A 114,340-nucleotide genomic window follows, 5' to 3' on the forward strand; every position below is an offset into this window, starting at 1 on the left:
TCCTGACCAATGGCGACCTGGAGAAGATCCGCTCCATCGGCCATACGGAAGACCTGTTCGACACCAAGACGCTCGACTTCACCTATGAGGTCTCGCTGGGTGCCGAAGGCCTGAAGGACACGTTGGACCGCCTGTGCGAGCGGGCGGAAGCCGCGGTCAAGGGCGGCTACAACATCATCGTGCTCTCCGACCGGCAGATCGGCCCGGATCGCGTGGCGATTCCGGCGCTCCTGGCGACCGCCGCCGTGCATCATCACCTGATCCGCAAGGGCCTGCGCACCTCTGTGGGCCTCGTGGTGGAATCCGGTGAGCCGCGCGAGATCCATCATTTCTGTCTGCTGGCCGGCTATGGCGCCGAGGCGATCAACCCCTATCTCGCCTTTGACACGCTGATCGAAATGCACAAGCGCGGCGAATTCCCCAAGGAAGTCGACGAGAGCGAAGTGGTCTACCGCTACATCAAGGCGGTCGGGAAGGGCATTCTCAAGGTCATGTCCAAGATGGGCATCTCGACCTACCAGTCCTATTGCGGCGGCCAGATCTTCGACGCCGTCGGCCTGTCGAGCGAATTCGTCGACCGCTATTTCTTCGGCACGGCGACGCAGATCGAAGGCATCGGCCTGGACGAGATCGCCAAGGAGACCTTCGCCCGCCACCAGACCGCCTTCGGGCCGGATCCGGTGCTGACCAACACGCTCGACATCGGTGGCGAATATGCCTTCCGCATGCGCGGCGAATCCCATGCCTGGACGCCGGATGCCGTTGCCTCGCTGCAGCACGCCGTGCGCGGCAACAGCCAGGACCGCTACCGCGAATTCGCCAAGATGGTGAACGACACGGCGTTGCGGATGAACACCATCCGCGGCCTGTTCAAGATCCGTTCGGCGGAAGAGATCGGCCGCACACCGGTCGCCGTCGATGCGGTCGAGCCGGCGGTCGAGATCGTCAAGCGCTTCTCCACCGGCGCCATGTCCTTCGGCTCGATCAGCCGCGAGGCGCATACGACGCTGGCGATTGCGATGAACAAGATCGGCGGCAAGTCGAACACGGGCGAGGGCGGCGAGGAGAGCGACCGCTACATGCCGCTGCCGGACGGGTCGATGAACCCCGAACGCTCGGCCATCAAGCAGATCGCATCCGGCCGCTTCGGCGTGACGACGGAATATCTCGTCAATGCCGACATGCTGCAGATCAAGGTGGCGCAGGGTGCCAAGCCCGGCGAGGGCGGGCAGCTGCCCGGCCACAAGGTCGATGCGACCGTGGCCAAGACCCGCCACTCCACCCCCGGCGTCGGCCTGATCTCGCCGCCGCCGCACCACGACATCTATTCGATCGAGGATCTGGCGCAGCTGATCTACGATCTGAAGAACGTCAATCCCGAGGCTGACGTGTCGGTCAAGCTCGTCTCGGAAGTCGGCGTCGGCACGGTTGCCGCCGGCGTCGCCAAGGCGCGCGCCGATCATATCACCGTCTCCGGCTTCGATGGCGGCACGGGCGCTTCGCCGCTCACCTCGCTGAAGCACGCCGGCAGCCCCTGGGAAATCGGCCTGGCCGAGACCCAGCAGACGCTGGTGCTGAACGGCCTGCGCTCGCGCGTGGCGCTGCAGGTGGATGGCGGCCTGAAGACCGGGCGCGACGTCATCATCGGCGCGCTGCTGGGTGCGGACGAGTTCGGCTTCGCCACGGCGCCGCTGATCGCCGCCGGCTGCATCATGATGCGCAAGTGCCATCTGAACACCTGCCCGGTCGGCGTGGCCACCCAGGATCCGGTGCTGCGCAAGCGCTTCAAGGGCACGCCGGAGCATGTGATCAACTACTTCTTCTTCGTTGCCGAAGAGGTGCGCGAAATCCTGGCCTCGCTCGGCTTCACCAAGCTGGACGAGATCATCGGCGCTACAGACCTCTTGCAGAAGGACGAGCTGATCGCGCACTGGAAGTCCCGTGGTCTCGACTTCTCGAAGATCTTCCACAAGGTGGAGGCACCGAAGGAAGCGACCTACTGGACCGAGCGCCAGAGCCATCCGATCGTCGACATTCTCGATCGCACCCTGATCGAGAAGGCCAAGCCGGCGCTGGAAAGCAAGACGAAGGTCGCCTTCGAGGTGCCGATCAAGAACGTCGACCGCTCGGCCGGTGCGATGCTTTCGGGCGCGCTCGCCAAGCGCTGGGGCGCCAAGGGCCTGAAGGACAACACGATCGACGTGACGCTGACGGGCACGGCCGGCCAGTCCTTCGGCGCCTTCCTGGCGCGCGGCATCACCTTCCGCCTGATCGGCGACGGCAACGACTATGTCGGCAAGGGGCTCTCCGGCGGCCGAATCATCGTGCGCCCGTCCGAGGCAGCGGTCATCGTGCCGGAGGAGTCGATCATCGTCGGCAACACCGTGCTCTATGGCGCGACCTCGGGTGAATGCTACTTCAACGGCGTGGCCGGCGAGCGTTTCGCCGTGCGCAACTCCGGCGCCATCGCGGTAGTCGAGGGCGTGGGCGACCATGGCTGCGAATATATGACCGGCGGCGTCGTGGTGGTTCTCGGCCAGACGGGCCGCAACTTCGCGGCCGGCATGTCCGGCGGCGTCGCCTATGTTCTGGACGAGGCCGGCGACTTCGCCCGCCGCTGCAACATGGCCATGGTCGAGCTGCAGCCGGTGCCGGAAGAAGACGACATGCTGGAGAAGCTGCATCACCACGGCGGCGACCTCATGCACAAGGGCATGGTGGACGTGACCGGCGACATGACGCGTCACGACGAGGAGCGCCTGTATCAGCTGATCACCAACCATCAGCACCATACCGGCTCGCCGCGCGCCAAGCACATTCTGGAACATTGGGCGGAATACCGTCCGAAGTTCCGCAAGGTGATGCCGGTCGAGTATCGCCGTGCGCTCGAGGATATGGAGCGTATGAAGATGGCCGAAGCCGCGGAATAAGCCCCGCGCCTTCATCCTCCCGAGGGGCTATCCCGGGCGAACATCTCCGGACGGGGCGGTTTCGGGCGCAAAAGCAGCGTCTGCCGAAGCCGCCCCTTACTCCGGCCTTCAAGTTATGGTAGCGGGCTGCCCGTGCGCGCCTCCGCATGTCGTCTTTAGACGGCGTGACGCGGGGCGGGCCATGACCGTCAACGGCAGCTAGGTGTGATTTGTCGAAGGAACTGAAAGAACGCGTCGCCTCCGAAGGGGCCATCCCGCTCTCCTGGGTCACGACAGGGCGCGGCGATGACTACCTCAATCTCGGCGATGCCCTCTCTCCTGTCATCGTGGCGATGATGTCCGGCCTGCCGGTTACGCATACGGCTGCCAAATCGGGCCAGACGAGGCTGGCCGCCGTCGGCACCATCGGCCACATGTTCGCCGGCGGGGATGTCTCCTTCTGGGGAACCGGCACGTCGCCGCACCTCAACCCCAACCAGTCGACCGAAGCCAAGGTGCTCTATTCGCGCCCGGCCAACACGCGCTTCACCACCTATGCAACGCGCGGCCCCTTCAGCCGCCGCGTGCTGGATGCCGACGCGCCGGGGCCGGCCATCTATGGGGACCCGCTCTGGTTGCTGCCGCGCTTCCATGATGCGCCCGTCGAAAAGACCTGCGAGCTCGGCGTGATCCTGCATCTGTCGGAACTGGCCGACCGTGCCCACGACGCGCATCCCAAGCCGGATTCCGCCCGCCATATCATCGCGCCAGCGGACGCGGCAGCGGTGAAGCTGATCAATACGGTCACGCCGGTCAGCATTGACGGGCTGCGCCACCGGCTGGATGAGATCCTGTCCTGCAAGCGTATCGTTTCCACGAGCCTTCATGGCATGGTCTTTGCCGAATCCTACGGCATTCCCTGTCTCTATTTCTCGCCCCGTGCCCGCCAGGCGGGTCTCGGCCGGATCGATCTGATGGCCGAAGAGGGGCTCGACCTGCGTTTCGTCGATCTCTATCGCGGCCTGGGGCATGACCATCTCGATGTCTGGTATCAGCCGCGCCATCAGGAAACCGACTGGGCGGCGCTGATCGAGACGATCGACCGCGTCTGGAGCCAGAAGGTGCTCGACGAGGATGCGCTGATTTCCTCCTTCCCCCTGCCGCTGAACATGCTGGGCAAAGGGACGGGCGGCAGTGCCTTCGATCATCCGCTGGTGCGTGGCCTGCCGACGCAGCGCGACCATGTTGTGGTGCAGACGGTCAAGGAGGCCAAACGCACCTTGCTGTCCCGCCTTCTCGGGCGCGGCTGAAGGGGCTAGCGGATCATGGTCATCGAAGCGGCACGACAGTTTCTGGGGCTCAAGACCGAGCCGGCTCATGGCGTTCTGGTGCAGGCTGAGCGCCGGGCGGCCAAGCGCATCCGGCTGTCCTGGGTCTGGACCACCGACAAGCATCCCGACGCCAATCTGGGCGATGCGCTGAGCGCCGTCATCGTCTCTGTGATCTCCGGTCGCGGCGTCGAGCGGGCTGCCTTCAACAACACGTCCGAGCGGCTGGCCGCCATCGGCACGATCGGCCATGCCCAGCAGGGCGCCTGCGTCCATCTCTGGGGCACGGGCTTCGACCTCGGCCGTCATGTCGACGGGACGCCCGGCGATTATGCTCTTCCCGAGAATACGGAACTGGTGGTGCATGCTGTGCGCGGGCGGCGAACGGCCGAAGGCTTGCGCGCGCGTGGCATCCAGGTGCCGGATATCTTCGGCGACCCAGCCTGGTTCCTGCCGCGGATCTTCCCCTTTGCCGGTCTGGAAAAGACCCATGATCTCGGCGTGATCGTGCATATTTCCGAGCTGGAGGAGGCGCGCGCTGGCGCGCTGGTGCGCGCCACCATCGAGCGCTACAAGCTGCCGCCCGAGATGGCGGAGCGGATCCGCATCATCAACACCTATTGCGGGGCCGATATGGCCGGCATGGAAGACAAGCTGCGCGAGATGGTGTCCTGCCGCCGCATCCTGTCGACCAGCCTGCACGGCCTTGTCATTGCCGAGACCTACGGCATTCCCTGCGCCTGGTTTTCCACCGGGCATGGCGAGCCGGGGGCGCTCAGCCTGGAGGGTCCGGTGCCGATCGATCATCGCATGGTGGATTTCTACAGCGGCGCGGGGCGCGAGGCGGTGTTGAGCTATCTGCAGCCGCTGGCGCAGCCGACCGACTGGGAGGCGGCCATGGCCTTCATCGACGCGCAGTGGCGGCCGCTCGACTATACCGGCGAGGCGCTGTTTGCGGCTTTTCCGCTGCCGAAGGCGGTGAAGTTCAAACAGCCGGTCTGGGCTCTGCCGACCGCGGTGTTGGAGAGCAACCGCTATTGACAAGGCGGCCGTTTCCGTTGGTTTCTTGACGGATGCGGCGCGATAAAATTCCGGTTTCGTCCCGCGCTGCAGCAAGGCATGGGGGACGACCGCCGGAGCAAGGGATTGCCGATCGCAGGCCACGCTTCTTCCCGGAAGAGCGGCCGCGGGCGGCGGGATCATGGGGCAGATCATCGCCGGGCGCGCATGGCCGAGAGGGCCTGGCCGCCGGCACAGACGCAAAGGGTCAGGCAATGGGCAAGGTCACCGGCTTCCTCGAAATCGATCGGCAACTGGCGAAATATCAGCCGGCCTCCGACCGCATCCGTCACTTCCGCGAGTTCGTCCTGCCGATGTCGGACCAGGAAGTGCAGAAGCAGGCGGCACGCTGCATGGACTGTGGCATTCCCTATTGCCACGGCCCGACCGGCTGCCCGGTTCACAACCAGATCCCCGACTGGAACGATCTCGTCTACAGCAACAATTGGGACGAGGCGATCCGCAACCTGCACTCCACCAACAACTTCCCGGAGTTCACCGGCCGCATCTGCCCCGCGCCCTGCGAGGAAGCCTGCACGCTGAACCTGGAAGACGCGCCCGTCACCATCAAGACCATCGAGCAGGCGATCGCCGACAAGGCCTATGAGATGGGCTATATCGTGCCCAAGCCGGCGGTGACGAAGACCGGCAAGTCGATCGGCATCATCGGTTCCGGCCCGGCCGGCATGGCCGCAGCCCAGCAGCTCGCCCGCGCCGGCCATAATGTCCATGTCTATGAGCGCGAGTCGCGCCCCGGCGGCCTGCTGCGCTACGGCATTCCCGACTTCAAGATGGAAAAGAACTTCATCGACCGCCGCGTCGAGCAGATGAAGGGCGAGGGCGTGACCTTCCATTGCGGTGTGAATGTCGGCGTGGACCGCACGGTGGACAGCCTGCTGGCCGAGCATGATGCCGTGCTCTATTGTGGCGGCTCGGAAACCCCGCGCGATGCCGGCATTCCCGGTGTCGAGTTTGCCGGTGTGCACGATGCCATGCCCTATCTGGTGCAGCAGAACCGGCGCGTCGGCCGCGAGAACATCGACAGCGTCGGCTGGCCGTCCGATCCGATTCTTGCCGGCGGCAAGCATGTCGTCGTGGTCGGCGGCGGCGATACCGCGTCCGACTGCGTCGGCACCGCCTTCCGCCAGGGGGCCGTCAAGGTCACCCAGCTCGACATCCGCCCGCAGCCGCCGGAGAAGGAAGACAAGCTCGCCGTCTGGCCCTATTGGGCAACGAAGATGCGCACCTCCTCCTCCCAGGCGGAAGGCGCCATCCGCGAGTTCCAGGTTGCCACACTCGAATTCGTCGGCGACGAGGACGGGCTCCTGAGCGGTGTGAAGTGCTGCCAGGTCGATGACCGCCGCAAGCCGGTTCCCGGCACGGAATTCGTCATCAAGGCCGATCTCGCCTTCATCGCCATCGGCTTCCGTGGTCCGCTGACCACGGGCGTTCTGGCCGAATATGGCGAACGCCTGGCGATCAACACCGACAGCCGCGGCTCCAGCAACGTCATCGCCAATGACCAGGACTATCGCACCTCTGTCGACCGGCTCTATGCCGCCGGCGATGTGCGCCGCGGCCAGTCGCTGGTCGTCTGGGCGATCCGCGAAGGCCGTCAGGCCGCCCGCGCCATTGACGAGGCGCTGATGGGCGCGAGCGTCCTGCCGCGTTAGAGCATCGGACCGAAAAGTGGGAACCGGTTTTCGGAAAAATCCGATGCAAAAACAAAAAATTAGAGCATCGGACTGCGTGCGATTTTCAGTCTGATGCTCTAAAGGAAACGTCCGCGCCTGCGGGTCTTACGCCGTCCGTGTCCGCACGGGCGGCTTTTTCATGGGCGCGGGATGCCCGTCCGTTCGGGCGTCGGGCCGAAAGGCAGATCAGGGGCTGTCCAAGTGCACAAGCCTTTGCGTCCTGTGCTGTGGTCCCGCCGTTTCCCGCCCGATGCTTCAGCCCGGTCCACCGCCGCCTTTCAAGGGCGCAGCGCCGCCTTGTCGAGAGGGGTCGCAGCGGGCGTCTCCGTGTCGCCCTGCGCGTCGGCTTGCGGCGTCGGCTGCGATGGCGCGGGGGCCGGCGTGGTGGCGATCGCCGGGGACGACAGGCGGAAATCATCGACGCGGCCGGCGGGCGCCGGCGCCATCTCGCCCTTCTCCACCAGGAGATCGCGGGGGCTCTTGCCGTCCTTGACCGCAACGGGCAGGCCGCCGAGCAGCGTGCTGCCACCATCGAGTTCGGGATCGGTCAGCGCGATCGGTGCGGTGCGCAGGATCGCCTCATTGCCTGCGGGCGCAGGCACGAGCTTCTCGTTCAGAACGCCGCCGCCTTCGCCCTGGTCGATGCCCAGCAGGCGGCGAATGTCGTCTTCCAGATAGAAGGCGAGGCGGCGCTTGCCGGCAGGCGTGAAATTGATGCCTTCCTGCCCACGCAGCCGCACCTGCTGGCCGTTGATGTCGGCTCCGGTCATGACAAACTTGCCCTCCTCGTCAGCAAAGCCGTCCCAGACATCGACGAATTCGGCGCCGACGCGTTCGGCCGCGCTCCGGTACAGCGCGTTGAGGGTGACCATGTCGGCGCTCATCATCGAGGAGGGGAAGGGCGGCATGCCCACCCAGAGCACCGGCACCTTGGCGGCTTGCGCTTGCCTGGCAAGGCGATCGACGCGGCGCGTATATTCGGCGGTCCAGCCCTCGCTGCGGAATTTCTCCCGGGCCTCGCCGAAGCGCAGCATCTGCCGGTCATTGGCGCCGAGGCTGATGACGATCAGCTGCGGCTTGACCGCCTGTATGGCGGCCGGAAATTCGGCCAGCCAGTCGAAATGGTCGTCGCGCACCAGGCCGGAGGAGCCGTCGGTGCGGCTTTCCACCCGCAGGCCGGCGGCCTCGGCAAAGGCTTCGGTCAGGCCGTCCGCCAGGCTGGAGGCAACGAAGTCGCCGGTGACCAGCACCGTCTTCGCGTCCGCCGCCTTTTCCACCACGGGCTGGGTCTCGATCACCGTGACCGATGGCGTGGGTCTCGGCTTGGCCTTGGCCGCAGGCTTGGGCCTCCGGCGCTGCGGCGCCGGGCGGGTCTCCACGCCAAGTCCATCATCATAAACGCGGGGCGCCTCCCTGCGGCTGCGCGGCGTGCCGAACAGCATTTCCATGATGGTGCGCCGCTGCTCCTCGGCATGCGTCGGCTCTGGCAGGATGCACAGGCAGGCCAGCAGGACCGGCAGGAGACACGCACGGGCCTTGTGCGCGAGGCCAGCCCAGACATGCCCTGTCCGGGCAATTATGGCGCGCAAAGACCAGCCGCAAGGCACTGCGGCCATCGCCGTCGCCGGGCGCGGCCTGTCGGGTCTGGTCAAAGGCTCGTTCCTCGTTGATGCCGGCCCTTGTGGCTTTGCCGGCGGGCGCCCGTCAATGGCCAGTTCTGGCGTCGGACATCCTGGAGCATCGGACGGGAAACTGTCTTCAATGCGATGCTCTCGGTTTTTTCATCGGATATGTGAAAACGGGTGCCGCTCGTCGCTCCGATGTCCGCCCCGCGCTATGTTCGCCCTCAGCGCCGCAGGGCGCGCAGCACATGCTGCGTCGGCTCGCCATCCGGCGACAGGCCCGCCTGGCTCTGGAAGGCCTGGATGGCCGCCTTGGAGCCCGAGCCGAAATTGCCGTCCACCTCGCCATTATAATAGCCGAGTTCCTTCAGGCGGGTCTGGATCTCCATCTTTTGGCGCACGTCCAGCGAACCATCGGGACGGTTCCAGGGCTGCTGCATGCCGCCGAAGCCGGCAATCTCGTCAGCCAGCAGGCCGACGCCCAGAGCATAGGAATCGGAGGCATTGTAGCGCTTGAGCACGAAGAAGTTCTTCGTCATCAGGAAGCCCGGGCCGCCGGCGCCGCCGGGCAGCTTCAGCATGGCGCGCTGCGACCCGTCGCGGAAGCTCTTGCCGTTCGGGCGGCGCAGGCCCAGATCGGCCCATTGCTTGAGCGATTTGCTCTGACCGGAATAGCGCGATGCCGCGGCGGGAACGACCACCTCGTAGCCCCAGGTCTGGCCCGTCTGCCAGCCATTCGACTTCAGGAGATTGGCAGCGGTCGCCAGCGCGTCGGGCACCGAGCTCCAGATGTCGCGGTGGCCATTGCCATCGGCATCCACGGCATAGAGCAGGTAGCTTGTGGGGATGAACTGGGTGTGGCCCATGGCGCCGGCCCAGGAGCCGACCAGCTCGCGCGGGGTGACATCGCCGTTCTGGAGGATCTTCAGCGCGGCGATCAGCTGGGTGCGGGCATATTTGGCGCGCTTGGGGTCGGCATAAGCAAGCGTCGCCAACGCGCGCGGCACATAATGCAGCCGCTCGTCCTTCTGCAGCACCGCGCCGTAATTGGACTCCATCGACCAGATCGCCAGCAAGATGGTGCGGTCCACGCCATAATGGCGCTCCAGGGCATCCAGCGTGCGCTTATGCTTGGCCGCCATCTCCTGGCCGGTGCGCTGGGTGAAGGGATTGACGCGGGAATCGATATATTCCCAGATCTTGGTGGTGAACTCAGGCTGGTAGGTCGCCTTGCGCAGCACGTCGGGATCGGGCGTGCGCACGCCGGCAAAGGCCTGGCGGTAGGTCGCCTGGGTGATGCCAGCCTTGGCGGCCGTTGGATAGAAGCTATTGATCCAGGACTGGAAGCCGGCATCGGCAAAGGCAGGCCGCGCGGCGAGCGGGAGCGAGGCCGTGACCAAGGCGGCGGCACTGTAGCCGAGAAGAGCTCTCCGGGTGGTCATGGGCATCGTCCTTTCCATGTCGTTCATCGCATGTTCAGCGGCGTTTCGATAGGCCGGTCCGGCTCAGGCAATGAAGGCTCTGAGGGCCGGAACCGTTCCCGCCTCACCGCGTTCGACAGCCGGGCGGCTGGAGGACATCGTAAACCATGAACGTCAACAAACACTTTACCATGGATTTCGCGCTCGCGCCGCGCTTGCAAAAGCCGCCTGTCTTTGCGTAGTTCTTGTGATGAGGCATGTCTGCGCATCTTTACTTTGCTGCGCTGCGGTGGGAGTTTGTCGCAATATGCGGAATTTTCGGCTTAATCTTATGAGAAATCAAAGATTTATCAGAAATTTTGCACCTGCGTGAAATTTTTGCTAGAGCCATCGGGCCTCCTCTATTCACCGGCGCGCGAGAGCCGGCGTCATCACGTTACATTCATAATTCTGTTAAACCCCGGAGACTTCCATGACTGACGTGCGTAAAGTTCGAAAAGCCGTGTTTCCCGTTGCTGGGCTGGGCACGCGCTTCCTTCCGGCAACCAAGGCGGTGCCGAAGGAAATGCTGACCGTCGTCGACAAGCCGGTCATCCAGTATGTCGTCGATGAAGCTTTGGAAGCCGGCATCGAGCATCTGGTTTTCGTCACCGGGCGCGGCAAGGCCGTGATCGAAGACTATTTCGACATCCAGACCGAGCTGGAACAGACGCTGCGCGAGCGCAACAAGAAGGCCGAACTGACGCTGCTCGAAGGCATTCTGCCGGCTGCCGGCACCACCAGCTTCACCCGCCAGCAGGCTCCGCTCGGCCTAGGCCATGCGGTCTGGTGCGCCCGTGACATCGTCGGCGACGAGCCCTTCGCGGTTCTCCTGCCGGACATGATCATGAAGGGTGAGAAGGGCTGCCTCAAGGGCATGGTCGATCTCTACGAGCAGAGCGGCGGCAACGTCATCGCCGTCGAGGAATGCGCGCCCGAGCTGGCCCATAAGTACGGCATCGTCGGTGTGGGCGACGCCATCGGCGAAGGCTTCAAGATCAATCAGATGGTGGAGAAGCCGGCTGCCGGCACGGCGCCGTCCAACTTCTTCATCAACGGTCGCTACATCCTGCAGCCCGAGATCTTCAAGATCCTGGAAACCCAGGAGCGCGGCGCCGGCAACGAGATCCAGCTGACCGACGGCATGCTGAAGCTCTTGGAAAGCCAGCAGTTCGCCGGCTATCACTTCCGCGGCGAAACCTATGACTGCGGCGCCAAGGACGGCTTCATCATGGCCAACGTCGCTTTCGCCCTGTCCCGCGCCGATATCCGCGGTTCGGTTGAAGCTCCGCTGAAGGCGTTGCTCTCCACCCTGTAACCTTGCCGATCCCACGGCATTGACCCGAACGCCCGGCCTCGCGCCGGGCGTTTTGCGTTGCGGGCCTGCCGGTGATTGGATGACTACCGCCGCATGGTCAGGCCGATGCCGACCTTGGCGATGCTGGAGTCGACGCCGCTATCGCGCAGCGTGCGCTCGTAGGAGACATCGCCTGTTAGCGCCAGCGCGCGGTTGATGTCCCAGGTGAGGCCCGCGCCGGCAGACCAGACGCGCTCGTCCGGCGTGGTGGAGCCTGAAGGATAGTTGCGCAGGGTCAAGCCGCCGGACAGGCGGGCAACCAGTGCATTGCGCAGCTCGCGCGTGGCGCGGCTGGTGAGCGTATAGGCGATGGCGCCCGATTCGCCCGCGGTGGTCGAGGGTTCGAGCGCGGTGGTCAGGCTCGTGGCGATGTTCGTGCCGCGCTGAGGCGACCAGTTGATCAACCCGTCGATCGTCAGGGCGCCGATATCGCGCAGTCGCGCATCGTCAAAGGCATAGCGGCCATAGCCGAGCGCCAGCTCGCCGCCGAGCTTCTCGCCGAAATCGACCTGCAGACCGGCCCGCCCGCCCCAGCTGGTATAGGAACGGGCATAGCCCAGCATGTCGCGCCGCTCGTCATAAACGCCGCGCCCCACCGAGGCCTCGAGGAAGGGGATCAGCGCAGGGGAGAGGACGTAGCCCATGCGCGCCGTGGCCACGCCGACATTGCGGTTGCGGTCCTTCATCGAGAGAACCGTGCCATTGTCGAGATCGACATCGCCATAGCTGTAGCGCGTGCCGTCCAGCCGGGCGGAGCCGCGCAGCACGCCGAAATCGTGCTCGACGCTGGAGCCGAGCGAAAATTGCTGGACGACCGACTGGCTCGTGGCATTGGCCACCGCATTGGGGTCGGAGGCATCTTCGCGGTCGGCACGATAGCCGGCCCTCAGATGCGCCGTGGTCAGATGGCTGACATCGAGCCGCAGGTCGGCCTGGACATCGGCGAAGGGGTCGGTGGAGCCTTTGCCTGAGATGTTCTTCTGCCATGCGCCCTGGCCCGTCACCGTCAGCTGGTGCCGGGACCAGTCGGAGGTCAGCGTGGCGTTGACGCCGGTTTCCACATAGCCGCGATGCTGCCCGCTCGTGCCGTCGCGCCGGTTCTCGGCATTGACCGACTGGTTGATCGAGGGCTTCAAGGTGAAGCTGCCGAGACGGATGCCCGGCGCATCGTTGCGGGTCGGATCGAGCCTCGGGCGCAGCCCGTCGACACTGGCTTCGCGCAGATTGAGGCGGGACATATCCTCGTTCAGCGCCGGCGCATCCGAGACCCTGCCGATCCGCGTGCCGGGGGGCACCTCCTGCGCCACGCGCGCCTGGGTGGCCGCCTGCAGGGTGGTCGTCGTCAGGCCATTGTCCTCTCCATCAGCATTGCCGGCCGCCGGCGTCGCCGCGAGCGCCGGAGCAGGCTGCTGCAGGTCTGACGCCGTGGCCGGATCGGTCCTGCCGGTCTGCGCCGCGGGCTGGGTGGCGGCCGGTTGCAGGGCCTGCTGCGCAAGGACCGTCGCCACGCCGCCCGAAAGCGTCACGCTGCCCGCCAGCGCGGCAAACGCCAGCAGGCCGCCCTTGCGCGGGCGGCGCCTGTCCGTGATCGAGCGAGTGGACGCCATGCGCGCAAGGTCCGGCTGGAAGGATCAAAATCTTTCCGGATCCTAAACGGACAGGGTTAACCAAGCCTTACTAGCCCCCTGTCAGACCCAGCCGGCAAGCTCGCGCCGCACCACATGCTCCAGAACCGCCATGCCGTCGGCGCTGTCGTTCAGGCAGGGAATATGCGCGAATTTCTCGCCGCCGGCATGGTGGAAGGTCTCGGCCGCTTCCTCGGCGATTTCCTCGAGCGTTTCCAGGCAATCGGAGACGAAGCCGGGATTGACCACGGCAATGCGTTTGATGCCCTTCTGCGCCAGGGCCTCCACGGTCTTGTCGGTATAGGGCTGCAGCCATTCCTCCGGCCCGAATCGCGACTGGAAGGTGACCTGCAGCTTCTCCTTGGACCAGCCGAGCTTCTCCCGCAGAAGCCGTGCGGTCTTCTGGCACTGACAGTAATAGGGGTCGCCCTTCTTGAAATAGGACTGGGGAATGCCGTGGAAGGAGGTCAGCACCACCTCCGGCTCCCAGTCGAGCGTCGCCAGATGCCCTGTTATCGAGCGGGCCAGCGCCTCGATATAGATCGGATCGTCGTGATAGGGCGGAACGGTGCGCAGGGCCGGCTGCCAGCGGGCTTTCAGCAGCGTCTTGAACGCCTCGTCATTGACGGTGGCGGTCGTGGCCGCGGCATATTGCGGATAGAGCGGGAACAGGAGGATGCGCTCGCAGCCCTCCGCCTGCAGCGCCTTCATGCGCGAATCGATCGAGGGATTGCCGTAGCGCATGGCCCAGTCCACCGTGACATTGGGCAGGTCGGCGAAGCTCTCGGCCATCAGCTCGGCCTGGGAGCGGGTATAGGTGCGCAGGAAGCTCTCATTGCGCTCCTTGTTCCAGATGCTCTCATAGGCCTTGCCCACCTTGCCCGGCCGGGTATTCAGCACGATGCCGAACAGGATCGGATACCAGAAGACGCGCGACCACTCGATCACCCGCTTGTCCATCAGGAACTGCTTGAGATAGCGCCGCATCGGCGCGTAATCCGTGCCCTCCGGCGTTCCCAGATTGACCAGCAGCACGCCGATCCGCCCATGCTTGACCGGGGGATGGCTGGCCGGCTTGACGCCGGCGGGCGAGGGGCCGCCGGCAAAGGCGGTGACCGGCAGGCTGGAAAGCGGGGAGGGGCTCGTGGCTGGGTTCATCTGAAGGATCCTGTCTCGGACGCTTGCGCGGCCTGTGTGCGATGGCACGGTGCCGCGGAAGAATGATCATGGTGCCGCCCGGCCGGATCGATTGATCCGCAGGACCGGCATAAAGGGCGCTGCCGCCCGACGGGGTGAGGCGGCAGACCGTTCGTCAAGTTCTACGTGGCGATGCGTCAAGCGGATGTAAAAACGAAGGCCGGCCCGGAAAAGCCCGGACCGGCCGTTTCATGCGGCAGAAGCTGCGGCCATTTGTCCCGGCCATCTTGAGCATCGGATCGATCCGGATCCGGAGATCCTTTTCACGCCGATGCTTTCGATCGGGCGAGCTTATTGCGCCGGGATCGTCAGTTCGGTGCCGACCAGAAGACGGCGCGGCGCCGGCTTGCCATTGGCGTCGAAAATGATCCGCCACTTCTCGCCATCGCCATAGGCCTTTTCCGCGATATCCCAGAGCGTATCGCCCTTGACGATCACATGGGTCTGCGGACCGCCGGTGGCTGCCGCCGGAGCGGCCGGAGCGGCCGGCGTTGCCGGTGCAGGGGCGGGCGCAGCGGGCGCCGGGGCGGGAGCCGTAGGCGCAGGAGCGGCGGGAGTTGCCGGAGCAGGGGCCGCCGGAGCGGCAGGTGCCGGAGCCGCAGGAGCCGCCGGAGCGGGAGCGGCAGGAGCGGATGCCGCCGGAGATGCGGGAGCCGCCGGCGTTGCCGGAGCGGGAGCCGCCGGAGCGGTGGTTGCAGGTGCCGTGGTTGCAGGTGCGGTCGCGGCGGGGGCCTGGGCGGTTTCCGGCTTCGGCGCCGGCTTGTAGTCGGCCGGGGTCAGGTCGGTGATGCGCCCGTCGGTATAGGGCTTGTAGGGCGAATGGGCGGCGATGTAGTCGGCCGTGACATCGGCGAGATCCGGGCCGAAATCATAGGCGTTCTTGCCGTTCTTGGCGAAGACGCTGTAGCCGTCGCCACCGCCGCGCATATAGTTGTTGGTCACGACGCCATAGGTCTTGGCCGGGTCGAGCGCCACGAAGGCATCGCCTTCCTTCACCTGGATATCGCTGACGCGGCTGCCGGCGGGCTTGGACTTGTCGAAGCTGTATTTCAGCCCGGCCACCTGCGGGAAGCGTCCCGCGCCGTCATCGATCTGGCTGACGCCGTTTTCCAGCGCGGCCTTGATGTCGGCGCCCGTCAGCTGGAACGTGGCCAGCGTGTTCTGGAACGGCAGAACGGTGATGACTTCGCCCTGGCTGACATCGCCGCCATCGATGGAGGCGCGCAGGCCGCCGCCGTTCTGAATGGCGATGGCAATGCCCTGGTCCTTGACGCGGGCGAGCATGGCATCGGCCACCAGATTGCCCATCGAGCATTCGCGGGCGCGGCAGACCTCACGCGCGGCCTCGATCGGCGCTTCGCTCTTGCCGATGATCTTGGCGCGCATTTCGGCGATCGGCTTGGCCAGTTCCGCCACCTGCGCCAGCATGCCCGGATCGGGGGCGATGGTGGAATCGAGCAGGATCGGGTCGCCCTTGGCGCTCTTGACCACGCCATTGTCGTCGAAGGTGATGACGATGTCGCCCAGATACTTGCCATAGGAGGCGGCGGTCACGACCGGAACCTTGTAGCCGCCGGGATTGTCCGACAGCGTCGGATAGGGGCCGGCCGCCTTGGGATCGGTGTTGGACAACAGCGTGTGCGAATGGCCGCCGACGACCACGTCGACATCAGGGATCTTGGCGATCACGTCGACATCGCGGTTATAGCCGACATGGGTCAGCGCGACGATTTTGTTGACGCCTTGGGCCTTCAAAGCCTGCACTTCCGCCGTGATCGCGGCCACGTCGTCGGTGAAGGTGACGTTCGGGCCGGGCGAGGCCAGTTCCGGCGTGTCCACGGTGGTGGCGCCGACGATACCGATCTTCTGCCCGCCGATCTCCACAACGGTGGAGCGCTTGACATGATCGCCGAGCGTCGAGCCGGGCTTGATCTCGACATTGGCCGAAACCACGGGGAACTGCACCTTGTCGAGGAAGGGCGCGAGCGCCTTCTCGCCATCGTCGAATTCATGGTTGCCGAGCGTCATCGCGTCGAACTTCAGCGCGTTGACGACGTCGAGCTCGGCCGTGCCCCTATAGGTCGTGTAGAACAGCGAGCCCTGGAAATTGTCGCCGGCATTCAGCACCAGCAGGTTCTGCCCCGTCAGCGCCGCGCGGCGCTGGTCCAGGATCGTCTTGAGCCGGGCCGCGCCGCCGAAGCACTGCTTCTTGGCCTCATCCTCGGGCGAGCAGGTGGCGTCGAATTTGTTGATCGATTCCAAGCGGGAGTGGAAATCGTTGATATGCAGGATTTCCAGCGTGTAATCCGCAAAGGCCACGCCGGAGGACAGGGCCAGAAGCGAGGCGGCGAGAAACCCGGTTCTAAGGGTTTTGGTCATGGTCGTCTCCAAGGTCGTTCCTCTTGTGCGAGCGCCCTGCCGCGACCCTGCCGGCACAGCGGAGGGTTGCGCCAGGCGTGAGGTCGCAAGGACCCGTAGGGAAAGCCGGGTCCGGGTCACAGAGCGGTCCGGCGGCGATGGTTCCATTCCCTTGATAAGACATCAAGCAGAAAGTGCCGTCGTCAAGAAACGATCATCGACCGCGCGGATGCTCCGCCTGCTTCGGCCGCGCTCAGCCGCGGCGCGTCAGCGAGAATTGCGAGCCGGAATCGGTGGTGCAGTTCAGCTGGCTTGGCGTGGCGAGCGCGCAATTGACCTTGGACTGGGTCTTGCGCACCATCGAGGTCATGTTGATCTCGACCAGCTGCGGCGTGACATTGGTATAGTTGCCGGAGGCCAGCAGCTGGTTGGTGTCGGTCGTGCGGGTGGAGAAGGTGCCGCCGGAGAAGGTGGAGACGATTCCGTTCGGATCGACCCAGGACCCTTCGACCCCGGCCGGAGCCACGGGCGCCGCCGACCCATAGACCGGACGGTAGACCTCCTGCGGGGCCGACTGGCAGGAGGCGGCCAGGGCGGCCAGGGACAGGGCGAACCAGGTGGCGATACGTGTCATGCTGCTCAAGCTCTCTCCTCGCGGGGTGTGGCCCTGCTTCAGCGTCGAAACCGACCTTTCGCAACCGCCTGCCGCCCCTCGGCCCATCATGGGCCTTCGGTAAACCATGCCGAAACCGGCCTGTGAAAGCAATATGGTGCAAGTGCGGCGGGTGGCGAGAGCCCGCGGCCAACGGCCGGTGTCTGTCCCCTGAATTCTGGGGGCGCGGCAGCGCGTCCGGGCGAAAGGCTGCCAAAGGACGGGCAAGAGACGGACGACAGGCAAGAGACGGAAAGGGCCGGCGCGGGCGGCAGTCCCGTTCTCGAACGGACATCTGCTTCCCGGGCCGGCCCCGTTCATGATTTCTATCGCTGATGATCTCCACGCAGATACCCTGCCGTCAGCCGGATCGGGGCGCATGTCATGGCGCGGTCATACGGTTTCCGGTCTGATCAACCGGAAACCGTATCAGACGATCATACCGGCAAGGCCGCCGCGCGGCCCTGCCGATGTCAGATCCCGGCTTAGAGCATCAGACTGAAAATCGCACGCAGTCCGATGCTCTAATTTTTTGTTTTTGCATCGGATTTCTCCGAAAACCGGTTCCCACTTTTCGGTCCGATGCTCTAGCGGACCAGGATGTTCTTGAACTGCCAGGCATCCTTCTCGTCGATGTCTTCCGGGAACAGGCCCGGACGGCCGTCGAGCGGGGTCCAGTCGGTGTAGTGACCTTCGACCGGGCCGAGATAGGGCATCTGCACTTCGAGGCAGCGCTTGTAGTCCATCTCGTCGGCTTCGACGATGCCGGCCTCGGGGTTTTCCAGCGCCCAGACCATGCCGGCGAGCACGGCGGAGGTCACCTGCAGGCCCGTGGCGTTCTGATAGGGGGCGATGCGGCGGGTCTCTTCGAGCGAGAGGCGCGAGCCGAACCAGTAGGCGTTCTTCTCGTGGCCGTAGAGCAGCACCCCGAGTTCGTCGAGGCCGTCCACCAGCTCGTTCTCGTCGAGAACGTGCAGCACCGGCTGGGCCGTGCCGCCATTGCCGAACATTTCGTGCAGCGAGAGCACGGCGTCATTGGCCGGGTGGTAGGCGTAATGGCAGGTCGGGCGGTAGGTGACGTCGTCGTCCTTGTCGCGCACGGTGAAGAAGTCGGCGATCGAGATCGACTCGTTGTGCGTGACCAGGAAGCCGTATTGCGGGCCCGGCGTCGGGCACCAGGTGCGCACGCGGGTGTTGGCGCCCGGCTGCTCCAGATAGATCGCGGCCTTGGAGCCCTTCTTGTGCTTCTGGGCGTTCTTCGGCATCCAGTTCTCATGGGTGCCCCAGCCGAGTTCGGCCGGCTGTAGGCCTTCCGAGATGAACCCTTCGACCGACCAGGTGTTCCAGAACACGTTGAGCGGCTTGGGGTTCTTGGTGCGCTGGGTGTCGCGCTCGGCAATGTGGATGCCCTTGACGCCGACCTTCTTCATCAGCTTGGCCCAGCCTTCGCGGTCGTCCTGCGCAGGCTCGTCCACCGAGAGGCCGCTATCCTTGGCGATGTTGAGCAGCGCCTGCTTGACGAACCAGGACACCATGCCCGGATTGGCGCCGCAGCAGGACACGGCCGTGGTGCCGCCCGGGTTCTTTTCCTTTTCCTTGCGCACGGTTTCGCGCAGCGCGTAGTTGGTGCGCTCGGAATTGTCCATGCCCTTGTCGAAGTAGAAGCCGAGCCAGGGCTCGACCACCGTGTCGATGTAGAGCACATCGAGCTTGCGGCAGAGCTTCATCAGGTCGAGCGAGGAGGTGTCGACCGAGAGGTTGACGCAGAAGCCCTGGCCTTCGCCTTCTGTCAGCAGCGGCTTGAGGATGTCCTTGTAGTTTTCCTTGGTCACATGCGCCTTGAGATGGCGCACGCCATGCTTCTGCATGATCTCGACATCGGCGGCGTCTTCGCGCGGCTCGATGATGACCATGCGGTTCTTGTCGAACTTGAAGTGGCGTTCGATCAAGGGCAGCGTGCCGCGACCGATCGAGCCGAAGCCGATCATGACGATCGGACCGGTGATTTCACCATAGACCGGATAGGTCACTGCGGCCGTTTCCGAAACAGCCTGCTCCACGGTCTCGACGGTGGGTTCGGTCGTGTCCACAGAGGTGGTGTCTGCTGCCATTTGATTGTCGCTCCTTCTTGTCGCTGCGTGAGGCGTGGCGTGGATCGCTGAAGCCCGCCCCTTCTGTTTGGCAGGCCTAGAGCACAATTCGATGTCACAATAAAGAGCCGGCACGATTTCGCCATCCCCGCCGCGGTATCACCCAACGAGAATCGCCGGAATGAGCCCGCGCAGGCTGTTGCCCATGAAGATCCTGCCCGCCTTGAGCTCGTCAAGCGTCAACCGCGTGACACGGGCGCGGCGGGTGCAGGTCAGATGGGTGCGCAGCACGCCGGCAAGAAGGCCGTTGCCGATCGGCGGCGTCTTCAAGATGCCGGTGCCGTCATCGAGAAACAGCGAGGTGATCGTGCCCTCGCAGGGCAGGCCCGCTTCGTTGAGCAGAAGCACCTCGTCGGCGTCCTCCGGCGTAAATTCCGCCCGCGCTGCCTCGTAAAGCCCGCGCCGGCTGACCTTGTGGCGCAGCAGCCGGTCGCGCGAATCCGCCCGGGTCGCGGCAATGCGCAGGCGCCATGTGGTGCCCGGCGGATGGGGGGTGAATGGGGCATGGGCGAGCGATAGCGTGCCGTCGCGCTTGAGCGACAGGCGCAGGCGGGACGGGCCATCCGCCGGGAGATCCGGCTCGCGTGCGGAGAGGAATGCGTCGGCCGCGTCGGCCCCGGCAAAGCCGAGCCGGCCGGCCGAGCGCTTGAGCCGCGCCAGATGCAGGCGCTGGTGCAGGATGCCCTGCAGCGGCTCATGGCGCATGGTCTCGAACAGGTGGAAATCGTCCTCGCTCATGGCGCGTCCCCACCTGTATCCGGGCCTGTATCAGGGGCCGTGTCCGGGGAAAGCGCCGCGATCGGGCTGTCACCGAGGGCAAAGCGGGCCTTGAGCAGGCATTCCTCATATTCGGCTTCCGCCGTGGAATCGAAGACGATGCCGCCGCCGACATGGAAGCGCGCCTGGCCGTCGTCAAACAGGGTGATGGTGCGGATGGCGACGTTGAAGCGCATGGTGCCATCAGGCGCGATCCAGCCGATGGCGCCGCAATAGGCCTCGCGCGGGCCGACCTCCAGCGTGGCGAGGATCTCCATCGCCCGCATCTTCGGCGCGCCGGTGACGGAGCCGCAGGGGAAGAGCGCGGCGAAGATGTCGCGCAGCGTCAGTCCGGGAACGAGCTTCGCACGGACATGGCTGACCAGCTGGTGCACGGTCGGATAGGTCTCCACGGCGAAGAGCGCCGGCACCTCCAGCGTGCCGACCTCGGTGATGCGGGAGATGTCGTTGCGCAGGAGATCGACGATCATCCGGTTTTCGGCCTGCGTCTTCGGATCGTCGACAAGGGCGGCGACGATCGCCTCGTCCTCTGCCGCGCTCGCGCCGCGCCGCGCCGTGCCCTTCATCGGATGAGTCTCGATCATGCCATCCGCATCGACCTTGAAGAACAGCTCCGGCGAGCGCGAGAGCACCATCGGCCCCTCCAGCGCAACGAAGGCGCCGTAGCGCACGGGCTGGCGGGCGGTGAGCGACCAGAAGGCGGCGAGCGGATCGCCGCTCCAGCGCGCCATGATCGGCATGGTCAGATTGGCCTGGTAGCAGTCGCCCTCCGCCAGATGCCGGTGCAGCCGGTCGAAGCGCCGGCGATAGGCCGCCAGATCCCAGGCAGCCTGCGGTTCGGCGAGGAAGGGCTCGTTTTCCACGCGCTGGCGCGGCATGGCGAGCGGATGATCTGTCAGCGGCGTCTCGAACAGGCCGAAGGAGAAGAGCGGCGTCTCGCGCCCGCCCTTCGCGAGCGGGGCGAGCTTGGCCTCGAACAGATGCCCGGCCTCATAGCCCATCAGGCCGGCGATCCACAGCCCTCTCTCATGCGCCGCCTGCAGCCGGGCGAAACCCCGCTCGAAATCCTCGGGCGTCCAGACCGTGACGATCTCGACCGGCTCGGCAAAGACCAGCGTGGTGTCGGCGGCATCGTCGCGGAAGAGGATGAAGGGCGCGGTCTCGGTCATCGCTTACAGGGCATCGGGGAGCATCAGGGGAATGAATTGGGGCGAAGGCGAGGCCTATCATGATGGGCCGCGCCCTGCCATCCCGGCTGCGACCCCGCTCGTCCGGTTTGGGGACGGCCACGCCATGGCGGCCGTCCTGCGCTTTCCTGCCGGGCCTCAGCCCTCCAGCGCCTCCAGCTCGTCGATCAGCCCTTCGATCATCGACAGGCCCTTCTGCCAGAAATCGGGATCGGTGGCATCCAGGCCGAAGGGGGCGAGGAGTTCGCTGTGGTGCTTGCTGCCGCCGGCCTTCAGCAGGTCGAAATACTTGTCCTGGAAGCCGCTCTCGGCCTTCTGGTAAACGGCATAGAGCGAGTTCACCAGGCAGTCGCCGAAGGCATAGGCATAGACGTAGAAGGGCGAGTGGATGAAGTGGGGGATATAGGTCCACCAGGTCTCGTAGCCGTCCGAAAGCTTGATCGCCGGTCCCAGGCTTTCCGCCTGCACCGCCATCCAGATCTCGCCGATCGCCTCTGCCGTCAGTTCGCCCTCGCGCCGCGCCGTGTGCAGCCGGCGCTCGAAATCGTAAAAGGCGATCTGGCGCACGACGGTGTTGATCATGTCCTCGACCTTCTGGGCGAGCATGGCCTTGCGCTCGCGCTTGTCGCGGGTCTGGTCGAGCAAAGCGCGGAAGGTCAGCATCTCGCCGAAGACGGAGGCGGTCTCTGCCAGCGTCAGCGGGGTGGAGGCCATGAGCGCGCCTTGGCCGCCGGCCAGCACCTGATGCACCCCATGGCCGAGCTCATGGGCGAGCGTCATCACGTCGCGCGGCTTGCCCATGTAGTTGACGAGAACATAGGGGTGGGCGGAGGGAACGGTGGGATGCGCGAAGGCGCCGGGCGCCTTGCCGGGCCGCACAGGCGCATCGATCCAGCCGCCGTCGAAGAAGCGCCGCGCGATCGCGGCCATGTCGGGCGAGAATCCGGCATAGGCGGAGAGAACCGTCTCGCGCGCCGCATCCCAGCCGATCGTCGCATTCGGCGTTTCCGGCAGGGGCGCGTTGCGGTCCCAGAAATTGAGCGTGTCCATGCCCAGCCATTTGGCTTTCATGGCGTAGTAGCGATGCGACAGGCGCGGATAAGCGCTCTTGACCGCCTCGGCCAGCGCATCGACCACCTCGCGCTCCACCCGATTGGCGAGGTGCCGGCTGTCGGCGATGTCTTCAAAGCCGCGCCAGCGGTCGGAGATTTCCTTGTCCTTGGCCAGCGTGTTGGTGATCAGCGTGAAGACGCCGAGCTTGTCCTTGAAGGCCTTGGTGAGCCCCTCCGCCACCGCGCGGCGCGTGGCCGGCTCCGGCTCCTGCAGGAGGCTCAGCGCCACTTCGAGCGGCAGCGTCTCGCCATCGACCGTAACCGTCATCGCCGCCATCGTCTCGTCGAACAGCCGGTTGAAGGCGGCCGCCCCCGTCATCGACTTTTCCAGGAACAGCTGCTCGATCCGGTCATCGAGCTGATAGGGCTTTTCCAGCCGGAGATCGCGGATCCAGGGGGCATAATGGGCGGCGACCGGATCCTTCGCGATCGCGCCGTCGATGGCTGCGTCCTCCAGCCGGTTCATCTCCAGGCCGAAGAACAGGAGGTGGCTGGACAGGTCGGTCAGCTTGGCCTGCACATCGCCATAGAACTTGCCGTTGGCGGGATCGGTGGTGTTGGAGAAATAGGTAAGGCCGGCAAAGGAGGCGATGCGGCCGATCAGGTCTTCCAGCGCCTCCATCTGGCGGATCGCCGCGCCCAGGCCCTCGTCGCCCTCCTTGCCGGCGGCCTCTGCGAGCCGGCCCTTCCAGCGTGCCTCGAAGGCCAGCGTCTCGCTCTCGGCGCGGGCGAGATCCTGCCTGAAGGCGTCGGAGTCCCGACCGGGATAGAGGTCTTCGAGCCGCCAGCTGGGCAGGCTGCCGAGATCGCTGCCCGCGCGCGCCGGGGCGGCGGCGGCATCTGGGGCGGAAACCGGAAAGGGCTGGATGCGGATCATGACAGGTCGTTCCTTTATCAATGCGTTGCGCGCGGGCATCGATGCGCTGCGGGTCGGCGTCCCGACGAGGTCTTGACCCGCGAGCACCGGCCCGCCCGCCGGGCGCGGCGCGAGACCACGCGCATCTGACATGCTTTGCCGCGTCCATGTAAGAGGCTGGAGTCGGGGGAGAAGAGAAGGGCCGCAAAAAGGCCGATGGTTAAAATCCGAGCCTTTCTCAAAAGGGGATGTTCAAGCCCGCCATGCGATGACCAAGCGATCGGATCCGCGCCGTTGCCGGGCAGGTTTCCTCGCATCCCTCCGGCGAAGGGGCATCCAATTCAAGGCGGGCAGGTCAAGACCAAGCAAGTCGAGACTGGGCAAGCCGAGACCAGCAGGTCAAGGCCGGGACATGAAGGTCCCTGTCCGAAGCGGGCAGTTGGCTCTTCGTGCAAGAGGGCGAAGGAGAGGAATGATGCCGTCTCATATTCTGGTGATCGACGACGATCCGGTCCAGCGCCGTCTTCTGGCGGGCATGGTCGAGCAGCTGGGCCATGTGGCGCATCACGCGGAGAACGGACGCGTGGGCTTGTCGCTCCTGGAGGAGCTGGGCGATCAGGTCGATGTCATCCTTCTCGATCTCATGATGCCGGAAATGAGCGGCCACGCCTTCCTGGAGGAGGTAGCGCAGCGCGGCATCGATACGCCGGTGATCGTGCAGACGGGGCAGGGCGGCATCGAGACGGTGGTGCATGCCATCCAGGCCGGCGCCTTCGATTTCGTGATGAAGCCGGTCTCGCCCGAGCGGCTGACGATCGCCCTGCATCAGGCGATGAAGGTGGAGCGGCGGCATGCGCCATGGGCGGGCGAAAGAGCCGATGCGGGCGAGGATATCGGCTTTGCCTCCATCGTCTCGGCGAGCCCGGCGATGATCCGCGCGCTCGATCTGGCGCGCCGCGCCGCCGAATGCGACATTCCCGTGCTGATCGAGGGCGAGACCGGCGTCGGCAAGAAGCGGCTGGCCCGCGCGATCCATCAGGAGAGCCAGCGGGCGGAGCGGCCCTTCATCGTCGTCGACTGCGCAGCGCTGACCCCGGTTCATGCCGAAGCAATCCTGTTCGGGCGTGAGCGCGGCCTCGGGCCTGCGGGCGCGCCGCGCCTTTCCGGCAAATTCCGCGATGCCGAGGGCGGCACGCTCTTGCTCAGCGACATCGCCGCGCTGCCGATGACAGTGCAGGCCAAGCTTTTGCGGGCGGTGCAGTTCGGCGAGATCGAGCCTGTAAACGCGAATCACCCGATCAAGGTCGATGTGCGCCTGATGGTGGCGAGCGGCCGGGATCTGATCGCCGAGGTGCGGGAGGGCCGGTTCCGCGAGGATCTCTATTACCGGCTGAGCGTGTTTCCGATCGCGCTCTCGGCGCTTTCGCGCCGGCGGGAGGATGTGCCGGCGCTCGTGCGACGGCTGGTGCAGCGCCTGGGCGCGGAATATGGCCATGGTTCCGGCCAGGGCATCGACGCCGGCGCGCTGGCGCTGCTGACGGCCTATGACTGGCCGGGCAATATCCGCGAACTGGAGGCCACGCTCTACCGCGCGCTGCTTCTGGCCGAGGGGCGCGAGCTGACCGTGCGCCATTTCCCCGAGATCACCGCGCGCACCGGGCCGATCGGCCTGCGCAGCATGGCGGCGGATGGCATGTCTGCCCGTCTGGCCGCCGCCACGCCCGAGGTCGAGGCCGAAACACCGGGCAGGGTGGCCGTTCTCGGAGCCCCGGAGGCTGAGCCGCGCACGGCTCGAAGCGATGGCCTGATCGCCACGCTGGACAGCACAGGCGACGTGCGCAAGCTCGCGGAGATCGAGGAGGACATTATCCGCTTCGCGCTCAAATTCTATCGCGGGCAGATGAGCCAGGTCGCGCGCAAGCTCGGCATCGGCCGCTCCACGCTCTACCGAAAACTGAAGGATTACGGCATCGATCCCGACAATCCGCTGAGCAGCGCGGCCTGATTCGAGGCCCGCACCGCGCCATCTGATCGACCGCATGCGGTGCAAGGCCGGCCAGCGGCTCGTCAAATCTGTTGATTGCGGCAGGCGAGAGGCGGCATTCCCGGGCCCAGGCTTGTGCCAGGCTGACCCTGCCACGTTTGACCGAAAGGTCCGAAATCACGGGAAACCCGTGTCCAAGCCCTGTATTTCCAGGGCTCGCGCCTGCTCCATCCCCGGGAAAGGGCGCGAATCACCCGGCGCTGCCGCCGCATGATGGCGTCGTTTAGACCTTGTTAGCCATCCGTTCACTATATTATAAGGATCGGCGACGACTGTGGCATATTTGCCATGCTGTCACCGTATTTGGCAGTCATCCAGTCTGCCACGAGGCGCATGTCCTTCGGACGGGGATCAGGTTTGCAGAATTTTTTCGGAAAGCCCGACGGCTCCATGCTCCGCGACGCTTGCGGGAATGTGGTCCGTAAAATACCGCGGTTGCTCGCATCGCTCTTGATCGCGAGTGCCCTGGTAACGCCAGGATTCACGCCGACCGTTGAGGCAGCCGGGCAGACCCGGACGCTCAAGCTCTATTTCGTCCATACCGGCGAAAAGGCGCAGATCACCTTCAAGCGTAATGGTCGCTACGATCCCAAGGGGTTGCAGCAGATCAACCAGTTCCTGCGCGACTGGCGCCGCAACGAGCCGACGCGCATGGATCCGCGCCTTCTGGATCTCGTCTGGGAAGTCTACCAGAAGAGCGGATCGCATGAATATATTCACGTCGTCTCCGCCTATCGTTCGCCTGCGACCAACGGCATGCTGCGCTCGCGCACCAAGGGTGTCGCCAAGAAGAGCCAGCATATGCTTGGCAAGGCGATGGACTTCTACCTGCCCGATGTGAAGCTCGCCACGCTGCGCGAGATCGGCATGAAATTCCAGGTGGGCGGCGTCGGCTATTATCCGACCTCCGGCTCTCCCTTCGTGCACATGGATGTCGGCGGCGTGCGCGCCTGGCCGCGCATGAGCCGCAACGAACTCGTGCGCCTCTTCCCCGATGGCCGCACCATGCATCTGCCCGCCGATGGTGGCCCCCTGCCGGGCTATGAAGCGGCGGTGGCCGACTACAAGCGCCGCGTCGGTGCCGATGCCATCCAGGTCGCCGGCGGCGGATCGACGGCAACGGGCGAGAAGGACGTGAAGCGGCGCGCCACCCTGTTCGCCATGCTCTTCGGCGGTGGCGACGAGGACGAGGAACCCACCGCGATCGCCAGCGCGGACGAGGGCGGCGAAGCCCCGGCACCGGCCCGCAGCCGCGGCAAGCCGGCCGCCGCACCCGCCCAGCCGGTTCTGGCCGGCGTGGAAACGGGCGAGGAGGCTCCGGCCGCCGCCGCGCCGGCGGCGCAAAAGCCGCTGGCCGTGGCCAATGCGCCGGTCCCGGCTGTGCGCCCCGGTCTGGCGGCCCTGCCGGGCGGCGCTGTCGAGACTGCGCTGGTGGCACCGCCCCGCAACGCCGCCGCCGAGGCGCTGGCCGCGGCGACGCCGCAGCCGAACCCCGAATTCGCCGATCTTTCCACCTATAAGATTCCCGTGCCGCAGACGCGCGTCGTGCCCGAGGCCGTGGCCGCCATCGATCCGGCTCTGGCCGAGGAGACGGAACTGGCCTTCGTGCCCGTGCCCGCCTTGCGCCCGGCCGGACAGGATGCGCTGACCTCGCTTGCCGCCGCCGAGGTTGGAGAGCAGCAGAAGGTCGCCGAGCAGCAGGCCCAGCCGGAACAGCCGCAGCTGACCGAGGTCGCCGCCGCCGATCCGGATGCGCAGGAAGATGCGGCCGAGCCGGCGCAGATGGTCATTCCCTCTCCCCGCGCGTTGGCGGCCAATCCGCATCCGGCCGTCGCCCAGGCGGAAACCCGCATCGCCATGGCCGTGCCGACGCCTTCCGCGTCGCAGCGCCCGGCGCAGGCGACCGCCAAGCCGGCCAATGCACGCGATGCGCTGCAGGCGCCTGTGGAGATGGCGGCCTATCAGCCGGCAAAGGCGACCAGGCCGGATGCCTTCGCCGTGCTCGAGCCGCAGCCTGAGGCGCCGGTGAAGGGCAAGCGGCCGAAGAAGGAGCAAGCGGAAAGCCATGCGCCGGCCGCCAAGCGCACCGAGCCGAAACTGACCGAGAAGATCATCGCGGAATGGGCTTTGTCCAACAGCCGCATGGCCACGCTGTCCGAGCCGGTCAAGGCGCCGCGCTTCGTCTCCAAGGCCCTGCGCGCCTCGCCGACTACGGTCTACTCCGCCGGCTTCTCCGCCGAGCCGCAGAAGCCGGTCGATACCGCCCGCTTCTCCGGCAGCGCCGTCAATTTCCTCGAAGTGAAGAAGTTCAGCACCAATTGATCGGGCATCCGGAAGCGTGCTTCCGGACCGACTGCGCTACGCCGAATGTTCGCCGGATCTTGAGGCAGAACTGTCGGCCGATCCCTTCCCCTGATGCCAGAAGGCCCGCCGAGCGATGTGCTCGGCGGGCCTTTTTGCTTAGAGCATCGGTCCGAAAAGTGGGAACCGGTTTTCGGATAAATCCGATACGGAAACAAAAGCCTAGAGCAGCGAACTGCATACGATTTTCAGTCCGATGCTCTAGGACGGATCGTGCCTTGCCTCAGGCGACCTTGGCCAGCTCGCCATGCGGATCGAGGACGAACTTGGTCGCTGCGCCCTGGTCGAAGCTTTCATAGCCCTTGGCCGCCTCATCCAGCGGGATGATCTTGGCATTGACGATGTCGGCGATCGGCAGGCGGTCATGCAGGATGGCCTGCATCAGCTGCCGGTTGTATTTCAGCACCGGCGTCTGGCCCGTGTGGAAGGACTGGGCCTTGGCCCAGCCGAGGCCGAAGCGCAGCGACAGGCTGCCCTGCTTGGCGGCATTGTCGACGGCGCCGGGGTCTTCGGTGACATAGAGGCCGGGAATGCCGATCGATCCCGCGGCGCGGGTGATTTCCATCATCTGGTTGAGGACGATGGCCGGCTGTTCGCCGCCGGCATGGCCGCGCGCCTCGAAGCCGACGGCGTCGATGGCGCTGTCCACCTCGTTGGTGCCCACCACCTGCGCGATCATGTCGCCCAGCCGGTCGCTCTTCGACAGGTCGACCGGCTCGAAGCCGACCTTGGCGGCATGATCGAGACGGTCCTTGTTGAAATCGCCGATCATCACCACGGCCGCGCCGAGGATGCGGGCCGAGGCGGCGGCGGCCAGGCCGACCGGACCGGCGCCGGCGACATAGACCGTCGAGCCGACGCCGACGCCCGCCTTGACGGCGCCGTGGAAGCCCGTCGGCAGGATGTCGGAGAGCATGGTCAGATCGCGGATCTTGGCCATGGCCTGGTCGCGGTCGGGGAACTTCAGCAGGTTGAAATCCGCATAGGGCACGGTGACATAGCGGGCCTGCCCGCCGATCCAGCCGCCCATGTCGACATAGCCATAGGCCCCGCCGGCGCGCGCCGGATTGACGGTGAGGCAGACGCCGGTGTCCTGCGACTTGCAGCAGCGGCAGCGGCCGCAGGCGACGTTAAAGGGCACGGAGACGATATCGCCGATCTCCAGCATCTCCACATCGACGCCCTTCTCGATCACCTGGCCGGTGATCTCGTGGCCCAGCACCAGGCCGGGCATGGCCGTGGTGCGGCCACGCACCATGTGCTGGTCCGAGCCACAGATATTGGTCGATACGACCTTGAGAATCACGCCATGCTCGATCCGGCGGCCATCCGGCGCCTCGAGCTTGGCGTCATCGATGTCGCGGACCTCCACCTGTCCGGGCTTCAGATAGACGACGCCTCTGTTCCTGCTCATGTCATCTCCTCCTCTTGATTACGCGCCGGTCTTCCTCGAGCCTGCGCGTCTCGGTGGCCGCCGGCACGAATCCTGTGCCGGATCGGCTTTCTCCTCCGTCGTGTCCCTTGCCCGCCAGACGCGGGGTCGGGGCCACTGACGCATCCGCGCGATGTTCGGTCTCGCGGAGTCAGGTTTCCGCCGATACCTCGGGAAAGGCCCTGTCGACCCCTCATGGGGCCTGCCGGTGTTCTCCCGGGCATGCTGCTGGTGATGTCTGCTCTGCCCTTTCCGGTGCGGCGTGCTGGCCGTCGCGTTCGAGACAGATCCTGTCCGGCCACGCCGCTCCTCAACGGCATGGTCGGTCTCCTCACTGTCGGATCCTATCATGACCCGATCTTGACGGGCAGGAGAGCACGAGCGGGCCGCAGGCAAAGGCGGAATTGCGACATGCATGCCCTGCGCCACGACATGGCATCGCAAGGCGCCTTGCCGCACCGGCAGGCGGATGAGAGGTTGTCATACGCAATCCCGAGGATCCCGTGCGAATTTCGAGGCTTCTGGGAAGAAGGTGATCACGCGAGACGTCATCCTCCGGCTTGTCCTGAGGACTGCCATGGTGAGGGATTCAAAGAGATATCAGGCGTTTGCAGATGTTTGGGACAAGCCCGGCATGACGGAACAAGGACTTTGCGCGTCTGTCCGGAAGCTCCAGACATCGCGGAGCGATCAGCCGGATTTCGGATCACGGCTCGCGAATGGCTGCGTCGTGCACTGTGCCCGCCGATCATGCTGCCCGCTTATCTCGGCGATCCTGCCGGCAGCGCGCAGGAAAAAGCCCGCCAGCGTGATGCGGCGGGCCTGGTGTCTTCAAGCGCCTCGGGCCGAAGCCCGAAAGCGGCTCGCTGTTGATTCTGGCGGGCGGCGGCGTCGGTCCTCGTTCCCGCTCCGACGCGCGCGCTGCCTCAGTCGTCGTCCTGGGGCAGTTCGATCATGCCCAGCGCGGCGAGATAGGTGTCGAGGATGGCTTCCTGCTCGGCCCGCTCGTCCTTGTCCTGCTTGCGGATCTGGATGACCTTGCGCAGGATCTTGGTGTCGAAGCCGGTCGCTTTCGCCTCGCCATAGACATCCTTGATGTCGTCGGCGATCGTCTTCTTCTCTTCCTCGAGCCGCTCGATCCGCTCGATGAACGACCGCAGCTGATCGCGTGCGACTTCATGCGCGTCCGCCATGGCAATCTCCTTTTTTGGGGGGAATAGGTTTCAATGGCAGTCCCTGCCGCGAAGCCGAGGCAAGGTCAAGCCTTGAATCGGTCCGGCAGGTCTGCCCCGGTCCCGGTCGCAGGCTGGGAAAGCGGCGCCAACGGCTTCGCCGTCAGTCCTGATGCGGCGGCTTGTTGCGCTCGAAGGCCGCCTGGCTCTGCGGCGAGGCCTCCTTCTGATTCTGCTCCCGCCAGACCTCATAGGGCATGCCATAGATCAGCGCGCGTGCCTCCTCCTTGCCGAGGGACACGCCGGCCTCGCGCGCCGCCTCGCCATACCAGTTGGACAGGCAGTTGCGGCAGAAGCCGGCGAGATTCATCAGGTCGATGTTCTGCACATCGCTGCGGGCGGACAGATGCGCGAGAAGGCGGCGGAAGGCGGCGGCCTCGAAAGCCTGCTGCTGCTCGGGGGTCAGGTCGGTCATGGCTTTTTCCTTTTCGGCCGTCGGGGCGCAGGCGCCGCCGCGCAGATCTCTCTCCTGGCCTCAGATGGCGGCTGGCCGCAGTGCCGGCAAGACCTTCCCGAGGTCCGGTGACGCTTTGCTTTCCAACTCGTCTGTCGCGGGATAGGGGCCCGTGCGCGAGGCGTGCCGCTCATGACGGTGGAGGTCCGGTCGGCGGTTGAGGTCCATCAGCAAGGGCGCGAGGCGCTGCGCCCAGTCCTCGACACCGGCGGCATCGCCGATCTTGTCCTGACGGATCTCGATCAGCGCATGCGGCAGGCCGCGCATCATGCAATGGCGGTAGAGCGTGTCGCCCTTCAGTGCGCCGTCATAGGGTTCGTTGTCGCCGGTGTGGATCGCCTGCGCCTCCAGCGCCTCGATCAGCGGGCGGGCGACCCGGTCGTCACTGTCCCAGAGCACCGCCGCCTCCCAAGGGCGTGGCACGCCTTTCCAGGCCGGCGTGAAGGAATGCAGCGAAATGACCAGCGGCGCGGCCCCATGGGCGGCCTCGACCTGTCGGATGAGGCGATCGACGGCCATGTGATAGGGCCGGTGGAAGCGGGCGATTCGCCGCTGCCATTCATCCGGCGTGATCGGATGGTTTCCGGGGATGATCGCGCCATCGGATATGCGCATGATCAGCGTCGGATCGTCCTCGCCCCGGTTGGGATCGATCAGCAGCCGGGAAAAGCAGCTCATCACCCCGGGCGCGCCGGTCAGCTGGCAGAGCCGGCGCAGGAGCGGCTCGATGCCGATATCATAGGCGATATGCCGCTCGAAGGCCGCATGCGGCAGGCCCAGATGCCCGTAATCGTCCGGCAGGCGGCGGGTCGCATGATCGCCGAGAAGCACCAGCCCCGCCGCAAAATCGCCCTCAATCCGTTCGAAAGCGCCGCTGTTGTCCATCATTATCCGGTTGCCTATGTCCGCCTGTGTGCAAGAAGTCTTTGAAATCGGACTCATTCTCGGGAATCATGCAGCCATTTCAAAATTCTGCAGTCTCTCTTCGCCATAAGGGAAGAAGACGGTGGCTGCAGGGAGAAAGAATGACGTTCTGATGACATGCGATGATCTGGCCGGCAAGGGGCAGCTGCCTGGGAACGGGCGGCGGAAGCGGGTTTGGCAGGCGCCGTCGGGCCATGGGGATGGGCAGTGTGACGCGTCGGCGCCCCACGCGGACAGATCGATTAAATCGATTAAATTCGCGTTGACAATCCCTTCTTCGCATCGCAAGAAGGCGCAGCTCAAACATAATGGAGCACCATTGGGAACAGTGACTGGCGCTCGGGGCCGGCGTCTTCGGCGCTGGTCCGCCGGGGGGCTCGGGATCTTTCTTCTCACCGCGCTGGCGCCCGTTCTGGCGCCCGGCGCCGCCCATGCCGAATTCCGTGTGTGCAACGGCACGCAGAATCTGGTGGGGGTGGCCATCGGCTATCGCGCGAAGGAAGGTTGGATCACCGAGGGCTGGTGGCAGGTTCCGGCGACCACCTGCGCGACTCTGATCGAGGGCGAGCTGCAGTCGCGCTATTACTATCTCTATGCCGAGGATGCTGCCCGTGGCGGCCGATGGACGGGGAATGTGAACATGTGCGTCGCCGAGAATGAGTTCAAGATCGTCGGCGTGCAGGATTGTTTCGCGCGCGGTTTCCAGCGGATGGGCTTCAAGGAATATGACACGGGCCGACAGGGCAGCTGGATGGTTCAGCTCTCCGACACGCCCGGCTCCCAGGAAGGTCAGAATTGATGAAGCGGAACAGAAAAGCCAAGATCCTCGCAACCCTCGGCCCGGCCTCGGGCGAGGAGGAGATGATCCAGAAGCTGCATGAAGCGGGAGCGGATCTCTTCCGCATCAATATGAGCCATGCCAGCCACGATCTGATGCGCACGCTGATCGCGCGCATCCGCTCGGTGGAAGCCCGCTGCGGCCGGCCGATCGGCATTCTGGCCGACCTTCAGGGCCCGAAGCTGCGCGTCGGCAAGTTCGCCAACACCAAGGTGACGCTGACCCCCGGCCAGACCTTCACGCTGGACAATAACGAGGCGCCCGGCGACGAAACCCGCGTCTTCCTGCCGCATCCCGAGATTCTCGAAGCCGTCAAGCCGGGCGACCGCCTGCTGATCGACGACGGCAAGCTGCATCTCAAGGCGGAGAAGGCCGATGGCAAGAGCATCGTCTGCACCGTCGTGGCCGGCACCTCCATCTCCGACCGCAAGGGCGTCAGCCTGCCGGACACCCTGCTCGGCGTCGGCGTTCTGACCGACAAGGACCGCGCCGATCTCGACGCCGTTCTCGCCACCAACGAGGTGGACTGGGTGGCGCTCTCCTTCGTGCAGCGTCCCGAGGATCTGGCCGAAGTGCGCAAGATCTCGCAGGGCCGCGTCGGCCTGATGTCGAAGATCGAGAAGCCACAGGCGATCGACCGAATCGACGAGATCATCGAGCTGTCGGATGCGCTGATGGTCGCCCGCGGCGACCTCGGCGTCGAAATGCCGCTGGAAGCCGTTCCGGGCCTGCAGAAGCAGCTGATCCGCGCCTGCCGCCGCGCCGGCAAGCCGGTGGTCGTGGCCACGCAGATGCTCGAATCAATGATCTCCGCACCGGTTCCGACCCGCGCCGAAGTCTCCGACGTCGCCACCGCCGTCTTCGAAGGCGCTGATGCGGTGATGCTTTCGGCCGAATCGGCTTCGGGCGCCTATCCCGTAGAAGCCGTGTCGACCATGGCGTCGATCGCCAGCAAGGTGGAACAGGATCCGCATTATCCGGGCATCATCTACGCCCAGCGCACCCCGCCGGAAGCGACCGGCGCCGATGCGATCTCGCTGGCGGCCCACCAGATCGCCGAGACGCTCAATCTGGCGGCGATCGTCTGCTACACCTCCTCGGGCAATACCGGCCTTCGCGCCGCCCGCGAGCGGCCGCAGGTGCCGGTCATTGCGCTGTCGCCCGTCATCCAGACTGCGCGCCGTCTCTCGGTCGTCTGGGGCCTGCACAGCGTCGTTACCGGCGACGCCGCGGATCTGGACGACATGGTCAACCGCGCCTGCCGCATCGTCGTCACCGAGGGCTTCGGCAAGCCGGGCGACCGCATCATCATCTCCGCCGGCGTGCCGCTCGGCACCCCGGGCGCGACCAATATGCTGCGCATCGCCTATATCGGCCCGGATGGCCAGACCGGCTTCTGACCGGCGGCGCTTCCGAGCTGCACCACGAAGAATGGGCGCGTCCGCAGGGCGCGCCCTTTTTCGTGGCTGCAGTCCTGCCGCCTTACTTGGCGTCATCCTTGGCAATGCGCCGCTCGGCGCGCCGGGCGATGCCATCGAGATCGGGATGGCGACCGGCCACGGTTTCGATCGCGGCAATGGCGACATCGGTGACGACGTAGTCAGGCTTGTGGCCGAGATTGTGGATCCGAATCAGACGGGAGCCTGAAATCGCCTTGTGCAGCCCGACCGAATGGATCTCCGGCAGCACGACCCCGTCGCGATCCCCCGTGATGATCACGGTGGGTGCGGTGATTTCCCGATAGCGCGGCGCCACCTCCCGGACGTAGCCAAGCAGATTGGCGATATCGGTCGCATTGTTGCGGAACGCGCCGGGGCGCAGCGCCAGCCGGGCGCGCGTCTTCTCGACATAGTCGTCCGGCCGGGGATTGGGCGCGAAGACGGCACGGGTGGCCTTGTCGATCGACAGCAGGCCGACCGGCGGCACCACCAGCGCAGTGAAAAGCGGCCCGATCACCGGCGATTTGGCGACGGAGTAATACCATTCGATGCCGCCGGGCCAAGGATGGGTGGCAGGCGAGAGAAAGACGAGGCCGGCCACCATTTCCTTGTGCCGCAGCGCGAAGGTTGCGGCAATGGCGCCGCCGAAGGAATGGCTGACGATGATGGCGCGGCGAATGCCCCGCTTTTGCATCAGCGTGGCGATCGCATCGGCTTGGCCATCGGGAAAGCGGTTGCGCGGGCCGCCGGCATCGGAAAAGCCGAGTCCCGGCCGATCGACGAACAGCATCTCCGCCCGTCCATCGAGCGGCACGCGAAAAGCGCCATAGGGATCGAGCAGGCTGGTGCTGGCGCCATGGATGAAGACGAGCGGCGGCAGGTCGGCCCCCTTCGGGCGCGGCACATGGACGCTGTTCAGCTTGAAGCCGCCAACATCGATCCGCTCGCCCTGCGGCAGGCCCGGGGTGGCTGCGGGCGGATTGTTGCCGGCACGCCCGGTGCCCTGGGCCTCGGCCCTGCCCGGGGAGACCGAAAGCGCAATCGCGAGCGCTAGGCCGCCGAGCGAAGCGGCCAGCGCGCGGCCTCGAGCGCTGCTTGGGCCATATGTGGCTACGGCTTTTTGAAGCAGCTGCAGGAGGCCGAGGGGGCGGGACCCATGTCTTGCCCGAGAGGCAGGGGTCGGCGAGGTAGGGGAGGGGGATGGTGTCGTCAGGAGCGCGCGTGTCATGCCGCGCATACGCGGCAGCCCTCTCGACGGTTCAGCTCTTGGCCACGGCAGGGTCGGATTTCGCCACGGGGACCGGCGAATGCGCTGGGCCGAGCCGTTTCTTGAGCGGAGGACCCGCCACACCGCGCTCAGGTTCGGCTGCCGGCGACCTTTTCCTGCAGCGTGTTGAGCTCCTCCTGCGCCTTGCGCTCCGCGGGATAGATCTCCAGGAATTTTTCCCAGACGCGGACGGCGAGTTCCGGCTTGTCCATGGTGGTCAGGATGGTCGCCATGCCGGCCAGCGCGCCGAAATGGCGCGGCTCGATCTGCAGCACGTGATTGATGTCGGACATCGACTTGCGATAATTGTTCATCTGATAATGCAGCGTGGCGCGCCCGTTCCAGCCCTCGCTGTAATCGGGCGCGAGCGCGATCACCTGATCGTAGAAATCCAGCGCGCTGGTCTGCCGGTTCTCGGCAATGGCCTTGGCGGCCTGCAGCATCAGGAAATTGACCGTGGCGCTGCCGGACTCGGCCCATTCCAGCCGGATCTGGCCGGAAATCTCGCGCGCCTTCTCAGGGTTGCGCTCGCGCTTGAGCGCATCGAACAGCGCGTTGAGCGTGGCCTTGCGGTCGTCAGAGGCAATGCCCGGCTTTGCGGGAGCGGAGGGAGAGGCAGCCGGCGTTTCGGCTTTCGGCGCGCTCGTTTCAGCGCCGGATGTCGGCTGCAGGCCGGCACCGGGATCGGCCGCGCGCGCGGGCAGGGCAAGCGCAAAGGCCAGAACAAGAGCGGTGGCAGGGAGACGAATCAAAAAATCGGCCATAGCGATCAGATTAAAGCGCCATGGCCGATCTTCAAATCACAAAAGCTGTGAGACCCTTTTCCGCACTTTGCCATCTGTTCGCGAACAGGGCAGGCGCAGGGTCTCGAGCCCATGGTCCTGAGCCCGAAGGCTCAGCCCTGACGGGCCTTGAAACGGGGGTTCAGCTTGTTGATGATGTAGATGCGACCCTTGCGACGAACCAGACGGTTCTCGCGGTGACGGGTTTTCAGCGACTTGAGCGAATTCTTGATCTTCATTTTCCTGGTCCGCAGTTCTCGGCGGCGTGCAGCTCGCCCTGTCCCTAACACAATCGAAAGCGCGGCCCGCATGCGGGAACGCGCTTTCTTCAAGAGTGGCAGGCAGATAACCCGGCGAAGCCTTTCTGTCAACCAGCAAAGGCCGCCGGAGGCCGCTACTCTGCGCTCCCCGCCGGGCTTTCCACGCCGGCGCGACCGCTCCCCGTCAAGGAGCGGAGAGGACGGTCACATGCCCCATCTTGCGGCCGGGGCGGGCCTCTTCCTTGCCATAGAGATGGACGAGCGCCTGCGGTGTCGCCAACCAGTCGGTGAGCCTGTCGACGTCGTCGCCGATCAGATTGTGCATCAGACAGTCGCTGTGGCGGCGGGTGTCGCCGAGCGGCAGCCCGGCGACGGCGCGGATATGCTGCTCGAACTGCGAGACGATGCAGGCGGCTTCCGTCCAGTGCCCCGAATTGTGCACGCGCGGTGCGATCTCGTTGACGGCGAGGCGGCCATCGGCCAGCACGAAAAACTCGACGCCGATCACGCCGACATAATCGAGCGCGGTCAGAATGGCGGCGGCGGCCGTGCGGGCGGCCGCGCTGGTGGCCTGGTCGATGCCGGCCGGCACGCGCGAGGTCGAGAGAATGCCGTCGCGATGGATGTTTTCCGCCGGGTCATAGGCGGCGATGCTGCCATCCGTTCCCCGCGCGGCGATGATCGAGATCTCGCGCACGAAGGGCACGAAGCTTTCGAAAATCAGCGGCACGTGGCCGAGCGCGTCAAAGGCCTCCTCCGCCGTCGTGCCGCCGGGCTTGAGCACGGCCTGGCCCTTGCCGTCATAGCCGAGCCGGCGGGTTTTCAGTACGCCCTGGCCGCCGAAATCCGCAAGCGCCGCCTGCAGCGCCTCCAGGCTGTCGACCGCGTGATAGCGCGCCGTATCCAGGCCGCAGGCGTTAAGAAAGCGCTTCTCGACCAGGCGATCCTGCGAGACTTCCAGCGCCTTGGGCGGCGGATAGACCGGAAGGCGGGCGGCAAGCCGCGCGGCGGCGATCACCGGCACGTTCTCGAACTCATAGGTGACGAGATCGCAAGTCTCGGCCAGCGCATCGAGGGCGGCTTCGTCGTCATAGGGGGCGGCGATGACGCGGGTCGCGACCTGCGCGGCGGGGCAGGTGGCATCGGGCTCCAGCACGACGACACGCATGGACAGCCGGGCTGCGGCCATGGCGAGCATGCGGCCGAGCTGTCCGCCGCCGATAATGCCGATGGTGGTCATGCCGCATCCACCGGATGGCGGGCGACGGCCGCGCTCTGCTCGCTGCGCCATTGATCCAGCCGCTCGGCCAGATCGGCATCGCCAAGCGCCAGGACGGCAGCGGCCAGAAGCGCCGCATTGATGGCCCCGGCGCGGCCGATGGCCAGCGTGCCCACGGGAATGCCGGCCGGCATCTGCACGATCGACAGGAGGCTGTCCTGGCCGGACAGAGCCTTGGACTGGACCGGCACGCCGAAGACCGGCAGTGGGGTCAGCGCCGCGGTCATGCCCGGCAGATGCGCCGCGCCACCGGCGCCGGCGATGATCACCTTGAAGCCTTCGTCGCGGGCGCCCTTGGCGAAATCCACCATGCGCTCCGGGGTGCGATGCGCCGAGATGATGCGGGCGTCATAGGGAACATCCAGCGCATCGAGCACGTCGGCGGCATTCTTCATGGTTTCCCAGTCGGACTGGCTGCCCATGATGATCGCCACGGGAGGCGGGGAAAGCGGGGTCACGGACGGCGGCTCCTCTGTCGGTGGCCCGGATCGTCCGGCGGGTGGGTCCAGGCGGGTTATGGTCTGAGGCCTTGGCCTGAAACGGATCGCGCACCCGGTGGGTGGCGACCGGGCGTCAGGCGATGATGTCGGGGATGATCTGGTCTTCGAGCTTGGTGATCTTGTCCTTGATCGCCAGCTTCTTCTTCTTCATGCGCTGGATGCGCAGGGCGTCGCAGCCGGTCTGGATCATCGCATTGATGGCGGTGTCGTAATCCTCGTGCTCCTGCCGCAGCCGGGCTACGCTCAATCTCAGTTCCGCCTGATCCTGATCTGGCATTGCTTATGACCCTCGTCGCGCCCAAGGGGCGGCGCAAACACCCCATTCATCGTTTCGATCCGTCGCTTAGCATGGATTAACCGCAAACGGGAAGTTCGCCCCTGCCACGAAAACGCCTTCGACAAATGAAAAATGTCATGGCACACTCTCGTGCGTTACCAACCGGACATCCGGCGGTAAGACCGGATGCAAGCTAGAAGGAAGGGACTGCCAAAATGAATATTGAGGCCCATCTCGCAACGCTTGAAAAGAAACATGGAGTGCTTGAGGAGGAACTTCATTCGGCTCTTCTGCAGCCGTCGACCCGGGACGATTACATTTCTAGCCTGAAGCGGCGTAAGCTGCGCTTGAAAGACGAAATCGCGAAGCTGAAAGCGTCGTTTCACTGAGTTTTGCTAGGCTTCAATCTTGAGGCTTTAGCCTGGAGACGTGCAAGGCTATATTGGATCGACAAAGCGGTGTGAGCAGGCGAATCGGCTGGATGTGCCCGGCCTCTCTTGCGCCCTCGATCCGGTGGCCCGGATGGCGGTTCAGCCGCCATCCGACAAGAGGCGCAAGGCCCGACGCCGGCCGCGCCAGGCTGTCTGACCGACCAGCAGACCCGATTACGGGCAACGGCCTTCATCCCCCTTTGCATGATTTTTTCGCGAATGAACGGATGATCCCGGCGCAGGTTGCGTCTCCGCAGACGCCTTTTCCGCTTGCTATGGCCAGATGGACGCCGGAGCGGCTCACATTTTCGTTTAAGCTCTTTCTGATGGAAACACGTCCGCGTGATCGCTGGCTGACGAATGCGCCTGCCCCGGGTGGCGTCGGGTTCGCCGACGCTTTGGCGCGTTGCCTCATAGAGTGCGGCGCGGAGCCTGATCGGACAAAAAAACAGTGCCGATTTCGGTCCGCGGCTTCCGACGGCTCCTACAGCGTCCGGGTCTGCGCTTTTCAGCGAAAGCATCTCGGCGGGCTGCTTGCCGATGTGGGCCAGCCATGGTGAAGGGGAAGAGATTGGCAAAGCCAGGCCAGTGGATCACCGAGCCTTGAAGAGGATGTTCCGGGTCGGGCGGACCGCGCCAAGGGCGTGACGCAGCTTCATCCTTGTCACAGTGCCGCAATGCCCGTGTCGAGCACGTTCCTGCACCGGCGACGGTCGCTCAACCTCAGGACCAGAACTGGTCGAGCCAGAGATTGACCTTGTCGAAGCCCTTCTTGTTGATCGTATAGATCCGCCGGGTGCCGCTGGGCGATACCGAGACGAGATCGGATTCCAGAAGAGCTTTCAGATGTTGCGAGACAGCGGGCCGACTGATCGGAAGCCCTTCTGCGAGTTCGTTGACCGTACGCGGAGCGCGACGGAGTTCCTCCAGCAGATAGCGCCGGTTCGGATCAGAGATAGCGTCGAAAGGATCAGCAAGAGACATGAGGGAATGCTAAGATAAATTATTCTTATGGGCAAGCGGAATTGTTGCAGTGCGTTGCGAGAGGACAGCCATAAGGCTGTGACTTCCGGGTGTTTTCTCGCCATTTAATAGAACTTATAAATTTAATAAAATTAAAAATTGCAACCTGAGGATCACGGGGCGAGCCAGGTCGACAGCGATTCGTGGACCAGTTTCAGGCCTGCCAGGAAGGCCATCATGTACATGAAGGGATAGAAAGTCTGCGGTTTCATACGGCGCACGAAGAAGGCACCGGCCATGGTGGCGATCACGGCGAAGGGAAAGAGCGAGACCGAGGTCATGAGATTGTCGGTGTCGAGCTGGCCGAGCGCGAAATAGGGAATGAGCTTGACGGCATTGAGGATGGCGAAGAAACGCACCATGGTGCCGGTGTAATCGCGCGGGGGCAGCTGTAGCGGCAGGGCATAGACCTGGAAGGGCGGCCCGCCGGCATGGGCGACGAAGCTGCCATAGCCCGACATGGCGCCGAGCACGCCGGCCAGAAGCGGGCGATGCGGGCGCGGCGTGACGACAAGGCCGCGCCGGACCCGCCAGACCTGCACTGCATAGCGCAGCGCGAACAGCACGGCGATCAGGCCGATGATAAGACGCAGCGCATCGCGCGGCACCACGGCGGCCGTCGCCCAGCCGATGGCGATGCCGGCGAGCGCGCCGGGAAGCAGGATCAGCAGCGTTCTGCGGTCGCCATTGTGCCGCCAGGCCCAGAGCGAGACCATGTCCATGGCGATCAGGATCGGCAGAAGCAGCGCGGCCGCCTGCACCGGCGGCACCACAAGCGAAAGCAGCGGCACGCCCATCAGGGCCAGCGCCTCGCCCATGCCACCTTTGGAAAAGCCCACCAGAATCACTGCCGGAATGGCGACGAGATAGAAATTCATATCGGGCAGCATGGTCTTCTCCTCAAAAAGCGCATGGCGACCGGTCGGCCTGGTGTCCGCGCTCTGTCCGTCCGGCATTGACGCCTGCCGCAGGCGGCGGTTCCTTCCCCGGCCCTCCCAGACCGGCGGGCCCGCGCAAAAGCGGTTCCCAGGATCGCGCGACATGCTGTAAGGGAAAGAGAGCAGAGCGCAACGCGCAATTTTCTTGAGGGTCAGCGGGTTTTGACCGAAAGCCCGCCGAGGAGTGACATGACGGACATGGACAATCGCTGCCGCCTGGTTCTGGTGCTGCCGGAGCTTGACGATTCCGACCGGCAGGTAGAGCGCCTTGAGGCGGCGCTTTCGGGCGGGGATGTCGCCTCGGTGATTCTGACGCAGGGCGCGCTGGATGATGCCACGTTTCAGAAGCAGGCCGAGCGCCTGGTGCCGATCGTGCAGCAGGCGGGTGCGGCGGCGATTATCGCTGGCGACAGCCGGGTGGCTGGCCGCGTCAAGGCGGATGGCCTGCATGTGGCGCAAGGGGCGGAGATGATTGCGGAAGCAGTGGAGAAATTCACGCCGAAGCTGATCGTCGGCGCGGGTGGCGCGTCCGATCGCCATCAGGCGCTCGAGATCGGCGAGGCCCGCCCGGACTATATGTTCTTCGGCAAGCTCGACGGCGACATCAAGCCGGAAGCCCATCCCAAGAACCTGGCGCTGGGCGAATGGTGGGCCTCGATGATCGAAATCCCCTGCATCGTGCTTGCCGGCACGGACCCTGCCTCCGCGCTCGCCGTTGCCGAGACCGGGGCCGAATTCGTCGCCCTGCGCCAGGCCGTGTTTGCCGCCGAGGCGCCAGGCGCCGTCGTCGCTGCGGTTAATGCGCTTCTGGACGAAAAAGCGCCACGGTTTGAAGATTAATCGGCAGGACATGATCCCGACCGCACCCTCTTTTCGGCTTCCCGCCCTGCTGGCCTGCCTGCTCACGCTTGCAAGCCCGGCCGCCTTGCGGGCGCAGGCGATCGATCTGCCGGGGGTTACGCTTGAGGGACAGAGCTCGCCGCCCGCCGCCGCGCCGGAGGCTGCCGCAGGCGCGCAGGCAGGCCATGCGGACGAGAGCTTTGCCGGGCGTGTGGAGCAAGGGACTGGCCCGACGGGCAAGCGCGGGCGGATCACCCCGTTCAACGGCGCGGCCCTGCCGGCCGAAGATCTCCCCAGGCTCGGCTCCTCCGCCACGCCGCCGCCGGCGCCCGGCGCGATCGCGCCTTCTGGGGGCGTCAACGTGCTGGACCGCATGGGCGCGTCCCTGCCGGCCCTGCCCAAGGAAAAGCCGTTCAAGGGCAAGCCCGACGAGGCCTATGGCGCCTTCCAGCGCGGCTATTATCTCACCGCCATGGAACTGGCGCTGCCGCGTGCGCAAAAGGGGGATGCGGCGGCGCAGACGCTTGTGGCGGAAATCTTCGCCAATGGCCTCGGCGTGGCACGCAATACCAAGAATGCCGCCTTCTGGTATGAACAGGCCGCCAATGCGGGCGATCCCGTGGCCATGTTCAAATTCGCGCTGATGCTGATGGAAGGACGCGATGTGCCGCGCGACCGCAAGCGCGCCGATGCGCTGATGCGCGATGCGGCCGACATGGGCAATGCATCGGCCCAGTTCAACTATGCCCAGACGCTTGTGGCCGATACGCCGGGCGAGAAAGGGCTGAAGGCGGCGCTGCCCTATTATGAAAAGTCCGCCGAGAAGGGCATTGCCGACGCGCAATATGCGCTGGCGCAGATCTATATGAATGTCGAGGGCATCAGCGACGACAAGCGCGCCACCGCGCGCGCCTGGCTGCTGCGCGCGGCGGCCTCCGGCTTCGACACCGCCCAGCTCGATGCCGGCATCTGGCTGGTTGACGGCATCGGCGGCGACCGCAATCTGGAGCAGGGCTTCCGCTGGATGCGCGAGGCTGCGATCGGCGGCAATGTGATCGCCCAGAACCGTCTGGCCCATCTCTACATCAACGCCATCGGCACGCGGCCCGATCCGGTCGAGGCGGGGAAATGGGCGCTTCTCTCTCTGAAGGCCGGCCTCAGCGATCCCACGCTTGACGACTTCATGGAAGGCCTGCCCGACGATCAGGTGGCCCAGGCCCGCAAGGCCGCCAGCCTCTTCCGGCCGCAATAAGGCGCTTGCGCCTGGGCGCGCCGGCAGGCTCGCCACTTGAACTTCACGCGCATTTATGGTCTTCACAGGGCCTGAGAGACATCGACACCACCAGAGCATCGGACCGACCATCGTCATCGGTCCGACGGTTATGGCGGGCGATGCGGTCGGCCGTCAGGGTCGACGGTTTTGTGACAGGGTTTTTGCCGGTGTCCTTCGTGCGCCCGGCTGCCGATTGGAAAAGGATCAAGCGGGATGGCGCGTTCAGCTCTTCTCAACGTCATGGTACAGGCTGCCTTCAAGGCTGGGCGCTCGCTGTCGCGCGACTTCGGCGAGGTGCAGAACCTGCAGGTCTCGATGAAGGGGCCGGGCGATTTCGTCGCGCAGGCGGCCCGCAAGGCCGAGAAGATCCTGCGCGAGGACCTGATGAAGGCCCGCCCGACCTATGCCTTCCTCGGCGAGGAAGCCGGCGAGATCGAGGGCACCGACGGCTCGCACCGCTGGATCGTCGAGCCGCTCGACGGCGCGACGAATTTCCTGCATGGCGTGGCGCAGTTCGCCATTGCGGTCGCGCTGGAGCGTCAGGGCGAGATCGTTGCCTCGCTGGTGTTCAATCCGGCGCTTGACGAGCTGTTCACCGCTGAGCGCGGCGGCGGCGCCTTCCTCAACGACCGGCGCCTGCGCGTGGCCGCCCGCCGCACCTTGTCCGATTGCGTCATCGCGACGGGCATTCCCTATCTCGGCCGCAGCAATCATGGCACCTATCTTGTAGAACTGCGTCATGTCATGGGTGAGGTTGCCGGCCTGCGCAGCTTCGGCGCGCCGGCGCTCGATCTTGCCCAGGTGGCCGCCGGCCGGTTCGATGGCTTCTGGGAGCGTGGGCTCGATCCGTGGCAGATCGCGGCCGGCATGCTCCTGGTGCGCGAGGCCGGTGGCTGGGTGTCCGACATTGACGGTGGCAATAAGCTGATCGAGAGCCGCTCGATCATTGCTGGCAACGAATATATCCGCAAGGCCCTGCAGGACGTCGTCCATCGTCCGATTCCCGGCAAGTGACCCTGGCCAGGCAGGCAATGACGCCCATGCGCGGGCTCTTGCTTCTTCAATTCGGCACAAACATAACTTAGACCTTGTCCCGCCCTCTCCTGATGGGAGCGGGACGGGAAAGGGCACGGACAGGTCGCGCCGATCTGAGCACGCCGTTCGGCCACAGAGGCGCTGCCGCGCGGTCAGGCATCCCAGTCGGAGCACGTGCACCGTCTGGTCAGGCAGAGGCGCTCGGGTAAAGGCTTGCGAAGGGTGAGGACAGGATGGCCAGGCTGAGATCGTCGGAACGCGGCTACGCGGACGAGCCGGAAGATCATGGGTTGCCGGAGGCCCAGCTGACGAGCCCGATGGTGTTCGTCTGGACCATGGTGATCTTCCTGATCATCGTCGCCTTTGTCGGCGCCATCCTCTTCCGCCAGGCGCATGCCGCCTTCCTCAGCAATCCCGGCCTTAACGGGCTGATTCTCGGCGTGCTGCTGATCGGCATCTTCCTGTCCTTCGGCCATGTGCTTGGCCTTCGCCCCGAAGTGCGCTGGTTCAACGCCTTCCGCGCCGTCGGCAATGCCGAGAAGGTGGGGCGCGAGCCGGTGCTGCTGGCGCCGATGCGCGCGCTGATCGGCCGGCATTCGCATCACCACGGCATTTCGACCGCCGCGCTGCGCTCGATCCTCGATTCGATCGCCACCCGGCTGGACGAGACCCGCGACACCTCGCGCTATCTGATTGGCCTGCTCGTCTTTCTCGGCCTGCTCGGCACCTTCTGGGGTCTGCTCGGCACCATCGGCTCGATCAACACGGTCATCCAGTCGCTCGATGCCGGCACCGGCAGCACGGACGACGTGCTCTCGGCGCTGAAGACCGGCCTTTCGGCGCCGCTGACCGGCATGGGCACCGCCTTCTCCACCTCGCTCTTCGGTCTGGCCTCCTCGCTGATCCTCGGCTTCCTCGATTTGCAGGCCGGCCGCGCGCAGAGCCGCTTCTATACCGAGCTTGAAAACTGGCTCTCCTCCGTCACCGATGTCGAGGCCGACCGCGCCGTTGCGGTCGCTGGCGGCGGCAATCTGGAGGAGATGCGCGACGTGGGCGAACAGCTCAGCCGCCTGGCGCAGGATTCCGGCCTCAACCAGCGCACGACGGCGGCCATGGCCAATCTCGCCGATGGCATCCAGGGCCTGGTGAAGAACATGCGCGGCGAGCAGCAGATGCTGCGCGACTGGATCGAGGCGCAGCAGGAAGAATCGCGCGCCATGCGCTCCACCCTTGAAGGGCTGATCAACCGGCTGGCCGAGCGCGGCAGCGCGCCCGCCGCCCCGCCGCGCATGCCGGCCGCTCCGCCGCCGCAGGTCGCTCCCGTCTCGGCGCCGGCACCCTCTGCCGCCGCGCCGCAGCCGGCCCCGCCCGTCGTAGCGCCCGCGCGTGCGCGCCGCGAGCCCAAGCGCGAAGAGCGGGGAGAATAAGCCTTGGCCCTGTCGCGCCGCAGCCGTTCGCACCGCACGATCGATTACTGGCCGGGCTTCGTGGACGCGCTGTCCACGCTGCTGCTCGCCATCATGTTCCTGCTCTCGGTCTTCGTGCTGGCGCAATTCCTGCTTAGCCGCGAGATCAGCGGCAAGGATGACGTGCTCAACCGGCTGAACAGCCAGATCAACGAGCTGACCCAGCTTCTGGCGCTCGAAAAGAGCGGCAAGCAGGACCTGGAAGATTCGCTGGCGAGCCTGCAGGCCTCGCTTTCGGCATCCGAAAGCGAGCGTTCGCGGCTGCAGACCCTGCTTTCCCAGGGCAGCGGCAGCACCGACACCGCCAATCAGAAGATCGGCGAGCTCAGCGGCGAGCTGGACGCCGAGCGCCAGAACAGCGCCCGGGCGCTCAGCCAGGTGGACCTGCTCAATCAGCAGATCGCGGCTCTTCGGGCGCAGATCGCCGCCGTCGAAAGCGCGCTCCAGGCCTCCGAAGCCAAGGATGCCGCCTCCCAGACCAAGATCGCCGATCTCGGGCGGCGGCTGAATGTGGCGCTGGCCCAGCGCGTGCAGGAGCTGAACCGCTATCGTTCGGACTTCTTCGGCCGCCTGCGCGAGATCCTGTCGGATCGCGAGAATATCCGCATCGTCGGCGACCGTTTCGTGTTCCAGTCCGAAGTGCTGTTCCCCTCCGGCGGCAACGAGCTCAATCCTGCCGGCCAGGAGGAGATGAGCAAGCTCGCTGCCGCGCTGATCGATCTCGCCAAGGAAATTCCGCCGGAGATCGACTGGGTCCTGCGCGTCGATGGCCATACGGACTATGTGCCGCTGTCGGGCAATGGCCGCTATGTCGACAATTGGGAATTGTCGTCCGCACGCGCCACCTCGGTCGTCAAGTTCCTGATCTCCAAGGGCGTTCCCGCCGACCGGCTGGTCGCGGCCGGCTTCGGCCAGTATCAGCCGATCGCGCCCGGCGACAGCAAGGAAGCACGCGACCAAAACCGGCGCATCGAGCTGAAACTTACGGAGAAATAAGCGGTCCCCATCCCTTTCGCGCGACGAGAGCATCGGACCGAAAGCTGGGAGCCAATTTCCGGAAATCTGATGCAAAAACAAGACGCTAGAAGACCAGGCTGCGTATGGTTTTCACAGTGCGACACCATGATTTGCGACCTTGGCTGGCCCCCTCATCCGACCCTTCGGGCCACCTTCTCCCCGCTGGGGAGAAGAGACGTGCGCCGCCGCCTCGCCCCGCCTGCACCCATAAGAAAATGCGGCTTATGCATTGTTTTCCAGCGGGTTGGATGGAGGCGCCGCGCTATCGGCCGGGTCTCTTCTCCCCGCCGGGGAGAAGGTGCCGGCAGGCGGATGAGGGGGTGTTCAGGCGCACAGATCTGATGTGCCGTGTACTGTGGTATGATTTTCAGTTCGCCGCGAGAAAAGAAGGGCCGGTGCTGGCGCGCTGGCCCTTCCTCGTTGCGGCAAGCTTCGATCCGGCTTCAATCCAAGGTGATATGCGCATCCCGCACGATCGGCGTCCATTTAGCGACCTCGGCCTTCACATGCGCGCCCAGTTCCTCGGGAGAGGAGGCGACGATGGTGGCCGAGAAGTCGTTCATGCGCTTGATGACCTCGGGATCGGCCATGGCCTTCTTCGAGGCGGCATTCAGCCGCGCCACCACATCGGCCGGCGTTCCGGCCGGGGCGAAGAGCGCGTTCCAGGTATAGGTCTCGTAGCCGGGCACCGTTTCGGCAATTGCGGGCAGATCCGGGAAAGAGGCGGCGCGCTTGGCCGTGGTCACGCCCAGCGCGCGCAGCGTGCCGGACTTGATATGGCCGGAGGAGGAGGGCAGGTTGTCGAACATGATCGGCACTTGATTGCCGATGACGTCGTTCAAGGCCGGACCCGCACCCTTATAGGGAATATGCTGCATGGAAACGCCCGCCATGCTCTTGAACAGCTCGCCCGACAGATGCAGGGGCGTGCCGTTGCCCGAGGAGGCATAGGCATATTTGTCCGGTTCGGCCTTCAGGAGCGCCACGAGTTCGGCCACGGTCTTTGCGGGAAATTGCGGGTTGACGACCAGCACGTTCGGCACGAGCACCAGCAGCGAAACGGGCGCGAAATCCTTTTCCGGATCATAGGGCTTGGTCTTGAGGATCAGCGGATTGAGGGCGTGGGTGGCGACCGTGCCCATCAGGATCGTATAGCCATCGGCCGCGGCGCGCGCCACGTTGGAGGCCCCGACATTGCCGCCGGCGCCGCCGATATTCTGCACGATGACCTGCTGGCCGAGATCCTCAGACATCTTGTTGGCGACGATGCGGGCGACGACATCGGTCGAGCCCCCGGCCGCAAAGGGCACGACGAGCGTGAGCGTGCGCTCGGGAAACTGGGCATGCGCCGTTCCGATCCATGCGACGGCCAGAGCGGCACCCGCAAGCATGCGCGTGATGAATGACATGACAATCCTCCCATCGTCATCCTGTTGCGCGCCCTCCACCTCCATGGATGAGCGTTGCCGAGGATTTGAGCGGGCGGATCGCTCGGTCGCAATCGGGCTTTTCGCGCGGGGCCGGCCGAAACGGCGCTTTGCCGGCAAGGATGTTCCCTTCCTTGCCCAGATGTCCCCGCCGATGGGTGAATTTCCACCCATCCGCCCTTCTCGGATGGCGTCTCAGGAGCTTGCGGCACTCCGCTCGAGGCTGGCCTGGCCGTGATCGAACTGCAACCGGGCCAGCCGGGCATAGAGCCCGTTCTGGCGGATCAGCGCGGTATGGGTGCCTTCCTCGACGATCCGCCCCTGGTCCATCACCAGAATGCGGTTCGCCTTGAGCACGGTCGCCAGACGGTGGGCGATGACGATGGTCGTGCGGTTTTCCATCAGCCCATCGAGCGCACGCTGCACCAGCGTTTCGCTTTCGGCATCGAGCGCCGAGGTGGCCTCGTCCAGAAGCAGGATCGGCGCGTCTTTCAGCAGCGCGCGGGCGATCGCGATGCGCTGGCGCTGCCCGCCCGACAGCGTCACGCCACGCTCGCCGGCCAGCGTGTCATAGGCCTGCGGCAGGCGCTGGATGAACTCGTCGGCCTGGGCCGCCTTCGCCGCAGCCATCACCTGCGCACGCGTGGCACCGGATGTGCCGAAGGCGATGTTGTCATGGATCGAGGCGGCGAAGATCGTCACGTCCTGCGGCACGATGGCCATGCGGCGGCGCAGGGCATCGGGCGTGACGCTGCGCAGATCGGCGCCGTCCACGAGAATGCGGCCGGAGGTGGGATCATAGAAGCGCAGGAGCAGGGCGAAGACTGTGCTCTTCCCCGCCCCGGATGGGCCGACCAGCGCCACGGTCTCGCCGGGCTCCACGGTGAAATCGAGGCCGCGCAGGCTCTTCTCGCCCGGGTGGCTCGGATAGGCGAAATGGACGCCGTCGAAAGCGACCCGGCCGCTGGCGGGCTGGGGGAGCACGAGGGGAAGGGGCGGGGCAGCGATGGCGGGCTGTTCGTCGAGCAGCTCATGGATCCGCTCGGCGGCGCCTGCCGCCTGGGCAAGCTCGCCCCAGACTTCCGACAGCGCGCCGAGGCTGCCGGCCGCGAAGACGGAATAGAGCAGGAACTGACCGAGCGTGCCGGCGGAGAGCGAGCCGTCCAGCACGCTTTTCGCACCGAACCAGAGAACGGCGACGACGCTGCCGAAGATCATGCTGATGGCGAAGGCGGTCAGTGCCGAGCGCGCCGTGATGGCGGCCTTTGCTGCGCCGAAGGCGTCTTCCACTGCCGCGCCATAGCGGGCGCGGGCGGCTTCCTCGGCGGTGAAGGCCTGGACCGTGCGGATCGCGCCGATCGCTTCGCCCGCATAGGCGGCAGCCCCCGCCAGCCGGTCCTGCGCCTCGCGTGAGCGGCGGCGCACGGAGCGCCCGAAGCCCACCAGCGGGAAGACGATCAGCGGAATGGCGATCAGCACCAGGCTCGACAGCTTGGGACTGGTATAGACCATCATGATGATGGCCCCGAGACAGAGGATCACATTGCGCAGCGCCACGGAGGCGGTGGCGCCCACGGCGGATTTGATCTGCGTCGTGTCCGCCGTCAGCCGCGAGACGATCTCGCCCGACTGGTTGACATCGAAGAAGGAGGGCGAAAGCCGGGTGACGTGATCGAAGACCTCGCGGCGCAGATCGGCCACCACGCGCTCGCCAAGCGTGATGACGAAATAATAGCGCGCGGCACTGGCCAGCGCGAGCACGACGGCGAGCACCACGAGCATCGAGAAATAGGTGTCGATGAAACGACCATCGGCCGCGCTGAAGCCGTGATCCACCATGCGCCGGACGGCGAGCGGCAGGGTCAGCGTCGTGACCGCCGCGGTGACGAGCGCGATGCCGGCGCCCGTCACCATGCCGCGATAGCGCTTCACATAGCGTCCGAGGCCGGCCAGCGGGCGCAGCGAGCGCCGGGCCGCCTTCGGCTTATCCTTGTTGTCCGACACTTGGGTCTTCCTCGTGATTGCCGAGAGCCGCGTGAACACCGCGCTTGCGGGCGCGGGCGTCTCCGACAGGCCTTGTTATCCCGCAGGCCTTCATGTATAGGCACGCCATCCCATAGAAAAGCTGCGGTCCGAAAAGAGGTCTGCGGCTTCCTTATCGCGTTTGGTCCCTTTGCCGCAACGGGTTGCGACAAGAAGACCCAGGAACTCCGCAGGAAGAGCATCATGAAGGCTGATATCCATCCCGCTTACCACATGATCAAGGTCGTCATGACCGATGGCACCGAATACGAGACCCGCTCGACCTGGGGCTCCGAAGGCGCCGTCATGAACCTGGAAATCGATCCCAAGTCCCACCCGGCCTGGACCGGCGGCAACCAGCAGCTGATGGACCGCGGCGGTCGCGTTTCCAAGTTCAAGAAGCGTTTCGAAGGCCTCGGCCTCTAAAACGTTCCGCATCAGCGGTTTGCTTCAAAGCCCGGCTAGCGCCGGGCTTTTTGCGTTTCAGCCAGCGCAATGGCGGGCGTGGCCATGCGTCGAGCGATGAGCCGCGCGATGACAAGCGTAACCCTGCCCTGGCGAGGATGACGGTTTTTTACCCGCAAACGAAAAGGCCCGGTCACGATGACCGGGCCTTGAAGCAGGATTGATGCGCTCGAAAAATCTGTTCGGGTCAGTTGCCGCCGAAGGCGGTCTGCAGCAGGGTCAGCTGCGCCTTGACGGCGTTCTGATTGTCCGGCGCGAAGCTCGCCGCGTCCTGCGGGCGATAGATTTCGCGGTCGAGCAGGGCCACACGGTTCTGCAGGCGCAGCGAGCGGTCGATCAGCTCGCGGAAGCTTTCCGGCAGGTCGTTCCAGCCCGGCGCGGTGCGGTCGACATTGAAGCTGTCGAGGCGAACCTTGTTCTTTTCAGACAGAACCTGATCGCGGGTCATCTCGCCATTGTTGACGGCGCGCTGCAGCAGCAGCCAGGAGGCCATCTGCATCAACCGGGTGGTAAGCCGCATGGACTCGGCAGCATAGAGCACCGAGGCGAGGCGCGGCAGCATTTTCGACGCCGTGCGGCCGGGGCCGTCGAGGTAGGTCGCGGTTTCCTCAACCAGCGCCATGCCTTCGGCGTAAAGCGACTTGAACTGTGTGGAAGCGGCGGCGTGGCCTGCAAAGCTCACCGTGTTCAGACTTGGTTCGGACATGTCTATTCCCTGCCTCGACGCATCAATCAACCTGCGCAGGTAACGGCCCTTCGCGGAAAAGGTTTCGCTTGTCCCTGCTGCTTGTCATGAACATCGTCCTTTAAAGCAAGCTGCGCAAGTCTGTTCTTAATAGAGGGTTAATACCCACAATTCTCTGCACTTTGTCCTAACTTGGGACGCAGGGGCAAAAAAAGAGCCGCTCGGAAGCGGCTCTCAAGGTAAAACAGGGAGAAAAATCAGACGTTTCGCTTGTGGCAATCGGCCTGAATCCAGAGCGATCTGGATAACCCCACGAATACCGCAGCTTGCTTAACAAATGGTTTCGCACGAATATTTCATCACCTTCGCAGGCGCTGAAATTTCATTTTTCTTCGCGGGATAGGGGAGACGATTCGCCTGTGGCGGGGCCGTGGCCATCCGGTGTGTCCTGACCGCCGCTTTCATGCCCAGGATCGTTAACCGATCCGTCATCGGCAAGGGCTCTGGCCGATGGCAGGAGCTCCGGCTTTTCGTCTGCGCCAGCGGCGGCGGTGTCCGTGCCGGCTTGCGGCGCGGCCGGCCGGTCAGCTGCGGCCGGTGTTGCGGCCTGGACCGTTTCGGCAGGCGGCGCGGCCTCCTCCGGCGCGCTTGCGGCGCGGGGCGACATCTTCAGGCTTTCGGGCGTGCTCATCAGGCCGGCATTGGTGGCGGCGAAGCTGTCGCGGCGATCGACGGGGATGGGTGCGCGCATGCGGCTGCGGATCATCGCATAGGCGGCGATCAGCACATGGGCGCAGGCAGTGATCATGAACAGGCTGTAGGGACCCATGGCGGTCATGATCGGGCCGCCAATGGTCGGGCCGATGATGGTGCCGATGCCGTAAAGCAGCAGCAGCCCGCCCGACACCTTCACGAAATCTTCCGGCGCGGCAAAGTCGTTGGCGTGGGAGGCGGCGATCGGGTAGAGCGCATTCGCCGTCGCGCCGTAAATGGCCACAAGCGTCACCAGCGCGACGACATGGGCCGGCTCAATGACGAAGATCAGCAGACCGGCGATAGCCGCCACCATCGACAGACCGGCTAGCACATAGCGCCGGTCCATGCGGTCGGAAAGGCGGCCGGCCGGAAACTGCATGATCGCGCCGGCAAAGATGACGGCGCTGACCATGAAGGCGACATCGGCATCCGACAGGCCTGCCTGCCGGCCGAACACGGCCGCCAGCGTGCCATAAGCGCCATTGGCAATGCCGATCAGCAGGATGCCGAGGAAGGACACCGGCGAATTGCGGTAGAGCCCGCCGAGATCGAGGCGCACCTGTTTCAGCGGCGCCGGAGAGGCGGCGGTGGACATCAGCGTCGGCAGCATGGCCAGGCAATAGACGATGCCGCAGATCATGAAGAACAGCGCGCTGTTGGTGTCGCCAAAGGGGATCAGCAATTGCCCGCCCACCACGCCGAGCAGGGTAATGGCGATATAGAGCGAGAAGATCGCGCCGCGGCTCTCATTGGTCGCGCGTTCGTTCAGCCAGCTTTCGATGATCATCGAGGTGCCGGCCGTGGAGAAGCCGGTGGCGGCGCGCAGCACCACCCACCAGATCGGATCCACCAGAATGCCTGTCAGCAGCGCGATGATCGCCAGCACCGCGGCGAAGATCGAGAAGGCGCGCACATGGCCGGCGCGGCGCACGATGGCCGGCGCAGTCAGGCAGCCGGCGACGAAGCCGGTGGCCCAGGACGTGCCGAGAAAGCCGAGCAATGTGGCCGAGTATCCTTCCGAGGTGCCGCGAATGGGCAGAAGCAGGCCGTGCAGGCCATTGCCGAGGAAGAGGAACAATGTGCCGAGAAGCAGGGCGGCGACCGGGACAAGGTTTTTGCGCATGAACAGTCCGCTGGCGTTGAAGGTTCGGATCGGGGGCGATGCGCCGCTTCGCCGCCAGAGATCTGGCTGTCGAACCGTTGCGAATCGGCGTGAAGCCGCATCCCTCGATGCAGGCCTCTCCTCCTCATAAACGGGTAATGTGCAAAAGACGTGTGAAATTGCAATCTTTCGCGAAGCATGAAAGATCGATGGCCGCGACGGGCCCCTTTGTGCTCATCGCAGCGCTCAGACAGAGGAAAGCAGCATGTCGACAGCATCGGACGGGAAAATGCGCGGGGTCCGATGCTCCGGGGCGCTCTTCGGCCTGATGCACTCCGGCCAACGCTCCAGGCCTTCCTGTTCAAAGCATCATCTTCCCGACGCTCGCTTCACGCCGGTCGCATCCTGCGCCAGGCGGTCGTCCATCCCGGTGTCTGGCCTCCGCCCCTGTGGGCACCCCGCAGTCAGCCTTTCTCGGTCCAAAGCCGCGGGGCGCCCATGAGCAAGGCTCTCGCGCTTCTCCTGCTTCTCGCCATGGCCGTCCAGCTGCTGAAACCGCTGGGCTTTCCGGGGCTGCGCCGCCGTCGGGATTTCTGGAAGATCGCCGTGGCTGCCATCGCCGTGATGATGCTCACCGTGCTGATCCGCCCCTGATCAGGGATTGCGGATGAGGCTGGTCGCGTCGGGTGTCTGCCGAAAACCGGCTCCCACTTTTGGCCGACATGCTGCAAAAACAAACCCGGCCGCTTTCGCGACCGAGTTCGCCTCCCCTCCAGAAGGCCGTGAGCAGGGTGTCGACGCATGCGCCTGTGACCCTTAAGCAAGCGGGGCCTTGGCATGCTGTCGTCCTGCCTATGTCTGCTTCCTGATCCTCGCCGCGCCCGGTGCCGGAATGGGCTGCGGGTGATCCGATCTATTGTCTCAGGCCGCCAGTTCCAATTCCCGGCGCCAGCCGCCAAGGGCCGCCAGGCTGCAGAGGCGGGCGCGATGGGTGAAGGCGCGCTGCCCGGCGGCGATATTCTCCTGCTTGCCCTTCCAGGCGGCGAGGGCTTCGGCCTGGAGCGCGCGGCCATAGGAGAAGGTCAGCGTCCAGGGCAGGGTGAAGCCGGACACCATGGTGGACAGATGGGCGGTGGCCTCCTCCGTCGACTGGCCGCCCGAGAGGAAGGCAATGCCGGGCACGGCGGCGGGAACGGTGCGCTTGAGCACGCCCACCGTGCGCTCCGCCACTTCATCCACCTTGGCCTTGCGGGCATGCTTGCCGTCGATGACCATGCTCGGCTTGAGGATCATGCCTTCGAGCGCGACGCGCTGAGAGGCCAGTTCCTCGAAGACGATCCGCAGCGTGGCCTCGGTCACCTCTTCGCTGCGGGCAATCGAATGGTCGCCCGGCGTGCCGTCCATCAGCACCTCGGGCTCGACGATCGGCACCAGGCCGGCGGCCTGGCACAGCGCGGCATAGCGCGCCAGCGCCTGGGCATTGGCCTTGACCGCGCCGGGGCTCGGCAAGGTCTCGGAAATGGCGATCACGCCGCGCCATTTGGCAAAGCGGGCGCCGGCCTCGTAATAGCGCGCCAGACGGTCGGGCAGCCCATCCAGCCCTTCGGTCAGGGTTTCACCGGGGAAGCCGGCCATCGGCTTGGCGCCGAGATCGACCTTGATGCCGGGAACGGCGCCGGCCGCGCGGATGAGATCGACCAGCGGCGTGCCGTCCTCGGCCTTCTGGAACAGCGTTTCCTCATAGAGGATGACGCCGGAAATGCAGGGCTTCATCGCGTCGCTGGCGCGAAACAGCATCTCGCGATAGTCGCGGCGGCTGGTTTCCGTGGAGGCAAGGCCGATCGTGTCGAAACGCCGCGCGATCGTTGCCGTCGATTCGTCAGCGGCCAGCAGACCCTGACCCTTCGACATCATCGCGCCTGCAATATCGTCCAGCCTTTCGCCCGTCATCCTCTGTCCCCTTTTATCTCTTTGACCAAAGAAGTATCAGAATATTTCACCAGTGAAAATAGGCAGTTAAATCCGTTCAAACGATTGAAAATATTTTAATCGTTTGAACAGTGCAAGTTTCCCGCGCGGATCTCTGCTTCCGTGACCCGCGCGCATGCTTTCCATTATCAGAAAAGGCGCCCTCTCGAGGGGAGAGCGCGCCTTTGCAGTTTATTCAGCTTGTAGCGAGACTTTCCGTCCGGCCGGCTTACTTGCTTTTCAGGATGTCGACGCCCGGCAGCGGCTTGCCTTCCATCCATTCCAGGAAGGCGCCGCCGGCGGTGGAGACATAGGTGAAGTCGTCGCCGACTTCGGCATGGTTCAGCGCAGCCACGGTGTCGCCGCCGCCGGCAACGGAGACGAGGTCGCCCGAGCGGGTGCGGCTGGCGGCATGCTTGGCCACGGCCACGGTGGCCTTGTCGAAGGGGGTGATTTCAAAGGCGCCGAGCGGGCCGTTCCACACCAGCGTTTCCGCCTTGCTCACCCATTCATTGACGGCCGTGACCGACTGGGGGCCGACATCGAGCACCATGGCATCGGCCGGGATGCTGGCGATCTCCACCACTTCATTGGCCGCGCCGGCCTTGAACTCGCGGGCGATGACGCCATCGACCGGCAGCACGATGGCGCAGCCTGCGCCTTCCGCCTCGGCCATGATCGCCTTGGCGGTCTCGGCCAGGTCATGCTCGCACAGCGACTTGCCGACATCGGTGCCGCCAGCGGCCAGGAAAGTGTTGGCCATGCCGCCGCCGATGACCAGCGCATCGACCTTCTTCACCAGGTTCTGCAGGAGATCGATCTTGGTCGAAACCTTGGCGCCGCCGACGATGGCGACCACGGGGCGCTTGGGATTGCCGAGGCCCTTTTCCAGCGCTTCGAGCTCGGCCTGCATGGTGCGGCCGGCATAGGCGGGCAGATGGCGGGCGAGGCCTTCCGTGGAGGCATGGGCGCGGTGGGCGGCTGAGAAGGCGTCGTTGACATAGATGTCGCCATTGGCGGCCAGCGCGGCGACGAAGTCCGGATCGTTCTTTTCCTCGCCCTTGTGGAAGCGGGTGTTTTCCAGAAGCAGGACGTCGCCGTCCTTCATGCCGTCGATCGCAGCCTTGGCCTTGTCGCCGATGCAGTCCTCGGCAAAGAGCACGCGCTGGTCGAGGATGTCCTCGACGGCGGCGGCGATCGGCTTCAGCGACATGTCGGCGACGGGTTCGCCCTTCGGGCGGCCGAAATGGGCGAGCAGCACGACCTTGGCGCCCTTTTCCGAGAGCTCGCGGATGGTCGGCAGCACGCGTTCGATGCGGGTGGCATCGGTGACCTTGCCGTCGGCCATGGGAACGTTGAGATCGACGCGCACGAGCACGCGCTTGCCCTGGATATCGGTGAGGTCGTCGAGGGTCTTGAAGGTCATCGGGTTCTCCGGGTCAGACTCGCTGAAACAAGGTGGGATAATCCGTCACCAGCCCATCCGCATCGACCGGCAAGTCCGCCGAGAACGACCGGTCCGCCGCCTGATAGCGGTAGAGCGCGCCGGGGACGAGGCAGGTATAGATCTGCCGGTCGATCACCGGTTCAAAGCGATCGAAGGGGATGTAGAGCATGGTGAGCTGACGGGGCCCGTCCTCGGGCCTGAGCGCCAGCCGGCGGATCGGAAGCGTATTGGTAAAGGGCGTCCCCGCGAGGTCGATATCGACGCAGCCGTCCAGCGCGGGACGAGGCGTGCCGTCGTCGCTGAACCAGCGGCCTTCGCCGTCGCTGCTGAGGCTCAGGGAGCACCCATTCGTAGTCTCGATGTCAAAGTGGCGCACATGCCAGCGGGTATCGCAGGCGATGGCGTAGCGCACGCCATAGGCCTCGCCGCCACGTCCGCCGATGATGACTCCCCGCACCAGCAGGGAGCCATCGGATTTTGGAAGCAGGTCCAGATGTTCGAGCCCTTCCCCGTCGAGCGAACGCCAACGAACCGTTCGGGGGGAGGGGCTGCGAAACAGCATCGGATCAGATGAACTTCGCCAGAGCGACGGCGGTGTCGCACATGCGGTTGGAGAAGCCCCACTCGTTGTCATACCAGGTCAGGATCTGCACGAAGGTGCCGTCCATGACCTTGGTCTGGTCGAGGTGGAAGGTCGAGGAATGCGGGTCGTGGTTGAAGTCGACCGAGACGTTCGGCTGGTCGGTATAGGCCAGGACGCCCTTCATCGGACCATCGGCGGCAGCCTTGATCGCGGCGTTGATCTCTTCCTTGGTGGTCTCGCGCTTGGCGATGAACTTCAGGTCGACGACCGAGACGTTCGGCGTGGGAACGCGCATGGCGAAGCCGTCGAGCTTGCCCTTCAGTTCCGGCAGGACGAGGCCGACGGCCTTGGCGGCGCCGGTGGAGGTCGGGATCATGGACAGGGCCGCCGCGCGGGCGCGGTACAGGTCCTTGTGCATCTGGTCGAGCGACGGCTGGTCGTTCGTGTAGGAATGGATCGTCGTCATCATGCCCTTTTCGATGCCGATGGCATCGTTGAGCACCTTGGCGACCGGCGCGAGGCAGTTCGTCGTGCAGGAGGCGTTGGAGATGACCAGGTGGTCGGCGGTCAGCTTGTCATGGTTGACGCCATAGACGACCGTGAGGTCGGCACCGTCGGCCGGGGCGGAAACGATGACGCGCTTGGCGCCGGCTTCCAGATGGGCTGCGGCCTTGTCGCGGGCAGTGAAGATGCCCGTGCATTCCATGGCGATATCGACGCCGAGATCCTTGTGGGGCAGTTCGGCCGGGTTGCGCACGGCGGTCACCTTGATCGGCTTGCCGCCGTTGATGACGATGCTGTCGCCCTCGACCACGACGGTGGCCGGGAACTTGCCGTGGATGGAGTCGAAGCGCAAGAGATGCGCATTGGTCTCGACCGGGCCCAGGTCGTTGATGGCAACCACTTCGATATCGGTGCGGCCCGACTCGATGATGGCGCGCAGGACGTTGCGGCCGATGCGGCCGAAGCCGTTGATGGCAACTTTCACAGTCATGGATAGAGTCTCCCTCTCTTCTAAACGGCGGCTTGGCCGCGCGGCGCCGCGCGGGCGGATCTCCAACAATGGCGAGGCGCCGATCGACGGAGGATGCGCTTGACGCTGCCAAGGCCCCTGTTCTGGACTATCGCAATCCCAAGGCCTTGGCGAGCAAAGGGGCTCCCCGGGATTTGCAAGGCGGACGTGCAGAAATGCGGGGTCTCGTCCGGAGCCGCGGGCGGCGGCTCCGGACGCAGAACAATCAGGCGAGCTTGGCTTCTGCCGCTTCGACCACAGCCTCGACCGTGATGCCGAAGTGCTTGTAGAGGTCCTTGTAGGGGCCCGAAGCGCCGAAGCTCTTCATGCCGACGAACACGCCGTCGGAGCCGATCAGGTGATCCCAGCCCTGGCGGACGGCGGCTTCCACCGCGATCTTGACCGGAGCCCTGCCGATGACCTCGGCGCGGTATTCGTCCGACTGCTCCTCGAACAGCTCGAAGCAGGGCACGGAGACCACGCGGGCGGCAACACCCTTGGCGCTCAGGGCTTCGGCCGCCTTGACGGCGATCTCGATCTCGGAGCCGGAGGCGAAGATCGAGACCTTGGCGTCGTCGGCCTTGACCAGCTCATAGGCGCCCTTGCCGCAGAGGTTTTCCTCCACATACTCGGTGCGCACGGCCATCAGGTTCTGGCGGGTCAGCGCCAGCGCCGAGGGACGATGCTGATTGTGCAGCGCCAGCTGCCAGCACTCGGCCGTTTCCGTGGCGTCGGCCGGGCGGAAGACCAGAAGGTTCGGGATCGCCCTGAGCGCGGCGACCTGTTCGACCGGCTGGTGGGTCGGGCCGTCTTCGCCCAGACCGATCGAGTCATGGGTGAGCACGTGGATGACGCGGATGCCCATCAGTGCGGCCAGGCGGATCGACGGACGGCAATAGTCCGAGAAGATCAGGAAGCCGCCGGAATAGGGGATCAGGCCGCCATGCAGCGCGATGCCGTTCATCGCTGCCGCCATGCCGTGCTCGCGGATGCCGTAATGCATATAGCGGCCGGAGAAGTCGGTCGGCGAGATCGACACCATCTGGCTGGTCTTGGTGTTGTTGGAGGGCGTCAGGTCGGCCGAGCCGCCCAGCGTTTCCACCACGATGCCGTTGATGACCTCGAGCGCGTCTTCCGATGCCTTGCGGGTGGCGGGAGAAGGCTTGGTTTCGGCCAGCTTCTTCTTGTAGTCGGCGATCGCGCCATCGAGGCCCTTCGGCAGGTCGCCGGCGAAGCGGCGCAGGAATTCCGACTTCTTGCCGGCATCCGTCTGCTCCAGGCCCTTTTCCCAGGTTTCGCGCAGCTCGACGGAGCGGGCGCCGGACTGGCGCCAGGCCGAGAGAACGTCGTCGGGAATTTCGAAGGCCGGGCTTTCCCAGTTCAGCGCCTTGCGGGTGGCGGCGATTTCCTCGGCGCCGAGCGGCGAGCCGTGGACCTTGTGGGTACCGGCCTTGTTCGGAGCGCCGAAACCGATGGTGGTCTTGGCGGCGATGAAAGTCGGGCGGTCGGAGGCATGCGCCGCTTCGATCGCCTGGGCGATCTGCTCGGGATCGTGACCATCGATCTCGATCGTGTTCCAGTGCACCGACTTGAAACGGGCGATCTGGTCGGTCGAGTCCGACAGCGAGACCGCGCCGTCGATGGTGATGTTGTTGTTGTCCCAGAAGACGATCAGCTTGTTCAGCTTCAGGTGACCGGCCAGCGCGATCGCTTCCTGGCTCACACCTTCCATCAGGCAGCCGTCGCCGACGAGCACATAGGTGTGATGATCGATGAATTCAGGCCCGAATTCGGCATTGAGCTTGCGCTCGGCAATGGCGAAGCCGACCGAGTTGGCGATGCCCTGGCCGAGCGGACCGGTGGTGGTCTCGATGCCGGCGGCATGGCCGAATTCCGGGTGGCCGGCGGTCTTGGCGCCGAGCTGGCGGAAATTCTTGATCTCCTCGATCGTCATGTCCTCATAGCCGGTGAGGTAGAGCAACGAGTAGAGCAGCATGGAGCCGTGGCCGGCCGACAGGATGAAACGGTCGCGGTTGGGCCAGTTCGGCTTTTTGGGATCGAAGCGCAGATAGCGCGAGAAGAGCACCGTGGCGACGTCCGCGGCCCCCATGGGAAGGCCGGGGTGACCCGAATTCGCCTTCTCGACAGCGTCCATGGACAGGAAGCGGATAGCATTGGCCATCCGATCGTGGGTTTCGCGAGAGATCATGACGTTTCCGCTTGTGTGACGTGATCAGGACGGCCTTCAAACTCCTCCGAAGACCGTGTCGGAAGCGGGTTGAGACATAGCACCTCGACAGGTGGAGTCAACAAAGACAGGCCCTGCGGAGACGGGGCGGCGCGCCCATATGATCCACAGCTATTGCCTCATGGCAAAACAGGCGGGCGTTGCCGCAACTTGACGAATAGGGTTAAGTGTTTGGATGAACAGGATGTCGACCGTGCGGATGATTCGGCTGCGGGCGGATCTTGACGGGCCGGGCGGCGATTCGCGGCCGTGCCGCGTGGGCAGTGCGCGGCGTTGCCAATCGATGTAAGAGAACGGGGCCGGGCATGGCGGCGGAAAAGACAGTGGCGGGTGCCATCGATGCTCTGCGTCAGGCCGTGGAGCGCCTCGACCGGCTGGTCGATGGCCGCTTCGATCGCGAGCGTGACCTTGGCGAGATCGAGGGCGAGGTGCGGCGCGTGAATGCCGACCGCGCGCGCCTTGCCCAGGAGCTGGATCAGTCGCAATTTCGCGCCAACCGGCTGGAAGAGGTCAACCGCGAGGTATCGCGCCGGCTGGTGACCGCCATGGAAACCATCCGCGCCGTGCTGGATCGCTGAGCCGCGTCAGTTCCGGACTTGGGAGCGGCTTCGGTCTTCCGGCTTCCCGTGCTACTGGTTCACTGTGTGCCGGCAGCGTCGGGCCGCAGGACTTTTGGTGCGGCGTGCAAAAACATCAGGACAGGAACGGCCGATGGCGCAGGTAACGGTAACGATCGACGGCAAGGCCTATCGCATGGCCTGCGAGGAGGGGCAGCAGGATCACCTGACCGATCTCGCCAGCCGTTTCGACCGCTATGTCAGCCATCTGAAAGGCCAGTTCGGCGAGATCGGCGATCTCCGCCTCACCGTCATGGCCGGCATCATGGTCACCGACGAATTGAGCGAGGTCGGCCGACGGATCTCGGCGCTGGAGTGCGAGGTGGAGGATCTCAAGCGCCAGCGCGAAGAAGCCAATCATGGCCAGGCGCGCATCGAGCAGGCCATGGCCGCAGCGCTGGGCGAGGTGACCGCGCAGATCCACGGGATCGCCGCGCGCATCAGCGGCCAGGCCCCTGCGACCCCTTCCTGAAGGCCGCAGGACCTCCAGCGTCAGCCGCTGTTTCGCTCAAGGATTTTCGACCGATATCAGTGCGAGCCTCTGGTCTAATGCCGGCAAGCCGCCTATATTCGCTCTACGGTCTGCGCTTCCCGACAGGAACCACAATCCCTGGGGCCATACTCGATCCAAAGGGAGCTGTCCCTGACCAGTCCCGTGGGGCTGGACATATGGCGCCCACCTACGTTTGTAGGCACCCAGGATCGTAAATCTCCATCGGTCGTCGTGGATCGTACTGATTTTGTCGCCGCCTCTGCTGGCGTCCGTCGCCGCTTTCGATGCGCGACCTGTTTCCTATCCCTGATCTGCGATTTGCGGTATCCTATTATGCGGGCTTCCGGTTCCACGGGTTGCTGGCCTATTGGCGGTGCCTATCCGGAACCGCGCTTGCGCGCATCGGATTGGGAATTATGGGCATTCCGATGCTCTGGATTCCTGTCTTCGCATCGGATTTTTCCGAAGACCGCCGCCCGCTTTTCGGTTCGAGGCGCTGGAAAGGGTCATTATCTTTTAGAGTTTTCTTATTCTTCTGATTCTAATTGTGATCTCCGATTTTAGAGAACGCATGAGGATGCAATGGCTCGCCTGTTTTTCTCAATTTGGGCGGGTGATTTTTTCCGCCGTTTTTTTGATGACCGGTTCGGCAACCTTGCCGTTCTCTTTGCCTTTTTGCTCCCATGTCTGGTTCTGGCGATGGGTTGCTTCACGGACGTGGCCAACGCCTTCAGTCTTCGCCAGCGGTTGCAAGGGGCGGCCGATGCGGCGATCCTGGCGGCGACGGCAGACTATCAGCAGGATACGGATCGAAGCACCCTCATCTCCAAGATCGAAACCTATCTGAAGCTGGATTCAGCCGGTCTCGGCCGGCTCACCTCCGGTCCGGATCTGATCGACGGAAAGGGTCTTTGCATCACGGCCGGCGCCGAGGCGCAAACGGCCTTCATGCGACTGGCGCAGATCGACAGTGTCCCGGTCTCTGTTTCCGCCTGCGCACGCGCCGGGCAGAGCGGCTCGATCGAGATTTCCCTCGTTCTCGACGTCTCCAGCTCGATGATCGAGGATAAGCGGTTCACCCCGATGAAGAAGGCTGTGCGGAGCTTTCTGAAGAAATTCACCTCCGGCGGCAAGCTCGCAGACAATGTCAAAGTGGCGATCGTTCCCTTCTCCAGCCGGGTGAATTTCGGAATGCCTTACAAGGACTGGTTTATCCGTTACGACAACAAGGAGGCCATCCCCAAGCGCTGGCGCGACCCTCAGTCCTATTATACCAACATGACGTTTTCGAAATGGATCGATGATACGACATGGCTGGCCCAAAACTCCGACAATTATTACTGGATGGGCTGCGCGGAGCCGCGTGTCGATGTCGAGATGCGCTCCAACGGCACGCTGGGACAGGAATCGCTCGACGACCGTCCGCCCGATGTCCTCCCCTTCGTCGCCATGGACAGCAATGCGCAATCCGGAACGAGCTTCTGCCCGCCGCCTTTGACGGAGCTGACGAACGACATCAACCTTCTGACGAACGCCGTAAACGAGATGACATCCGAAGGCGCAACCCGTCTGGATGCCGGCATAATCGCCGGCTGGTACACGCTCTCCCCGCGCTGGGCTTCCGCCTGGTCCTCCGGAAAGCCTAGGAATTACGGCAATGATGTTAAAAAGTACATCATCTTCATGACCGATGGCGAGATGAATGTGAAATATGGCCCCTCCAATACGGACAAGCTGGACTGGATCTGCGACAAGACGCGCACTAAGGCCTGCAACAATCTGGCGCTCAATGCCCTGCAAACCATCTGCAAGGGCATGAAGGATGCCGGGATCACGATTTTCTCCGTTTCCTATTCGCCCGACGCCGACCGGACAAACCTGAAGCAGTGCGCGTCCGGCGAAAAGTATTTTTTCGAAGCCAGCACGAGCACCATCGAGGCCGTCTATCAACAGGTCGCCAGCCAGGTGATGGGAGACACTCTTCGGTTGACGCGTTGAGGCGGAGCAGGAAGGTTGCGCTGAATAAGGGCAGCAGGGAGAGACGCGCATGACGCTGACACGGCAGGAGGAAAAGGCGCGGCTTCGGGCCGAGCGGCTGGCGCTGCGCGATGCCATGGGGGCGGAGGAGCGCGTGGCCGCCAATGCCGCGCTCTTCGCCCATGGGCTCGAAGCCATCGATTTTGCGCCCGGCACGATCCTGTCCGGCTTCTGGCCGATCCGCTCCGAGGCCGATATCCGCCCGCTTCTGGAGGCGCTGCGCCAGCGCGGGGGGCGCATCGCGCTGCCTGTCGTCCTGGATCGCGAGACCATCGTCTTTCGCGAGCTGCTTGCCGACGCGCCCGTCGTCAAGACCGGCTTCGGCAGCTATGGCCCCGGCCCGGAGGCGCCGGAGGTGGCGCCTGAGATTCTGCTTCTGCCGCTCTCGGCCTTCGACGCCCGGGGGCACCGCATCGGCTATGGCGGCGGCTATTACGACCGCGCGACCGCGCGTCTTGTCGCTGAGGGGCTGTCCGTCACGCTGATCGGTGTGGCTTTCGACATCCAGGAGGTTGCGTCCGTGCCCTTCGAGGCGCATGACAGGCCGATGGACGCGGTGCTGACGGAAGGCGGGCTGCGCTGGTTCCGGCAGGCGAAGATGGATGGGTGAATGCGGCTTTTGTTTCTGGGCGACATGGTGGGCAAGACGGGGCGGACAGCGGTGTGGGAGCGCCTTCCCGGACTGGTTTCGGATCTCAGGCTCGATTTCGTCATCGTCAATGGGGAGAACGCCGCCGGCGGCTTCGGCATCACCGAAGACATCTTTCTCGAGACCATCAATGCCGGCGCCGATGTGGTGACCACGGGCAACCATGTCTGGGACCAGAAGGAAGCCGTGGTCTTCTGCGGGCGCCATGAGCAGTTCCTGCGCCCGGCCAATTACCCGGCCGGCACGCCGGGCCGCGGTTCCGGCCTTTATTTCGCCCGCAATGGCGCCCGTGTGCTGGTCGCCAACATCATGGGCCGCGTCTTCATGCATCCCGAGCTCGACGATCCCTTCAAGGCGGCGGAAGCCATTCTGGAGGCCGCGCCGCTCAAGGAGCAGGCCGACGCCATCGTCTTCGATTTCCACGCGGAGGCCACCAGCGAAAAGCAGTGCTTCGGCCATTTCGTCGATGGGCGGGCGAGCTTCGTCGTCGGCACCCATACCCATGTGCCGACTGCCGACCACCAGATCCTCAATGGCGGCACGGCCTATCTCTCGGATGCCGGCATGTGCGGCGATTATGACTCGTCGCTCGGCATGGACAAGGAAGAGCCGCTCAACCGCTTCATCTCGAAAATGCCCAAGGGCCGTTTCGAGGCAGCCTCCGGCCCGGCGACGATCTGCGGCGTCGGCGTGGAGATTTCCGACCGAACGGGTCTCGCCGAAGCCATCGCCCCCTTGCGCCTGGGGCCGCGCCTTTCCGAAACCATCCCGCCCTTCTGGGCCTGATTGCCGAGGGATCGACCATGTTCATCGTCTCGCTCACCTATCGCAACGGCCCTGAGGCGGCCGACGCCCATCTGGCCGCCCATATCGACTGGCTGAAGGACGGCTATGCCCAGGGCCTGTTCCTCGCCTCGGGCCGCAAGGTGCCGCGCACCGGCGGCGTGATCCTCGCCGAAGGCGACCGCGCCACGCTCGACGCCTTCCTGGCCGCCGATCCCTTCGCGGTCTATGGGGTCGCCGACTACGACGTGACGGAGGTGGCCTTCAGCATGGCGGTCGAGGGGCTTGAGCGGCTGAAGGATTGAGGCGGCTATGACGGGCGCACAGGGGTCCTTGCCGCTGGACCCCGCTATCAAGCCAGCCCATCTGCCTCCCGGCGTCCTCTATCGGCGCGACATCCTGTCTCTCGATGACGAACAGGCCATCCGCGAGCGGCTCGACGCGGGCGAATGGAGCACGGTGCTGAAGCGCCGCGTCCAGCATTTCGGCTATCTCTACGATTACAGGGCGCCGGCGGTGACGGCGGAGGCTTATCTTGGGCCGCTGCCGAATTGGCTTCAGTCGCTGGGTGAGCGATTGTGCGCCGAGGGGGTGTTGGCAGTCATGCCGGACCAGGTCATCGCCAATGAATATCTGCCGGGCCAGGGCATCAGCGCCCATGTCGATTGCGTGCCGTGCTTTGGCGAGGCGATCGTTTCGATCGGTCTTCTATCTCTTTGCGAAATGATCTTTCGGGAAAGAAGTGGCGCCCGCACGTTGCCTCTGCTGCTGGAGCCACGCTCCTGCCTCTTGCTGACGGGCGCGGGCCGATATGACTGGACCCATGAGATACCCCCGCGAAAGTCTGATTTCGTCGGGGGCGTCCGGGTCGAGCGCGGAAGGCGGATATCGCTGACCTTTCGCAAGGTCATTCCGGCAGCCGGCTCAAACAGCGCCGCAATGACGCAAACGTGACGCATTCCTGCCATCGCTGTGCTGGACGGGACTCTCCGGCCAGCTATCCTCCTCGACGCGAACGAGAAGTCCACGCGCGGGAGCTGCCGTCATGCTGCGCTATGCCGTTCTGTTGTTTGTCGCCATCGCATTCATTCACCTCGTCTGGCCCATGCCGGCGGCCCATGCGCAGGCAACGCCACCTGCCAGCCCCCAGGCCACGCGCCCCGTCAGCCAATGCCAGGCGATCGCCGAGCGGCTGCCGAAGGTCCAGTTCGCCGCTTTCCGCACGGATGCGGCGGGGCCGCGGGCGGTGGCGGGCGAGGCCGGCGCGGTGACGATCACCTATCTCGGCCATTCCGCCTTCAACATCGTCAGCCCCGAGGGCGTATCGATCGTCACCGACTATAATGGCTGGTACAAGCCTGCCGAGACGCCCGATATCGTCACCATGAACAAGGCGCATTCGACGCATTACACGCTGAGCCCCGATCCGGCGATCGCCCATGTTCTGCATGGCTGGCGCGACGACGGGGAGCCGGCCGACCATGATCTGGTGCTGCGTGACGCCTATGTGCGCAATGTCGTCACCGATATTCGCCTGGGCTGGGGCGGCGATGCCATGGAGAAGAACGGCAACTCGATCTTCATCTTCGAGATCGCCGGGCTCTGCATCGGCCATCTCGGCCATCTGCATCAGGAACTGACCGAGGTGCATTATGCCGAGATCGGCCGGCTCGACGTCGTCATGGTGCCTGTCGATGGCGGGCTGACGCTGGGGCCCGACAGCATGAGCCGGGTGGTGAGCCGGCTGCGCTCCTCCCTGATCCTGCCCATGCACCGGCGCGGGCCCCCGATCGATCGGTTCCTCTCTCTGTTCGGATCGGGCTTCGACGCGCGCTATGCCGACAGCGACAGCGTGACGGTGTCGCTGCGCAGCCTGCCGAAGAAGCCACTGATCCTGATCCTGCAGGGGGTCTAGCGCGTCTTGTCTAAAGAGGCAGGCCCCATCCGGGGCGGAAAGACGGGCCCCAAGCGCGAATTTCCCCGGGTGATCTGGACGCGCCAGCGCAAGCTCACTATAAGGCGGCACTTCCCTCGATGACGTCACGCGATCTTCAAGCACGACTGCGTGCACGTCTTGAGCCGATCGCCTCCGCATGTCCCGCCCGGCCTTGATGCCAGGGGATGTGCCGTCCAAACCCTGGAATGAACACGAGTCACGCTGATGGCAGGCCATTCACAGTTCAAGAACATCATGCACCGCAAGGGGCGTCAGGACGCCGTGCGCTCCAAGATGTTCTCCAAGCTCGCACGCGAAATCACCGTTGCCGCCAAGACGGGGCTGCCCGATCCGACCATGAACTCGCGCCTGCGTCTGGCCGTCCAGAACGCCAAGGCGCAGTCCATGCCCAAGGACAATATCGAGCGCGCCATCAAGAAGGCGGCAGGCGCCGATGGCGAAAGCTATGACGAAGTCCGCTACGAGGGCTATGGCCCGGGCGGCGTCGCCGTCATCGTCGAAGCGCTGACCGACAACCGCAACCGCACCGCCTCCAGCGTGCGCTCCACCTTTTCCAAGGCCGGCGGTGCTCTGGGCGAAACCGGTTCCGTCTCCTTCTCCTTCGACCGCGTCGGCGAAATCACCTACAAGGCTTCCGTCGGCAGCGCCGACAAGGTCATGGAAGCCGCGATCGAGGCCGGCGCCGAGGATGTGGTTTCCGACGAGGACAGCCACACGATCTATTGCGGCTTCGAGGACATCAACGAGGTGTCCAAGGCGCTGGAAGGCGCGCTGGGCGAAGCCGACACCGTCAAGGCCGTCTGGCGCCCGCAGAACACCGTGCCCGTCGATGAAGAGCGCGCCGCCTCGCTGCTGAAGCTGGTCGAGACGCTGGAAGACGATGACGACGTACAGAACGTCTACACCAATTTCGAGGTGTCCGACGAGGTTATGGCCAAGCTCTCGGCCTGATCCTACGCCTGTCCTGATTGTCAGACGATTTCATCCCCGGCCTTGCGCCGGGGATTGTCGTTTCAGGCAGCGCGTCAGGCCGCCTGCGCCAGACGCTGCTGCGCGCCGGCAAAGAGCCGCACCGATTTCAGCCGTGCCTCCATGTCGAAGATCGGCATGGAGACGATCAGTTCGTCCGCCCTGGTCATGTCGAGGAAGTCGGAGATCTGCCGGCGGATGCGCTCGGGGCCGCCGACCACGGCATAGGTCATGGCGTGCTCCACGAACTGCTTTTCCGCCGGGGACCAGAGCCCCTCCATGCTGTCGACCGGTGGCGGGAACTGGCCACGCGCATTGCGCCTGAGCGCCACGAAGGATTGCTGCATCGAGGTGAAGAGGTGGTCGGCCTCCGCGTCGGTATCGGCCGCCACGCCCATGATACCGACCATGGCATAGGGCGCGCTCAAGCTTTCCGAGGGGCGGAAGCGTTCGCGATAGATCTCCAGCGCCGTCATCAGCATGTCGGGCGCGAAATGCGAGGCGAAGGCGAAGGGCAGGCCGAGCATGGCCGCAAGCTGGGCGCTGTAGGTGGAGGAGCCGAGCAGCCAGATCGGCACATTGCTTCCCGCACCAGGCACGGCAATCAGCCCCTGGTTTTCACCGGGCTCGGCCAGCAGCGCCTGCAATTCCACCACGTCATTGGGGAAGCTTTCGGCGCCCGCATCCATGTTGCGCCGGAGTGCGGCAGCCGTGCGCATGTCCGTGCCCGGTGCCCGTCCGAGACCAAGATCGATGCGGCCGGGATGCAGGGCCTCGAGCGTGCCGAACTGCTCGGCGATCACCAGCGGCGCATGGTTGGGCAGCATGATGCCGCCGGAGCCGACCCGGATGGTCTTGGTGCCGGCGGCCACATGATTGATGACCACGGCGGTGGCGGCGCTGGCGATGCCGCGCATGCCGTGATGCTCCGCCAGCCAGACGCGCTTATAGCCATGGGCCTCGGCTTCCTGCGCCAGGCGGCGGGAGTTGTTGAGCGCATCGGCGGCGCTCGCCCCTTGCGTGATGGGCGACAGATCGAGGATCGAAAAGGGGATCATGGGCTTTCGCCTTCGCTTCATGAAAACAGGAGTCACCTCATCATGTAAGCATCGATGGGCCGAATCCAAGCCCGGCAAAGTCGCTGTTTTACGCCGGAACAGGCTTAATTGTTTTTGTTTTGTTCACATTTGAATGGCAGTTTGCCGGCTTCGACAGTAAGGTTGCGCGAATGACAGCTACGATTCGGATCATCGGCATCGACCCCGGTTTGCGCCGCACCGGCTGGGGCGTCATCGAGAGTGTCGGCCACAGCCTGCGCTTCGTCGAGTCCGGCACCGTGACCTCCGACGGCGACATGGACCTCGCCTCCCGCCTCTGCCAGCTGCATGACGGGCTGGCCGATGTGGTGCACCGGCTGCAGCCGGACGAGGCGGCCGTGGAGCAGACCTTCGTCAACAAGGACGCGGTGGCCACGCTGAAGCTCGGCCAGGCGCGCGGCATCGCCATGCTTGTGCCCGCCCGCGCTGGCCTGCGCGTGGCCGAATATGCGCCCAATGCGGTGAAGAAGGCCGTGATCGGCGTGGGCCATGGCGAGAAGCAGCAGATCCACATGATGCTGAAGGTGCTGATGCCGCGCGCCACATTCCAGGGCAATGACGCGGCGGATGCGCTGGCGATCGCCATCTGCCATGCCCATCACCGCCAGAGCGTCACCGGCCGGCTCGCCGCCATCATGGCCGGCGGCTGAGGGCGGTATGACACGCGGCTTCGACGGCACGCCGGGCTGTCAGGAGAGCGGATCGTCGGCAGGGTACCACACGCGGCAGCCGGCGCTTCGATCCTGTCATGAGTGTTCTTGACTTGTTCCTTATTGTCCGCCTTTAGTCGGTGAAGCGGCGCCGGCTTGGTTCCTGTCCGCATCGTCCCTGGTCCAGCCCTTTGAAGAGTTGCGCATGATCGGAAAGTTGAAAGGCACGGTCGACGAGATCGGCGAGGACCATGTGGTGGTCGATGTCCATGGCGTCGGCTATGTCGCCCATTGTTCGGCGCGCACCCTGTCCAGGCTGAACACGGGCGAGGCGGCCGTGCTGTTCATCGAGACCTATGTGCGCGAGGACCAGCTCCGGCTGTTCGGTTTTCTCTCCACGCTGGAGCGGGAATGGTTCCGGCTGTTGCAGAGCGTGCAGGGCGTCGGCTCCCGGGTGGCGCTGAACGTTCTCTCGGTCCTGACCCCCGGCGAGCTCGCCAACGCGATCGCGCTTCAGGACCGCACCGCCATCGCGCGCGCGCCCGGCGTCGGCCCGAAGGTAGCGCTGCGCATCGCGACCGAGCTGAAATCGCGCGCGCCCGCCTTTGCCGGCGAGACGGAGGCCGCCACCATCGGCTTCAAGCAGGAGCTGGGCGAGGGCGTCGCTTCGGCGCCGGTCTCCGATGCCGTCTCGGCGCTGACCAATCTCGGCTATTCGCGCGACCAGGCGGCAAACGCCATCGCTGCCGCCCTGAAGAACGGCGGCGAGGACGCCGACAGCGCGAAGCTGATCCGCTTGGGCCTGAAGGAACTGGCGCGATGATGGACGCCATGGGGCATTCCCTTTAAATTGCCGGGCGACGAAAGCGGAGATCGCCGACATGGGTGCTTTTGCGACGATGACGATCAATGGTGAGCTGGCAATCCCGAAGGAGGTTCGCGAGAAGCTGCGTCTGGCGCCCGGAACACAGTTTTACGTCACGGTTCGCGAGGGCCATCTCGTGGCGATTCCGAAGACCGGACGGCTGCGAGACCTCGGCGGCTTTCTCGGAGCGCCGCCCAATGGCCGCGCGCTCGGCGTCGATGAGATGGACGATGCTTTGATGGACGCCCTTGTCGAGGACGAGGAGCGCATCCGGAGCGACCGATCCGTTCGATGATCGCCGTCGATACCAATGTTCTGCTGCGTTTTCTCGTGGACGACGATCCCGAGCAGAACCGGCTCGCCAGAGACTTCATGGCAGCACGCACGATCGAAGACCCGGCCTATGTCAGTGCACTCGTCCTGGCCGAGACAGTCTGGCTTCTGCGCAAGCGGCTCGGTTATCCCTGGGCCTCGATTCTGAATCTTCTCAGGGCTCTGCTTGCCGCGGCCGAACTCGTCATCGAGCATGCCGAGGATCTGGATCTCCTGGTCGAAAAGGCGGAGACGCTGCGGGCGGATCTGTCGGATCATCTGATCGTCTGGGCCGCCCGCAAGGCCGGCTGCCGCAAAACCGTCACCTTCGACCGCGAGGCCGCAGGAACGATCGCTGGAATGGAACTGCTGACATGACCATGCCCCCCCGTCTCCTGTCCGCCGAAAAGCGAGGCGAGGACATCGACACCACGCTTCGGCCGCAGTCGCTTGATGATTTCACCGGCCAGGCCGAGGCGCGGGCGAACCTGAAGATCTTCATCGAGGCGGCCAAGAACCGGGGCGAGGCGCTGGATCACGTGCTGTTCGTCGGCCCGCCGGGGCTGGGCAAGACGACGCTGGCCCAGATCATGGCCAAGGAGCTGGGCGTCAATTTCCGCTCGACCTCCGGCCCCGTCATCGCCAAGGCCGGCGATCTTGCGGCGCTCCTGACCCAGCTCGAGGACCGCGACGTGCTCTTCATCGACGAGATCCACCGGCTCAATCCGGCGGTGGAGGAAATCCTCTATCCGGCGATGGAGGATTTCCAGCTCGACCTGATCATCGGCGAGGGGCCGGCGGCGCGCTCGGTCAAGATCGATCTGTCGAAGTTCACGTTGGTGGCTGCCACCACGCGCTTCGGCCTCCTCACCAATCCGCTGCGCGACCGTTTCGGCATTCCCGTGCGGCTGAGCTTCTACACGGTGGAGGAACTGGAGCTGATCGTGCGGCGCGGCGCGCGGCTGATGAAGCTGCCGATGACGGAAGAGGGCGCGCGCGAGATCGCGCGGCGCTCGCGCGGCACGCCGCGCATTGCCGGGCGGCTGTTGCGCAGGGTGCGCGATTTCGCCGAGGTCGCCAAGGTGGAGGCGGTCACGCGCGAGATTGCCGATGTGGCGTTGACACGCCTGCTGGTCGACAATATGGGCTTCGACCAGCTCGACAAGCGCTACCTCACAATGATCGCGCTGAACTTCGCCGGCGGCCCCGTGGGTATCGAGACGATCGCTGCCGGCCTGTCGGAACCTCGCGACACGATCGAGGACATCATCGAGCCCTATATGATCCAGCAGGGCTTCATCCAGCGCACGCCGCGCGGGCGCGTGCTGACGGTCAATGCCTGGAAGCATCTGGGGCTGGTGCCGCCCAAAGAGGCCGAGGCCACCCAGTTCCGGCTGTTTCAGAGCGAGGAAGAATGATCGTCCGTCGAAATTTTCTGCGCCTTGCGGCCGGCTTTCTCTTCGCCAGCCTGTCGACCACGAGCTATGCCGTGGGCGTCGAGCCGATGCTGCGGATGAAGACGGTAACCTATCGGCCGCGGCTGCCAAACTGGCCGGATGGCCTGCGGCTGCGCCTGGTGTTGCTGGCGGATTTTCACGCCTGCGACCCCTGGATGTCTGCCGCCCGGATTGCGAGCATTGCCGAGAAGGCCAATAGCCTTCAGGGGGACATGGTGCTGCTGCTCGGCGATTTCCTTTCCGGCATGCGCCTGTGCACGGGGCATGTGCCGCCTGAAGACTGGGCGGCGGCGCTGTCGGGTCTTTCGGCTCCGCTCGGCGTCCATGCCATTCTCGGCAATCACGACTGGGCCGATGATCACGAGGCCATGGCGCGCGGCAAGGGGCCGCTGCTCGCCCAGCGGGCGCTGGAGGGCATCGGCGTGCCGGTCTATGACAATCGCGCCGTCTCCTTCGAGAAGGACGGGCATCGCTTCTGGCTGGCCGGACTTGGCGACCAGATCGGGCCCCTTCGGCCGATGGACGATCTGCCCGGCACGCTGGCGCAGGTGAGCGATGACGCGCCTGTTATCCTCATGGCGCATGAGCCCGATATCTTTCCCGGCGTGCCCGCGCGCGTGGCCATCACGCTGTCAGGCCATACCCATGGTGGGCAGATTCGGCTGTTCGGCCGCTCGCCTTTCGTGCCCTCGCGCTTCGGCAGCCGCTATATTCGCGGGCACATTATCGAAGGCGGCCGCCATCTGATCGTTTCGGCGGGGCTCGGCATGTCCGGCATTCCCGTGCGCTTCGGCGCGCCGCCGGAGATCGTTGTGGTGGAGCTTGGCGGGGACGCGGCCGCCTGAGCTTGCGCAGGGGGACGTTCCGTCACGGCAAGAGGCTTGCAATGGCGTCTGGCATGATAGAAAAGCCGCTTCCCTAAAAAGACGAAGGAAAGAGCCCGCGATGGCAAAGCGCAGAATGGTCCGCATCAAGCCGAAAAACGCGGGAGAGCCGCTGTTTCAGCTGCGCATCGCCGGGCTCGCCTTTCGCGACGGCTATGTGCTGGTTCACCGGGCGGTGCATGAAAGCTTCTGGACCTTTCCCGGCGGAAGGGCCGAGATCGGCGAGAGCTCCGACATCACGCTGAAGCGCGAGATGATGGAGGAGCTCGGCGTCGATGTGACGGTCGGGCGCATGCTGTGGACCGTGGAGAATTTCTTCCATTACGAGGGTGTGGATGTCCACGAACTGGGCTTCTACTACCTGATGGACCTGCCCGAGAGCTTCCCCTTCCATCCCACCGACATCGTCCACCGCAATCTCGACGGCAAGTCCGAGCTGGAGTTCAAATGGGCGCTGGCGACGGTGGAGAGCCTGCGCGCGCTGGATATCCCGCCCTATTTCATCGCCGAGACGATCGAGAACCTGCCGGAAACGCCGCGCCACCTGATCTGGCATGATGGCGATCTCGACCGAACCTGACCGCCGGCTTCTTCTTCCGGAACATCTGTCAGCCATGCGCATTCGATCGTCTCCGGTGGCGACAGCCGCTGTCCGGGGATGGAGAGGAGACGGCGCATGCAGAAATTCCGCAAGGGCACCAAGGTCGAATGGACCTGGGGCAAGAGCAAGGCCGAGGGCAAGATTGACGAGAGCTTCACGGAGGATGTGGAGCGCACGATCGAGGGCCACAAGATCAAGCGCAAGGCCAGCGCCGACGAGCCGGCCTATCTGATCAAGCAGGAAGACGGCGCCCGCGTGCTCAAGAGCCACTCGGAATTGCGGAGCGTCTGATGGCAGAGACAGGCAATCACGTTCCCCCGGCCCCTGTCGCGAAAATGGCGGAAAAGGGCCTGGAACTGCGCGCGCAGTTCAAGCGCGGCGGCACACAGGTCGGTGTGGCCCGCGCCCGCGATCTGAAGAACCGCGAAGCCCTGTCAGACGACACGCTGAAGCGGATGCGCAGCTATTTCGCCCGGCACAAGGTGGACAAGCGCGCCGCCAATTTCGGCGACGACGACAATCCCTCCGCCGGCTACATCGCCTGGCTGCTCTGGGGCGGCGATGCCGGACGCGACTGGGTCGACAAGCAGAAGAAGAAGTCCGGCGCTGAGGACAAGCCTGCGAAAAAGGCGAGAACCGCGACCAGCACTCCGGCGGGCAAGACGAAACATTGATGGGAAGGAGCCGGGGTCAACGACTCCGCCCATCACGTCACCTCACCTTACGTCGCTTCGCCCGAGGCCAGCTCCGCCACCGTTTGGCGCAGCTGGTCCAGCCCTCCGGGTTGCCAGCCCAGGCCGCGAATCCGGTCGGTCGCCATGTCGCGATAGTTGGCTGGATCGGCTGGCGGGGGCAGGGGATGGTCGCAAGGGACGGCATCCCGCGCAATCGCCAGAATGGTGCGGGTGTCGGTGACGATGTCCCCGACATTGAAGCTCTCGCCATTGATCCTGATTGGATCGGCCGTCAGCATCAGCCTGACGGCGGCGGCGACATCCGTGCCGTGCACCTCGCCGCCTGCGCGCGCAGGCACAGGCCGTCCCGCCCGGAAATCCGTGAACATCTCCGCCCACTTATGCTCCATGCCGACGCGGGGCGCCCCGTAAACGCCGGTGATCCGCAGGCTCGATGTGATGAAGGCATGGCTGCACAGAGATGCGAGATTGCGCTCGGCGGCAAGCTTGGCCCGGCCGTAAAGCGTGTCGGGCCGTGGAGGATCGCTTTCCCGGAGCGGGGCATCACCTGGGACGGCGCCATAGACGGCGCGGCTCGACAGGAAGACGCAACGGCGCTGGCCGGCATCGCGCGCCGCCTCGAACAGGCGGATGCTGCCCTCGACATTGGCCTTCAAAAAACCCTCGGGATCGTCGCCCTCGCCGCCGCGATAGCGGCCCGGAACATGGGAGAAGGCGGCATGAACGAGATGGTAGACATCATCGAACAGCGCCAGCATGTCCTCGGCCGGATCGAGCCGCATCGGCCGGAAGCCGACGGGGCGGGAGAACAGGCCGTCCGCAGGCGCGTTTCGGCCCGCGACGGTGACGCGGTAGCCGTTTTCCAGAAGGTCCTCGACGATGAAGCGGCCGACGAGCCCGGTGCCGCCGGTCACCAGAACATGGCTCATGAGGCCGCGGCCTGATGACCATCGGCCTTTGCTCCGGGCTGCGGCAGGAGGGCAAGATCACCGATGGGCTCGCCTTTGTGGACGCGATGCCAGAGATCGATCAGGGGTTTCAGCTGTGCCGACTTCGGATGGTCGGTCTCCCAGGGCTTTTCATATTGGTAATGCAATACATGGATCGACGCCCAGTCCCAGAGATCGGGCAGGGCGAACCAGACATATTGCAGCATGTTCATGGTCACGGGCAGGCCGTGCCAGTCGGGAAAGAAGCTCTGCAGAAAGGTCTGGTCGGTGCGCGGCCAGAAGGCGTCGGGCTGGTCCAGCCGGGCCAGCATCCGGGCGAAGGTCGCATCAGAGGGGCGGGCGACGAAGACGCCGGAATTCAACCGGTGAAAATCGGCGAGTGACTGATAGACATTGGGCGCGGCGGAAAATTCCGGATAGGCGAAGAAGCGATCGATCGGCTTCAACACCAGCGTGTCGGCATCCAGAAAGATCACGCTTTCATATTCGGTGAGCTGCCAGAGTCGCAGCTTGCAGAAATTGTCAAGCGGCGAGTGAAACAGCGGCTTGCGCCCCTTGGTGAAGGGGGCAGCGCCATGCAGCGCGCCGCGCGCATGGCGTGCGTTGAAACCATCGGAGAGGGGCAGGTGATCGCAGGCGATCAGCCGCGCGCCCAGCGCTGCGAGTGGCGTCAGCGCGTCGGGCTCGACGCCGCCGGTGTGCAGCACCACGAGATCGGCCGGGGTGCCGGTCTGGCGCAGCGAGTGCAGCAGCGCCGTGGCGCCCATGGCATAATCGCCATTGGTGACCAGGGTGATGATGGCATGGGCGCTTGCGGCAAGCTTTGCCCGCCGCAAGCCCTCTGGATCAGCGCTTATGCTCATGAAACAGACTTCAGCCGCTTGCCTTCCGGATCATGGTTGATCGTCGCAGCGATGTCACGTGTCCAGGCCGAGACGGCGGGCACGCGCGAGCGGTCGACGCGATAGGCGAATTTGCGGGCGACATCGACGATCTCGGACAGCAGACCGCCTTCCAGCGTGGTGGGCGAGAGGCCGAGGCCGAGGAACTTGTCGTTCTTGACCACGAGGTCGTTCTCCGCCGCCTCCTTGCGCGGATTGGGCAGCCAGGCGATCTCCGCGCCGGAGAGGCGCGCGATCATCTGCGCGAGGTCGCGCACGCGATGCGTCTCGGTCATCTGGTTGAAGATCTCGACACGTGCGCCGCGCGCCGGCGGGTTCTTCAGCGCGATCTCGATGCAGCGCACCGAATCCTGGATATGGATAAAGGCCCGGGTCTGGCCGCCGGTGCCGTGGACGGTCAGCGGATAGCCGATCGCCGCCTGGATCAGGAAGCGGTTCAGAACCGTGCCGTAATCGCCGTCATAGTCGAAACGGTTGACCAGCTGCGGGTGGATGCGCGTCTGCTCGGTATGGGTGCCCCAGACGATGCCCTGATGCAGATCGGTGATCCGGAGACCGTCATTCTTGGCGTAGAACTGGAACAGCAGCTGATCGAGGCACTTGGTCATGTGATAGATCGAGCCGGGATTGGCCGGGTAGAGGATCTCCTGGGAGACCGTCTCGCCGCTCTGCGTCTCGATGCCGACGGGCAGATAGCCCTCGGGGATCGCCGCGCCGACCGTGGAATAGCCATAGACGCCCATGGTGCCGAGATGGACCAGATGGGCGTCGAGCTGCAGCTCCACCATGGCGTTCAGCAGGTTGTGCGTGGCGTTGACATTGTTGTTGACGGTGTAATTCTTGTGCCGGTCGCTCTTCATCGAATAGGGCGCGGCGCGCTGTTCGGCGAAGTGGATGATGGCGTCGGGGCGGTGCTGGGCCAGCCAGTTCTTCAGAAGCTCGTAATCACGCGCGAGATCGATCAGGTGGAAGTGGATGCGCCGGCCGGTTTCGGCATGCCAGATGCGCGTGCGCTCCTGGATCGAATCCATCGGCGTCAGCGACTGCACGCCGAGCTCGGTGTCGATCCAGCGGCGCGAGAGATTGTCGAGGATGTGGACCTCGTGGCCGGCGGCCGAAAGGTGCAGGGCCGTCGGCCAGCCCACGAAACCGTCGCCGCCCAGAACCGCGATCTTCATGCGTCGTCTCCTTCGCCCGTCGTTGAAGCGGCCCTGTTCGTCGCAAAGGCCTTCCGCAGACGCTCGATAGGCCATGAATGTGACAGATGTGCCGCGCTTGAAAAAGGCCAAGGCTTCCGGCACAGAAACTTCGCTTCGATCGACTTTTCCGAAGGCCATGCCATGCAGATTTCGCTCGCCGGCGAATTGACCGAGACCGGCCACCGTCTCGTCCAGCGCGTCTATTATGAAGACACGGATTTTTCCGGTGTGGTCTATCATGCCCGCTATCTCCACTTTCTCGAGCGGGCGCGCACAGACTATCTGCGCCTGCTGGGCGTGGAGCAGGCGGCCTTGGCGGTCGAGGGCGACGCGGAAGGCCTCGTCTTCGTCGTCCACCGCATGGAGATCGACTTCAAGGCGCCGGCGCGCATGGACGACATCCTCACCATCCGCACGGTGACCGAGAAGGCCGGCGGCGCCAAGATGGTACTGTCGCAGGAGATCTGGCGCGAGGAGCGCCTGCTGATCGCCGCGCGCGTGATCATCGCCGTCATCAACGCGGCCGGCCGTCCCAGGCGCCTGCCGGACGTGCTGGCCGAGCGGTTCCTGGCCCGGGCGCGGCCCGACGCGCCCCCGGTCTGATCAATCTGTCACCGGAGGCAAGCCTGCCTTCGGCGCTGCGGTGCTTCGCGCTGCGGGGCACCATTTGATACGGCTGCGTAACGAGATATTAATCATAATGATGTCTTAATCATCGGCATGAAAGGCCTTTGTGCGCTGCACGTCATCCTTTCACCAAGATTACGCTTGACAGAGCAGACCGGGCGCTGACCGGCCGCCTCCTGTTTGTCTTCGGCCTGCCGCGTGCCGGCAGGGATGATGGCGACGGCGGCCGACCCTTCGTGGACGGACATGTTTGAACGGCCCGGCTCTTTCGCGCTTATGCGCTCGGAATGGCCGGGTGTTCGGATTCGGGGATTTGACGAAAATGGAACAGGTTGGACTGGCGGCGACGACGGATGTGACGCTGTGGTCGCTCTTCATGCAGGCGGGCCTCATCGTGAAGCTCGTCATGCTGGGGCTCATGGGCGCCTCGGTCTGGACTTGGGCGATCATCGTCGACAAGTCTTTGCGCTTTGCCCGCGCCCGCAAGCAGGCAGACAGTTTCGAGCAGATCTTCTGGTCGGGCCAGTCGCTGGAAGAGCTCTATCGCACCCTGTCGGACCGCAATCCGACCGGCATGGCGGCCATCTTCGTCTCGGCCATGCGCGAGTGGAAGAAGAGCTTCGAGCGCGGCGCCCGCTCCCCCATTGGCCTGCAGATGCGCATCGACAAGGCGATGGACGTGACGCTGGCGCGCGAGGCCGAAGGGCTCGAGGCGCGGCTCGGTTCGCTGGCCACCATTGGTTCTGCCGGCCCCTTCATCGGCCTGTTCGGCACCGTCGTCGGCATCATGACCTCGTTCCAGGCGATTGCCGGCTCGAAGTCCACCAATCTCGCGGTGGTCGCGCCGGGTATCGCCGAGGCGCTTCTGGCCACCGCCATCGGCCTGGTCGCGGCGATCCCCGCCGTCATCGCGTATAACAAGTTCACGGCCGATGCCGGCAAGATGACGGCGCGCATGGAAGGCTTCGCCGACGAGTTCTCGGCCATCCTTTCGCGCCAGATCGATGAGAAGCTGCAGCCGCGCCAGGCGGCCCAGTAAAGGGTTCGCGACCGCGCGAAGCCGGCCGCTTCATGGCTGGCAGCGCGGGCGCCTGCGCAAGAAGAGACCCATCCGCCCCGGCAGCCATAGGCGGGATGACCTGCGGCGGGATGAACGGCGGCCCCGGACAGAGGCCGGCCGATCTGTGAGAGAAGGATAATTTCCATGGGCATGGCAGTCGGCGGAGGGGCAGGCTCGGGCGGACGGCGCGGACGGCGTGGCCGCCGCAAGGGCGCGATCAGCGAGATCAACGTCACGCCGCTTGTCGACGTCATGCTCGTGCTGCTCATCATCTTCATGGTCGCTGCGCCGATGATGACGGTCGGCGTGCCGATCGACCTGCCGGAAACCCAGGCGAAGGCGCTCAACGCCCAGACCCAGCCGATCACCATCTCGATCAAGAATTCCGGCGAGATCTACCTGCAGGAAACGCCGATCCCGGCCGACGAGGTCGTGGCCAAGCTGCAGGCGATCGCCACCACGGGCTATAACGAACGGATCTTCGTGCGCGGCGACGCGACGGCGCCCTATGGCGTGATCGCCGACGTCATGGCGCGCATCCAGACGGCAGGCTTCAAGAATATCGGTCTGGTCACCCAGCAGAAGACGAACGGGTAAAAACATCCGCCATGAGAGGCAGTCTCGCAACATCGGCAGCGCTTCACGTCCTGGTTCTCGCCTGGGCGCTGATCTCGCTCGGCAGTCCGGCGCACTTCGAGGTGTCGGATACCGAGGCAATGCCGGTCGACATCGTGCCGGTGGAGGAGCTGACGCAGATCCAGCAGGGCGAAAAAACCGCGCCCAAGGCCGAGAAATCCGCGCCGGCGCCAACCAAGCGTCCCGATGTGGTGGAGAATGCCGAGAATATGGGCGACAACAGCGTCGATCTGAAGACGCCGCCGCGCCCCTCCGTCAAGCCGGTGGAGAAGGAAGCGAGCGCCGCACCCAAGGCGACCGAAACGCCGGTGCCGACGCCCGAGCCGACCCCGCAGGACAAGCCCGACCTTGTCGATGAAAAGCCGCCGGCGACACCCGCGACCGAGGTGGCGGCGCTGCCGGCGCCCAAGGCCGAGGTGACGCCGCAGCCGCGCCCCGAGCCGCCCAAGCCTGAAGCCAAGACGGAAACACCGCCGCCGCCGCAGGAGCAGCCCGAGCAGGCCGAGGAAAAGCCGGCCGAAAAGCCTGACGCCGAAGCCCTGCCGGACAAGGTGCCCGCGCCCATGGCCAAGCCGAAGGTGGAGCCCAAGCCCGAGCCGCCCAAGCCGGTGGAGCAGGCCAAGACGACCCCGCCGGCGCAGACGGCCAAGACGCCGGACCGCAAGGCCGACGAGGGCAAGAAGGAATCGAAGAAGTCCGCCTCCTCCAAGCAGAGCGACTTCAATGCCGATGAAATCGCCAGCCTGCTGAACAAGCAGGAGTCCTCGGGCGGCGGCGCCAAGCGCTCCACCCAGACGGCGGCGCTCGGCGGCAAGAAGGCGACGGGTGGCTCGACATTGTCGCAGAGCGACAAGGACGCGATCAAGCAGCAGATCCAGAACAACTGGTCGATCATTCCCGGCATCGCCGACACGGCCGGCATCCTGATCAAGGTGACGCTGCATCTCGACCGCGACGGCAACATCATCGGCCAGCCGGAAATTTCCGCGAGCGGTGGCTCGGATTCGGCAAGGCGGACCCATGAGGGCGGCGTGCGCCGCGCGATCATGAAGTCGCTGCCGCTGAAAGGCCTGCCGCCGGACAAATATGACGACTGGAGCGAAATGGTGCTGAATTTCGATCCGAGCGAAATGGGTTTCTAAAGCTTGACGACCGTGTGTCTGGCTGCTGCGATCGCGCCGCCGGCGCTCGAACTTTGACGATATGAATGGCTGAAAGGCTGTAGTTCCATGCTGAGACGTACCTTCTTCCAAATGGCCGGTGCCGCCACCGGCATGGCCGCCCTGGCTGCCGCGCCGGCCGAGGCGCGGGTCGAAATCAACATCAACCGCGGCAATGTCGAGCCGATGCCGATCGCGGTTTCGGATTTCCTGCAGGGCGATCTCGGCCGCAAGATTTCCGACGTGGTTGCCGCGGACCTCAAGCGGTCCGGCCTGTTCGCGCCGATCAACCGCTCGGCCTTCATCGAGAAGATCTCCAACCCCGACGCTCCCCCGCGCTTCGAGGACTGGAAGGTCATCAACGCCCAGGCACTCGTCACCGGCCGGGTGACGCAGGAGGGCGATGGCCGCCTGAAGGCGGAGTTCCGCCTGTGGGACGTATTCTCCAACCAGCAGATGACCGGCCAGCAATTCTTCACCCAGCCGGAAAACTGGCGGCGTGTCGCCCATATCATCGCCGACGCGATCTATGAGCGCATCACCGGCGAGAAGGGCTATTTCGACACCCGCATCGTCTATGTCGCCGAAAGCGGCCCGAAGACGGCGCGCAAGCGCCAACTGGCGATCATGGACCAGGACGGATTCAATTCCCGCGCGCTGACCAATTCCAACGACATCGTGCTGACGCCGCGCTTCTCGCCGAACAAGCAGGAAATCACCTACATGTCCTTCGAGGGACAGCAGCCGCGCGTCTACCTGCTGCAGCTCGAAACCGGGCAGCGCGAGGTCGTCGGCAATTTTCCCGGCATGACCTTCTCGCCGCGCTTCTCGCCCGATGGCCAACGCGTCATCATGAGCCTGCAGCAGGACGGCAATGCCAATATCTATACCATGGACCTGCGCTCGCGCACGACCACGCGCCTGACCTCGACGGCGGCGATCGACACCTCGCCCTCCTACGCGCCGGATGGCGGCCGGATCGTGTTCGAAAGCGACCGCGGCGGCCGTCAGCAGCTCTATGTTATGAGCGCCAACGGCGCCGGCCAGACCCGCATCTCCTTCGGCGACGGCTCCTATTCGACGCCGGTCTGGTCGCCGCGCGGCGACCTGATCGCCTTCACGAAACAGTCGGGCGGCAAGTTCTCGATCGGCGTGATGAAGCCGGATGGCTCGGGCGAGCGGATCTTGACCACCGGCTTCCACAATGAGGGCCCGACCTGGGCGCCGAACGGCCGCGTGATCATGTTCTTCCGCCAGAATGCCGGCGCCGGCGGCCCGCAGCTCTATTCGATCGACCTGACCGGCTATAACGAACAGTTGATCCCGACCCAGGGCTTCGCCTCCGATCCGGCCTGGTCGCCGCTCCTGGAGTAGCGCCGCGAATCGGCCGGCGCGCGCGGGAAACGCAGCGGCGGAAACGGTGCGCCGGCGCGGCCTTAAGCTTGAAAGACGCTCTTGGTCGGCTGCTGCTGCTCAAGGACGCGCGCATATGATGAGGGCCGAACCTCTCAGGAGGAACAAGGCCTTGGAAGGAATGAGGGCGGCGCGGCGGGCAGGGTTTTGTCTGGCCCCGTGAAGATGGCGGCGATATGGCCAAGTCTTGGCACGATTGCCGCCTTCCTGCCGCAAAGTGGTGATTAGCCGCGCGGTCAGAGGCGCATTTTGAAACTTCTTTAACCAAGCTTGTTGCATAGGAAGTAACCGCTTTCGGTTACAGTCTGGCAACCCTGACCGTTAAGATCATTCTTGAAGGAGAGACCGGCCCATGAGCCGCATTCCCGTTCCGGCCGCTGGCCGCATGCAGTCCATCGCCCGCAATCCCGTGGCCATCGCGCTCTTCCTCACGTTGTCCATCGCAGGCTGCGCCTCGAAGAAGAACCTGCCCAACAGCGCCGGCGACCTCGGCCTGAACGGCGGTGCTGGCGGCGCGGCCACCCCCGGCTCGCAGCAGGACTTCACCGTCAATGTCGGCGACCGCATCTTCTTCGACACCGACTCCTCGTCGGTGCGTGCGGACGCCCAGGCGACGCTGGACAAGCAGGCCCAGTGGCTGCAGCGCTACTCCAAGTACCCGATCACGGTCGAGGGCCATGCCGACGAGCGCGGCACGCGCGAATACAACCTGGCGCTAGGCGCCCGCCGCGCCGCCGCTGCCCGCGACTATCTCGTCTCGCGCGGCATTCCGGCCAGCCGCATCAAGACCATCTCCTACGGCAAGGAAAAGCCTGTTGCCGTCTGCGACGACATTTCCTGCTGGTCGCAGAACCGTCGCGCGGTTACCGTCCTCGGCGGCGCCGGCATGTAATGTCTCGCGGGCACCGACGACCGGTTGCCCATGCATTTGAGACCTGCGGAGGCGGCCCGGATTTTCGTCTGAGGCCGCCTTTCTTTTGGTCATAGTTTGACCGAACTCCGGTTGCTTTTTTGTCGCGCAACTGGAAACACTGCCTGGCGCCTTCGCAACTGCGGGAGCTGGCGCTGCGTGTGTGAAGACAGGGCTGCCGGCGTGCTCCCGCGTGCTGGCGCCCCGTCGATGACGACAGAACACCGGGCCTGTCCGCGAGACCTCGGTCTTTCGGCCTGCGCCCCGCCCGCTTGCCCGCGCCGGATGGTTGATGCCGGGGCGGTCCAAGCGGTTCCTCGCCTGCCGGGGCGCATCGGTAGAATGACTTTACCGTGCGCTTCCGGTCTATGGATGGTTTTCGCAGTTTCAGGTCCTGTTCCGTCGCCGATGAGGGGCGCCGGCCGGCCGGCTGCCCAAGGGGACGTTTGAGCCATGAAACACTTCGCCGTGGCGGCAACGATCGGGGTTCTGGCCTTTTCGGCCTCGGTTCTGCCGGTCACCGCCATGCCGCTGTCCGCCCTGATCGACAGGGCGCTGCACCGCAACGAGGCACCCGCGCCGGCACCGGCCGCGCCCGTCATCAAGGTGCAGTCGAGCGAGGCCGGGCGCATCGGCCAGCTGGAGGAGCAGGTCCGTTCGCTCAATGGCCGCATCGAGGAGATGAGCTTCCAGCTTCTCCAGATGCAGGAGCAGATCCGCAAGTTCCAGGAGGACAACGAGTTCCGCTTCCAGGACCTGGAAAAGGGCGGCGGTGCCGCTCCGAAGAAGAAGAGCGCGCTTGAAACCCCGCGCACCCAAGATCAGGCCTCCGTCCCCGCGACGGAGAGCCCTGCGGCCGCAGCCGGGCGTGAGCCCGGCGCGTCTGCTTCCAGCACCACCGGCTCGGAGCCGACCGATCTCGGCCAGATCATCCTGGATTCCGAAGGGCAGACCCTGTCTGCCACCGCCAATCCGCAGCCGGCTGCGCCCACCCAGCCGACGACCCCCTCCAAGCGTACCGCAGCGCTGAACAGCGACGCCGATCTCTACCAGTCCGCCTATGGTCACGTGCTCTCGGGCGATTACTCCGTGGCCGAGACCGAATTCCGCGACTATCTCGACAGCTTTCCGAAGAGCGAAAAGGCGGCCGACGCCAGCTTCTGGATGGGCGAGGCGCAATATTCCCAGGGCAAGTTCAGCGACGCGGCCAAGACCTTTCTGAACGCGCACCAGACCTATGGCAAATCGCCCAAGGCCCCTGAGATGCTGCTGAAGCTCGGCATGTCGCTCGCCAAGCTCGACAACAAGGAAACCGCCTGCGCCACGCTGCGCGAGGTCACCAAGCGCTATCCCAAGGCGTCCCCCGCCGTCAAAGCCAAGGTCACGAGCGAGCAGAGCCGCCTTGCCTGCTGAGGCCGCATGCGCCTTGATCCGCCCGCACGAGCAGGCTCGTCATCAGCCGGGCCGTTCTGCCTGACTCGGCACGAGAGCGTGATCGATTGGCTCCGAGCACAGTGTCTTCGCCGGGCCGATCCGGCGTTTCCCCAGGGGCGAGCGCATGAGGGTCGGGCGCATGAGTGATCCCGTTGTCTCCGATGCCCCGGCTGGCGATCCCGTGATCGCCGCAGCCCATTGTTTTCTCTCCTCGCTTTCCCGTCCCAGTCGTCTTCTGGTCGCCCTGTCGGGCGGCAGCGATTCCATGGGGCTGTTGCGCGCCCTGCATGCTGCCCTGCCAGACTATCCCGGCGTGACGATCGAGGCCTGTACCGTCGATCACGGGCTGCGCGGCGAATCGGCCGAGGAGGCCCGGCAAATGGGCGCGCTCTGCCGCCGCCTCGGCATCCGCCACCACACCCGCCTTTGGGAGGGGGTGAAACCGGCCTCCGGCCTTCAGGCGGCCGCGCGGCTGGCACGCTACCGGCTTCTGGCGGATATTGCCGCGGCGCAGGATATCCCGATCATCCTCAGCGGCCATACCGCCGACGATCAGGCGGAGACGGTGGCCATGCGGCGCTTACGTTCGACGCCGGACCAGCCCGGCCTTTCCGGAATGGCGCCTGCGACCCTTCTCTTCGGCCAAGTCTGGCTGCTGCGGCCCTTCCTCTCGCTTCGGCGTGCGCAGATCCGCTGGTTTCTCCAGGCGATCGGCCAGGATTTCATCGAGGATCCCAGCAACGACAATCCCCGCTTCGAGCGGGTGCGCCTGCGCCAGGCCCGCGCCGGCGCCGATCCGTTGGCGCATGCGGCGGATATGGCGGCGATCGAAAGAGCCGGGGCAGCGCGGCTTGCCGAGGATGTGGCAATCGCCACGCTGCTGGCCGCCCATGCCCGGCGAATTGGGGAGGGGCGGGTGGGGCAGTGGATTGTGCGTCTGTCCCCGGAGCTGCTGCTGCCTGAATCTCTGCAACTGCATGGGCCGGCTTTGAGCCGGGCCTGCGGCCTTCTCGCCGCCGCCCTTGGCGGGCGGACCACCGTGTCGGGCCGCGACACGCTTGCGCGGCTGATGGCCTTTCTCGATGACCAGACGCCCGGCCGCATGACCGCCGCCGGCACTGTTTTCGACCGCCGCCGCCAAGGTCTCTATCTCTACCGGGAAGCGCGCGGCCTTACTGGCGCCATCCTGGCCCCTGGGGCAACGCTGCTATGGGACGGGCGCCTGTCCGTCACAAGCCAGGCCGACCATCCCCTCATCCTCTCCGCGGGGCTACAAGGCCTGATCGTGGCCGATGTCGATGTTCCGCCGGGCGTGGTGGCGCGCGCGGCCCGCGCGCAATTGCGGGTGTCGCGGCGCTCGGGCGAGCCCGCCGATCCCGCATCCTGGCAGGCAGAGCCCTGCCTTGGCCTCTACGACACGTTCCTGCCGTGTTTTGACCTTAGAATTGCGTCGGAAATCGCGCGCCTGGTCGGTCGCAAACCCTTTCCCGAGTTGCCCCAAAGCCTGTCTTTGCGCATGTCGAAGCCGGCGGAAATGGCCTGAAGCAAAACTTTCTTCAGGCAAGCTGCATGATTTGCCCTGCGAAGGCGCGCTTTGCCTTGGCAAGCCTTTCCGGCACTCCTATGTTAGGGAACAAAACTCGGCATGACCGGCGAGGCGAAAACGATTTCTCGTGGCCGCTGTTTTCCGGATGCTGGATATGAGGTTCTGGGGAGTTCAATGAACCCTAATTTTCGTAATTTCGCTCTCTGGGCGATCATCGCCCTTCTGCTGATCGCGCTGTTCAGCATGTTTCAGCAGCCCGCGGAGCGCAGCGGTTCGCGCGAAATCCCCTTTTCGCAGTTCCTGAAGGACGTTGATGGCAACCGTGTGAAGGAAGTCGTGATCACCGGCAACAAGGTGGTCGGCAACTACACCGAGAGCGGCACGACCTTCCAGACCTATGCACCGTCGATCGACACGGCCTTTACCGAACGGCTCGAGGCCAAGAACGTCACGGTCACCGTGCGTCCCGAGACGGATGGCTCCTCCGGCTTCCTGAGCTATATCGGCACGCTCCTGCCCATGCTGCTGATCCTCGGCGTGTGGTTGTTCTTCATGCGGCAGATGCAGGGCGGCTCGCGCGGGGCGATGGGCTTCGGCAAGTCCAAGGCCAAGCTTCTGACCGAAGCGCATGGCCGCGTGACCTTCGAGGATGTTGCCGGCGTCGACGAAGCCAAGCAGGATCTGGAGGAAATCGTGGAATTCCTGCGCGATCCGCAGAAGTTCCAGCGCCTGGGCGGGCGCATTCCGCGCGGCGTCCTGCTTGTTGGCCCTCCGGGCACGGGTAAGACGCTGCTCGCCCGCTCCGTCGCCGGCGAAGCCAATGTGCCCTTCTTCACCATCTCCGGCTCCGACTTCGTTGAAATGTTCGTCGGCGTGGGCGCGAGCCGTGTCCGCGACATGTTCGAGCAGGCCAAGAAGAATGCGCCCTGCATCATCTTCATCGACGAAATCGACGCCGTCGGCCGCCATCGTGGCGCGGGTCTGGGCGGCGGCAATGACGAACGCGAGCAGACGCTTAACCAGCTTCTGGTCGAGATGGACGGTTTCGAGGCCAATGAGGGCATCATCCTCATCGCCGCCACCAACCGTCCCGACGTTCTCGATCCGGCGCTGCTGCGTCCGGGCCGTTTCGACCGTCAGGTCGTGGTGCCCAATCCCGACATCAATGGTCGCGAGCGCATCCTCAAGGTGCACATCCGCAACGTGCCGCTGGCGCCGAATGTCGATCTCAAGACGCTGGCCCGTGGTACGCCCGGCTTCTCCGGTGCCGATCTGATGAACCTCGTCAACGAGGCGGCGCTGATGGCGGCGCGACGCAACAAGCGCGTCGTCACCATGCAGGAATTCGAGGACGCCAAGGACAAGATCATGATGGGCGCGGAACGCCGCTCCTCTGCCATGACCGAAGCCGAGAAGAAGCTGACCGCCTATCACGAAGCCGGCCATGCCATCACCGCACTCTACGTGCCGGCCGCCGACCCGCTGCACAAGGCGACCATCATCCCGCGCGGCCGCGCGCTCGGCATGGTCATGCAGCTGCCGGAAGGTGACCGCTATTCCATGAGCTATAAGTGGATGGTTTCGCGTCTCGTCATCATGATGGGCGGACGCGTCGCCGAAGAGTTGACCTTCGGCAAGGAGAACATCACCTCCGGCGCCTCCTCCGATATCGAGCAGGCGACCAAGCTCGCGCGGGCCATGGTCACGCAATGGGGCTTTTCCGACCAGCTCGGTCAGGTCGCCTATGGCGAAAACCAGCAGGAAGTCTTCCTCGGCCATTCCGTGGCGCAGTCGAAGAACCTTTCCGAGTCGACCGCCCAGAAGATCGACAACGAGATCCGCCGCCTGATCGACGAGGCCTATGAAGAGGCCAAGCGCATCATTACCGAGAAGCATTCCGAATTCGTGGCACTGGCCGAAGGCCTGCTCGAATATGAGACGCTGACTGGCGAGGAAATCAAGGCGCTGATCCGCGGCGACAAGCCGGCTCGTGACCTTGGCGACGACACCCCACCGCATCGCGGCTCCGCCGTTCCCTCGGCGGGCGCCAAGAAGGATGGCGGCGCGAGCGGCGCCAAGGGCGATGAGCCCGAGGGTAGCCTGCCGCAGCCGCAATAAAGCCTGCCAAATCCTGTTCAAAAGCCGTCGCGGGGTCACCTGCGGCGGCTTTTTTCATAGGAGACGAAACGCTTTCCCTATTTGGCCGGTTTTCGACAGCCTGTGCTTTGGGGAGGAGACGGCCATGGAACGGCTCAGCGGTGGTTGCCTGTGTGGGAAGGTGCGCTTCGTGGCGTCGGGCAGGCCCTATCGGGTCGGTCTTTGCCATTGTCTTGACTGTCGCAAGCATCATGGCGCGCTGTTTCACGCCTCGGCCATCTACCCGGAGGATGCCGTTGCCATTACCGGTGAAACCCGCGCCTATGCCGGCCGCCATTTCTGCCCGAACTGTGGCTCGCCCGTCTTTGCCCGAAACGGTGACGAGACGGAGGTCAATGTCGGCTCGCTCGATACGCCCGATCAATTTACGCCGACCTATGAACTCTGGACGATCAGGCGAGAGGCCTGGCTGCCGCCTTTTCCCAGCCTGAAGCCCTATGAGCGGGATCGTGACGAAAGCGGGCGGCGGACAGAGTGATTGCCTTTGGTGGCAAGCCGGGCGGCTCCCCAAGTCTCGCCTTTGTCCGGTAACGGGATTTAATGATTTTTGACTCTAATTTATGTGTCTCAGCCGATAAAACATGGCAAAAGCCGTGCTTCGGGCCAGTTTGGTCCGCAGATACGAGACGGGTCCAAATCCCGCGAGACCTGTGCGCCGCGGACGGCGTGCCGATGAAGGAGCTTATATGACACGCCGCTATTTTGGCACGGACGGCATTCGCGGCCAGTCCAACCTGTTTCCGATGACGCCGGATCTGGCCATGCGGGTCGGCATTGCCGTGGGCACGATCTTCCGCCGGGGCGCCCACCGCCACCGCGTGGTGATCGGCAAGGACACGCGCCTTTCGGGCTACATGCTGGAAAATGCGATGGTAGCAGGTTTCACGGCGGCGGGGCTGGATGTGTTCCTGCTCGGGCCGATCCCCACGCCCGGCGTGGCCATGCTGACGCGCTCACTGCGCGCCGATATCGGCGTGATGATCTCCGCCTCGCACAATCCGTTCCAGGACAATGGCATCAAGCTGTTCGGCCCTGACGGCTACAAGCTCTCCGACGAGATCGAGGCGCATATCGAGGATCTGCTCGATCAGGATCTCTCCGGCCAGTTGGCCAAGGCCCATGACATCGGCCGCGCCAAGCGCGTCGAGGGCGACATCTATCGCTATATCGAGCATGCCAAGCGCACCCTGCCGCGCGACGTGACGCTGAAGGGCCTGCGCGTGGCGATCGACTGCGCCAATGGCGCGGCCTACAAGGTCGCTCCTTTGGCGCTGTGGGAGCTGGGCGCCGACGTGGTGACCATCGGTGCCGAGCCGAACGGCACCAACATCAATCTCGATTGCGGCTCCACCAGCCCGGGCGCGCTGCAGAAAAAGGTGCATGAGGTGCGCGCCGATATCGGCATTGCGCTCGATGGCGATGCTGACCGCGTGCAGCTCGTCGATGAGCGCGGCCAGATCATCGACGGCGACCAGCTGATGGCGGTGATCGCCGATCAGTGGGCGCTGGAGGGGCAGCTGAAGGGCGACGGCATCGTTGCCACGGTCATGTCCAATCTCGGGCTCGAGCGCTATCTCGACGGCCGCGGGCTGAGCCTGCAGCGCACCAAGGTGGGCGACCGTTACGTGGTCGAGCATATGCGCAAGCATGGCTATAATCTGGGCGGCGAACAGTCCGGCCATATCGTCCTCTCGGATTTCGGCACGACAGGGGACGGTCTCGTGGCCGCGCTTCAGGTTCTCGCCGCCGTCAAGCGCCTCGACCGGCCCGTCAGCGAGGTCTGCCATCGTTTCGAGCCGGTGCCCCAAGTGCTGAAGAACGTCCGCATCGCGTCCGGAAAACCGCTGGAGGAGCCCGCCGTGCGCCAGGCGGTCCAGGAGGCGGAAGCCCGGCTGAAGGGCCGCGGCCGTATCCTCATCCGTCCTTCCGGGACCGAACCTTTGATCCGCGTCATGGCGGAAGGCGATGACCGCGCGGAAGTCGAGGCCATCGTCAACGAGCTGGTCTCCGTGATCGGCGCGGCGCGCAGCGCCGCCTGATCTCAGGGCATCGGACTGAAAGTCTGGCGCCAGAGCGCACGACACTCGGATTTCTCAGCCTTGTCCCGCGCCGTTTGAGCGCGGTACGGTCCCTTCAGCGCAAGCTCCTCATTGGGTCGAGCCTCTCCTCTACCTCATGTCAGGGCTTGCCCCGAGGATCTGTTGAGCTCACTAAAATCCAGCCGTCTGCATGGCTTCGGAGCAGCCGGGCCGGGCGGCCATTGCCCCAGGCAGCGTGAGGATCTCGCGCTGCCCTTTTTGCGCTGCCCAATCTTCCTCTCGGCTGTCGCAAAAAAGGTCCTTCTCCCTGCTTTGCTCCAAAGCGCCGCAGCGATATCCGGGCGAGTGGTAAGAGTATTTTTCCTATAATTCTCAAGGCAAATATTTCGCGGCGTCTGTTCGGTCCAGCCGGATCGAACAGCCCTGTGATGCGCAAAATGAGCCCAAGGGCCGCGTCCGGCCTGGAGAATGACTGAGCGTTGGCAGGGATTGCAGGCGGCTTGTCTGGTGTCGACCGTCCGCCTGTTCTTCCGACTGTGCGGCGGAGCTGGTTGATTGGCTTCTAATACAATGAATTTTCTTGGTTAATCGGAATTTAACCTGTTTGGTTTATCACTGGCTTCATCGATGTGGGGCATGCACGCGATTGCTGGTGCCGTACCCGCGAAACAGTCTGGAGTCCGTTTCATGAATGCCCGTCTCATCGGCGTCCTCTGCACCCTGCTCACAGGCTCACCTGTTCTGGCGGCCGATCTTTATCCCGTTCAGGAAGCGCCGCCCGTGGCCGTGGCGCCGATTGCCGGCGGATGGTACCTGCGCGGCGATATCGGCTATGCCTTCACGGATCTGCGCGGCGCGCATTACTACCAGGGCCCCGGCCGCTATGTTCGCGACTTCGACAAGGCCGATCTCGATGACACCTGGACCGGCGGCATCGGCGTGGGCTATCGCGCAACCGAGCATCTGCGCGCCGATTTCACGATCGACCATCTCGGCAAGTCCGACTTCAGCGGCTCCACCAGCGGCAGCTGCGGCGTGGCGACCTATTGCACCTCGCGCGACATTTCCTCGATGACCGCCTGGAGCCTGATGGCGAACGCCTATGTCGACATCGCCACCTGGGGCCGGTTCACCCCCTATGTCGGCGCCGGCATCGGCGGCACGCGGGTCAAGTGGGACAAGCTGAAGAACACCAGCTGCGAAACCGGCAATTCCGGCAATTGCGATGGGACCGTGGAACATGGCGGCAAGGAAAGCTGGCGCTTCACCTATGCGCTGATGGCCGGCACCGCCATCGACATCACCTGCAATCTGCAGGCCGATGTCGGCTATCGCTTCCGCCATGTCATGGGTGGCGACATGTTCGGCGAGAAATGGCATGGCGGCCCAGGCTCCGACAAGGGCATCTATGTCCACGAAGCCCGCGCCGGCCTGCGCTACAATTTCGGCGATTGCGAACAGGCGGTCTATGTGCCGCCGGTGCCGGTCGAGCAGCCTGTCTACAAGTGATCGGCTGATCCTGCCGGTTGTGGCCCGACAGCTTGCCTGAGGCGGACGGGCCGGATCGATGACCATTGCCGCATCCCGCGTTCTGCCGAACGCGGGATGTTCGCATCTCCGGCACGTGCTGGCTCATGGGTAGGCTCCATGGGCAGGCTCGCGCCAGTCGCATCGGCTAGCACTGCGGCAGTTTCGGTTCTTTCCGGAGATCGCCTGATGTCCGCAGCGCTCGCGCGTGCTCTCAAACTCTACAAATCCAACGACCCTGCCGCCGCCATCAAGGCGCTTGCGCCGGACCTGCAGGCCAAGAAGACGCTTCCGCTGGAAGTGCTGCTTCTGGCCGGCCAGTGTTTCGCCAAGACCGAGGATTGGGAGAGGGCGTCGGATTATTACAACCGCGCCGCCAAGCTGGCCAAGGCGAATGCGCCGATGCTGCGGGCGCTGGCCGCCAATCTGCTCGCCCGCACCGACAAGGCCTACGAATCCATGCAGACGGCCCGCACGGCCGCGCGCAGCGGGGCCTTCGATGCCCATGCGGAAGAGGTCTATCGCCGCAACCTGCAGGAATATCTCCTTCTGGAGGAGAGCCGGCAGGAGAACGAACGCTTCCTCGCCGCGCTCGAGCGCGGCGACAAGGACATGATCGGCGTCGAATATCCGTTCATGAACATCAACTGGTGCGACGACGAGCGCATCAATGCGATGATGACGAACATCAAGCTCTCCGCGCCCTTGACGGAACTGAGCCGCGCCGCCCGGCGCGCCCGGCCGCACACATTCAACAAGCCGCTGAAGATCGGCTATCTCTCCTGTGACTTCTACTCGCAGCATGCCACCATGCTCCTTTTCCGCGGCGTGCTGGAGCATCATGATCCCGACGTGGTCGATGTCACGCTGTTCTGCTACAGCGACCCCAAGAGCTACAGCTATGATGACGGCTGGCGGTCACTGCAGGACAATCTCGTGGTGATCCGCGACCTCTCTGACGAAGAGGCTGCGGCCGCGATCCGCGAGGCTGGCATCGACATTCTGGTGGACCTCAAGGGCCATACGCGCGGCGGGCGCGGCGGCATCCTCAATCTCGGCGGCGCGCCGGTGCAGGTGGCCTATCTCGGCTTTCCCGGCTCCGGCTGCGGCATCGATTGCGACTATATCATCGGCGATCATTTTGTTTTGCCCGACAGCAGCCAGCCGCATTATCACGAGATGTTCTGCCGCCTGCCGGAGAGCTACCAGGCCAATGACAACACGCGCCGGGCCGATCCGCCGGCCGCCACGCGCGCAAGTCTCGGCCTGCCGGAAAACCGCTTCGTCTTCGCCTCCTTCAATGCCGTGCGCAAGATCACCCATCGTACCGCGACGCTCTGGGCGCGCATCCTGCGCGAGGTGCCCGACTCCGTTCTGTGGATGATGTGCCCGAGCGTGTTCGCGCAGGACAATTTCCTGGTCTGGATGACGGAGCAAGGCATTGCGCGCGAGCGCATCATCTTCGCGCCGTTTGCCGATTATGCCCAGCATGTCGCCCGCCTCAAGGCCGCCGATCTCGGTCTCGACACGTTTCCCGTCAATGGCCACACGACCAGCAGCGACAAGCTCTGGGCCGGCCTGCCGGTCGCGACCATCAAGGGCCGACACTTCGCCTCTCGCGTCACCGAAAGCCTGCTCAACGGGGTCGGTCTGCCGGAGCTGGTGGCCGAGGATGACGAGGCCTATGTGGCGCTCTGCGTCGCCCTCGCCAGGGATCGGATGCGGCTCGACGCCCTGCGCCGGAAGCTCGCCGACGGCCGCGACAGCGCACCGCTTTACGACACCGCACGCTTCACCCGCCATCTGGAGGAAGCCTACCGCATAATGGCGGCGCGGGCGGAAGCCGGGCTCGAACCCGACCATTTCGACGTGCCGCTGCTGTCTTGAGCGCGGTTCCTTCTGCCGGCAGGGCAGGGGCATCCCGCCGGATCACCGGCCAATAAAAAGCCGGCGTCCCCGTTTCGGAGACGCCGGCTTTGCTGTTCATGCCCTTGGGACGATCAGTCGACGTTAAAGACCAGCGGCTTGGCGTGGCGGATGGCCGGATTGGCGCGCAGCTGGTCCAGCACCGCTTCCGAGACCTTGCCATCGACATAGAGCAGGGCGATGGCGTCGGCGCCGGCTTCCTTGCGGCCCAGCTGGAAGTTGGCGATGTTGACGCCGGCCTGGCCGAGCGTCGTGCCGATGAAGCCGATCATGCCGGGAACGTCGGTGTTGGTGATGTAGATCATGTGGCTGCCGACATCGGCGTCCAGGTTGATGTCCTTGATCTGGATGAAGCGCGGCTTGCCGTCGGAGAAGACCGTGCCGGCGACCGAGCGGGTCATCGTGTCGGTCTTGACGGTCAGCTTGATGTAGCCGTCGAAGACGCCGGTCTTGTCGCGCTTGACCTCGGAGAGGATCACGCCCTTTTCCTTGATCATGATCGGGGCGGAGACCATGTTGACATCGGCCACCTGGCTGCGGATCAGGCCCGCGAGCGCGGCACTGGTCAGCGCCTTGGTGTTCATCCGCGCGGTCGAGCCGTCGAACAGGATCTCGATTTCCTTGATCGGCTCTTCCGTCACCTGGCCCACGAAGGCGCCGAGGACATCGGCCAGCCGGATGAAGGGCTTGAGGATCGGCGCTTCTTCCGCGGTGATCGAGGGCATGTTGATGGCGTTGGAAACCGCGCCCTTGACCAGATAGTCCGACATCTGCTCGGCGACCTGCAGGGCCACGTTTTCCTGCGCTTCCGTGGTGGAGGCGCCAAGATGCGGGGTGCAGACCACGTTCGGCAGGCCGAAGAGCGGGCTTTCCTTGGCGGGCTCGACCTCGAACACGTCGAAGCCGGCGCCGGCGACATGGCCGGACTTGATGGCTTCGGCGAGCGCTGCCTCGTCGACCAGGCCGCCACGGGCGCAGTTGACGATGCGCACGCCCGGCTTGGTCTTGGCCAGGGCTTCAGCGTTGAGGATGCCGCGCGTCTTGTCGGTCATTGGCACGTGCAGGGTGATGAAGTCGGCCTGGGCGAGCAGCTCGTCCAGCTCGACCTTGGCGACGCCCATCTCCTCGGCCCGCTCCTTCGACAGGAAGGGGTCATAGGCGATGACATGCATCTTCAGGCCGATGGCGCGGGCGCAGACGATCGAGCCGATATTGCCGGCGCCAATGACGCCGAGCGTCTTGCCGGTGATCTCGACGCCCATGAACTTCGACTTTTCCCACTTGCCGGCCTGGGTGGAGGTGTCGGCGGCGGGGATCTGGCGGGCGACGGCGAACATCAGCGCGATCGCATGCTCGGCCGTGGTGATGGAATTGCCGAAAGGCGTGTTCATCACGATGATGCCGCGGCGCGAGGCGGCCGGAATGTCGACATTGTCGACGCCGATGCCGGCGCGGCCGATCACCTTGAGATTGGTGGCGGCGGCGATCAGCTTCTCGGTCGCCTTGGTGGCCGAGCGGATCGCCAGGCCGTCATAATTGCCGATGATCTCGGCCAGCTTGTCCTTGTCCTTGCCGAGCTGCGGCTGGAAATCGACCTCGACGCCACGGTCGCGGAAGATCTGGACGGCGGTTTCGGAGAGTTCGTCGGAAACGAGAACGCGGGGTGCCATGGTGGCCTCCAGGAATTTGAACCGGAAATTTTGCAAAGGGGAGCATGGCCGCGCAGGCACAGGGCGCGCGCGGATCAGGATGCTTCAAGGCGGCGGCCGGTTCCTGATGGAGTGCGGCTGCCGCGCAATGCGGGGGATTGCCTTGCTTTAAGCCGCGGCCTTGGCGAGCGCAGCCTTCTGCTTGGCGAAGGCCCAGTCGAGCCAGGGCATCAGCGCGTCCATGTCTGCGGTCTCGATCGTCGCGCCGGCCCAGATGCGCAGGCCCGACGGGGCATCGCGATAGGCGCCGATGTCATGGGCGACGCCCTTCGCTTCCAAAGCCGCAACCAGGCCCTTGGCGAAGGCGGCCTGCGCCTTGTCGTCCAGTGCCGTGACCTCGGGATCGACGATCTTGAGGCAGACGGAGGTGTTGGAGCGGGTGGCCGGCTCTTCCGCCAGATTGGCGATCCACGGCGTCTTTTCGACGAAGTCGAAGATCACCTTGGCATTTGCGTCGGCACGCGCCATCAGCGCCTTGAGGCCGCCGATCGACTTCGCCCAGTTCAGCGCGTCGATATAGTCTTCCACGCAGAGCATGGAGGGCGTGTTGATGGTCTCGCCTTCGAAGATGCCTTCGATCAGCTTGCCGCCCTTGGTCATGCGGAAGATCTTCGGCAGCGGCCAGGCCGGGGCATAGGATTCCAGCCGGGCGACGGCGCGCGGGCTGAGGATCAGCACGCCATGGCTGCCTTCACCGCCGAGCACCTTCTGCCAGGAGAAGGTGACGACATCGAGCTTGGAGAAGTCCATGTCCTGGGCAAAGGCCGCCGAGGTGGCGTCGCAGATCGTCAGGCCCTGGCGGTCGGCCGGGATGAAATCGGCATTGGGAACGCGAACGCCCGAGGTGGTGCCGTTCCAGGTGAAGACGACATCGCGGTCGAAATCGAGTGCCGCCAGATCCGGCAGCTTGCCGTAATCGGCCTCGAACTTGCGCACGTCGGGCAGCTTCAGCTGCTTGACCACGTCGGTGACCCAGCCAGAGCCAAAGCTTTCCCAGGCGACCATATCGACGCCGCGTGCGCCGAGCAGCGACCAGAGCGCCATTTCGACGGCGCCGGTGTCGGAGGCCGGCACGATGCCGATGCGGTAATCCGCCGGAACCTCAAGAATTTCGCGGGTGAGATCGATGGCCAGCTTCAGCTTGGCCTTGCCAACCTTGGCCCTGTGCGAGCGGCCGAGCGGCGCATCGGAGAGGGCATCGAGCGACCAACCGGGGCGCTTCGAGCAGGGGCCAGAAGAGAAATGGGTATTGTTCGGACGTACGTCCGGCGTTGCGAGATCCGCCATGATGGCTATCCTTCCAGATAGAAAGCCTCTCGTTGGGGAGAGGTGTCCCGCCGCCGTGTTTAAGCGGGTGTGCGGACTAAGTCAAGCAAGCCGTGTCGTTATGATGACGGAATCTGTCGCGGGGTGGAAAGACGACAAAAAGGCGACGCCCTTGCGGGTGCCGCCTTATAGCTGTCGGGGAGGGGAAAGACACCGCGCGCGGCGGCGCCTTTGAAGCGCGCCGCGTCCGCTGTCCGTATCTCAGTTAAACGTATAGCGCAGGCCGGCGCGCAGTTCGTGGCGGCGAAGCCCGTCGTCGCGCGTCTTGTCGCCGGTCGCGCCGTTTTCGGCTTCCCAGCCCTTGTAGTCGAAGATCTTGCCGGCGGCGATGTCGCTGTAGCGATAACCGACATCCAGGGCGAGATTGTCCGACAGGCTGTAGGAGGCGCCGGCCATCAGCGCATAGGTAAAGCGCCAGCTGGCATCGCCGCTATAGGTTTCCCCGGCCAGCGCGTTGCCGGTGCAGCTCTGCCCGCCCGGCAGGCAGGTCCAGCGCTCCTTGACGGTGCCATAGGACAGGCGCGTTGCGCCGACGCCGGCGCCGATATACGGCGTGATGCCGGAAATGGTCGCCAGATCGACATAGCCATTGGCCATGAGGCTGATGCCTTCATAATCGGCGCGGTGAGAGTGCTGGCAATTGGTGCCATCCGGGCCGCTCGGCTCGCCGGAGCAGGCGCCGAGCACCTTGCTCTCGCCTTTGAAGGTGCCCCGGAAATATTCGGCTGTCAGGTCCGTGCGCAGCATGTCGTTGATCCTGGCGCCGACACCGATGCTGCCGGCGATGGGTTCGCCAAAGCGGACCTCGTCGAAGCCGATCCTGCGGGTGCCGTGACCGTCAAAGGCCTTCAGCGTGGCGTCGCCGCCTTCGCTCTTCACCGTGAAGCCGATGTCGCCGCGCAGATAGAGCGCCGGGCTGTCGGAGGCCTTGCCGACGACAACTTCCGGCACCTGTTCATAGGAAAGATCGGCGCCCTGCGCCGGTGCGCTTGCCGCGCCAGCCGCGAGCAGCCCTGCAGCCATCCAGTTCCAGCGTGTCATCCCGTGCCCCTGCCGGTTCAGGTCGAGGGACGAAGTCGCTCGACGATCCAAAACATGGGCTGATTTTTCGCCTTTTATGATTAAAAGACCGTTAAGATCGGTATGATCGGACGTTAAGGTTTCGCGGTTGAGCGCGTTCAGTTGCTCTCTTTGCGCGGGCGCTGCGGCGTTTCCGCGCAGCTTGCGACGGGTCTTAGGCCCGGGCGGAGCGGCCGCGTTCGGCCACGGCAATGCCGCTCAGCGCCAGCACCAGCGCGCCGATATGGAAGGCGTGCAGCGTTTCGCCAAGAAAGGCGAGGGACAGCAGGGTGCCGAAGATCGGGATCAGGTTAATGAAGAGCCCGGCGCGGTTCGGGCCGATCATCTCGACCCCGCGCACATAGAGGATCTGCGAGATCAGCGAGGGCATGAGCCCGGCAAACAGCGCCACGGCCCAGCCGGTCGCATCCGGCAGGCGGCTCTGGCCCAGGGCCGCTTCGACCGACAGCGGAACAAGCGAGGCGAGCAGGGCGCCGAGGACCGAGGCCGAGATCAGGCTCTGCCAGTGAATGGCCGGCTTGTAGCGAAGCGTCACGGTATAGATGGCATAGACCAGCACTGCCGCCATCATCAGCGCATCGCCGCGGTTGAGGTCGAGCGCCAACAGGCGCGAGGGCTCGCCATGCGAGACGGCCAGGGCGACGCCTGACAGGGTGAGGGCGAAGCCGATCCACTGGGCCGCAACGACGCCTGTGCGAAACAGGATGAAATTGAGCGCGAAGATCGCCATGGGCACGGCGGCCTGGGCGATGACGGCATTGATCGCGCTGGTATATTGCAGCGCCAGATAGAGGAAGGCGTTGAAGCCGGTGAAGCCCACCGCGCCATAGCCGAGCAGAAGCGGCAGATGCCGGCGGATGACGGGCCAGTCGCGGCGCACCTGCGGCCCGGCGAAGGTGGCAAGCGCGATGCCGGCGATGATCCACCGCAGGCTGTTGAGCATCATCGGGCTGACATGGTCCACCGCCATTTTGCCCGCTACGGAATTGCCGCCCCAGATCAGCGTGGTGATCACCAGGAAGACATAGGCTTTGGCATTGCTGGCAGAGGACGGCATGGCCGCACCGTTAGAGCATTTCCGGCCGAGGCTGCAAGCGCTTTGGCATCGCCCGATGCGGTGAAAACAACCGATTGGGGACGGGAGTGGGAAAAGTGCGGTGCGCCGGCGTCCATCGCCCGTGCTCACGTCAGGACAAAAATCGGCTTGCTATGGAGAGAGGCCGTCTCGGTAGGCAAACAGTGAAAGACGTGGGTTTTCCGGTCTCCGCACGTCTGTTGCATGCCCTGACTGGCCGGGCTCAAGGGTAGCGGCCGGCGGCGAAAGATTATGTTTTCTTGCTTTTCGCCTTGGAAATGCGCGGATTTCAAGTCACCGGCCGTGAGTTTCCGGCCTGCGGGAGTCGATTTCCCCGGAACAAGACAGTATAGATGCGCGGATTTTACCGGCAGGCGGCAGCCTGCGCGTCAGCGATGGGATAGGAAATATGACGAACGTCGTGGTGGTCGGCTCGCAGTGGGGCGACGAGGGCAAGGGCAAGATCGTCGACTGGCTTTCCGAGCGCGCCGATGTCGTCGTGCGCTTCCAGGGCGGCCATAATGCCGGCCACACGCTGGTGATCGACGGCGTCAGCTACAAGCTGTCGCTCTTGCCCTCCGGCGTCGTGCGTCCGGGCAAGCTGGCCGTGATCGGCAATGGCGTCGTCATCGATCCGCATGCGCTGATCGCCGAGATGGAACGGCTGGCCAAGCAGGGCGTGACGGTGACGCCGGAAAGCCTGCGCATCGCCGACAACGCCACGCTGATCCTCTCGCTGCACCGCGAGCTCGACGGTATCCGCGAGGATGCCGCCTCCAACAGCGGTACCAAGATCGGCACCACCCGCCGCGGCATCGGCCCGGCCTATGAGGACAAGGTCGGCCGCCGCGCCATCCGCGTCATGGATCTGGCCGATCTCGATACGCTGCCCGCCAAGGTCGATCGCCTGCTGACGCATCACAATGCGCTGCGCCGGGGTCTGGGCGAGGCCGAGGTCGCTCATGCGGCGATCATGGAGGAGCTGTCCTCGGTCGCCGAGCGCGTGCTGCCCTTCATGGAGACGGTCTGGGCGCTGCTCGACCAGAAGCGCCGCAAGGGCGCGCGCATCCTGTTTGAAGGCGCGCAGGGCACGCTGCTCGACATCGACCACGGCACCTATCCCTTCGTCACCTCGTCCAACACGGTGGCCGGCCAGGCTGCCGCTGGATCGGGCATGGGCCCGGGCGCGCTCGGCTATATCCTCGGCATCACCAAGGCCTATACCACCCGCGTCGGCGAAGGCCCGTTCCCGACCGAGCTGCATGACGAGATCGGCCAGTTCCTGGGCGAGAAGGGCCATGAATTCGGCACGGTCACCGGGCGCAAGCGCCGCTGCGGCTGGTTCGATGCCGCGCTCGTGCGCCAGTCGGTCGCCGTCAACGGCATTACCGGCATCGCACTGACCAAGCTCGACGTTCTCGATGGCCTGGACGAGCTGAAGATCTGCGTCGGCTACAAGCTCGACGGTGAGGAGATCGACCATCTTCCGGCCGCGCAAGCCGCGCAGGCACGCTGCGAGCCGATCTATATCACGCTCGAAGGCTGGAAGGAATCGACCGTCGGCGCCCGCTCCTGGGCGGATCTTCCGGCGCAGGCGATCAAATATGTGCGCCAGGTCGAGGAACTGATCGGCGCGCCGGTCGCCCTTCTGTCGACAAGCCCCGAGCGGGACGACACCATACTTGTGACGGACCCGTTTGAGGACTAATTTGGGGTTAATGGCTTGACAGCCGCTCCCCACGGCCTCGCAGGCATTTTGAGAAAGTTCTGATGGCGGATTTTGTAGCAGTTATTCGCAGGACCGTTGACGGCCTGTCCGACAATAGTCCCGAAATGCGCGCGCGAGTCTATGAAAAGGCGCGCGGCGCCGTTCGCCGTCAGCTGGAAGGCATGAAGCCGCGGCCGTCTGACGACATGATCCAGCGTCAGATGACCAAGCTCGAAGCGGCGATCACCGATGTCGAGAGCGATTTCAGCGAGGCCGTCGTCGAGGAGGCTCCTCTTGATGAGGCCGCTGTCGAGGAGGTCGTGGCGGCGCAGGATGTCTCCGCCGACCAGCCGATTGCCGAACCTGAACCCGCAGCCGAAACGCAGCATGAGGCGGACCCGGCCCATGGCCCCACGTCTTCGCAAGCCTATTCGGCGGCGGAGGACCATCAGACCGTTGCAGATCGGCCCGTTGCAGATCAGCAGGGGCCGGTCGGCGAGCCGCCGGCCGATGCCTGGGCCGCGCCGGCTTCCGATGCGACCGCCCCCGATGCCGTGACGCACGAGGCCGCCGTGCATCATGCGGCCGTGGCCGACGATGCCGCCCGCGCCGAGGACGAGCTCGCCCATGTCGCGCCGACCTGGCAGGAGGCTCCGGCAGAGACGGCGCCCGCCTATGAGCACCAGCCGGCTGCCGCTCATGACGCGTCTGCCCCCATTGCCGATCACCATGCCTATGATCCGGTCGAGGCCGGGCCTGTCGATGGCTATGTGCCGATCGAGCAGACGGAAGCTGCGGCCGAGGATGCGCCGGCCGGACATGACGCGGACAGCCACGAAGCGGTGGCGTCTTACGATGAGGCAACGCCGTCCAGCCATTGGCAGGATGAGCCTCATGACGTCAGCCAGACGGATCACAGCGCCTGGCAGGCGCATGAGGATGCCGTCCATGCGCGCGCCGAGGATCATGCCGCGCAGGAGGCCTATGCCCCGCACAACGATCCCGAGGCTGTGTATGCCGCGGAGCACCCGCTCGGGCCGGCAGAGCCCGAGACCGGCTGGGATGCGCATCCGGCAGCAGCCGAGCCCTGGCAGGATCCGCATCATGACGCGGGACAGCAGGCGGAAGAGGCGCCGTCCTGGCCTGAGCCTGTCAGCCACCCTGCCGGCGACGCGGCGGCCGATGACGCTGCGCGCGCGCTGGCGGAAGAATATGACGACCTTTCGGGCGCCACGCCTGCGCCCGTCTTTGAGACGCGCGATCACGGCACGGTGGCGATGCCGGCCGCGGCGGATCTGCAGGATGTCTGGGCGGCTCCGGCCCAACCCTTGGCGCCCGAGGTCTATGCGCCCGAACCCCATACAGCCGAACGCCATACATCCGAGTTTCATGCGACCGAGGCTTATGCGCCCGAACCGGCGCCTGACCATGCCCGTGACAATGCGCAGGCCGTCGCCTCGGCCGAGGATGATGCCGCCGCCGCGCTTGCGCAGGCCTATGGGCGCGAGACCGATGATCCGGCCCCGCAGGCTGCCTCCGACAAGGCGCAGGCGGCCAATTGGGAACTGCCGGAATGGACGGCTTCGGCTGGGCCCGTTCACGCGCATGTCGAGCCGGAATGGCATCAGTCGGCCGGCCATGTCGATTACGCGGTCGAGCCGGACGCCGTGATCATACCCGCGCCGGCTTCGCCCGCGACCGCGACAGGAGCGGAGCCGGTCACGGCGCAGGACAACACGCAGGCTTCTGCGGCCGGTTGGAGCTGGGACGACAAGGACCCGTTTGCGGCCGCGCCGGATGGCGAGAAGCGGGCTGCCCCGGAGGAGAAGTCCGACGAGGCGATTGGCTGGGCCTGGCCTGTCGAGGCACAGCCGGCCGATCCCAAGGTCGAGGCCGAGCAGCAGAACTGGGAGGCGATCGACGCGCTCCTGTCGGCGCGCGGTGTCACGCCGGAAGGCGTGGTGTCTCCGGCCGCGGTCGCCGAAGCCCCGATCGCGCCTGCCCGCCCGATCTCCTACCGCGCCGAACCCAAGCCGCCGCGCTTCAGCATCAAGAAAGCGGTGAGCCTGCTTGTCTTGCTGGGTCTGCTCGGCGGCGGCGGTTATGCCTATTGGTCGCATCGCGACGTGGTGGACGGCTGGGTCGGCAAGCTGATGGCGTCTGCCAGCGTGCCCGCGCCGAGCCAGGCGCCCGGCAACGGCACGCAGGCTAATGGCAGCGGTCAAAGCGCCACCACGGACACTGCGGCTGTGATCAACAAATTCACCCAGCGCCTGCAGGCGGATGGCTCGGAGATCGATGAGGGCGTGGCGCCGGCCGCCGGCCGCTCCACGGCGGATGAGGGCCGTTCCGTCTCGCCGCAGACCGAGGCCAGCAAGCCGGTCGAGACCGCGCAGGCTTCGCCCGCGCCCACGCCGGGCAGCGCCGCACCGGCCGCGACGGGCAGCGCTGCACCGGCAGATGCTCCCGCGCCCGCCGCCCCGCCTTCCGCCACGACGCCGGCGGGCACGCCCGCCACGGTGGAAGTGCCGGCCGGTGCGCAAAAGATGTTCCTGTACGAGGAGCGTCTCGGCCAGGCCGCGCCGACCGCGATCGAGGGCAGCGTTGCCTGGACGCTGAAGGAAGAGACGCCCGATGGTGCCAGCCGGCCCGAGCCGGTGATTCAGGCGCAGATCACGGTGCCCAACCGTGGGCTGACGGCGCTGATGACGATCAAGCGCAATTCCGACACCTCGCTGCCGGCCAGCCATGTGATCGAATTCGTCTTCTCGCTGCCGGCGAATTTCGAAGGCGGCAGCATTGCCGGCGTGCAGCGCGTGTCGATGAAGCGCACCGAGCAGGATCGCGGCGACGCGCTGATCGGCGTGCCCGCCAAGATCACCGACGACTTCCACATGATCGCGCTCAACGATTTCCCGGAGGCCGTGAAGACCAATCTCGACCTTCTGGCCAACCGCAGCTGGATCGACATTCCCCTGACCTACCGCAACGGACGCCGCGCTCTGCTCACCCTCGACAAGGGCTCAGCCGGCGCGGATGCCTTCAGCCGGGCGTTGAAGACCTGGGCCGCGATCAAGCCTTCCGCCGGCTGAGAACGATCGGATCACGCTTCTATGAGACAACGCCCTGCAGCCAAGGCCGCAGGGCGTTTTCGTTTGCGGCACTTGAGACGACTGTCCACAGCAAAAAGCACCGGCGGCTGGCGGCCGCCGGTGCTTTGAGAGGGGTCATCCAAGCCTGTCGCATGCACGTCTATCGCATGGACCCAAAAAGCGGGCTCCGGTCTTCCAAAAAAATGCGACGCTCTCTGGCCGATCAGGCCTCTTCAACGACGCGCAGCGCCTTTTCGCGGTCGGACGCGGCCTTGCGCACGGCATCCTGAACCTTTTCGAAGGCGCGCACTTCGATCTGGCGCACGCGTTCGCGGCTGATCTCGAATTCGCTGGAGAGTTCCTCCAGCGTCACCGGATCTTCCGAGAGGCGGCGGGCTTCAAAGATGCGGCGCTCGCGGTCGTTGAGCGTCTTCATGGCGCCCGAGAGCAGCGAACGGCGATCTTCCAGTTCGTCCTGCTCGATCAACATGGTCTCCTGGCTGTCATGCTCGTCCACCAGCCAGTCCTGCCATTGGCCGCTATCGCCTTCTGCCGCCTTGATCGGCGCATTGAGCGAGGCGTCGCCGGACAGGCGCTGGTTCATCGACATGACTTCGTCTTCGGAGACGTTGAGCGTCTTGGCGATCTGCTTGACCTGATCGGGCTTCAGGTCGCCCTCGTCGAGCGCCTGCAGCTTGCCCTTGAGGCGGCGCAGATTGAAGAACAGCCGCTTCTGATTGGCGGTCGTGCCCATCTTCACCAGCGACCAGGACCGCAGGATATATTCCTGGATCGAGGCCTTGATCCACCACATGGCATAGGTGGCCAGGCGGAAGCCGCGCTCGGGGTCGAATTTCTTCACGGCCTGCATCAGGCCGACATTGCCCTCGGACACCACTTCGCCGATCGGCAGGCCATAGCCGCGATAGCCCATCGCGATCTTGGCGACGAGACGCAGATGGCTGGTGACGAGTTCGTGGGCGGCCTTCAGGTCACCATGCTCGTGGTAACGCTTGGCCAGCATATATTCCTGCTGCGGTTCCAGCATCGGAAACCGGCGGATTTCGTCGAGGTAACGGTTCAGGCCGCCTTCGCCGGCGGCAATGGTGGGCAAGGTATTCCGGGCCATGAAGCACCCCCTTTTCTCGGCAATGCCGGCGCCAGACACAAGGCCGCCAGGCATTCATGCGTTTTATCAAACCGCACGGATCTCAAGATAGGTATGGCGCAGACACGGTTCAAGGGCCGGCGGCGCCAAGCGCCACCAGTCCCTTTTCGTGCAATTTCGCCATAGATCGGGCCTTTGAGCGCCAGTTCAAGGCGCAGGACCAATTTTCCGTCTGCGGCGTCAGTGGCGGATCGACGACCCGTCCTGTTCCTGCTCCGCGCCCAGCGCATCGCCGGACGAGCGCGACAGGCGCACGCGATTGTCATCGACGCTCTCGACGAGATCGAGCGGAATGAAGTGATGATGCCCGTCATGCTCCGAGCCGCTGTCCTTCTTGGTCAGCTTGATCCGGTTGCCTTCGACACGGTCGACCGTGCCGACATGCATGCCATCGGCGCCGATCACTTCAGCATGTTCGCGAATTTCGGAGGCGTTGATCATGGGGTTTCTCCCTGCTTGTTGATGGACCGGTTATGCCCGGCTCATCGACAAACGCCCCATCGGATAAAAAGATGCAGAAAGCCACGCGGGAATTTTCCCTTTTTCCTGCAGCTTGCGCGCGCCTATTCCGCCAGCGCGAGCGCAAGGGCGCGCATATCCTCCGGCATCGGCGCCTCGAAGGTCATGGTCTCGCCGCTTGAGGGATGTTCGAAGCCCAGCAGGAAGGCATGCAGCGCCTGGCGGTGAAAGCCGAGCACCACCTCCTGTGCCCGCTCGGGCAGGCGGTTGGCCTTGGTGCGGAAGGCGGCGCCATAATCGGGGTCGCCGATCAGCGGATGGCCGATATGGGCCATGTGCACGCGGATCTGGTGGGTGCGCCCGGTTTCCAGCCGGCATTCCACCATGGAGGCGAGCGCGGTGGCATCCGGCTTTTCGTGATAGCGCTCCACCACCGTATAATGGGTGATCGCCTCGCGCGCGTCGTCGGCATCCTCGCGCTTGACCGCGCGCTTCACCCGGTCGGCGGCGCGGCCGAGCGGCGCATCGATCGTGCCCTTCAGGCTGCGCGGACGGCCCCAGACGATCGCCTGGTAGGCGCGCTCCAGCGGGCCGTTGCGGCCATGATCGGCGAATTGCGCGGAGAGATGGCGGTGGGCGAGGTCGTTCTTGGCCACCACCATCACCCCGCTCGTATCCTTGTCCAGCCGGTGGACGATGCCGGGACGGCGCACGCCGCCAATGCCGGAAAGGCTCTCGCCGCAATGATGGATCAGCGCGTTGACCAGCGTTCCGCTCCAGTTGCCGGCGCCGGGATGCACCACCAGCCCCGCCGGCTTGACCAGAACGATCACGTCGGCATCCTCATGCAGCACATCCAGGGGAATGTCTTCCGGCGCGGGCTCCGCATCCTCCGGCTCCGGCAGGACAATCTCGAAGAGATCGCCGGGGGCGACCTTGCGCTTCGGCTCGGTCACGGGCTTGCCGTTGACGTGGACAGCGCCCTCCTCGATCAGACTCTTGATGCGGTTGCGCGAGAGCGCCCCATCGAGCGCGTCGGCGAGGAAGGCGTCCATGCGGCCCGAGGCCGTCTCTTCCGCCTTCACCACTTTCTTCTTTGCCGAGGCTTCGTTAAAGGGGTCGATCATCGCTGCAGAAAATCCAAGAACAGAAAAGGGCGCCTGATGTCGCTTCAGCAGGAACAGGACGAACAGGAAGACAAGCCGCTCGATCCGGCCATGGAAAGCGTGCGCCGGAAGATGATGCGTCTTCAGCTCGTCTCGGGCGGCATCATGATGGTGATGTTTATGGCGGTGCTGGGCGCGATTGTCTACAAGGTCACCCGGCCGCCGGCCGGCGCGCCTGTTGAGAACCTCGACGCCGCGGCCATTCCCGCCGGCGTGCCGGTCGAGGCGGTGGCCGCCCTTCCGGCAGGCTTCGCCATCGATCAGGTGGCGCTCTCGGGCCGGCAGATCCTGTTTTACGGCCGTGACGGCGCGGGCACCCGCCAGGCGATCGTGTTCGATTATGCCGCCGGCCGCATCCTCGCCACCGTCCGCATCGCGCCCTGAGGGCTTGATGGCCTGCCACCCTCCAGAACCCTGAGCCGCCATGACCTTCAATCCGATCGACATCGCCGATGCCGACGATCCCCGGATCGCCGCCTTCCGGTCGATCCGCGAGCGGGACATGACCGGGCGCGAGGGCCGCTTCATTGCCGAGGGCACAGTGGTGCTGCGCATGCTGGCGGCAGCGCATGCGCAGGCGCGCGGTTTTCACGCAGAAGCAATCCTGATCCTGCGCAGCCGGCTGGCGGGCGTGGCCGAGATCCTTGCGTGCTTCCCCTCAGATGTTCCGGTCTATGTCGCCGAGCCCGCCGTGTTCAACGCCATTGCCGGCTTCGACATGCATCGCGGCGTGCTGGCGATCGGCCGCCGCGCCGAAGCGCCGGGTCTCAAGGACCTGCTCGCCACCGCGCCGCCGCTGGTGCTGGCGGCCTGCGGCCTGTCGAATCACGACAATATGGGCGCGCTGTTTCGCAATGCCGCCGCCTTTGGCGCCGGCGCCGTGGTCATGGACCGCACCGCCTGCGACCCCACCTACCGCAAATCGATCCGGGTGTCGGTCGGCGCGGTGCTGACCGTGCCCTTCGCGCGGGAGGGGTCGATCGAGACCGTGATCGGCGCGCTGATTGCCGAGGGCTACGCACTCTGGGGCCTGTCGCCGCGCGGGCGCGTGGCGCTCGATGCCATCCCGCCGGCACCCCGCACCGCGCTGCTCGTCGGCACCGAGGGGGAGGGCCTGCCCGACGCGATCATGGCCGCGATCGACACGGCCCGCATCGCCCAGGCGCCGGGTCTCGACAGCCTCAACGTGGCCACCGCCGCAGCTATCGCGCTGCATCGGATCGCCACGGTCAACGGGCTGGTCGGTTAGAGTGTCGGGCCAAAGGCCGCTTCCTGCTGATCGGTCCGATGATGTGATGGCGTCACGCCGGACGCGGCCGTTCGTCGGTTTCCAGCAGAATCTTGATCCGGTCGGCGAGGCTCTCGCGGTCCTGCCGCAGCCTGAGGGTCTCCTTGCCGATCAGGCCCGGAATGGGCGAGGCCTCGCCCTCGCGCGCGGCTGTCCCGGCCACGCTGCGGGCGGCGAGCGCCGCCAGGTCGAGCCGAAGGCCATCATCCTCATCGGGATCGGCCGCCATCAGCCTTTCCACGAAATGATCGATCTCCTCCGTCGAGGGCGCCACGGCCTGAGATGAATGTGGCTCCTGCGGCGGGGACTGGACGGTGTCCGTGACCGTCTGTTCCTCGGCATGCAAGGTCTGAGGCTGCCGGGATGCCGGCAGGCGCAAGGGGGCGAAGGCATTGAGCCGCGCCTTGAGATCGGCAAGCCTGTCGGCATCGGCCGCGATCTCCGCGGTCCGCGCTGCCGGCTCCGATGCGGGCACGTCATGGCCATCCGCAGCTTCGGCATCCTCCGCTTGCCGGCGCAGGGCTTCAGCGCGCGCGCGGGCCTCCTGGCGCAGGCGCTGCTGCTCGTCCTCGGGCGTCGGGCCAGCATTGGGCGTCTCTTCGGCTGCCGTGTCGCCCGCCTGCGCCGGCTCGGTTTGCGCCGGTGCCTCCACAGGACGCAGGGCCTCGATCTCCTGGCGGGCGGCGTCGAGTTCGGATTCCAGCGTCTCGATCGTCGTCTTCATCCCGGCAATGTCCGTTTCGAGCGCCGCCTGCCGTTCCCGCGCCTCGAAGAGCGCCTTTTCCACCTCGGCGGTCTTGAGCATCTCGGCCGTTGCCCGCTCGCGTTCACGGCGCACTGCAAAGGAGAGGCGGGCGGCTTCCGCGGCATGTTCGGCGCGCACGGCATCCTTCTGGGCGCGCACCTCCTGCGGCGAGATCGGCATGGTCGCGGTCAGCCGCTTTTCCGCGAAATAGACGATGCGGCGCTGGATCAGCGGCGCCACGAGCAGGCAGAGGAGCGCGGCAGTCAGAAAGCCGAGCGCGAAGAGAAGGGCATATTCGATCAACCGCGTCGTTCTCCTGATCCGCGCCAGAGCCTCGTCCGGCGGCGGCCTGGTCGCAGGCTGAGGGCCATGCCCGTTCAGCCTAAGGGTGCTCTGCAAGGATTAATACCAAGGCTCGCTGATAGGAACCCATAGGATGGCACAGGCTTGATCGCTGGCTCGGCGCGGTGCTCAGGGCGATGCTGCCGCATCGTCCAAGCGATGCAACAACTCCAGCGGTCAAGCCTGTGCCACCTCCGGCCGTCTTCCTGACGCTTCCGGCGGTGTCGACGCCCTCGACCGATGCGATGGCATCGCTCTTCGGACCTCTCCTAGCCGGAAACGACGGGAAGACGGTCCTATGGGTTCCTATCAGCGAGCCTTGGTATGACCCGTCGTCGCTTCTTTCCATGCGGAGCGGATGCAGCGCAAGGGCTTCGCGTCAGCCGGCCGTTCAACTGGCTCGATCAGAAGGGGTTCCAGGTCGGCTGTTCGGTCATCTTGAGATAGCCGACATTGATGCCCAGGCGCGCGCCGACACCGGTGCGGATCGGCACCAGCACGACATTGTCGTCGGTCAGCACGGTCATGCCGACGCCGGCCACCACATAGGCCGAGCCGGACACGCCACCATAGCGCTTGTAGAGGGCGGGAACCGATGGCAGGTTATAGACCAGCATCATGATGCGGCTGCCCTGGCCGCCGGCATCCAGGCCGAGCGAGGGGCCCTGCCAGAAGACATTGTGCTGACCGGCATTCTTGGTGTTGAGCTTGCCTTCGCCATAGGTGAGGCCTGCAACGAAGGCGCCGGAGCCTTCCTGGCCGAGAATATAGCCATTCGGCAGGCCGTAGCTCTGGAAGGCGCGCTCGACCACCTTGGCGAGGCCACCCGATGCCGAGCCGAAGAAGCCGTGGCCGGCATCGACGATCTCCTGCAGGCTGTATTGGCTGCCGGACGATTGCGCGGCGGCCTTTTGCGGCAGGCCGAAAGCGAAGACAAGCGCGATGAAGACTGGCGCGATCATGCAGGAAACGGCCGAAGGAAGCTTCAGCCGGGCGAAAGCGAAAAACGAGGGCATTGACATCCTCCATAAACGGCGCCGGCCGTGACGGCCGTGCGGGCGCCGGGGCCAGCCGGCGCGACGGCGAAAACCGTTACCATCTCAGACCAGGCGCGTTCTGCGCAATTTGACGGGCGCTGCTTAACAATCGGTTTACCAAATATGGTGTCTTTATGGTCGCAGGAACGGCTAAGCGGCAAAGCGCATGATCCGCTGGCAGGAGGCGCATGGCGGCCTGCCGGTGTTCATGCCGCATGAAACCTGCCTTTCGCGCCCGGGCACGGGTGCCGACAGGCGATGTGGCCTATCTGCCGGACAACAACGATGCCTGCATGTCGCATGGCCCCTGGGGCGCCCTGCGTCCCGCCTGGAGAGCAGCCGCAGACTTTGCGATCAGCGATGACGGGCCGAGCCGCCCGGGGGCTGACGCCTTATCAAGGAAGAAACCATGCCCAAGAATCCCAATCTGACGCTGACGGGTCCCGATCTGGCCGCGCTCCTGTGCAGCCGGGTGTGCCACGACATCATTTCCCCTGTTGGCGCGATCAACAACGGCCTGGAGCTTCTCGATGAAGGCGGCGCCGATGCCGACGCGATGGAGCTGATCCGGGCCAGCGCGCTCAATGCTTCGGTGCGGCTGAAATTTGCCCGGCTTGCCTTCGGCGCCTCCGGCTCCGTCGGCGCGTCGATCGACACGGGCGAGGCCGAAAAGGCCGCGCGCGACTTCGCCGCCGTCGAGAAGAAGACGGAGATCAGCTGGACCGGTCCGCGCGTGATCATCGCCAAGAACCGCGTCAAGCTCCTGCTCAACCTCTTCCTGATCGCCTATGGCGCGATCCCGCGCGGCGGCTCGCTCGATATCGTTCTCGACAATCCGGAATATGATGCGGAATTCACGCTGACGGCCAAGGGCCGGATGATGCGCGTGCCGCCGAAGCTGGTAGAGCTTCTTTCCGGCTCGCTGGAAGAGGCGATCGATGCCCACACCATCCAGCCCTATTACACCGTCCTCTTGGCCGACGAGGCCGGCATGGAGATCGACGTGCGCTCGACCGGCGAGGAAATCATCTTCACCGCGCGCATGGCGCAAGCAGCCTGACAGTCTGTTCAAGAATTGCTGTTGGTCTGACGAAAATGGTGATTTCGAGAACCGGAGCGGAGCGTACTTAAGGTCCGTGAGCACCGGAAGCGCAGAAATTGCAATTTGCAGTTTGCAGGCGGCTGGAGCATCAGACTGAAAATCGCACGCAGTCTGATGTTCCAATTTTTTGTTTTTGCATCGGATTTTTCCGAAAACCGGTTCCCACTTTTCGGTCCGATGCTCTAACGGCGATTATTGGACAGACTGTGAGGGCCGCAAAGCCCAAGCTCCCGGAGCTTGGGCACAGACGCACAGACGAGGAAGCGGGAGGGCAGGCGTCCCTTCCGCTTTTTGCGTTGCCGGCGATTGCGCGTCGTTTTGACGGCAGGACACGGGCTTTTGATCCATCCCGAGAATTTGATCGCACAAGTAACCTCTTATTTGCCTGATTTGGCTAATCTTCTTGCTCCGGGGCAAGGCCACGCCCAGGATGAATCCACGCAGGAGAGGAAGCTATGCAGCGTTTGATGATCGCCGACGAGTCCGATGTCGTTCGCAAGGTGGGCAAGCGGATTCTCGGTGGCATGGGCTTTGTCGTGGCCGAGGCCAGCAACGGCCTCGAAGCCCTCTCGCGCTGCGAGGCGGAACTGCCGAATATCATTATCGTCGATGCCGCGCTGGATGGCGCCCTGCAGCTGATTTCCAATCTGCGCCATCTGCCGAACGGCAAATCGGTGCGCATCTTTTATTGCGTCGTGGAAGCCGACCTGCGGAAGATGATGGCCGGCAAGCGCGCCGGCGCCGACGATTTCCTGCTCAAGCCCTTCGACCGCAAGATTCTGACCAGCGTTTTCGGTAGCCTCGCCGCCGCCGCCTGAAACGGCGGCGATCCTTGCTCTGTGATCCCCGGTCTGCGATCCCCGGTCTGCGATCCCCGGCCGGCTCAACCGAGAAGATGATCCAGCCAGGGCAGGCCGATGACGGCGGCGCAGGCGATCAGCCCAAGGCAGATGCGGCGGAAGGTTCCTTCATCCGCCAGGCCGAAAAGTCGGGCTCCGGCAAAAAGGCCGAGCCCATAGGCCGGCCCGACGGCCAGCGACAGCAGGAGTACCTCGCCGGTCAGCAGCCCGCTCCACAGATAGGACGTGGCGGTGAGCAGCGTGGACAGCGCAAAATAAACGACGAGATTGGCGCGAACCTGCGCCGCGGCAATCGCGCCGCCGAGCCAATAGGCCACCACGGGCGGCCCTGAAAGTTGGGCGACGCCGCCGAACAGGCCGGCGACAAGGCCGGTGGTCACGCCGAGGTGAGGGCGCGGCTTGCCGTGATAGCGCCAACCCGAGATCAGCAAAACCAGAAGTGCTGCGACGATCGCGCAGATGATCCAACGCAGCGTCAGCGTCGGCGCATGGCGCAGCAAGAGCGTGCCGGCCGGCACGCCGGCCAGCGCCCCAACGAGCAGCGTCGCCACTTCGCCCCGATCCGCCTTGCGCCACCCGTTCGGCAGCATGCCGAGTGTCAAAAGCCCGTCGATCGTCAGAAGCAGGGGTGCCGCGATCTGCGGTCCGGCAAGCCGGCTGGCGACGGGCACGAAGATCAAGGCGCCGCCAAATCCGGAAAAGCCGCGCGCCAGTCCGCCCACCAGCGCCGCCAGGGCCAGAAAGCCGATTTGGGACAACGGATGGACGGTCAGGAACTGTTCGATCATGAGACGTGGCCAGGATGGTGCGATGGCCCGTTTCAGGCCGCTATCGGCGCAGCCGGTATGGCGCCGCGACAAGACGCGCATCAGCCCTGCCGGTCGCGCCCTGTCAAGGCAGAGCGCATTCAGTGACTGCTCCCAAAAAGGCGCACCCGAACCCCCGGGTGCTCCGCAGCCGAGGCGAAAAAGGCGATTGCCAAATCCGGAAAGACTGCTATGTTCTCATGAACAAAAGAAGAACGATATCGGCTTTTGCCGGGGTGCTGAACAGGAAAGCGGCTGCCGGTTTTTGGAAAATCCGATGCAGGAGCAAAAGTCCAGGGCATTGGGCGGTATGGAATTCGTGGATCTGGCACGCTCTCAGGGCAGAAAATGGGAGGGCACAGGGCTTCGGAATGGGTCGAGCGCAGGAGCGGACCGGAATGGCGCGCGTAACGTCCGGTGGTGCCGTGAGCGGGCTTTGCCATCGCCGATCCCGATTCGGAACAATCCGGTCGTCGGACAGAAAAAACCCGCCGGGCTAGGGCGGGCTGATCAGTCTGCGGGGAATGCTGTCGGCGGGGGAGGGCGGCTCAGGCCGCCCGCCTGATCATCGGCTCAAGCGCTCTCGGCCATGTCGCCATCGGGTTCGCGCAGAACATAGCCACGGCCCCAGACGGTTTCGATGTAGTTTGCGCCGCCGGCGGCATTGGCCAGCTTCTTGCGCAGCTTGCAGATGAAGACGTCGATGATCTTCAGTTCGGGTTCGTCCATGCCGCCATAGAGGTGGTTCAGGAACATTTCCTTGGTCAGCGTCGTGCCCTTGCGCAGCGAGAGCAGCTCGAGCATCTGATATTCCTTGCCGGTCAGGTGCACACGCTGGCCGCCGACTTCCACGGTCTTTGCGTCCAGGTTGACCACCAGCTCGCCCGTGGCGATGACCGACTGGGCATGACCCTTCGAGCGGCGGACGATGGCGTGGATGCGGGCCACGAGCTCGTCCTTGTGGAAGGGCTTGGTCATGTAGTCATCCGCGCCGAAGCCCAGGCCGCGCACCTTGTCCTCGATGCCGGCCATGCCGGAGAGAATCAGGATCGGCGTCTTGACCTTGGACAGGCGCAGCGTGCGCAGCACCTCGTAGCCGGACATGTCGGGCAGATTCAGGTCGAGAAGGATGATGTCGTAATCGTAAAGCTTGCCGAGGTCGACGCCTTCTTCGCCCAGGTCGGTCGTATAAACGTTGAAGCTCTCGGACTTGAGCATCAGTTCGATGCTCTGTGCCGTCGCGCTATCGTCCTCGATGAGAAGAACCCGCATTATTGTCCCCTTTTCCGCCGCCGAAAGGTAGTGAGGCTTCCCGACGCGATACGGATCCAGTCGTTGCCTGATTTGGAGGTTGCCAGCAAATGGTTAACAAATTCTGATTCCTTCTGGCAAGGTGGGCAGAAAATGTGAACGCTTGGTGGCATCATCCTGTTTTCTTTGATTAATAAATAATAACGAAGCTTCTCACACGTGTGAGAAAACCGCGTTATCCGACTCTATCGACTCGACAAAAGTGCTCTTCGCGAAAAATCGTCGACGCCATTTACCGGGCCTTAAAACCTCGCCCCTAGGATTAACCATGCCCGTAAATGAAAGGTTACCGCCGGAGGCCAATCGTTAAAGATTTCTTCCGGTCACAACGGCAGACCATGACG

98 protein-coding genes, 1 other RNA gene and 2 pseudogenes (1 of these 101 running past the window's edge) are annotated in these 114,340 nt (G+C 64.9%); 55 read left to right on the forward strand and 46 right to left on the reverse strand.

What is annotated here, in order from left to right:
* The 4 genes from gltB to BJF92_RS18395 form a co-directional block, all read left to right on the forward strand.
* Positions 1-2,930: the 3' portion of a glutamate synthase large subunit gene (gene gltB / locus BJF92_RS18380; protein WP_075636211.1), read on the forward strand. The gene continues 1,786 nt to the left of window position 1, outside the view; the window shows 2,930 of its 4,716 coding nt (coding positions 1,787-4,716); its start codon lies beyond the left edge, outside the window; its stop codon occupies positions 2,928-2,930.
* 209 nt (positions 2,931-3,139) lie between these two features.
* The gene (locus BJF92_RS18385; RefSeq protein WP_075636212.1) at positions 3,140-4,219 is read left to right on the forward strand and encodes a polysaccharide pyruvyl transferase family protein; all 1,080 of its coding nucleotides are present in this window, start codon (positions 3,140-3,142) and stop codon (positions 4,217-4,219) included.
* Positions 4,220-4,234: 15 nt separating this feature from the next.
* A complete protein-coding gene (locus BJF92_RS18390; protein WP_078058231.1) occupies positions 4,235-5,278 on the forward strand; it encodes a polysaccharide pyruvyl transferase family protein in 1,044 nt (347 codons plus the stop codon).
* Between the two features lie 233 nt (positions 5,279-5,511).
* On the forward strand, positions 5,512-6,969 hold the full coding sequence (locus tag BJF92_RS18395) for a glutamate synthase subunit beta (protein WP_075636213.1): 1,458 nt from the start codon (positions 5,512-5,514) through the stop codon (positions 6,967-6,969).
* Between the two features lie 299 nt (positions 6,970-7,268).
* Here BJF92_RS18395 and BJF92_RS18400 read toward each other — a convergent pair whose 3' ends face one another.
* Both BJF92_RS18400 and BJF92_RS18405 read right to left on the reverse strand, forming a co-directional pair.
* Positions 7,269-8,642 carry an SGNH/GDSL hydrolase family protein gene (locus tag BJF92_RS18400; RefSeq protein ID WP_143524094.1) on the reverse strand — a complete coding sequence of 458 codons (1,374 nt, stop codon included), beginning with the start codon at positions 8,640-8,642 and terminating at the stop codon, positions 7,269-7,271.
* 194 nt (positions 8,643-8,836) lie between these two features.
* Positions 8,837-10,060 carry a lytic murein transglycosylase gene (locus tag BJF92_RS18405; protein ID WP_075636215.1) on the reverse strand — a complete coding sequence of 408 codons (1,224 nt, stop codon included), beginning with the start codon at positions 10,058-10,060 and terminating at the stop codon, positions 8,837-8,839.
* Positions 10,061-10,505: 445 nt separating this feature from the next.
* On the opposite strand from BJF92_RS18405, the gene galU reads away from it, so the two are divergent.
* Positions 10,506-11,390 (forward strand): UTP--glucose-1-phosphate uridylyltransferase GalU, encoded by an 885-nt coding sequence (gene galU / locus BJF92_RS18410; protein WP_075636216.1) that lies wholly within the window; start codon positions 10,506-10,508, stop codon positions 11,388-11,390.
* A gap of 83 nt (positions 11,391-11,473) precedes the next feature.
* Here the strand turns inward: galU and BJF92_RS18415 are convergent, their stop codons facing one another.
* From BJF92_RS18415 to BJF92_RS18450, 8 genes are all read right to left on the reverse strand, one after another.
* The gene (locus tag BJF92_RS18415) at positions 11,474-13,036 is read right to left on the reverse strand and encodes an outer membrane beta-barrel protein (RefSeq protein ID WP_078058236.1); all 1,563 of its coding nucleotides are present in this window, start codon (positions 13,034-13,036) and stop codon (positions 11,474-11,476) included.
* Positions 13,037-13,117: 81 nt separating this feature from the next.
* Positions 13,118-14,212 carry a ferrochelatase gene (hemH, locus tag BJF92_RS18420; RefSeq protein WP_078058238.1) on the reverse strand — a complete coding sequence of 365 codons (1,095 nt, stop codon included), beginning with the start codon at positions 14,210-14,212 and terminating at the stop codon, positions 13,118-13,120.
* A gap of 330 nt (positions 14,213-14,542) precedes the next feature.
* On the reverse strand, positions 14,543-16,630 hold the full coding sequence (locus tag BJF92_RS18425; protein ID WP_075636400.1) for a bifunctional metallophosphatase/5'-nucleotidase: 2,088 nt from the start codon (positions 16,628-16,630) through the stop codon (positions 14,543-14,545).
* Between the two features lie 232 nt (positions 16,631-16,862).
* On the reverse strand, positions 16,863-17,243 hold the full coding sequence (gene omp10, locus BJF92_RS18430) for an outer membrane lipoprotein Omp10 (protein WP_075636217.1): 381 nt from the start codon (positions 17,241-17,243) through the stop codon (positions 16,863-16,865).
* A gap of 605 nt (positions 17,244-17,848) precedes the next feature.
* Entirely contained in the window at positions 17,849-19,249 is a 1,401-nt protein-coding gene (locus BJF92_RS18435) for a homospermidine synthase (RefSeq protein WP_075636401.1), read from the reverse strand.
* A 261-nt stretch (positions 19,250-19,510) separates the two neighbouring features.
* Positions 19,511-20,149 (reverse strand): aminotransferase class IV family protein, encoded by a 639-nt coding sequence (locus BJF92_RS18440; RefSeq protein ID WP_075636218.1) that lies wholly within the window; start codon positions 20,147-20,149, stop codon positions 19,511-19,513.
* Entirely contained in the window at positions 20,146-21,357 is a 1,212-nt protein-coding gene (locus BJF92_RS18445) for an aminodeoxychorismate synthase component I (RefSeq protein WP_075636219.1), read from the reverse strand. Before BJF92_RS18445 ends, BJF92_RS18440 begins: the two co-directional genes overlap by 4 nt.
* A 156-nt stretch (positions 21,358-21,513) precedes the next feature.
* Positions 21,514-23,364, reverse strand: coding sequence for a M3 family oligoendopeptidase (locus BJF92_RS18450; RefSeq protein ID WP_075636220.1), 1,851 nt, complete (start codon positions 23,362-23,364; stop codon positions 21,514-21,516).
* 454 nt (positions 23,365-23,818) lie between these two features.
* Between BJF92_RS18450 and BJF92_RS18455 the strand changes: the two genes are divergently transcribed.
* Positions 23,819-25,348: a sigma-54-dependent transcriptional regulator gene (locus BJF92_RS18455; RefSeq protein WP_075636402.1), complete on the forward strand. Its 1,530-nt coding sequence runs from the start codon at positions 23,819-23,821 to the stop codon at positions 25,346-25,348.
* A gap of 396 nt (positions 25,349-25,744) precedes the next feature.
* Positions 25,745-27,709 carry a peptidoglycan L,D-endopeptidase MepK gene (locus BJF92_RS18460; protein WP_075636221.1) on the forward strand — a complete coding sequence of 655 codons (1,965 nt, stop codon included), beginning with the start codon at positions 25,745-25,747 and terminating at the stop codon, positions 27,707-27,709.
* A gap of 262 nt (positions 27,710-27,971) precedes the next feature.
* Here the strand turns inward: BJF92_RS18460 and fdhA are convergent, their stop codons facing one another.
* The 4 genes from fdhA to BJF92_RS18480 all read right to left on the reverse strand — a co-directional run bounded on the left by fdhA (position 27,972) and on the right by BJF92_RS18480 (position 31,751).
* Complete coding sequence (fdhA, locus tag BJF92_RS18465; RefSeq protein ID WP_075636222.1) at positions 27,972-29,162, reverse strand: formaldehyde dehydrogenase, glutathione-independent; 1,191 nt, start codon at positions 29,160-29,162, stop codon at positions 27,972-27,974.
* A gap of 944 nt (positions 29,163-30,106) precedes the next feature.
* The gene (locus BJF92_RS18470; RefSeq protein WP_075636223.1) at positions 30,107-30,373 is read right to left on the reverse strand and encodes a DUF2312 domain-containing protein; all 267 of its coding nucleotides are present in this window, start codon (positions 30,371-30,373) and stop codon (positions 30,107-30,109) included.
* Between the two features lie 142 nt (positions 30,374-30,515).
* On the reverse strand, positions 30,516-30,827 hold the full coding sequence (locus tag BJF92_RS18475; RefSeq protein WP_075636224.1) for a DUF1244 domain-containing protein: 312 nt from the start codon (positions 30,825-30,827) through the stop codon (positions 30,516-30,518).
* Positions 30,828-30,887: 60 nt separating this feature from the next.
* On the reverse strand, positions 30,888-31,751 hold the full coding sequence (locus BJF92_RS18480; RefSeq protein WP_078058268.1) for an N-formylglutamate amidohydrolase: 864 nt from the start codon (positions 31,749-31,751) through the stop codon (positions 30,888-30,890).
* A gap of 421 nt (positions 31,752-32,172) precedes the next feature.
* On the opposite strand from BJF92_RS18480, the gene BJF92_RS18485 reads away from it, so the two are divergent.
* Positions 32,173-32,589, forward strand: a complete 417-nt coding sequence (locus tag BJF92_RS18485) for a DUF1036 domain-containing protein (protein ID WP_075636403.1) — start codon at positions 32,173-32,175, stop codon at positions 32,587-32,589.
* Entirely contained in the window at positions 32,589-34,028 is a 1,440-nt protein-coding gene (pyk, locus tag BJF92_RS18490; protein WP_075636226.1) for a pyruvate kinase, read from the forward strand. The genes BJF92_RS18485 and pyk overlap by 1 nt, the downstream gene beginning before the upstream one ends.
* Positions 34,029-34,110: 82 nt before the next feature.
* Here the strand turns inward: pyk and BJF92_RS18495 are convergent, their stop codons facing one another.
* The 6 genes from BJF92_RS18495 to BJF92_RS18520 form a co-directional block, all read right to left on the reverse strand.
* Positions 34,111-35,304 carry an alpha/beta fold hydrolase gene (locus BJF92_RS18495; protein WP_245294824.1) on the reverse strand — a complete coding sequence of 398 codons (1,194 nt, stop codon included), beginning with the start codon at positions 35,302-35,304 and terminating at the stop codon, positions 34,111-34,113.
* Between the two features lie 119 nt (positions 35,305-35,423).
* Positions 35,424-36,098 (reverse strand): tetratricopeptide repeat protein, encoded by a 675-nt coding sequence (locus tag BJF92_RS18500; RefSeq protein WP_143524096.1) that lies wholly within the window; start codon positions 36,096-36,098, stop codon positions 35,424-35,426.
* A gap of 131 nt (positions 36,099-36,229) precedes the next feature.
* Positions 36,230-36,355 (reverse strand): type B 50S ribosomal protein L36, encoded by a 126-nt coding sequence (gene ykgO, locus BJF92_RS18505; protein WP_075626953.1) that lies wholly within the window; start codon positions 36,353-36,355, stop codon positions 36,230-36,232.
* A gap of 205 nt (positions 36,356-36,560) precedes the next feature.
* The gene (locus BJF92_RS18510) at positions 36,561-37,616 is read right to left on the reverse strand and encodes a 5-(carboxyamino)imidazole ribonucleotide synthase (protein ID WP_075636227.1); all 1,056 of its coding nucleotides are present in this window, start codon (positions 37,614-37,616) and stop codon (positions 36,561-36,563) included.
* Positions 37,613-38,077 carry a 5-(carboxyamino)imidazole ribonucleotide mutase gene (gene purE / locus BJF92_RS18515; protein WP_075636406.1) on the reverse strand — a complete coding sequence of 155 codons (465 nt, stop codon included), beginning with the start codon at positions 38,075-38,077 and terminating at the stop codon, positions 37,613-37,615. Before purE ends, BJF92_RS18510 begins: the two co-directional genes overlap by 4 nt.
* Before the next feature lie 151 nt (positions 38,078-38,228).
* Positions 38,229-38,432, reverse strand: coding sequence for a YdcH family protein (locus BJF92_RS18520; RefSeq protein ID WP_075626951.1), 204 nt, complete (start codon positions 38,430-38,432; stop codon positions 38,229-38,231).
* Between the two features lie 215 nt (positions 38,433-38,647).
* Here BJF92_RS18520 and BJF92_RS18525 point away from each other — a divergent pair, with 215 nt between their 5' ends.
* Entirely contained in the window at positions 38,648-38,821 is a 174-nt protein-coding gene (locus BJF92_RS18525; RefSeq protein WP_075636228.1) for a YdcH family protein, read from the forward strand.
* Positions 38,822-39,586: 765 nt separating this feature from the next.
* On the opposite strand, the gene BJF92_RS18530 is transcribed toward BJF92_RS18525, so the two are convergent.
* Both BJF92_RS18530 and BJF92_RS18535 read right to left on the reverse strand, forming a co-directional pair.
* Positions 39,587-39,847: an ArsR/SmtB family transcription factor gene (locus BJF92_RS18530; RefSeq protein ID WP_075636229.1), complete on the reverse strand. Its 261-nt coding sequence runs from the start codon at positions 39,845-39,847 to the stop codon at positions 39,587-39,589.
* A gap of 152 nt (positions 39,848-39,999) precedes the next feature.
* A complete protein-coding gene (locus tag BJF92_RS18535) occupies positions 40,000-40,776 on the reverse strand; it encodes a sulfite exporter TauE/SafE family protein (protein ID WP_075636407.1) in 777 nt (258 codons plus the stop codon).
* 237 nt (positions 40,777-41,013) lie between these two features.
* On the opposite strand from BJF92_RS18535, the gene BJF92_RS18540 reads away from it, so the two are divergent.
* The 5 genes and pseudogenes from BJF92_RS18540 (at position 41,014) to BJF92_RS18560 (ending at position 46,434) form a co-directional block, all read left to right on the forward strand.
* Positions 41,014-41,664, forward strand: a complete 651-nt coding sequence (locus BJF92_RS18540) for a thiamine phosphate synthase (protein WP_075636230.1) — start codon at positions 41,014-41,016, stop codon at positions 41,662-41,664.
* A 10-nt stretch (positions 41,665-41,674) separates the two neighbouring features.
* A complete protein-coding gene (locus tag BJF92_RS18545) occupies positions 41,675-42,916 on the forward strand; it encodes a tetratricopeptide repeat protein (RefSeq protein WP_075636231.1) in 1,242 nt (413 codons plus the stop codon).
* Positions 42,917-43,150: 234 nt separating this feature from the next.
* Positions 43,151-43,951, forward strand: a complete 801-nt coding sequence (locus BJF92_RS18550; RefSeq protein WP_075636232.1) for an inositol monophosphatase family protein — start codon at positions 43,151-43,153, stop codon at positions 43,949-43,951.
* Positions 43,952-44,205: 254 nt separating this feature from the next.
* Positions 44,206-45,231, forward strand: a pseudogene (locus BJF92_RS18555) (flagellar motor protein MotA); the annotation flags it as partial.
* Positions 45,232-45,402: 171 nt separating this feature from the next.
* A complete protein-coding gene (locus BJF92_RS18560; RefSeq protein WP_075636233.1) occupies positions 45,403-46,434 on the forward strand; it encodes a peptidoglycan -binding protein in 1,032 nt (343 codons plus the stop codon).
* 464 nt (positions 46,435-46,898) lie between these two features.
* Here BJF92_RS18560 and BJF92_RS18565 read toward each other — a convergent pair whose 3' ends face one another.
* Positions 46,899-47,846 (reverse strand): Bug family tripartite tricarboxylate transporter substrate binding protein, encoded by a 948-nt coding sequence (locus tag BJF92_RS18565; protein WP_075636408.1) that lies wholly within the window; start codon positions 47,844-47,846, stop codon positions 46,899-46,901.
* A gap of 231 nt (positions 47,847-48,077) precedes the next feature.
* Complete coding sequence (locus tag BJF92_RS18570; RefSeq protein ID WP_078058243.1) at positions 48,078-49,886, reverse strand: ABC transporter transmembrane domain-containing protein; 1,809 nt, start codon at positions 49,884-49,886, stop codon at positions 48,078-48,080.
* 222 nt (positions 49,887-50,108) lie between these two features.
* Here BJF92_RS18570 and rpmE point away from each other — a divergent pair, with 222 nt between their 5' ends.
* On the forward strand, positions 50,109-50,330 hold the full coding sequence (rpmE, locus tag BJF92_RS18575; RefSeq protein ID WP_075626961.1) for a 50S ribosomal protein L31: 222 nt from the start codon (positions 50,109-50,111) through the stop codon (positions 50,328-50,330).
* A 226-nt stretch (positions 50,331-50,556) separates the two neighbouring features.
* Here the strand turns inward: rpmE and rcdA are convergent, their stop codons facing one another.
* Both rcdA and BJF92_RS18585 read right to left on the reverse strand, forming a co-directional pair.
* Positions 50,557-51,075: a protease adaptor protein RcdA gene (rcdA, locus tag BJF92_RS18580; protein ID WP_075636234.1), complete on the reverse strand. Its 519-nt coding sequence runs from the start codon at positions 51,073-51,075 to the stop codon at positions 50,557-50,559.
* Between the two features lie 616 nt (positions 51,076-51,691).
* Positions 51,692-52,933: pseudogene (locus tag BJF92_RS18585) on the reverse strand (MFS transporter); the annotation flags it as partial.
* A 477-nt stretch (positions 52,934-53,410) separates the two neighbouring features.
* Between BJF92_RS18585 and BJF92_RS25320 the strand changes: the two are divergent.
* The gene (locus BJF92_RS25320) at positions 53,411-53,566 is read left to right on the forward strand and encodes a hypothetical protein (RefSeq protein WP_139790580.1); all 156 of its coding nucleotides are present in this window, start codon (positions 53,411-53,413) and stop codon (positions 53,564-53,566) included.
* 267 nt (positions 53,567-53,833) lie between these two features.
* On the opposite strand, the gene BJF92_RS18590 is transcribed toward BJF92_RS25320, so the two are convergent.
* From BJF92_RS18590 to tkt, 5 genes are all read right to left on the reverse strand, one after another.
* Positions 53,834-54,862, reverse strand: a complete 1,029-nt coding sequence (locus BJF92_RS18590; protein WP_075636235.1) for a class I fructose-bisphosphate aldolase — start codon at positions 54,860-54,862, stop codon at positions 53,834-53,836.
* 247 nt (positions 54,863-55,109) lie between these two features.
* On the reverse strand, positions 55,110-56,306 hold the full coding sequence (locus BJF92_RS18595; protein WP_075636236.1) for a phosphoglycerate kinase: 1,197 nt from the start codon (positions 56,304-56,306) through the stop codon (positions 55,110-55,112).
* A 13-nt stretch (positions 56,307-56,319) separates the two neighbouring features.
* On the reverse strand, positions 56,320-56,886 hold the full coding sequence (locus BJF92_RS18600) for a putative glycolipid-binding domain-containing protein (RefSeq protein ID WP_078058270.1): 567 nt from the start codon (positions 56,884-56,886) through the stop codon (positions 56,320-56,322).
* Between the two features lie 7 nt (positions 56,887-56,893).
* Positions 56,894-57,904 (reverse strand): type I glyceraldehyde-3-phosphate dehydrogenase, encoded by a 1,011-nt coding sequence (gene gap / locus BJF92_RS18605; RefSeq protein WP_075636238.1) that lies wholly within the window; start codon positions 57,902-57,904, stop codon positions 56,894-56,896.
* A gap of 244 nt (positions 57,905-58,148) precedes the next feature.
* Positions 58,149-60,131: a transketolase gene (tkt, locus tag BJF92_RS18610; protein ID WP_075636239.1), complete on the reverse strand. Its 1,983-nt coding sequence runs from the start codon at positions 60,129-60,131 to the stop codon at positions 58,149-58,151.
* A gap of 344 nt (positions 60,132-60,475) precedes the next feature.
* Here tkt and BJF92_RS18615 point away from each other — a divergent pair, with 344 nt between their 5' ends.
* The 10 genes from BJF92_RS18615 (at position 60,476) to BJF92_RS18660 (ending at position 67,657) form a co-directional block, all read left to right on the forward strand.
* Positions 60,476-60,748: a DUF4164 domain-containing protein gene (locus BJF92_RS18615; protein ID WP_075636240.1), complete on the forward strand. Its 273-nt coding sequence runs from the start codon at positions 60,476-60,478 to the stop codon at positions 60,746-60,748.
* Positions 60,749-60,881: 133 nt separating this feature from the next.
* Entirely contained in the window at positions 60,882-61,259 is a 378-nt protein-coding gene (locus tag BJF92_RS18620) for a cell division protein ZapA (protein WP_075636241.1), read from the forward strand.
* 104 nt (positions 61,260-61,363) lie between these two features.
* A non-coding RNA gene (gene ssrS, locus BJF92_RS18625) (6S RNA) lies at positions 61,364-61,522 on the forward strand.
* 340 nt (positions 61,523-61,862) lie between these two features.
* Positions 61,863-63,278, forward strand: coding sequence for a pilus assembly protein TadG-related protein (locus BJF92_RS18630; protein ID WP_075636242.1), 1,416 nt, complete (start codon positions 61,863-61,865; stop codon positions 63,276-63,278).
* 55 nt (positions 63,279-63,333) lie between these two features.
* The gene (locus BJF92_RS18635; RefSeq protein WP_075636410.1) at positions 63,334-63,927 is read left to right on the forward strand and encodes a 5-formyltetrahydrofolate cyclo-ligase; all 594 of its coding nucleotides are present in this window, start codon (positions 63,334-63,336) and stop codon (positions 63,925-63,927) included.
* On the forward strand, positions 63,928-64,752 hold the full coding sequence (locus BJF92_RS18640) for a TIGR00282 family metallophosphoesterase (RefSeq protein WP_075636243.1): 825 nt from the start codon (positions 63,928-63,930) through the stop codon (positions 64,750-64,752).
* Between the two features lie 17 nt (positions 64,753-64,769).
* Positions 64,770-65,054 carry a YciI family protein gene (locus BJF92_RS18645; protein ID WP_075636244.1) on the forward strand — a complete coding sequence of 95 codons (285 nt, stop codon included), beginning with the start codon at positions 64,770-64,772 and terminating at the stop codon, positions 65,052-65,054.
* Positions 65,055-65,061: 7 nt separating this feature from the next.
* A complete protein-coding gene (locus tag BJF92_RS18650) occupies positions 65,062-65,703 on the forward strand; it encodes an alpha-ketoglutarate-dependent dioxygenase AlkB (RefSeq protein ID WP_075636245.1) in 642 nt (213 codons plus the stop codon).
* Between the two features lie 91 nt (positions 65,704-65,794).
* Entirely contained in the window at positions 65,795-66,664 is an 870-nt protein-coding gene (locus BJF92_RS18655; RefSeq protein ID WP_075636246.1) for an MBL fold metallo-hydrolase, read from the forward strand.
* Between the two features lie 246 nt (positions 66,665-66,910).
* Entirely contained in the window at positions 66,911-67,657 is a 747-nt protein-coding gene (locus tag BJF92_RS18660; protein WP_075636247.1) for a YebC/PmpR family DNA-binding transcriptional regulator, read from the forward strand.
* A 74-nt stretch (positions 67,658-67,731) separates the two neighbouring features.
* Here the strand turns inward: BJF92_RS18660 and BJF92_RS18665 are convergent, their stop codons facing one another.
* Positions 67,732-68,733, reverse strand: coding sequence for an LLM class flavin-dependent oxidoreductase (locus tag BJF92_RS18665; RefSeq protein ID WP_075636248.1), 1,002 nt, complete (start codon positions 68,731-68,733; stop codon positions 67,732-67,734).
* Between the two features lie 170 nt (positions 68,734-68,903).
* Between BJF92_RS18665 and ruvC the strand changes: the two genes are divergently transcribed.
* From ruvC to BJF92_RS18710, 9 genes are all read left to right on the forward strand, one after another.
* Positions 68,904-69,422: a crossover junction endodeoxyribonuclease RuvC gene (ruvC, locus tag BJF92_RS18670; RefSeq protein WP_075636249.1), complete on the forward strand. Its 519-nt coding sequence runs from the start codon at positions 68,904-68,906 to the stop codon at positions 69,420-69,422.
* 205 nt (positions 69,423-69,627) lie between these two features.
* Positions 69,628-70,245 (forward strand): Holliday junction branch migration protein RuvA, encoded by a 618-nt coding sequence (ruvA, locus tag BJF92_RS18675; RefSeq protein WP_075636250.1) that lies wholly within the window; start codon positions 69,628-69,630, stop codon positions 70,243-70,245.
* A 58-nt stretch (positions 70,246-70,303) separates the two neighbouring features.
* On the forward strand, positions 70,304-70,582 hold the full coding sequence (locus BJF92_RS18680) for an AbrB/MazE/SpoVT family DNA-binding domain-containing protein (RefSeq protein WP_075636251.1): 279 nt from the start codon (positions 70,304-70,306) through the stop codon (positions 70,580-70,582).
* Complete coding sequence (locus tag BJF92_RS18685) at positions 70,579-70,977, forward strand: type II toxin-antitoxin system VapC family toxin (protein WP_075636252.1); 399 nt, start codon at positions 70,579-70,581, stop codon at positions 70,975-70,977. Before BJF92_RS18680 ends, BJF92_RS18685 begins: the two co-directional genes overlap by 4 nt.
* Complete coding sequence (gene ruvB, locus BJF92_RS18690) at positions 70,974-72,017, forward strand: Holliday junction branch migration DNA helicase RuvB (protein ID WP_075636253.1); 1,044 nt, start codon at positions 70,974-70,976, stop codon at positions 72,015-72,017. The genes BJF92_RS18685 and ruvB overlap by 4 nt, the downstream gene beginning before the upstream one ends.
* Positions 72,014-72,901 carry a metallophosphoesterase gene (locus tag BJF92_RS18695; RefSeq protein ID WP_075636254.1) on the forward strand — a complete coding sequence of 296 codons (888 nt, stop codon included), beginning with the start codon at positions 72,014-72,016 and terminating at the stop codon, positions 72,899-72,901. Before ruvB ends, BJF92_RS18695 begins: the two co-directional genes overlap by 4 nt.
* A gap of 100 nt (positions 72,902-73,001) precedes the next feature.
* Positions 73,002-73,520 (forward strand): NUDIX hydrolase, encoded by a 519-nt coding sequence (locus BJF92_RS18700; protein ID WP_075636255.1) that lies wholly within the window; start codon positions 73,002-73,004, stop codon positions 73,518-73,520.
* 96 nt (positions 73,521-73,616) lie between these two features.
* Positions 73,617-73,832, forward strand: coding sequence for a hypervirulence associated TUDOR domain-containing protein (locus tag BJF92_RS18705; RefSeq protein WP_075636256.1), 216 nt, complete (start codon positions 73,617-73,619; stop codon positions 73,830-73,832).
* Positions 73,832-74,215, forward strand: coding sequence for a hypothetical protein (locus BJF92_RS18710; RefSeq protein WP_245294825.1), 384 nt, complete (start codon positions 73,832-73,834; stop codon positions 74,213-74,215). The genes BJF92_RS18705 and BJF92_RS18710 overlap by 1 nt, the downstream gene beginning before the upstream one ends.
* Before the next feature lie 47 nt (positions 74,216-74,262).
* On the opposite strand, the gene BJF92_RS18715 is transcribed toward BJF92_RS18710, so the two are convergent.
* The 3 genes from BJF92_RS18715 to BJF92_RS18725 are packed head-to-tail and all read right to left on the reverse strand — an operon-like array spanning position 74,263 to position 77,266.
* Positions 74,263-75,165, reverse strand: a complete 903-nt coding sequence (locus BJF92_RS18715; protein ID WP_075636257.1) for an NAD-dependent epimerase/dehydratase family protein — start codon at positions 75,163-75,165, stop codon at positions 74,263-74,265.
* Complete coding sequence (locus BJF92_RS18720; protein ID WP_075636258.1) at positions 75,162-76,049, reverse strand: glycosyltransferase; 888 nt, start codon at positions 76,047-76,049, stop codon at positions 75,162-75,164. Before BJF92_RS18720 ends, BJF92_RS18715 begins: the two co-directional genes overlap by 4 nt.
* Positions 76,046-77,266, reverse strand: coding sequence for an NAD-dependent epimerase/dehydratase family protein (locus tag BJF92_RS18725; RefSeq protein WP_075636259.1), 1,221 nt, complete (start codon positions 77,264-77,266; stop codon positions 76,046-76,048). Before BJF92_RS18725 ends, BJF92_RS18720 begins: the two co-directional genes overlap by 4 nt.
* A gap of 162 nt (positions 77,267-77,428) precedes the next feature.
* Here BJF92_RS18725 and ybgC point away from each other — a divergent pair, with 162 nt between their 5' ends.
* The 13 genes from ybgC (at position 77,429) to BJF92_RS18795 (ending at position 93,683) form a co-directional block, all read left to right on the forward strand.
* Complete coding sequence (gene ybgC / locus BJF92_RS18730; protein ID WP_075636260.1) at positions 77,429-77,890, forward strand: tol-pal system-associated acyl-CoA thioesterase; 462 nt, start codon at positions 77,429-77,431, stop codon at positions 77,888-77,890.
* 346 nt (positions 77,891-78,236) lie between these two features.
* The gene (tolQ, locus tag BJF92_RS18740) at positions 78,237-78,953 is read left to right on the forward strand and encodes a protein TolQ (RefSeq protein WP_075636262.1); all 717 of its coding nucleotides are present in this window, start codon (positions 78,237-78,239) and stop codon (positions 78,951-78,953) included.
* Positions 78,954-79,118: 165 nt separating this feature from the next.
* Positions 79,119-79,571, forward strand: a complete 453-nt coding sequence (gene tolR, locus BJF92_RS18745; protein ID WP_075636263.1) for a protein TolR — start codon at positions 79,119-79,121, stop codon at positions 79,569-79,571.
* Positions 79,572-79,582: 11 nt separating this feature from the next.
* The gene (locus BJF92_RS18750; protein WP_075636264.1) at positions 79,583-80,752 is read left to right on the forward strand and encodes a hypothetical protein; all 1,170 of its coding nucleotides are present in this window, start codon (positions 79,583-79,585) and stop codon (positions 80,750-80,752) included.
* Positions 80,753-80,839: 87 nt separating this feature from the next.
* On the forward strand, positions 80,840-82,144 hold the full coding sequence (gene tolB, locus BJF92_RS18755) for a Tol-Pal system beta propeller repeat protein TolB (protein WP_075636265.1): 1,305 nt from the start codon (positions 80,840-80,842) through the stop codon (positions 82,142-82,144).
* A 391-nt stretch (positions 82,145-82,535) separates the two neighbouring features.
* The gene (pal, locus tag BJF92_RS18760; RefSeq protein WP_075636266.1) at positions 82,536-83,075 is read left to right on the forward strand and encodes a peptidoglycan-associated lipoprotein Pal; all 540 of its coding nucleotides are present in this window, start codon (positions 82,536-82,538) and stop codon (positions 83,073-83,075) included.
* A 471-nt stretch (positions 83,076-83,546) separates the two neighbouring features.
* Positions 83,547-84,506 carry a tol-pal system protein YbgF gene (gene ybgF, locus BJF92_RS18765; protein ID WP_075636267.1) on the forward strand — a complete coding sequence of 320 codons (960 nt, stop codon included), beginning with the start codon at positions 83,547-83,549 and terminating at the stop codon, positions 84,504-84,506.
* Between the two features lie 160 nt (positions 84,507-84,666).
* Positions 84,667-86,070 (forward strand): tRNA lysidine(34) synthetase TilS, encoded by a 1,404-nt coding sequence (gene tilS / locus BJF92_RS18770; RefSeq protein ID WP_075636268.1) that lies wholly within the window; start codon positions 84,667-84,669, stop codon positions 86,068-86,070.
* 177 nt (positions 86,071-86,247) lie between these two features.
* Positions 86,248-88,191, forward strand: a complete 1,944-nt coding sequence (gene ftsH, locus BJF92_RS18775; RefSeq protein WP_075636269.1) for an ATP-dependent zinc metalloprotease FtsH — start codon at positions 86,248-86,250, stop codon at positions 88,189-88,191.
* 124 nt (positions 88,192-88,315) lie between these two features.
* Positions 88,316-88,708, forward strand: coding sequence for a GFA family protein (locus tag BJF92_RS18780; protein ID WP_075636270.1), 393 nt, complete (start codon positions 88,316-88,318; stop codon positions 88,706-88,708).
* Positions 88,709-88,916: 208 nt separating this feature from the next.
* A complete protein-coding gene (gene glmM / locus BJF92_RS18785) occupies positions 88,917-90,269 on the forward strand; it encodes a phosphoglucosamine mutase (RefSeq protein ID WP_075636271.1) in 1,353 nt (450 codons plus the stop codon).
* 687 nt (positions 90,270-90,956) lie between these two features.
* Entirely contained in the window at positions 90,957-91,778 is an 822-nt protein-coding gene (locus BJF92_RS18790) for an outer membrane protein (RefSeq protein ID WP_075636272.1), read from the forward strand.
* Between the two features lie 207 nt (positions 91,779-91,985).
* The gene (locus BJF92_RS18795) at positions 91,986-93,683 is read left to right on the forward strand and encodes an O-linked N-acetylglucosamine transferase, SPINDLY family protein (protein ID WP_075636273.1); all 1,698 of its coding nucleotides are present in this window, start codon (positions 91,986-91,988) and stop codon (positions 93,681-93,683) included.
* Between the two features lie 113 nt (positions 93,684-93,796).
* Here the strand turns inward: BJF92_RS18795 and serA are convergent, their stop codons facing one another.
* The 4 genes from serA to BJF92_RS18815 form a co-directional block, all read right to left on the reverse strand.
* Complete coding sequence (serA, locus tag BJF92_RS18800) at positions 93,797-95,392, reverse strand: phosphoglycerate dehydrogenase (protein ID WP_075636411.1); 1,596 nt, start codon at positions 95,390-95,392, stop codon at positions 93,797-93,799.
* 147 nt (positions 95,393-95,539) lie between these two features.
* Positions 95,540-96,718, reverse strand: a complete 1,179-nt coding sequence (locus BJF92_RS18805; protein ID WP_075636274.1) for a phosphoserine transaminase — start codon at positions 96,716-96,718, stop codon at positions 95,540-95,542.
* Between the two features lie 240 nt (positions 96,719-96,958).
* A complete protein-coding gene (locus BJF92_RS18810) occupies positions 96,959-97,798 on the reverse strand; it encodes an outer membrane protein (RefSeq protein WP_075636275.1) in 840 nt (279 codons plus the stop codon).
* A 193-nt stretch (positions 97,799-97,991) separates the two neighbouring features.
* Positions 97,992-98,894: a DMT family transporter gene (locus BJF92_RS18815; RefSeq protein WP_075636276.1), complete on the reverse strand. Its 903-nt coding sequence runs from the start codon at positions 98,892-98,894 to the stop codon at positions 97,992-97,994.
* Between the two features lie 427 nt (positions 98,895-99,321).
* Between BJF92_RS18815 and BJF92_RS18820 the strand changes: the two genes are divergently transcribed.
* Together BJF92_RS18820 and BJF92_RS18825 are read left to right on the forward strand one after the other, a co-directional pair.
* On the forward strand, positions 99,322-100,620 hold the full coding sequence (locus tag BJF92_RS18820) for an adenylosuccinate synthase (protein ID WP_075636277.1): 1,299 nt from the start codon (positions 99,322-99,324) through the stop codon (positions 100,618-100,620).
* 62 nt (positions 100,621-100,682) lie between these two features.
* On the forward strand, positions 100,683-103,712 hold the full coding sequence (locus BJF92_RS18825; protein WP_143524098.1) for a hypothetical protein: 3,030 nt from the start codon (positions 100,683-100,685) through the stop codon (positions 103,710-103,712).
* Between the two features lie 223 nt (positions 103,713-103,935).
* Here the strand turns inward: BJF92_RS18825 and rpoH are convergent, their stop codons facing one another.
* From rpoH to BJF92_RS18840, 3 genes are all read right to left on the reverse strand, one after another.
* Entirely contained in the window at positions 103,936-104,841 is a 906-nt protein-coding gene (gene rpoH, locus BJF92_RS18830) for an RNA polymerase sigma factor RpoH (RefSeq protein WP_075636279.1), read from the reverse strand.
* A 219-nt stretch (positions 104,842-105,060) separates the two neighbouring features.
* Complete coding sequence (locus BJF92_RS18835) at positions 105,061-105,321, reverse strand: DUF2171 domain-containing protein (protein ID WP_075636280.1); 261 nt, start codon at positions 105,319-105,321, stop codon at positions 105,061-105,063.
* A gap of 122 nt (positions 105,322-105,443) precedes the next feature.
* Positions 105,444-106,466, reverse strand: coding sequence for an RluA family pseudouridine synthase (locus BJF92_RS18840; protein WP_075636281.1), 1,023 nt, complete (start codon positions 106,464-106,466; stop codon positions 105,444-105,446).
* Between the two features lie 36 nt (positions 106,467-106,502).
* On the opposite strand from BJF92_RS18840, the gene BJF92_RS18845 reads away from it, so the two are divergent.
* Positions 106,503-106,889 carry a hypothetical protein gene (locus BJF92_RS18845; RefSeq protein ID WP_075636282.1) on the forward strand — a complete coding sequence of 129 codons (387 nt, stop codon included), beginning with the start codon at positions 106,503-106,505 and terminating at the stop codon, positions 106,887-106,889.
* A 40-nt stretch (positions 106,890-106,929) separates the two neighbouring features.
* Positions 106,930-107,754 (forward strand): TrmH family RNA methyltransferase, encoded by an 825-nt coding sequence (locus BJF92_RS18850; protein WP_075636283.1) that lies wholly within the window; start codon positions 106,930-106,932, stop codon positions 107,752-107,754.
* Between the two features lie 52 nt (positions 107,755-107,806).
* Here BJF92_RS18850 and BJF92_RS18855 read toward each other — a convergent pair whose 3' ends face one another.
* Together BJF92_RS18855 and BJF92_RS18860 are read right to left on the reverse strand one after the other, a co-directional pair.
* The gene (locus BJF92_RS18855) at positions 107,807-108,841 is read right to left on the reverse strand and encodes a hypothetical protein (RefSeq protein WP_075636284.1); all 1,035 of its coding nucleotides are present in this window, start codon (positions 108,839-108,841) and stop codon (positions 107,807-107,809) included.
* Positions 108,842-109,284: 443 nt separating this feature from the next.
* Entirely contained in the window at positions 109,285-109,842 is a 558-nt protein-coding gene (locus BJF92_RS18860; protein ID WP_075636412.1) for a DUF1134 domain-containing protein, read from the reverse strand.
* Between the two features lie 484 nt (positions 109,843-110,326).
* On the opposite strand from BJF92_RS18860, the gene chpT reads away from it, so the two are divergent.
* Both chpT and BJF92_RS18870 read left to right on the forward strand, forming a co-directional pair.
* On the forward strand, positions 110,327-110,977 hold the full coding sequence (gene chpT / locus BJF92_RS18865; protein WP_075636285.1) for a histidine phosphotransferase ChpT: 651 nt from the start codon (positions 110,327-110,329) through the stop codon (positions 110,975-110,977).
* A 497-nt stretch (positions 110,978-111,474) separates the two neighbouring features.
* On the forward strand, positions 111,475-111,837 hold the full coding sequence (locus BJF92_RS18870) for a response regulator (protein WP_075636286.1): 363 nt from the start codon (positions 111,475-111,477) through the stop codon (positions 111,835-111,837).
* A gap of 65 nt (positions 111,838-111,902) precedes the next feature.
* On the opposite strand, the gene BJF92_RS18875 is transcribed toward BJF92_RS18870, so the two are convergent.
* Both BJF92_RS18875 and ctrA read right to left on the reverse strand, forming a co-directional pair.
* Positions 111,903-112,667 (reverse strand): sulfite exporter TauE/SafE family protein, encoded by a 765-nt coding sequence (locus BJF92_RS18875; RefSeq protein WP_075636413.1) that lies wholly within the window; start codon positions 112,665-112,667, stop codon positions 111,903-111,905.
* A 591-nt stretch (positions 112,668-113,258) separates the two neighbouring features.
* The gene (ctrA, locus tag BJF92_RS18880; RefSeq protein ID WP_075636287.1) at positions 113,259-113,957 is read right to left on the reverse strand and encodes a response regulator transcription factor CtrA; all 699 of its coding nucleotides are present in this window, start codon (positions 113,955-113,957) and stop codon (positions 113,259-113,261) included.
* Between the last annotated feature and the right edge of the window lie 383 nt (positions 113,958-114,340).

Source organism: Xaviernesmea rhizosphaerae (assembly GCF_001938945.1).
GTDB classification, from domain to species: Bacteria; Pseudomonadota; Alphaproteobacteria; order Rhizobiales; family Rhizobiaceae; genus Xaviernesmea; species Xaviernesmea rhizosphaerae.

Coding starts and splice junctions, on each gene's coding strand:
- BJF92_RS18510 (WP_075636227.1), bottom strand. CDS start 37,616: ATGACCACCATCGGCATTATCGGCGGCGGACAGCTCGGCCGCATGCTC.
- ybgC (WP_075636260.1), top strand. CDS start 77,429: ATGCAGATTTCGCTCGCCGGCGAATTGACCGAGACCGGCCACCGTCTC.
- pyk (WP_075636226.1), top strand. CDS start 32,589: ATGAAGCGGAACAGAAAAGCCAAGATCCTCGCAACCCTCGGCCCGGCC.
- BJF92_RS18710 (WP_245294825.1), top strand. CDS start 73,832: ATGGCAGAGACAGGCAATCACGTTCCCCCGGCCCCTGTCGCGAAAATG.
- BJF92_RS18445 (WP_075636219.1), bottom strand. CDS start 21,357: ATGACCGAGACCGCGCCCTTCATCCTCTTCCGCGACGATGCCGCCGAC.
- purE (WP_075636406.1), bottom strand. CDS start 38,077: ATGGGCAGCCAGTCCGACTGGGAAACCATGAAGAATGCCGCCGACGTG.
- BJF92_RS18620 (WP_075636241.1), top strand. CDS start 60,882: ATGGCGCAGGTAACGGTAACGATCGACGGCAAGGCCTATCGCATGGCC.
- BJF92_RS18545 (WP_075636231.1), top strand. CDS start 41,675: ATGATCCCGACCGCACCCTCTTTTCGGCTTCCCGCCCTGCTGGCCTGC.
- tolB (WP_075636265.1), top strand. CDS start 80,840: ATGCTGAGACGTACCTTCTTCCAAATGGCCGGTGCCGCCACCGGCATG.
- BJF92_RS18640 (WP_075636243.1), top strand. CDS start 63,928: ATGCGGCTTTTGTTTCTGGGCGACATGGTGGGCAAGACGGGGCGGACA.
- BJF92_RS18645 (WP_075636244.1), top strand. CDS start 64,770: ATGTTCATCGTCTCGCTCACCTATCGCAACGGCCCTGAGGCGGCCGAC.
- fdhA (WP_075636222.1), bottom strand. CDS start 29,162: ATGAGCAGGAACAGAGGCGTCGTCTATCTGAAGCCCGGACAGGTGGAG.
- BJF92_RS18795 (WP_075636273.1), top strand. CDS start 91,986: ATGTCCGCAGCGCTCGCGCGTGCTCTCAAACTCTACAAATCCAACGAC.
- BJF92_RS25320 (WP_139790580.1), top strand. CDS start 53,411: ATGAGCAAGGCTCTCGCGCTTCTCCTGCTTCTCGCCATGGCCGTCCAG.
- BJF92_RS18720 (WP_075636258.1), bottom strand. CDS start 76,049: ATGAGCATAAGCGCTGATCCAGAGGGCTTGCGGCGGGCAAAGCTTGCC.
- tilS (WP_075636268.1), top strand. CDS start 84,667: ATGAGTGATCCCGTTGTCTCCGATGCCCCGGCTGGCGATCCCGTGATC.
- omp10 (WP_075636217.1), bottom strand. CDS start 17,243: ATGACACGTATCGCCACCTGGTTCGCCCTGTCCCTGGCCGCCCTGGCC.
- tolR (WP_075636263.1), top strand. CDS start 79,119: ATGGGCATGGCAGTCGGCGGAGGGGCAGGCTCGGGCGGACGGCGCGGA.
- hemH (WP_078058238.1), bottom strand. CDS start 14,212: ATGAACCCAGCCACGAGCCCCTCCCCGCTTTCCAGCCTGCCGGTCACC.
- BJF92_RS18500 (WP_143524096.1), bottom strand. CDS start 36,098: ATGGCCGATTTTTTGATTCGTCTCCCTGCCACCGCTCTTGTTCTGGCC.
- BJF92_RS18475 (WP_075636224.1), bottom strand. CDS start 30,827: ATGACCGACCTGACCCCCGAGCAGCAGCAGGCTTTCGAGGCCGCCGCC.
- BJF92_RS18525 (WP_075636228.1), top strand. CDS start 38,648: ATGAATATTGAGGCCCATCTCGCAACGCTTGAAAAGAAACATGGAGTG.
- BJF92_RS18685 (WP_075636252.1), top strand. CDS start 70,579: ATGATCGCCGTCGATACCAATGTTCTGCTGCGTTTTCTCGTGGACGAC.
- BJF92_RS18875 (WP_075636413.1), bottom strand. CDS start 112,667: ATGATCGAACAGTTCCTGACCGTCCATCCGTTGTCCCAAATCGGCTTT.
- BJF92_RS18805 (WP_075636274.1), bottom strand. CDS start 96,718: ATGGCGGATCTCGCAACGCCGGACGTACGTCCGAACAATACCCATTTC.
- rcdA (WP_075636234.1), bottom strand. CDS start 51,075: ATGTCCGAACCAAGTCTGAACACGGTGAGCTTTGCAGGCCACGCCGCC.
- BJF92_RS18820 (WP_075636277.1), top strand. CDS start 99,322: ATGACGAACGTCGTGGTGGTCGGCTCGCAGTGGGGCGACGAGGGCAAG.
- BJF92_RS18535 (WP_075636407.1), bottom strand. CDS start 40,776: ATGCTGCCCGATATGAATTTCTATCTCGTCGCCATTCCGGCAGTGATT.
- BJF92_RS18665 (WP_075636248.1), bottom strand. CDS start 68,733: ATGATCCCCTTTTCGATCCTCGATCTGTCGCCCATCACGCAAGGGGCG.
- rpmE (WP_075626961.1), top strand. CDS start 50,109: ATGAAGGCTGATATCCATCCCGCTTACCACATGATCAAGGTCGTCATG.
- BJF92_RS18790 (WP_075636272.1), top strand. CDS start 90,957: ATGAATGCCCGTCTCATCGGCGTCCTCTGCACCCTGCTCACAGGCTCA.
- BJF92_RS18425 (WP_075636400.1), bottom strand. CDS start 16,630: ATGACCAAAACCCTTAGAACCGGGTTTCTCGCCGCCTCGCTTCTGGCC.
- ruvB (WP_075636253.1), top strand. CDS start 70,974: ATGACCATGCCCCCCCGTCTCCTGTCCGCCGAAAAGCGAGGCGAGGAC.
- BJF92_RS18840 (WP_075636281.1), bottom strand. CDS start 106,466: ATGATCGACCCCTTTAACGAAGCCTCGGCAAAGAAGAAAGTGGTGAAG.
- BJF92_RS18615 (WP_075636240.1), top strand. CDS start 60,476: ATGGCGGCGGAAAAGACAGTGGCGGGTGCCATCGATGCTCTGCGTCAG.
- serA (WP_075636411.1), bottom strand. CDS start 95,392: ATGGCACCCCGCGTTCTCGTTTCCGACGAACTCTCCGAAACCGCCGTC.
- BJF92_RS18520 (WP_075626951.1), bottom strand. CDS start 38,432: ATGCCAGATCAGGATCAGGCGGAACTGAGATTGAGCGTAGCCCGGCTG.
- BJF92_RS18705 (WP_075636256.1), top strand. CDS start 73,617: ATGCAGAAATTCCGCAAGGGCACCAAGGTCGAATGGACCTGGGGCAAG.
- BJF92_RS18725 (WP_075636259.1), bottom strand. CDS start 77,266: ATGAAGATCGCGGTTCTGGGCGGCGACGGTTTCGTGGGCTGGCCGACG.
- BJF92_RS18470 (WP_075636223.1), bottom strand. CDS start 30,373: ATGGCGGACGCGCATGAAGTCGCACGCGATCAGCTGCGGTCGTTCATC.
- BJF92_RS18815 (WP_075636276.1), bottom strand. CDS start 98,894: ATGCCGTCCTCTGCCAGCAATGCCAAAGCCTATGTCTTCCTGGTGATC.
- BJF92_RS18390 (WP_078058231.1), top strand. CDS start 4,235: ATGGTCATCGAAGCGGCACGACAGTTTCTGGGGCTCAAGACCGAGCCG.
- BJF92_RS18480 (WP_078058268.1), bottom strand. CDS start 31,751: ATGGACAACAGCGGCGCTTTCGAACGGATTGAGGGCGATTTTGCGGCG.
- BJF92_RS18845 (WP_075636282.1), top strand. CDS start 106,503: ATGTCGCTTCAGCAGGAACAGGACGAACAGGAAGACAAGCCGCTCGAT.
- tolQ (WP_075636262.1), top strand. CDS start 78,237: ATGGAACAGGTTGGACTGGCGGCGACGACGGATGTGACGCTGTGGTCG.
- rpoH (WP_075636279.1), bottom strand. CDS start 104,841: ATGGCCCGGAATACCTTGCCCACCATTGCCGCCGGCGAAGGCGGCCTG.
- ftsH (WP_075636269.1), top strand. CDS start 86,248: ATGAACCCTAATTTTCGTAATTTCGCTCTCTGGGCGATCATCGCCCTT.
- BJF92_RS18590 (WP_075636235.1), bottom strand. CDS start 54,862: ATGACGGGCGAAAGGCTGGACGATATTGCAGGCGCGATGATGTCGAAG.
- BJF92_RS18435 (WP_075636401.1), bottom strand. CDS start 19,249: ATGATCGGCTTCGGCTCGATCGGTCGCGGCACGCTGCCCTTGATCGAA.
- ruvA (WP_075636250.1), top strand. CDS start 69,628: ATGATCGGAAAGTTGAAAGGCACGGTCGACGAGATCGGCGAGGACCAT.
- BJF92_RS18530 (WP_075636229.1), bottom strand. CDS start 39,847: ATGTCTCTTGCTGATCCTTTCGACGCTATCTCTGATCCGAACCGGCGC.
- BJF92_RS18835 (WP_075636280.1), bottom strand. CDS start 105,321: ATGATCAACGCCTCCGAAATTCGCGAACATGCTGAAGTGATCGGCGCC.
- glmM (WP_075636271.1), top strand. CDS start 88,917: ATGACACGCCGCTATTTTGGCACGGACGGCATTCGCGGCCAGTCCAAC.
- BJF92_RS18660 (WP_075636247.1), top strand. CDS start 66,911: ATGGCAGGCCATTCACAGTTCAAGAACATCATGCACCGCAAGGGGCGT.
- BJF92_RS18450 (WP_075636220.1), bottom strand. CDS start 23,364: ATGATCCGCATCCAGCCCTTTCCGGTTTCCGCCCCAGATGCCGCCGCC.
- BJF92_RS18455 (WP_075636402.1), top strand. CDS start 23,819: ATGCCGTCTCATATTCTGGTGATCGACGACGATCCGGTCCAGCGCCGT.
- BJF92_RS18595 (WP_075636236.1), bottom strand. CDS start 56,306: ATGACCTTCAAGACCCTCGACGACCTCACCGATATCCAGGGCAAGCGC.
- BJF92_RS18870 (WP_075636286.1), top strand. CDS start 111,475: ATGCAGCGTTTGATGATCGCCGACGAGTCCGATGTCGTTCGCAAGGTG.
- chpT (WP_075636285.1), top strand. CDS start 110,327: ATGCCCAAGAATCCCAATCTGACGCTGACGGGTCCCGATCTGGCCGCG.
- BJF92_RS18405 (WP_075636215.1), bottom strand. CDS start 10,060: ATGCCCATGACCACCCGGAGAGCTCTTCTCGGCTACAGTGCCGCCGCC.
- ruvC (WP_075636249.1), top strand. CDS start 68,904: ATGACAGCTACGATTCGGATCATCGGCATCGACCCCGGTTTGCGCCGC.
- BJF92_RS18700 (WP_075636255.1), top strand. CDS start 73,002: ATGGCAAAGCGCAGAATGGTCCGCATCAAGCCGAAAAACGCGGGAGAG.
- BJF92_RS18715 (WP_075636257.1), bottom strand. CDS start 75,165: ATGAGCCATGTTCTGGTGACCGGCGGCACCGGGCTCGTCGGCCGCTTC.
- BJF92_RS18650 (WP_075636245.1), top strand. CDS start 65,062: ATGACGGGCGCACAGGGGTCCTTGCCGCTGGACCCCGCTATCAAGCCA.
- BJF92_RS18655 (WP_075636246.1), top strand. CDS start 65,795: ATGCTGCGCTATGCCGTTCTGTTGTTTGTCGCCATCGCATTCATTCAC.
- BJF92_RS18495 (WP_245294824.1), bottom strand. CDS start 35,304: ATGCGCGGCATGACACGCGCGCTCCTGACGACACCATCCCCCTCCCCT.
- BJF92_RS18415 (WP_078058236.1), bottom strand. CDS start 13,036: ATGGCGTCCACTCGCTCGATCACGGACAGGCGCCGCCCGCGCAAGGGC.
- BJF92_RS18780 (WP_075636270.1), top strand. CDS start 88,316: ATGGAACGGCTCAGCGGTGGTTGCCTGTGTGGGAAGGTGCGCTTCGTG.
- BJF92_RS18850 (WP_075636283.1), top strand. CDS start 106,930: ATGACCTTCAATCCGATCGACATCGCCGATGCCGACGATCCCCGGATC.
- BJF92_RS18395 (WP_075636213.1), top strand. CDS start 5,512: ATGGGCAAGGTCACCGGCTTCCTCGAAATCGATCGGCAACTGGCGAAA.
- BJF92_RS18860 (WP_075636412.1), bottom strand. CDS start 109,842: ATGATCGCGCCAGTCTTCATCGCGCTTGTCTTCGCTTTCGGCCTGCCG.
- ybgF (WP_075636267.1), top strand. CDS start 83,547: ATGAAACACTTCGCCGTGGCGGCAACGATCGGGGTTCTGGCCTTTTCG.
- BJF92_RS18810 (WP_075636275.1), bottom strand. CDS start 97,798: ATGACACGCTGGAACTGGATGGCTGCAGGGCTGCTCGCGGCTGGCGCG.
- BJF92_RS18565 (WP_075636408.1), bottom strand. CDS start 47,846: ATGCTTGCGGGTGCCGCTCTGGCCGTCGCATGGATCGGAACGGCGCAT.
- BJF92_RS18695 (WP_075636254.1), top strand. CDS start 72,014: ATGATCGTCCGTCGAAATTTTCTGCGCCTTGCGGCCGGCTTTCTCTTC.
- BJF92_RS18540 (WP_075636230.1), top strand. CDS start 41,014: ATGACGGACATGGACAATCGCTGCCGCCTGGTTCTGGTGCTGCCGGAG.
- pal (WP_075636266.1), top strand. CDS start 82,536: ATGAGCCGCATTCCCGTTCCGGCCGCTGGCCGCATGCAGTCCATCGCC.
- BJF92_RS18825 (WP_143524098.1), top strand. CDS start 100,683: ATGGCGGATTTTGTAGCAGTTATTCGCAGGACCGTTGACGGCCTGTCC.
- BJF92_RS18440 (WP_075636218.1), bottom strand. CDS start 20,149: ATGAGCGAGGACGATTTCCACCTGTTCGAGACCATGCGCCATGAGCCG.
- gap (WP_075636238.1), bottom strand. CDS start 57,904: ATGACTGTGAAAGTTGCCATCAACGGCTTCGGCCGCATCGGCCGCAAC.
- galU (WP_075636216.1), top strand. CDS start 10,506: ATGACTGACGTGCGTAAAGTTCGAAAAGCCGTGTTTCCCGTTGCTGGG.
- tkt (WP_075636239.1), bottom strand. CDS start 60,131: ATGATCTCTCGCGAAACCCACGATCGGATGGCCAATGCTATCCGCTTC.
- ykgO (WP_075626953.1), bottom strand. CDS start 36,355: ATGAAGATCAAGAATTCGCTCAAGTCGCTGAAAACCCGTCACCGCGAG.
- BJF92_RS18630 (WP_075636242.1), top strand. CDS start 61,863: ATGGCTCGCCTGTTTTTCTCAATTTGGGCGGGTGATTTTTTCCGCCGT.
- BJF92_RS18550 (WP_075636232.1), top strand. CDS start 43,151: ATGGCGCGTTCAGCTCTTCTCAACGTCATGGTACAGGCTGCCTTCAAG.
- BJF92_RS18750 (WP_075636264.1), top strand. CDS start 79,583: ATGAGAGGCAGTCTCGCAACATCGGCAGCGCTTCACGTCCTGGTTCTC.
- ctrA (WP_075636287.1), bottom strand. CDS start 113,957: ATGCGGGTTCTTCTCATCGAGGACGATAGCGCGACGGCACAGAGCATC.
- BJF92_RS18680 (WP_075636251.1), top strand. CDS start 70,304: ATGGGTGCTTTTGCGACGATGACGATCAATGGTGAGCTGGCAATCCCG.